The sequence below is a fragment of the Paenibacillus sp. FSL R5-0623 genome, from assembly GCF_037974265.1.
Lineage (GTDB): Bacteria > Bacillota > Bacilli > Paenibacillales > Paenibacillaceae > Paenibacillus.
The window spans coordinates 6,458,258-6,573,600 of sequence record NZ_CP150233.1; the positions used below are offsets into that span (position 1 = coordinate 6,458,258).

102 protein-coding genes and 1 pseudogene (2 of these 103 running past the window's edge) are annotated in these 115,343 nt (G+C 48.3%); 48 read left to right on the plus strand and 55 right to left on the minus strand.

Translation table 11 applies throughout. From position 1 onward, the window contains the following. From MKY92_RS28240 to MKY92_RS28260, 5 genes are all read right to left on the minus strand, one after another. Positions 1 to 706 carry the 5' portion of a M56 family metallopeptidase gene (locus tag MKY92_RS28240; RefSeq protein ID WP_221825552.1) on the minus strand. The gene continues 155 nt to the left of window position 1, outside the view, so 706 of the gene's 861 nt are visible here — the first part of the coding sequence; it begins with the start codon at positions 704 to 706; the stop codon falls past the left edge of the window. 1 nt (position 707) lies between these two features. Further along, a complete protein-coding gene (locus MKY92_RS28245) occupies positions 708 to 1,124 on the minus strand; it encodes a BlaI/MecI/CopY family transcriptional regulator (protein ID WP_221825553.1) in 417 nt (138 codons plus the stop codon). A gap of 209 nt (positions 1,125 to 1,333) precedes the next feature. Continuing rightward, a complete protein-coding gene (locus MKY92_RS28250; RefSeq protein WP_339301935.1) occupies positions 1,334 to 2,797 on the minus strand; it encodes a catalase in 1,464 nt (487 codons plus the stop codon). A 251-nt stretch (positions 2,798 to 3,048) separates the two neighbouring features. Beyond that, positions 3,049 to 3,855, minus strand: coding sequence for a winged-helix domain-containing protein (locus MKY92_RS28255; protein ID WP_091012746.1), 807 nt, complete (start codon positions 3,853 to 3,855; stop codon positions 3,049 to 3,051). Further along, complete coding sequence (locus tag MKY92_RS28260) at positions 3,831 to 4,226, minus strand: transcriptional repressor (RefSeq protein WP_036612807.1); 396 nt, start codon at positions 4,224 to 4,226, stop codon at positions 3,831 to 3,833. The genes MKY92_RS28255 and MKY92_RS28260 overlap by 25 nt, the downstream gene beginning before the upstream one ends. A 272-nt stretch (positions 4,227 to 4,498) precedes the next feature. Between MKY92_RS28260 and MKY92_RS28265 the strand changes: the two genes are divergently transcribed. Next, positions 4,499 to 5,611, plus strand: coding sequence for a diguanylate cyclase (locus MKY92_RS28265; protein WP_036612810.1), 1,113 nt, complete (start codon positions 4,499 to 4,501; stop codon positions 5,609 to 5,611). A gap of 141 nt (positions 5,612 to 5,752) precedes the next feature. On the opposite strand, the gene MKY92_RS28270 is transcribed toward MKY92_RS28265, so the two are convergent. Continuing rightward, positions 5,753 to 6,691: an aldo/keto reductase family protein gene (locus MKY92_RS28270; RefSeq protein WP_100528312.1), complete on the minus strand. Its 939-nt coding sequence runs from the start codon at positions 6,689 to 6,691 to the stop codon at positions 5,753 to 5,755. A 159-nt stretch (positions 6,692 to 6,850) separates the two neighbouring features. Then, positions 6,851 to 8,488, minus strand: a complete 1,638-nt coding sequence (locus tag MKY92_RS28275; protein ID WP_339298402.1) for a histidine kinase dimerization/phospho-acceptor domain-containing protein — start codon at positions 8,486 to 8,488, stop codon at positions 6,851 to 6,853. A 481-nt stretch (positions 8,489 to 8,969) separates the two neighbouring features. On the opposite strand from MKY92_RS28275, the gene MKY92_RS28280 reads away from it, so the two are divergent. From MKY92_RS28280 to MKY92_RS28290, 3 genes are all read left to right on the plus strand, one after another. Continuing rightward, the gene (locus MKY92_RS28280; protein WP_339298403.1) at positions 8,970 to 10,931 is read left to right on the plus strand and encodes an anaerobic ribonucleoside triphosphate reductase; all 1,962 of its coding nucleotides are present in this window, start codon (positions 8,970 to 8,972) and stop codon (positions 10,929 to 10,931) included. Further along, entirely contained in the window at positions 10,928 to 11,437 is a 510-nt protein-coding gene (gene nrdG, locus MKY92_RS28285) for an anaerobic ribonucleoside-triphosphate reductase activating protein (RefSeq protein WP_339298404.1), read from the plus strand. The genes MKY92_RS28280 and nrdG overlap by 4 nt, the downstream gene beginning before the upstream one ends. 216 nt (positions 11,438 to 11,653) lie before the next feature. After that, positions 11,654 to 12,493 (plus strand): methyl-accepting chemotaxis protein, encoded by an 840-nt coding sequence (locus tag MKY92_RS28290; protein WP_221825569.1) that lies wholly within the window; start codon positions 11,654 to 11,656, stop codon positions 12,491 to 12,493. A 116-nt stretch (positions 12,494 to 12,609) separates the two neighbouring features. On the opposite strand, the gene MKY92_RS28295 is transcribed toward MKY92_RS28290, so the two are convergent. Beyond that, positions 12,610 to 15,432, minus strand: a complete 2,823-nt coding sequence (locus MKY92_RS28295; protein WP_339298405.1) for a glycoside hydrolase family 3 C-terminal domain-containing protein — start codon at positions 15,430 to 15,432, stop codon at positions 12,610 to 12,612. A gap of 369 nt (positions 15,433 to 15,801) precedes the next feature. Here MKY92_RS28295 and MKY92_RS28300 point away from each other — a divergent pair, with 369 nt between their 5' ends. The 5 genes from MKY92_RS28300 (at position 15,802) to MKY92_RS28320 (ending at position 20,253) form a co-directional block, all read left to right on the plus strand. Continuing rightward, entirely contained in the window at positions 15,802 to 17,346 is a 1,545-nt protein-coding gene (locus MKY92_RS28300) for an FAD-dependent oxidoreductase (RefSeq protein WP_339298406.1), read from the plus strand. Between the two features lie 298 nt (positions 17,347 to 17,644). Beyond that, complete coding sequence (locus MKY92_RS28305; RefSeq protein WP_036667851.1) at positions 17,645 to 17,974, plus strand: PadR family transcriptional regulator; 330 nt, start codon at positions 17,645 to 17,647, stop codon at positions 17,972 to 17,974. After that, entirely contained in the window at positions 17,967 to 18,560 is a 594-nt protein-coding gene (locus tag MKY92_RS28310) for a DUF1700 domain-containing protein (protein ID WP_339298407.1), read from the plus strand. The genes MKY92_RS28305 and MKY92_RS28310 overlap by 8 nt, the downstream gene beginning before the upstream one ends. Continuing rightward, positions 18,557 to 19,456, plus strand: a complete 900-nt coding sequence (locus MKY92_RS28315; protein ID WP_339298408.1) for a DUF4097 family beta strand repeat-containing protein — start codon at positions 18,557 to 18,559, stop codon at positions 19,454 to 19,456. The genes MKY92_RS28310 and MKY92_RS28315 overlap by 4 nt, the downstream gene beginning before the upstream one ends. A 77-nt stretch (positions 19,457 to 19,533) precedes the next feature. Beyond that, positions 19,534 to 20,253, plus strand: a complete 720-nt coding sequence (locus MKY92_RS28320; protein ID WP_017691809.1) for a 3-ketoacyl-ACP reductase — start codon at positions 19,534 to 19,536, stop codon at positions 20,251 to 20,253. A gap of 109 nt (positions 20,254 to 20,362) precedes the next feature. On the opposite strand, the gene MKY92_RS28325 is transcribed toward MKY92_RS28320, so the two are convergent. Further along, positions 20,363 to 20,902, minus strand: coding sequence for an XRE family transcriptional regulator (locus MKY92_RS28325; protein WP_339298409.1), 540 nt, complete (start codon positions 20,900 to 20,902; stop codon positions 20,363 to 20,365). A 67-nt stretch (positions 20,903 to 20,969) separates the two neighbouring features. After that, positions 20,970 to 21,335, minus strand: coding sequence for a glyoxalase superfamily protein (locus MKY92_RS28330; RefSeq protein ID WP_339298410.1), 366 nt, complete (start codon positions 21,333 to 21,335; stop codon positions 20,970 to 20,972). Between the two features lie 228 nt (positions 21,336 to 21,563). On the opposite strand from MKY92_RS28330, the gene MKY92_RS28335 reads away from it, so the two are divergent. The 5 genes from MKY92_RS28335 (at position 21,564) to MKY92_RS28355 (ending at position 25,993) form a co-directional block, all read left to right on the plus strand. Further along, positions 21,564 to 22,238 (plus strand): alpha/beta hydrolase-fold protein, encoded by a 675-nt coding sequence (locus MKY92_RS28335; RefSeq protein WP_339298411.1) that lies wholly within the window; start codon positions 21,564 to 21,566, stop codon positions 22,236 to 22,238. Continuing rightward, positions 22,238 to 23,008, plus strand: coding sequence for a class III extradiol ring-cleavage dioxygenase (locus MKY92_RS28340; RefSeq protein ID WP_339298412.1), 771 nt, complete (start codon positions 22,238 to 22,240; stop codon positions 23,006 to 23,008). The genes MKY92_RS28335 and MKY92_RS28340 overlap by 1 nt, the downstream gene beginning before the upstream one ends. Positions 23,009 to 23,495: 487 nt before the next feature. Further along, entirely contained in the window at positions 23,496 to 24,092 is a 597-nt protein-coding gene (locus MKY92_RS28345; RefSeq protein WP_339298413.1) for an SMI1/KNR4 family protein, read from the plus strand. Positions 24,093 to 24,235: 143 nt separating this feature from the next. Beyond that, positions 24,236 to 25,237 carry a cation diffusion facilitator family transporter gene (locus tag MKY92_RS28350; RefSeq protein ID WP_091036009.1) on the plus strand — a complete coding sequence of 334 codons (1,002 nt, stop codon included), beginning with the start codon at positions 24,236 to 24,238 and terminating at the stop codon, positions 25,235 to 25,237. 255 nt (positions 25,238 to 25,492) lie between these two features. After that, on the plus strand, positions 25,493 to 25,993 hold the full coding sequence (locus MKY92_RS28355; protein ID WP_339298414.1) for a hypothetical protein: 501 nt from the start codon (positions 25,493 to 25,495) through the stop codon (positions 25,991 to 25,993). Between the two features lie 320 nt (positions 25,994 to 26,313). On the opposite strand, the gene MKY92_RS28360 is transcribed toward MKY92_RS28355, so the two are convergent. The 4 genes from MKY92_RS28360 to MKY92_RS28375 are packed head-to-tail and all read right to left on the minus strand — an operon-like array spanning position 26,314 to position 30,100. Next, positions 26,314 to 27,387 carry an ABC transporter substrate-binding protein gene (locus MKY92_RS28360; protein WP_339298415.1) on the minus strand — a complete coding sequence of 358 codons (1,074 nt, stop codon included), beginning with the start codon at positions 27,385 to 27,387 and terminating at the stop codon, positions 26,314 to 26,316. Continuing rightward, positions 27,384 to 28,193, minus strand: coding sequence for an ABC transporter permease (locus tag MKY92_RS28365; protein WP_062836831.1), 810 nt, complete (start codon positions 28,191 to 28,193; stop codon positions 27,384 to 27,386). The genes MKY92_RS28360 and MKY92_RS28365 overlap by 4 nt, the downstream gene beginning before the upstream one ends. Beyond that, positions 28,168 to 29,001: an ABC transporter permease gene (locus MKY92_RS28370; RefSeq protein WP_017691799.1), complete on the minus strand. Its 834-nt coding sequence runs from the start codon at positions 28,999 to 29,001 to the stop codon at positions 28,168 to 28,170. Before MKY92_RS28370 ends, MKY92_RS28365 begins: the two co-directional genes overlap by 26 nt. Beyond that, complete coding sequence (locus MKY92_RS28375) at positions 28,991 to 30,100, minus strand: ABC transporter ATP-binding protein (protein WP_339298416.1); 1,110 nt, start codon at positions 30,098 to 30,100, stop codon at positions 28,991 to 28,993. Before MKY92_RS28375 ends, MKY92_RS28370 begins: the two co-directional genes overlap by 11 nt. A gap of 256 nt (positions 30,101 to 30,356) precedes the next feature. Here MKY92_RS28375 and MKY92_RS28380 point away from each other — a divergent pair, with 256 nt between their 5' ends. Further along, positions 30,357 to 31,715, plus strand: coding sequence for an MFS transporter (locus MKY92_RS28380; RefSeq protein WP_339298417.1), 1,359 nt, complete (start codon positions 30,357 to 30,359; stop codon positions 31,713 to 31,715). 50 nt (positions 31,716 to 31,765) lie between these two features. Here MKY92_RS28380 and MKY92_RS28385 read toward each other — a convergent pair whose 3' ends face one another. From MKY92_RS28385 to MKY92_RS28395, 3 genes are all read right to left on the minus strand, one after another. Beyond that, positions 31,766 to 32,977, minus strand: a complete 1,212-nt coding sequence (locus tag MKY92_RS28385) for a nitric oxide synthase oxygenase (protein ID WP_339301937.1) — start codon at positions 32,975 to 32,977, stop codon at positions 31,766 to 31,768. Between the two features lie 127 nt (positions 32,978 to 33,104). Then, positions 33,105 to 33,584, minus strand: a complete 480-nt coding sequence (locus tag MKY92_RS28390; protein ID WP_339298418.1) for a DNA starvation/stationary phase protection protein — start codon at positions 33,582 to 33,584, stop codon at positions 33,105 to 33,107. 400 nt (positions 33,585 to 33,984) lie between these two features. Then, the gene (locus MKY92_RS28395; RefSeq protein WP_339298419.1) at positions 33,985 to 34,707 is read right to left on the minus strand and encodes an HAD family hydrolase; all 723 of its coding nucleotides are present in this window, start codon (positions 34,705 to 34,707) and stop codon (positions 33,985 to 33,987) included. Positions 34,708 to 35,241: 534 nt separating this feature from the next. On the opposite strand from MKY92_RS28395, the gene MKY92_RS28400 reads away from it, so the two are divergent. Further along, positions 35,242 to 35,673 (plus strand): SMI1/KNR4 family protein, encoded by a 432-nt coding sequence (locus MKY92_RS28400; protein WP_036612858.1) that lies wholly within the window; start codon positions 35,242 to 35,244, stop codon positions 35,671 to 35,673. A 115-nt stretch (positions 35,674 to 35,788) separates the two neighbouring features. After that, positions 35,789 to 35,977, plus strand: coding sequence for a hypothetical protein (locus MKY92_RS28405; RefSeq protein WP_145149558.1), 189 nt, complete (start codon positions 35,789 to 35,791; stop codon positions 35,975 to 35,977). Positions 35,978 to 36,070: 93 nt separating this feature from the next. Here MKY92_RS28405 and MKY92_RS28410 read toward each other — a convergent pair whose 3' ends face one another. The 7 genes from MKY92_RS28410 to MKY92_RS28440 all read right to left on the minus strand — a co-directional run bounded on the left by MKY92_RS28410 (position 36,071) and on the right by MKY92_RS28440 (position 43,659). Continuing rightward, a complete protein-coding gene (locus MKY92_RS28410) occupies positions 36,071 to 37,810 on the minus strand; it encodes an adenine deaminase C-terminal domain-containing protein (protein WP_339298420.1) in 1,740 nt (579 codons plus the stop codon). 175 nt (positions 37,811 to 37,985) lie between these two features. Further along, positions 37,986 to 39,044, minus strand: coding sequence for an ABC transporter ATP-binding protein (locus MKY92_RS28415; protein WP_339298421.1), 1,059 nt, complete (start codon positions 39,042 to 39,044; stop codon positions 37,986 to 37,988). 18 nt (positions 39,045 to 39,062) lie between these two features. Further along, positions 39,063 to 39,854, minus strand: coding sequence for an ABC transporter permease (locus tag MKY92_RS28420; RefSeq protein ID WP_017691790.1), 792 nt, complete (start codon positions 39,852 to 39,854; stop codon positions 39,063 to 39,065). A 4-nt stretch (positions 39,855 to 39,858) separates the two neighbouring features. Then, a complete protein-coding gene (locus MKY92_RS28425; RefSeq protein ID WP_036612869.1) occupies positions 39,859 to 40,680 on the minus strand; it encodes an ABC transporter permease in 822 nt (273 codons plus the stop codon). A gap of 279 nt (positions 40,681 to 40,959) precedes the next feature. After that, positions 40,960 to 41,898, minus strand: coding sequence for a nucleoside hydrolase (locus MKY92_RS28430; RefSeq protein WP_339298422.1), 939 nt, complete (start codon positions 41,896 to 41,898; stop codon positions 40,960 to 40,962). A 98-nt stretch (positions 41,899 to 41,996) separates the two neighbouring features. Further along, a complete protein-coding gene (locus MKY92_RS28435; RefSeq protein ID WP_339301940.1) occupies positions 41,997 to 43,067 on the minus strand; it encodes an ABC transporter substrate-binding protein in 1,071 nt (356 codons plus the stop codon). Between the two features lie 247 nt (positions 43,068 to 43,314). Next, positions 43,315 to 43,659, minus strand: coding sequence for a Na-translocating system protein MpsC family protein (locus tag MKY92_RS28440; RefSeq protein ID WP_315371442.1), 345 nt, complete (start codon positions 43,657 to 43,659; stop codon positions 43,315 to 43,317). Positions 43,660 to 44,033: 374 nt separating this feature from the next. Here MKY92_RS28440 and MKY92_RS28445 point away from each other — a divergent pair, with 374 nt between their 5' ends. The 3 genes from MKY92_RS28445 (at position 44,034) to MKY92_RS28455 (ending at position 48,009) form a co-directional block, all read left to right on the plus strand. Beyond that, the gene (locus tag MKY92_RS28445; RefSeq protein WP_339298423.1) at positions 44,034 to 44,951 is read left to right on the plus strand and encodes a hypothetical protein; all 918 of its coding nucleotides are present in this window, start codon (positions 44,034 to 44,036) and stop codon (positions 44,949 to 44,951) included. A gap of 336 nt (positions 44,952 to 45,287) precedes the next feature. After that, entirely contained in the window at positions 45,288 to 46,019 is a 732-nt protein-coding gene (locus tag MKY92_RS28450) for a DUF3105 domain-containing protein (RefSeq protein ID WP_339298424.1), read from the plus strand. A 271-nt stretch (positions 46,020 to 46,290) separates the two neighbouring features. Continuing rightward, entirely contained in the window at positions 46,291 to 48,009 is a 1,719-nt protein-coding gene (locus MKY92_RS28455; RefSeq protein ID WP_339298425.1) for a methyl-accepting chemotaxis protein, read from the plus strand. Positions 48,010 to 48,361: 352 nt separating this feature from the next. Here the strand turns inward: MKY92_RS28455 and MKY92_RS28460 are convergent, their stop codons facing one another. After that, positions 48,362 to 49,315, minus strand: a complete 954-nt coding sequence (locus tag MKY92_RS28460; protein ID WP_017691781.1) for a nucleoside hydrolase — start codon at positions 49,313 to 49,315, stop codon at positions 48,362 to 48,364. 270 nt (positions 49,316 to 49,585) lie between these two features. After that, positions 49,586 to 51,817 carry an MMPL family transporter gene (locus tag MKY92_RS28465; RefSeq protein ID WP_339298426.1) on the minus strand — a complete coding sequence of 744 codons (2,232 nt, stop codon included), beginning with the start codon at positions 51,815 to 51,817 and terminating at the stop codon, positions 49,586 to 49,588. Between the two features lie 177 nt (positions 51,818 to 51,994). Between MKY92_RS28465 and MKY92_RS28470 the strand changes: the two genes are divergently transcribed. Beyond that, positions 51,995 to 52,621, plus strand: coding sequence for a TetR/AcrR family transcriptional regulator (locus MKY92_RS28470; protein ID WP_339298427.1), 627 nt, complete (start codon positions 51,995 to 51,997; stop codon positions 52,619 to 52,621). A 90-nt stretch (positions 52,622 to 52,711) separates the two neighbouring features. Beyond that, a complete protein-coding gene (locus MKY92_RS28475) occupies positions 52,712 to 53,302 on the plus strand; it encodes a GNAT family protein (RefSeq protein WP_339298428.1) in 591 nt (196 codons plus the stop codon). Positions 53,303 to 53,342: 40 nt separating this feature from the next. Here MKY92_RS28475 and MKY92_RS28480 read toward each other — a convergent pair whose 3' ends face one another. Continuing rightward, complete coding sequence (locus MKY92_RS28480; protein WP_339298429.1) at positions 53,343 to 54,239, minus strand: diacylglycerol kinase family protein; 897 nt, start codon at positions 54,237 to 54,239, stop codon at positions 53,343 to 53,345. Between the two features lie 505 nt (positions 54,240 to 54,744). Between MKY92_RS28480 and MKY92_RS28485 the strand changes: the two genes are divergently transcribed. After that, the gene (locus MKY92_RS28485; RefSeq protein ID WP_036667883.1) at positions 54,745 to 55,338 is read left to right on the plus strand and encodes a hypothetical protein; all 594 of its coding nucleotides are present in this window, start codon (positions 54,745 to 54,747) and stop codon (positions 55,336 to 55,338) included. Between the two features lie 245 nt (positions 55,339 to 55,583). Here the strand turns inward: MKY92_RS28485 and MKY92_RS28490 are convergent, their stop codons facing one another. The 4 genes from MKY92_RS28490 to uxaC form a co-directional block, all read right to left on the minus strand. Continuing rightward, entirely contained in the window at positions 55,584 to 57,461 is a 1,878-nt protein-coding gene (locus MKY92_RS28490; RefSeq protein ID WP_036612899.1) for an ABC transporter ATP-binding protein, read from the minus strand. Continuing rightward, positions 57,458 to 59,185, minus strand: coding sequence for an ABC transporter ATP-binding protein (locus MKY92_RS28495; protein WP_339298430.1), 1,728 nt, complete (start codon positions 59,183 to 59,185; stop codon positions 57,458 to 57,460). The genes MKY92_RS28490 and MKY92_RS28495 overlap by 4 nt, the downstream gene beginning before the upstream one ends. Continuing rightward, on the minus strand, positions 59,182 to 59,724 hold the full coding sequence (locus MKY92_RS28500) for a MarR family transcriptional regulator (protein WP_339298431.1): 543 nt from the start codon (positions 59,722 to 59,724) through the stop codon (positions 59,182 to 59,184). Before MKY92_RS28500 ends, MKY92_RS28495 begins: the two co-directional genes overlap by 4 nt. A 400-nt stretch (positions 59,725 to 60,124) precedes the next feature. Beyond that, positions 60,125 to 61,567, minus strand: a complete 1,443-nt coding sequence (uxaC, locus tag MKY92_RS28505; RefSeq protein WP_339298432.1) for a glucuronate isomerase — start codon at positions 61,565 to 61,567, stop codon at positions 60,125 to 60,127. 203 nt (positions 61,568 to 61,770) lie between these two features. On the opposite strand from uxaC, the gene MKY92_RS28510 reads away from it, so the two are divergent. Continuing rightward, on the plus strand, positions 61,771 to 62,514 hold the full coding sequence (locus MKY92_RS28510) for an MBL fold metallo-hydrolase (protein ID WP_339298433.1): 744 nt from the start codon (positions 61,771 to 61,773) through the stop codon (positions 62,512 to 62,514). Between the two features lie 64 nt (positions 62,515 to 62,578). Then, positions 62,579 to 62,857: a hypothetical protein gene (locus MKY92_RS28515; RefSeq protein WP_339298434.1), complete on the plus strand. Its 279-nt coding sequence runs from the start codon at positions 62,579 to 62,581 to the stop codon at positions 62,855 to 62,857. A 449-nt stretch (positions 62,858 to 63,306) separates the two neighbouring features. Here MKY92_RS28515 and MKY92_RS28520 read toward each other — a convergent pair whose 3' ends face one another. Next, positions 63,307 to 64,788, minus strand: coding sequence for an alpha-amylase (locus MKY92_RS28520; protein ID WP_339298435.1), 1,482 nt, complete (start codon positions 64,786 to 64,788; stop codon positions 63,307 to 63,309). Between the two features lie 204 nt (positions 64,789 to 64,992). Beyond that, positions 64,993 to 67,305 carry an ATP-dependent DNA helicase gene (locus MKY92_RS28525; RefSeq protein ID WP_339298436.1) on the minus strand — a complete coding sequence of 771 codons (2,313 nt, stop codon included), beginning with the start codon at positions 67,303 to 67,305 and terminating at the stop codon, positions 64,993 to 64,995. 169 nt (positions 67,306 to 67,474) lie between these two features. On the opposite strand from MKY92_RS28525, the gene MKY92_RS28530 reads away from it, so the two are divergent. The 4 genes from MKY92_RS28530 to MKY92_RS28545 all read left to right on the plus strand — a co-directional run bounded on the left by MKY92_RS28530 (position 67,475) and on the right by MKY92_RS28545 (position 70,733). After that, entirely contained in the window at positions 67,475 to 67,687 is a 213-nt protein-coding gene (locus MKY92_RS28530) for a helix-turn-helix transcriptional regulator (RefSeq protein ID WP_036612923.1), read from the plus strand. After that, entirely contained in the window at positions 67,677 to 67,991 is a 315-nt protein-coding gene (locus MKY92_RS28535; protein WP_339298437.1) for a hypothetical protein, read from the plus strand. Before MKY92_RS28530 ends, MKY92_RS28535 begins: the two co-directional genes overlap by 11 nt. A gap of 91 nt (positions 67,992 to 68,082) precedes the next feature. Beyond that, the gene (locus tag MKY92_RS28540; RefSeq protein ID WP_076253722.1) at positions 68,083 to 68,580 is read left to right on the plus strand and encodes an antibiotic biosynthesis monooxygenase; all 498 of its coding nucleotides are present in this window, start codon (positions 68,083 to 68,085) and stop codon (positions 68,578 to 68,580) included. Between the two features lie 170 nt (positions 68,581 to 68,750). After that, positions 68,751 to 70,733 carry an LTA synthase family protein gene (locus MKY92_RS28545; RefSeq protein ID WP_339298438.1) on the plus strand — a complete coding sequence of 661 codons (1,983 nt, stop codon included), beginning with the start codon at positions 68,751 to 68,753 and terminating at the stop codon, positions 70,731 to 70,733. Between the two features lie 93 nt (positions 70,734 to 70,826). On the opposite strand, the gene MKY92_RS28550 is transcribed toward MKY92_RS28545, so the two are convergent. The 5 genes from MKY92_RS28550 to MKY92_RS28570 all read right to left on the minus strand — a co-directional run bounded on the left by MKY92_RS28550 (position 70,827) and on the right by MKY92_RS28570 (position 74,871). After that, positions 70,827 to 71,387 carry a hypothetical protein gene (locus MKY92_RS28550; RefSeq protein ID WP_339298439.1) on the minus strand — a complete coding sequence of 187 codons (561 nt, stop codon included), beginning with the start codon at positions 71,385 to 71,387 and terminating at the stop codon, positions 70,827 to 70,829. 155 nt (positions 71,388 to 71,542) lie between these two features. Beyond that, positions 71,543 to 72,214 carry a GNAT family N-acetyltransferase gene (locus tag MKY92_RS28555; protein WP_339298440.1) on the minus strand — a complete coding sequence of 224 codons (672 nt, stop codon included), beginning with the start codon at positions 72,212 to 72,214 and terminating at the stop codon, positions 71,543 to 71,545. A 47-nt stretch (positions 72,215 to 72,261) separates the two neighbouring features. Next, a complete protein-coding gene (locus tag MKY92_RS28560; RefSeq protein WP_339298441.1) occupies positions 72,262 to 72,936 on the minus strand; it encodes a GNAT family N-acetyltransferase in 675 nt (224 codons plus the stop codon). A gap of 80 nt (positions 72,937 to 73,016) precedes the next feature. Next, complete coding sequence (locus tag MKY92_RS28565; protein ID WP_221819709.1) at positions 73,017 to 73,874, minus strand: carbon-nitrogen hydrolase family protein; 858 nt, start codon at positions 73,872 to 73,874, stop codon at positions 73,017 to 73,019. A gap of 112 nt (positions 73,875 to 73,986) precedes the next feature. Continuing rightward, positions 73,987 to 74,871: a LysR family transcriptional regulator gene (locus tag MKY92_RS28570; RefSeq protein WP_339298442.1), complete on the minus strand. Its 885-nt coding sequence runs from the start codon at positions 74,869 to 74,871 to the stop codon at positions 73,987 to 73,989. Positions 74,872 to 75,032: 161 nt separating this feature from the next. Here MKY92_RS28570 and MKY92_RS28575 point away from each other — a divergent pair, with 161 nt between their 5' ends. The 5 genes and pseudogenes from MKY92_RS28575 (at position 75,033) to MKY92_RS28595 (ending at position 78,448) form a co-directional block, all read left to right on the plus strand. Next, positions 75,033 to 75,404, plus strand: a complete 372-nt coding sequence (locus MKY92_RS28575; RefSeq protein WP_339298443.1) for a CidA/LrgA family holin-like protein — start codon at positions 75,033 to 75,035, stop codon at positions 75,402 to 75,404. Further along, positions 75,401 to 76,081 carry an LrgB family protein gene (locus MKY92_RS28580; protein ID WP_339298444.1) on the plus strand — a complete coding sequence of 227 codons (681 nt, stop codon included), beginning with the start codon at positions 75,401 to 75,403 and terminating at the stop codon, positions 76,079 to 76,081. The genes MKY92_RS28575 and MKY92_RS28580 overlap by 4 nt, the downstream gene beginning before the upstream one ends. A 105-nt stretch (positions 76,082 to 76,186) precedes the next feature. Further along, complete coding sequence (locus MKY92_RS28585) at positions 76,187 to 76,705, plus strand: AbrB/MazE/SpoVT family DNA-binding domain-containing protein (RefSeq protein WP_076209663.1); 519 nt, start codon at positions 76,187 to 76,189, stop codon at positions 76,703 to 76,705. Between the two features lie 129 nt (positions 76,706 to 76,834). After that, the gene (locus MKY92_RS28590; RefSeq protein WP_339298445.1) at positions 76,835 to 77,530 is read left to right on the plus strand and encodes a Crp/Fnr family transcriptional regulator; all 696 of its coding nucleotides are present in this window, start codon (positions 76,835 to 76,837) and stop codon (positions 77,528 to 77,530) included. Between the two features lie 115 nt (positions 77,531 to 77,645). Further along, positions 77,646 to 78,448 (plus strand): annotated as a pseudogene (locus tag MKY92_RS28595) (DNA alkylation repair protein). 47 nt (positions 78,449 to 78,495) lie between these two features. Here the strand turns inward: MKY92_RS28595 and MKY92_RS28600 are convergent. Further along, the gene (locus tag MKY92_RS28600) at positions 78,496 to 78,876 is read right to left on the minus strand and encodes a DoxX family protein (protein ID WP_339298446.1); all 381 of its coding nucleotides are present in this window, start codon (positions 78,874 to 78,876) and stop codon (positions 78,496 to 78,498) included. 422 nt (positions 78,877 to 79,298) lie between these two features. On the opposite strand from MKY92_RS28600, the gene MKY92_RS28605 reads away from it, so the two are divergent. Further along, positions 79,299 to 79,598 carry a helix-turn-helix domain-containing protein gene (locus MKY92_RS28605; RefSeq protein ID WP_026081419.1) on the plus strand — a complete coding sequence of 100 codons (300 nt, stop codon included), beginning with the start codon at positions 79,299 to 79,301 and terminating at the stop codon, positions 79,596 to 79,598. Positions 79,599 to 79,702: 104 nt separating this feature from the next. Here MKY92_RS28605 and MKY92_RS28610 read toward each other — a convergent pair whose 3' ends face one another. The 5 genes from MKY92_RS28610 to MKY92_RS28630 all read right to left on the minus strand — a co-directional run bounded on the left by MKY92_RS28610 (position 79,703) and on the right by MKY92_RS28630 (position 85,884). Beyond that, positions 79,703 to 80,707, minus strand: a complete 1,005-nt coding sequence (locus MKY92_RS28610; RefSeq protein ID WP_339298447.1) for a Gfo/Idh/MocA family oxidoreductase — start codon at positions 80,705 to 80,707, stop codon at positions 79,703 to 79,705. A gap of 68 nt (positions 80,708 to 80,775) precedes the next feature. Then, the gene (locus MKY92_RS28615) at positions 80,776 to 82,434 is read right to left on the minus strand and encodes an FAD-dependent oxidoreductase (RefSeq protein WP_339298448.1); all 1,659 of its coding nucleotides are present in this window, start codon (positions 82,432 to 82,434) and stop codon (positions 80,776 to 80,778) included. Between the two features lie 406 nt (positions 82,435 to 82,840). Then, a complete protein-coding gene (glpK, locus tag MKY92_RS28620) occupies positions 82,841 to 84,328 on the minus strand; it encodes a glycerol kinase GlpK (protein WP_339298449.1) in 1,488 nt (495 codons plus the stop codon). A gap of 28 nt (positions 84,329 to 84,356) precedes the next feature. Then, positions 84,357 to 84,926, minus strand: coding sequence for a glycerol-3-phosphate responsive antiterminator (locus tag MKY92_RS28625; protein WP_339298450.1), 570 nt, complete (start codon positions 84,924 to 84,926; stop codon positions 84,357 to 84,359). Positions 84,927 to 85,116: 190 nt separating this feature from the next. Then, entirely contained in the window at positions 85,117 to 85,884 is a 768-nt protein-coding gene (locus MKY92_RS28630; RefSeq protein ID WP_076329272.1) for a GTP cyclohydrolase II, read from the minus strand. 370 nt (positions 85,885 to 86,254) lie between these two features. Between MKY92_RS28630 and MKY92_RS28635 the strand changes: the two genes are divergently transcribed. From MKY92_RS28635 to gntK, 4 genes are all read left to right on the plus strand, one after another. Beyond that, positions 86,255 to 87,490 (plus strand): extracellular solute-binding protein, encoded by a 1,236-nt coding sequence (locus MKY92_RS28635; RefSeq protein ID WP_339301941.1) that lies wholly within the window; start codon positions 86,255 to 86,257, stop codon positions 87,488 to 87,490. Between the two features lie 116 nt (positions 87,491 to 87,606). Beyond that, positions 87,607 to 88,485, plus strand: coding sequence for a sugar ABC transporter permease (locus MKY92_RS28640; protein WP_124116901.1), 879 nt, complete (start codon positions 87,607 to 87,609; stop codon positions 88,483 to 88,485). A gap of 20 nt (positions 88,486 to 88,505) precedes the next feature. Beyond that, positions 88,506 to 89,333: a carbohydrate ABC transporter permease gene (locus MKY92_RS28645; protein ID WP_036612996.1), complete on the plus strand. Its 828-nt coding sequence runs from the start codon at positions 88,506 to 88,508 to the stop codon at positions 89,331 to 89,333. A 276-nt stretch (positions 89,334 to 89,609) separates the two neighbouring features. Further along, complete coding sequence (gene gntK, locus MKY92_RS28650) at positions 89,610 to 91,160, plus strand: gluconokinase (RefSeq protein ID WP_339298451.1); 1,551 nt, start codon at positions 89,610 to 89,612, stop codon at positions 91,158 to 91,160. 227 nt (positions 91,161 to 91,387) lie between these two features. On the opposite strand, the gene MKY92_RS28655 is transcribed toward gntK, so the two are convergent. Next, positions 91,388 to 91,777: a nuclear transport factor 2 family protein gene (locus MKY92_RS28655; RefSeq protein WP_339298452.1), complete on the minus strand. Its 390-nt coding sequence runs from the start codon at positions 91,775 to 91,777 to the stop codon at positions 91,388 to 91,390. A 164-nt stretch (positions 91,778 to 91,941) separates the two neighbouring features. On the opposite strand from MKY92_RS28655, the gene MKY92_RS28660 reads away from it, so the two are divergent. The 3 genes from MKY92_RS28660 to MKY92_RS28670 all read left to right on the plus strand — a co-directional run bounded on the left by MKY92_RS28660 (position 91,942) and on the right by MKY92_RS28670 (position 94,218). Next, positions 91,942 to 92,259, plus strand: coding sequence for a metalloregulator ArsR/SmtB family transcription factor (locus MKY92_RS28660; RefSeq protein WP_260632655.1), 318 nt, complete (start codon positions 91,942 to 91,944; stop codon positions 92,257 to 92,259). A gap of 65 nt (positions 92,260 to 92,324) precedes the next feature. Continuing rightward, positions 92,325 to 93,140, plus strand: coding sequence for a hypothetical protein (locus MKY92_RS28665; RefSeq protein WP_339298453.1), 816 nt, complete (start codon positions 92,325 to 92,327; stop codon positions 93,138 to 93,140). Between the two features lie 118 nt (positions 93,141 to 93,258). Continuing rightward, positions 93,259 to 94,218, plus strand: a complete 960-nt coding sequence (locus MKY92_RS28670; RefSeq protein WP_145325010.1) for an MraY family glycosyltransferase — start codon at positions 93,259 to 93,261, stop codon at positions 94,216 to 94,218. Positions 94,219 to 94,326: 108 nt separating this feature from the next. Here the strand turns inward: MKY92_RS28670 and cydC are convergent, their stop codons facing one another. Genes cydC through MKY92_RS28690 form a run of 4 tightly spaced genes read right to left on the minus strand, consistent with a single transcriptional unit; the run spans position 94,327 to position 100,605 of the window. After that, positions 94,327 to 96,264, minus strand: coding sequence for a thiol reductant ABC exporter subunit CydC (cydC, locus tag MKY92_RS28675; RefSeq protein WP_339298454.1), 1,938 nt, complete (start codon positions 96,262 to 96,264; stop codon positions 94,327 to 94,329). A 1-nt stretch (position 96,265) separates the two neighbouring features. Then, positions 96,266 to 98,188: a thiol reductant ABC exporter subunit CydD gene (gene cydD, locus MKY92_RS28680; protein WP_339298455.1), complete on the minus strand. Its 1,923-nt coding sequence runs from the start codon at positions 98,186 to 98,188 to the stop codon at positions 96,266 to 96,268. Position 98,189: 1 nt separating this feature from the next. After that, positions 98,190 to 99,245 (minus strand): cytochrome d ubiquinol oxidase subunit II, encoded by a 1,056-nt coding sequence (gene cydB, locus MKY92_RS28685; RefSeq protein WP_339298456.1) that lies wholly within the window; start codon positions 99,243 to 99,245, stop codon positions 98,190 to 98,192. Continuing rightward, positions 99,190 to 100,605 carry a cytochrome ubiquinol oxidase subunit I gene (locus MKY92_RS28690; RefSeq protein ID WP_339298457.1) on the minus strand — a complete coding sequence of 472 codons (1,416 nt, stop codon included), beginning with the start codon at positions 100,603 to 100,605 and terminating at the stop codon, positions 99,190 to 99,192. Before MKY92_RS28690 ends, cydB begins: the two co-directional genes overlap by 56 nt. Before the next feature lie 383 nt (positions 100,606 to 100,988). Between MKY92_RS28690 and MKY92_RS28695 the strand changes: the two genes are divergently transcribed. Genes MKY92_RS28695 through MKY92_RS28710 form a run of 4 tightly spaced genes read left to right on the plus strand, consistent with a single transcriptional unit; the run spans position 100,989 to position 105,484 of the window. Then, positions 100,989 to 102,281, plus strand: a complete 1,293-nt coding sequence (locus MKY92_RS28695) for a hypothetical protein (RefSeq protein WP_339298458.1) — start codon at positions 100,989 to 100,991, stop codon at positions 102,279 to 102,281. Continuing rightward, positions 102,278 to 103,273, plus strand: a complete 996-nt coding sequence (locus tag MKY92_RS28700; RefSeq protein ID WP_339298459.1) for a glycosyltransferase — start codon at positions 102,278 to 102,280, stop codon at positions 103,271 to 103,273. The genes MKY92_RS28695 and MKY92_RS28700 overlap by 4 nt, the downstream gene beginning before the upstream one ends. A gap of 1 nt (position 103,274) precedes the next feature. Further along, complete coding sequence (locus MKY92_RS28705) at positions 103,275 to 104,816, plus strand: glycosyltransferase (RefSeq protein ID WP_339298460.1); 1,542 nt, start codon at positions 103,275 to 103,277, stop codon at positions 104,814 to 104,816. After that, positions 104,813 to 105,484, plus strand: coding sequence for a class I SAM-dependent methyltransferase (locus MKY92_RS28710; RefSeq protein WP_339298461.1), 672 nt, complete (start codon positions 104,813 to 104,815; stop codon positions 105,482 to 105,484). The genes MKY92_RS28705 and MKY92_RS28710 overlap by 4 nt, the downstream gene beginning before the upstream one ends. Before the next feature lie 232 nt (positions 105,485 to 105,716). Here the strand turns inward: MKY92_RS28710 and MKY92_RS28715 are convergent, their stop codons facing one another. The 5 genes from MKY92_RS28715 to MKY92_RS28735 all read right to left on the minus strand — a co-directional run bounded on the left by MKY92_RS28715 (position 105,717) and on the right by MKY92_RS28735 (position 113,606). Beyond that, on the minus strand, positions 105,717 to 107,663 hold the full coding sequence (locus tag MKY92_RS28715; protein WP_339298462.1) for a glycosyltransferase: 1,947 nt from the start codon (positions 107,661 to 107,663) through the stop codon (positions 105,717 to 105,719). A gap of 111 nt (positions 107,664 to 107,774) precedes the next feature. Then, positions 107,775 to 109,745: a glycosyltransferase gene (locus MKY92_RS28720; RefSeq protein WP_339298463.1), complete on the minus strand. Its 1,971-nt coding sequence runs from the start codon at positions 109,743 to 109,745 to the stop codon at positions 107,775 to 107,777. Continuing rightward, the gene (locus tag MKY92_RS28725) at positions 109,702 to 111,984 is read right to left on the minus strand and encodes a tetratricopeptide repeat protein (protein WP_339298464.1); all 2,283 of its coding nucleotides are present in this window, start codon (positions 111,982 to 111,984) and stop codon (positions 109,702 to 109,704) included. Before MKY92_RS28725 ends, MKY92_RS28720 begins: the two co-directional genes overlap by 44 nt. An 80-nt stretch (positions 111,985 to 112,064) precedes the next feature. Continuing rightward, on the minus strand, positions 112,065 to 113,063 hold the full coding sequence (locus tag MKY92_RS28730; protein WP_339298465.1) for a DUF6385 domain-containing protein: 999 nt from the start codon (positions 113,061 to 113,063) through the stop codon (positions 112,065 to 112,067). A gap of 45 nt (positions 113,064 to 113,108) precedes the next feature. Beyond that, positions 113,109 to 113,606: a DUF6385 domain-containing protein gene (locus MKY92_RS28735; protein WP_339298466.1), complete on the minus strand. Its 498-nt coding sequence runs from the start codon at positions 113,604 to 113,606 to the stop codon at positions 113,109 to 113,111. 198 nt (positions 113,607 to 113,804) lie between these two features. Here MKY92_RS28735 and MKY92_RS28740 point away from each other — a divergent pair, with 198 nt between their 5' ends. Both MKY92_RS28740 and MKY92_RS28745 read left to right on the plus strand, forming a co-directional pair. Continuing rightward, positions 113,805 to 114,338: a hypothetical protein gene (locus MKY92_RS28740; RefSeq protein WP_339298467.1), complete on the plus strand. Its 534-nt coding sequence runs from the start codon at positions 113,805 to 113,807 to the stop codon at positions 114,336 to 114,338. 30 nt (positions 114,339 to 114,368) lie between these two features. Beyond that, positions 114,369 to 114,950, plus strand: coding sequence for a hypothetical protein (locus MKY92_RS28745; protein WP_339298468.1), 582 nt, complete (start codon positions 114,369 to 114,371; stop codon positions 114,948 to 114,950). 115 nt (positions 114,951 to 115,065) lie between these two features. On the opposite strand, the gene MKY92_RS28750 is transcribed toward MKY92_RS28745, so the two are convergent. Further along, positions 115,066 to 115,343, minus strand: partial view of an MFS transporter gene (locus tag MKY92_RS28750; RefSeq protein ID WP_339298469.1) — the end only. 1,054 nt of this gene lie beyond the right edge of the window; the window shows 278 of its 1,332 coding nt (coding positions 1,055–1,332); its start codon lies off the right edge, out of view; it ends in the stop codon at positions 115,066 to 115,068.

The window sequence follows — 115,343 nt, forward strand, 5'->3', positions numbered from 1 at the left end:
GAACGGTCAGTTCTGTGGCCCCCCAAGGTTCAGGACAAGCACGGAGCAGCTTGAGCAAAGCACTGCCAATGCCTGCCACATTGCCTGTACGCTCAATGGCCTCATTGTCTGCCAGAATTTCTCTAACGATATTGTAATGTTTCGAAGTATGCTTCAATACGGGAATATACGGCATCATGATTGCAAATACCGATAACAGTGTCGTTTTCAGTGGGTCACGGTGCCACAGATGATGGACTTCGTGGTACACAACTGCTGTCTCCTCTTCTGCATCCAGCATCGTCAGAAGCCCCGTGGAGAGTACGATGCAAGGTCTCCATAGACCAATTGTAAATGCAACCGGAGAATGCTTGTCCACTACAATGAATCCTGGCTGTCCAAGATGGTGATACTTGGACTCCAGTTCGCGAGACAATGCACGCACCTCCATGGAGCGGAGCTTACGTACGGCTGCTCTGGTTTTCATCATACGCACCATTAGCAACCAACCTGTTCCCGCAAATGTCAGCAATACCAGTGCCAGCAGGAAATGTCCCACGGATAACCAACCCAGTCGACTCATCCAATGATTGCAGAGCCAGAGCAGGTTAAACGGGATATCCCAGCCAAAAATTTTGTACATCGCGTACATGAACATCTGCATGAACACGAGTAACGGAATGCCAAACCCGACGGTAAACAAAAGTTTCGAGCGGGTCTTCCACATCTTAATCGGTATCCTTTTTCCATTGTTTGATCTTCTGTTCCAAGCGTTCAATCAGACCCGCATCTGCTTCATCCAGCGCATCCAGCATATGATTCAATGCCAAAGCTCCGAATTCATCCACCAACTCATGTGACAGTTCCTTGGATTGGTCGTTCATAAACTCCTCCTTACTCTGTACCGGTTGGTACAAAGATGTTCTGCCCTTTTGTGACTTTCCGAGAAGTCCCTTGTCTACGAGCCGGTTCATCACGGTCATGACTGTATTAAAATTGACGTCTTTGTCTTGTTCAAGTGCGGTCTGCACTTCACGGATGCTGCTGCCAGGACGAGCCCATAAAATGTCCATGATCTTGGCCTCCAGCGGACCGAAAAATCGGTTGAGCCCACGCTCACCCACTTTGAAATTGTGTATTCTCATTTTCTGACACCCCTCACACTACCCATTGTAGTGCCAACAAATGAGAAGTCAACCTCTATGTCAGCTATTTTATGTAAATGATTTGTAAATTTGTTTTCCATTTCAGTAAAAAAGGCCAAAGACCGGGAAATTCCGCACGTTCGCGGTTTTCCCGGTCTTCCCCAAATATTAGTCCGTATGATGTTGCGAGTACAGGGTCAAACTGCACTTTATTTTCCATCCTGTGACGGCATATGTGCAGAAATATCCACGCCGAGTCCATGAGCCAAACGTCCGCCAAGCTGTCCATCCGCCCGGAAGAAGTGGCACAGGGCACGCATTTGAATATCAACAGATACACCCTTAAGGTCATTGATCAGATTATCAAGCAAATGCTGCTGCTCTACAGGAGTGAATGAACGGAATAGCTCCCCTGCCTGCGTATAATCATCCGTCTTCTCGATTTTCTCTCTTGTAACGTGCCCTTGCAACGGAACCTGACTGTCCCGGTATGCCGGATCTTCCTGCGGGCTGCTCCCGGAACTGTTGGGTTCATAGTTCACCGGGGATGGGTCCTGATTCACATTCATGAGTCCATCACGCTGATGATTACGAACAGGTGCGTACGGGCAATTCACCGGAATTTGCAAATAGTTCGTTCCAAGCCGATGCCGCTGTGTATCCGGATAGGAGAATAGGCGTCCTTGCAGCAATTTATCTTCGGAAGGCTCAATTCCACGTACAAGCGCACTAGGAGAAAAGGCCGCCTGCTCCACTTCAGCAAAGAAGTTTTGCGGATTACGATTCAGGGTCATGGTTCCCACCGTATGGAACGGGAGTACATCCTCAGGCCAGGTCTTCGTAGGGTCGAGTGGATCAAAAGCAAAATCATCCATCTGTTCAGGCTTCAACAGTTGCACCTGAAGCTTCCACTGCGGGTATTGTCCGTTCTTGATATGTTCATGCAGGTCCCGGGTAGCATGGTTAAAGTCTTGCCCCTGTACTTCGGCAGCTTCCTGACGAGAGAAGCCTCGGACCCCTTGGGCAGACTCCCACTTATACTTCACATAGTGGACCTGTCCCTGTGCATTGATCCATTTGAAAGCATGGACGCCGAATCCATCCATCTCCCGATAACTTGCCGGTGTACCCAGGTCAGAGAATAACCAGGTCATCATATGGGTTGATTCCGGCGAGAGGGTCATAAAGTCCCAATAGCGAGCTGGGTCCTGAATGTTGGTATCCGGAGCTGGCTTCAGGGAGTGAACCATGTCAGGGAACTTCATGGCATCACGAATGAAGAAAACAGGCAGATGGTTGCCCACGATATCATAGTTGCCTTCACGTGTGTAGAATTTGACAGCAAATCCACGCGGATCTCGTGCAGTCTCTGGTGATCCCGTACCGTGAATAACAGTCGAAAAACGAACCAGCACATCCGTCTCGGTACCCGGATCTTGCAGGAAGTCCGCTGTTGTATAAGCCTTCATACTCTGCTCCAGTGTGAATACACCATGAGCTCCGGCACCTCTCGCATGTACGACTCTTTCGGGAATACGTTCACGGTCAAAGTGGGCTATTTTCTCAATGAGATGGTAGTCTTCAAGCAGTGTTGGCCCTCTTCTACCTGCTGTACGAGAATTCTGGTTGTCACCTACAGGTGCTCCCTGATTCGTAGTCATACGTTCTGTCATCATGTCGTCCTCCTCTAATGGGTCTCACGGCTGTTATATATCTACTATTAAAATCATATTCGGCTTCGGTTTAAATATACATTTAGACTTGATCTAACTGTTAAATTGATTCTAACATGTCCCTCTCTGCTCTTGCATGAGGTTCACATGAGATTAAGATGAGGTTCTTCAACACTTCATGAATGAACTATGAACATGTTTTTAAGGTAGTGATCCGGATTTACTATATCCATTAGGCAAAAAAAAGCGGACTAATCCGCCAGGCGGTAGCCCACTCCTCTTACAGTGACAATATATTGCGGCGAAGATGCGTTATCGCCCAACTTTTTGCGCAAGCTTTTGATATGAACATCGACCACATTGCTTCCACCCGTAAAGTCCGTCTCCCAGATATCGCTGAGCATCTCCTCACGGGAAATGACTGCACCTTTGGCATCAATCAGCTTGAGTAACAGATCATATTCGGTCTTGGTTAGATGAATCCGGTTATTATCGCGCTGTACACTCATCCGTTCACGATCGAGCCACAGATCTTTGAATCCGATACGGTGCCCTTCCTCAGGCAAAAAACCACGGTTGGGCAGAGCAGGGCTGTTGCCAATCATACGCTGCACCCGGTAAAGTGCTTCCTGCGGGCGTGCAGGCCACACCAGCAACTCCTCCTGAAGCATCGGTCCACTTGCGCTGCCGATCATCTTCTCACCAACTAGATACAAACAAGGGGTTGTATGCTCAGCCTCACGATTCAATCGGCTGCTAATGCCGGCAAATGCATCGATCGTTCCAGCAACAGACAGATCATAGATCAACAGATCAAAGACAAGACGCTCATGCAGATCCGGTTCCCAGCGATGGAAGACCAGTACATCAAAGCAGCTATCCGTTAAGGCCTTTACCAGTTCATGAACCTGCCCCGGCATCGGGCTGATCAGAATAACACGCCGTGTAACAGGACAATTGTCCACAAGCGGTGCTGCATCGGACAAGGCTGGTTTAACCCTAAGGGGTAACCGGCGGCCAGGCAGTTTTATTTTTACTTGATCCGTTTGTTTCTGCATTCCCCGCAGACACCTCCAAAGACCACATGAGCATGATCGATTGCATATCCGGTTTCTTCAGCTACCTGTTTCATCCATTGTGGAGGAACCTCTGTCATCACCTCGTCCACTTTACCGCACACTTCACACATAATGTGCTGATGATCATCCATACGGGCATCGTACCGGCTTGCTGTCTCTCCGAGTTTAAGTTCCCGTATCAATTCTTTGTCCGTCAGATAACGAAGAGAATTATATACCGTACCATAGGCCAGATTATATCCTTGTTCCACGAGTCGATTCATGACATCAGCAGCTGTCGGGTGATCCTCTGAATGGCGCACCACATCATATACCGCTTGCCGTTGTATCGTCAGATTTAAAGTTCTCACAACCATTTCTCCTTTATTATTGATCCATTTTATATGAAATCAGACACTGATCTTCTACTAATGATGGTCTTCCCAAAAAGAAGGAATACATTTTGATTTAGATTAAGTATAAATCTCATTGTATATTGAAGTCAATATCACTCTAACATCCTGTATATGCAAATAAACCACCTTTACCAGCAATCCCCTCATAAATTTGGGATAATATGGTTCGCTACAGCACCAATTTTCAGATAAAATATAGGGATGTGCGTAAAAAGGGGGAATGTCGGTTGTTTAGCACTTTTTTCATTAATATCTGTGTCATGATTACGTTTATGTATGTGTCCGGGATCATCGCAAAGTTCTATAGTATCCGATTGCCTTTTCCCTCGTTACGTGTTCAGTTGATCGGCGGCTTATTATTCGGTATATATGGCACAGTACTCATGAACTATTCATTCCCTCTGAACGAAACTACGATTGTAGATCTACGGCATCTGGCCATCGTTACCGCAGCGGTATATATGGGAGGATTGGCTTCGGTCGTTACGGGACTCATGATCTCGGTCATTCGTATTCTGATGTTCGGCTTATCATCCTCTGCCATAGATGCAGGTTTTGTCATGACTCTGATCGGACTGTCCGGTGTATACTTCGCCTATGCTCCCTGGTCCAGACTGACCAAAATAATTACAATGAATCTGCTTGGCATGACATTAATCTTTATCATCCTTATGTTGAATACAGACAGCATGAATTCATTAATGAAGATATATCCGTTACAAATGACCATTTCCTTTGCCGGTGGATTATTTATCTATTTCATTGCAGAATTCATTAATAAATCCAATGAAATGTTATTTCTATTGGAAAAAAGAGCTTCTACCGATCATCTTACCAACCTGAGCAATCGACGACAGTTCGAAAAATCACTTCAACTGGAACTCCAGCGTGCGCGGGATTATCAACAGAAGCTTTCCTTGCTTGCCATTGATATTGACCGATTCAAAAAGGTAAACGACACCTATGGTCATTCCGCTGGCGATGCGGTCCTGAAGCAACTTGGACAACTGCTTGTTGAGCATGCACGTTCTGCTGATATCGTGTCACGAAACGGTGGGGAAGAATTCGCCATTCTCTTGCTCGACTGTGGACACCGTCAGGCCGTAGCTACCGCCGAATCCATACGGCAGGCTGTAGAGAAATACCATTTTGCTCTGCCCGACGGGCACACGACACGTCTAACCATCTCCATTGGTGTAGCCGTCTATCCGGATCATTGTGATGATCATGACGATGACGACTTCTTCGAACAGGCCGATCGTGCTTTATATGAAGCCAAGAATACAGGCCGTAACCGTGTGTGTGCCTTAACTTTTCGCTCTCTGCCTCTTACGCTTTAAAGCAAGATCCAACCTTTCAATGAATCTAACCTTTCAACGTTCTCCAAAAAAGGGATGTCTCGTTCGCCTATTCAGGCGCACAGGACATCCCTTGCTTTATGGATTATTATATATCATCTCAGCTTGTGTGCTGACAGGAGATCAAGCAAGGATGCTCTCAATCTCCTCGATAATGGCAGCATCCAGCTTCACGCCAGAGGCAGCCGCGTTCTCTTTTACCTGCTCGGGTCGACTCGCCCCTACAAGTGCACTGGATACATTGTTCTGGCGCAGAATCCAGGCAAGGGCCAGTTGGCCAACCTTCAGATCCAGCTTGTCCGCCACTTCAATCAGTTGACGAACTTTCCCGATGCGATCCGCATTGATCTTTCCTTCGTCCCATCCTAGCTTGGCAGCACGGCTATTCTCTGGGATATCGGAAACGGACGTATATTTCCCGGTCAATAGACCTTGAGCAAGCGGGGAGTATACAACTTGTCCAATGCCTTTACGCTCGCCGAGCGGGATAATCTCATTTTCGATATAACGGTCAAACATGTTGTACACCGGCTGATTGACCACGATACGATCCAGAAGCAGACGATCTGCTGTACCTAGCGCATCTTCCATCTGAGCCGCTGTCCACTGGCTGACGCCTACATATAACACTTTGCCTTGACGTACCAGGTCATCAAGCGCGCGCAGTGTTTCTTCGATTGGTGTTTCAGTATGATAACGATGGCAGTAATAGATATCCACATATTCAACGCCCAGGCGCTTCAAGCTGGCTTCACATTGCTCCTTGATATGTTTGCGAGACAACCCCTGGTCATTCGGACCATCACCCATTTTGCCAAATACTTTGGTTGCAAGTACATAAGAGTCACGGGAGTACGCTTTGAGCGTCTGCCCCAGCAGTTCTTCTGCTGCACCCCGTTCGTATACATTGGCAGTATCAAAAAAGTTAATGCCTTCATCAAATGCAGTTTCAATTGATTTCACCGCATTCTCACGTTCCACATACCCTCCGTACGTCAGCCAGCTTCCCAGGCTGATCTCGCTTACTTTCAGTCCGCTTCCACCTAATCTGCGATAATCCATTGATTGCATATCCTCCTCTGTTGGTTATAAAGATGAAGTTCACTTTCTATTGTAACGTAACCAGCTCGGAATAAAAGGGCCTTGCCTCAGAAAATGGAAAATGAAAAGAAACGCACCCATAACAGGTGCGCCGAATAAAGATTTGTCTATGATTATGATTTAAGGCAAAGTAATGCTCAATGCATTCAACAGATCAGCCTGTCTGACTGGCTTCGTCAGGACAGCATCAAAGGCTTCTGCTTCATGCAATTCAATGTGTATACCATAGGGAACAAGAACAATGACGGGCAGATCCTCCAGTCGCTGTTTCAGTTCTTGTACAAAATCGACCGCGCCGCCTTCCAGTAACCCCATATCCACAACGGCTACATCAGGCATGAATCCTTCGTTGATCCAATCATGCGCTAATGTCAGATTCGAGGTCATGTGTACATCCATCTCCCACCTACGCATCAGGGAAGAGACGCCTTGCAAAATGTCAGGGTCCTTGGCAAGTAACACCTTTTTCCCCTTTAACCGTTGCTGAACACTTGCGAGTTGAGGTAACTCCCAGTATCTACGTAACGGAAGGGATATGTTGAATTCTGTCTCATTTTCCTTCACACTGCTCACCTGAATACGGCCATGCATGAGAATGGCAAGATTCTGGCTTACAGCCAGACCCAGATTACTTCCAATCAGTTTTTGGATATTCAACTTCTCTTCTTGGCTGTTGAAGGTTTGCATCTTCTTATCCGATAACGTCTGACCTGTGTAATTCACCTTGAGCAGAAGTGTACCCATCTCTTCGGTGTCTTCTCCGTTCACCACTGCCGTGATCAGGACGGAGCCCTCACGCGTTGAATCGAGAGCGTATTGAATGACATGTGCAAGCAGCTGTCCGATCTTGATCTCATCACCAACGAATACTTGCGACACATTCAGCTCCAGATTCAATCCCAGCTCAATGTTCTTGTCAGCCGCAATTCCCGCATAAAGATAGACCGTATTCTCGATTGTACCTACCAGATCGAAAGGATCATCATGTATAACCGTTTTACCTGCCTCATTGATGTTGAAATTCATCATATTGTTCAACAAAGTAAGCAGAATATTGCCGCTCGTCTCAATCATATTCACATATTCTGACTGCTCCTCAGGCATATCCGGTGTACGTATCAGATCAGTCAGTCCCAGAATGCCGTTCAACGGATTGCGAATCTCATGACTCATCAGCTTGAGCATCTGTGATTTGGTCATGGCCTCCGATTCAGCTCGTTCTTTCTCTGCCTGGAGCTGCTGTTGCATTTGTTCCGAATCACTCAATTTACGCTCCTGAAGATGCAATGTGCTCTCCAGATCCACAACATAGCCAAGGAATACGGCCATCGCCTTCAGCGTCTTCATGTCGGTTTCACTGATTACATAATCAGGATTATCCATCAGACAGATGGTCCCGAATGTTTTGCCAGATCTTCGCATGATGGGCACGCCCACGAAGAAACGATTGCCGAGCCCACTCGTGACATCCATGAATCTTGTTATCGGATGTTCACATGTATTCTGGATTGTAAGGTTCTCATGTTTATCTTTTAATACCAAGCTGCAGTAAGAATCTTCAAATGGAAGTTCGCTACCTTTTACAATCAATTCTTCCTTGCGATTGAACGCCTCCAGAATGACATTCGTCAAACCGTCATTCGTAGCAACAAAGATGGTATTAACCTTCAATATACCACTTAGTACGTCTACAATATGGGCCGCAGCTTCCTTTATATCTTCATAGAAGCCTCTCGTAATGCCTTCTGCCGTCCCCATGATCCACCCCTTTTATCTTAGCTGCACTATCCAATCTGTAGATCATAATTGTGTAATCACGTACAAGGGTTCATCAAAAAATCCGAATAGCTGTCACAATCTATACTTATATGATTAACACCGTAGCTGTATAAGAGAATCATACTTCCTGTTTATTGCCTATTTGCGGTCAAAACAGTTCTTAAACGGATGGATTAACAAACGAAAAATTATGGCAAAACGCCTTTTCAGATTGATTAAAGTCCATCTTGTCCAACTTCGGATATTATCCTTGCAGGATAACTAGAAATTATACGCTTCTACTCAAACTTTGGGAACCTTTATCCACAGCAATTAAAGGAAAGTCCACTTTGTCCTGTGAACTATGTGACCATTATCATACCCAAAAAACCACATATAGTTTATAAATGGATAAGACGAATCTACATATAGTGTTATACGGAAATTGAATGATATTCAATCATTTTAGGAGGAACCTTACATGAACATGCTTGAGTATGCCACTCCACCGGCATCCGATCTATTATCCGACCTGGGAAGACGAATTATTGGCGCAGAAGACGCCGATACGCTGAGGGAAAATGCCAATCTGAACGGAGACTCCTTCAGCGGCAAGATGAGCAGGCTCGGTTCGGAGACAGCCAAGTGGCATGCTCTGCGTCATGTGTTGCCGGAAGAGCTTGCCCAAGCTGTGGAGAATGGGGATCTGTATGTACACGATCTGGACCAGTATGCACTTGGAACGACCAACTGCATTTTTATCCCGTTTGACCGTCTTCTTGCTGCGGGTTTCAATACAGGCAACGGATCGGTTCGCACACCTCAGACCATCATGTCTGCCATGGCCTTGGTTGCGATCATCTTCCAGTCCCAGCAGAACAGTCAATACGGTGGTGTGTCAGCCAATAAAATCGACTGGGATCTGGCTCCCTATGTACAGCGATCGTTCCGCAAACATTACCGCAAAGGGCAACGGCTCTTCGGTGAAAATGTCCTGATCGGGGATGAACAGCTTCATCTGGATAGCATCGAAGCGAAGAATCAGTGCCCGCAAGCGTATGCCTTCGCCTATGAAGAGACTGAACTGGAGACAGGACAAGCTGCTGAATCGCTGATTCATAACCTGAATACGATGAGCAGTCGTGCAGGTGGTCAGATCCCGTTCACTTCACTGAACTATGGATTATGTACATCAGCGGAAGGTCGGTTGGTATCACGCTCGTTGCTGGAAGCAACGATCCGAGGTCTGGGTAACGGGGAGACTCCCGTGTTCCCTCAACATATTTTCCAGTGTAAACAGGGGATCAATCAGGCTGAAGGCGAGCCGAACTATGACTTGTTCCGTCTCGCAGTCACCTGTTCATCCCGGCGGATGTATCCCAACTTTGTCAATGTGGATGCCTCCTTCAATCTGCCCTTCTATCATCCGGAAGATCCGGATACGATCATCGCCACCATGGGATGCCGTACACGTACACTGGCTGACCGGTTTGGCCGCAATCGTCAGAGTGGCAAGGGTAACCTGTCCTTCAACACCATTAACCTGGTTAAGCTCGGCATCCGGTTTGGTATCTGCCAAGGCAGCAGAGCCGTTGCCGATCGGGCAGGATTCTACACCGCACTGGAATCCGTGATGCATAATGCTGCTAACGGTCTGTTACATCGCTACCGAATCCAGACCGCGCAACCTGCCAAGGCATCCGATTTCATGATGCGGGAGGGTGTATGGGAAGGTGGAGAGCAGCTCGCTCCCAATGAACCCGTTGCGGATCTGCTGAAACATGGTACGTTATCCCTTGGTTTTATCGGTCTCGCTGAATGTATGACAGCTCTCTATGGGCGTCATCATGGGCAGGACACTCATGTACATCGTGAAGCACTGAACATTATTCGGACCATGCGAGAATTCTGTGATCGGATGAGCGAGCAGCATAACCTGAACATCACTCTGTTTGCCACACCTGCTGAAGGGTTGTCTGGCAAATTCACGAAGATCGACAGAGAGCGTTATGGCCTCATTCCTGAAGTTAATGATCGTGAGTATTATACGAACTCATTCCATATCCCGGTATACCACACTCTTCCAGCTTATCGGAAGATTGAACTGGAGGCCCCGTTCCATACGTTATGTAACGCGGGTGCAATCTCCTATGTGGAGCTTGACGGGAACGTTCGGGCCAACACCGCAGCTTTCCTGCGGATCGTGCAATATGCACTGGCACAGGATATCGGATATTTCTCCATTAATCACCCGATTGATCGCTGCCCTGCATGTGGTTATGAAGGCGTCATTGGAGATGTATGCCCAAGCTGTGAAGCCCACGAGAACCATGTACACTTCCAGCGTTTACGCCGCGTAACGGGTTATCTGACTGGAGATTACAAAGTACGCTTCAATGCTGCGAAGCAGGCCGAAGTGCGGGATCGGGTGAAGCACCGGTGAATCTGTATGGTTACATCCCGGAATCGGTGAATGAAGGCACAGGCCTGCGCGCCGTGTTATTCATCAGCGGATGCCGTCACGCCTGTCCAGGCTGCTTCAGTCCGGATTCATGGAGCTTTCGAGCAGGTGAGCCCTTTACAGAGGAGCGGCAGCAGCAGATTCTGCATGAAGTAACGACCCATCCCCTGCTGGATGGCGTTACGTTGTGTGGTGGTGATCCCTTTTTCTCGGCAGCAGAATGTACGTCCTGGGTTCAGCAGCTTCGCGCTGCACGTCCTGATCTGACGGTGTGGGCTTACACGGGATTCGAATATGAAGAGCTGGTCACCGACCCTGTGAGAGCGGAGCTTGCCCGGTTATGCGACGTGATTATTGACGGTCGATATGTTGAAGCGGAGCGTGATGTCTCCCTTCCCTTCCGCGGCAGCCGGAATCAGCGTTTGATTGATGTCCGTGCAACACTAGCCAATCGAACCATCGTTACAATGCAGCTCAGTATGCGGTAAACATTGGTTTTATTCCCCTCAACAACTAACAAGGCACGGGTCCCCAGGGGACTCGTGTCTTGTTGGCGTATAACAGTCTGCTTTAAGAAATAGGTATTATCCATTCTCTCTATTTCCTTCTCTATTGCATGACGATATATTATATAGGTAGTTATTAAGTTAGCATTTAAAATTTAACCGTTTACATAAGGTAACCAGGGAGGAATCATCTTTTATATGGATATTGTTCAAGCATTAATTACATGTATGCCTTTCTTTCGAGATACGATTCGTCAGGATGTAACCCTCTCCGTGATTGATCATGAAAAATTCCTATATTTCTCAGCAGGGGAATCGTTAAAGCAACTGAATTATCAACCCGGCGACCCTCTATTGGATGGAAATCGAAATTTTGCTGATCTCAACGGCGGTACAGTCAAACGATTCGATCACTACCCTAAAGATTTGTTCGGTGTTCCTTTTGACGTGGCTTTTATTCCCATTAAAAACGAACAAGGTGAAATCATCGCCCTGTTTAATCTGCTCTACAGTATGGATGACCAGGACCAGCTGCAACAACTCATGGATGCTACCGAAAATCTGACCAACCAGTTAATTGACAGTGTTCAGCATGTAGCTGCACATTCCGAGGAACTCAGTGCCACAACCGAAGAGATCCGGAATAATTCCAAACAAGCCGTACAGAAATCAGGCAATGTCACTCAAGTCGCCAGCTTCATTCGTGAAATCTCCGAGCAAACCAATCTGCTCGGCTTGAATGCAGCTATTGAAGCTGCTCGTGTAGGTGAAGCAGGTGCAGGTTTTGGCGTTGTTGCCAAAGAAATTCGCAAACTGTCTGTGGATACCAAAGAAGCGACGGCACGTATTGAAGATTCTCTTCTCTCGGTTCGGCAATCCATTCAAGGCATGGAGAATGAACTTGGTGAGATCACGGCGAGCTCCCAGGAGCAGGCTGAACTCGTAAATAATTTTATGAACACAATTGAGCAACTGAATGAAACCAACAAACAATTGAAGCAATTTGTCCAAAAAATGATTACGTTTGACGGAAAATAAAAATACGTTTAACAGAAAACAAAAATGCGTTTGATAGCAAATAAAGATACGTCTAATAGTAAACAACAAACAAAAGCCTCCGAATATATTCGGAGGCTTTTCATGAGCTATTTGACTTAACGAATCTCGAAGTGACTGATGCGTACACCTGCTGACAGCACAATGTATACATCCTGCGTACCTGCTGCACCTGTGAGTTCCGCCTTCACGGTAGACCACTGTTGGGCTTCGCCCTGTGCCAGTTCCACACGTCCTGCGAGCGTACCCTCCGGAGAGCCGAATCGCACTTCCAACACAGCGCCTGCTTGTTCCGCGGATACACGAGCTTCAATTGCTGCTACCCCACTACCCAGATCGGCATCCTTGAAGGCAATCCATCCCTGCTCTCCAACTACATGGACAGCACTTCCGCCCTCTTTACTCTCATCCAGATCAACACCCAGGTAAGCATCATAATTCTCAGCACGAGTAGCCACACCCAGATTACGGGCAGGGATCGTCTCTCCTTCTACCGTCAGGTCTGCAACCAGCTGAACATCAGAGGATGACTTGGCAACCATAATAGAGTAAGTTCCACTTTCCACGACATACCGATCACGAGTTACATCCCAGATGGCCAGTTCCTGAACAGGCAAGGTGAAGCTGACTTTTGCTGTAGCTCCCGCTTCGATATGAAGACGACGGAATCCTTTTAACGTTTTGAGTGGACGTTTCACCCGGGATTTGCCTGCACGAACGTACAACTGTACAACCTCGTCACTGGCAATTGAACCGGTATTGGTTACATCTACAGTTACCGTAACGCTGCCCTCTGTACCCACTTGAGCTGGGCTAAGTTCCAAATTGCTGTATTTAAACGTTGCATACGTCAGACCATGTCCAAACGGATATAATACATTACCTTCAAAATATTGATATGTCCGACCGGATTGAATGATATCGTAATCCTTGATGTCGGTCAGTTGATCTGCCGATTGTACCCATGTCATATTCAAACGGCCTGCTGGCGCATAGTCGCCATACAATACGTCAGCTACTGCATTACCCAGCTCCTGTCCTGCGTGTGAAGTGTACAATACTGCCGGGATGTTCTCCTGAACCCAATTCGATGTGAATGGATAACTACCCACGATGACCACAACTGTATTCGGGTTCGCGGCATAGACCGCCTCAACCAGACGTTGCTGAGATTCGGCCAGATCCAGACTTGGACGATCAATTTCTTCTTTACCATTTACAAGCGGATTATTACCAACAAAGACAATTGCCGTTTCCGCAGCCTTGGCAGCTTCTACTGCTTCCTCAAGTCCATTCACAATAATATCCTGCTTGAATGTCTCTGTGGTGCCAAAGGTTTTCAGGTCTTCGGACACTGCAAATGCATCGTTTCCACCATTAGGTGCAGTCACCGTTTTGCCATTCCAAGTGGTTAGACCTACACTTCCGTCCTGTTGTGGCAACAGGTGGAATACTTCCTTCACAAACCAGCCGTACACTTCATCAGCGGAAGCCGTTACGGTCTCTTCATCTGTGGTCAGATATTTGCCGTTGCTTTCCGCCTGCAAGGTATAACTTCCGAAGCCCCAGTCGGACACCATGAACGTTTCCGCTTCTCCCGAAGCAATAACAGGTGATTTTTCACCTTCTGCCAGTCCAATTTTCTTCCCATTGGCTACGGAAGTTAACGTAATACGATCATTACCATCCTTGAACGCCACTTTGTCGCTGCCTACTTTGCCACGGATCGCCTCAAGTGGGGATACGTTATACGGCATGGTGCCTGCATACCAGTCACGATAGACGGTTCCGCCCAATTGACCAATCACAGCCACTTTACCAGCTTTTGTTTTGTCCAGCGGGAGCGTACCTTTGTCGTTTTTGAGCAATACCACTTGTTCTCTTGCGGCTCTGAGCGACAGTTCTTTTGCTTTCTCGGTCATCATGGACTCTTCACCAATAGCAGCGTACGGGTTGCCTTCTTCCGGATCGAACTCGCCCAGACGGAAACGCACACGGAATGTATTGAACAACGCCTTGTCGATGTCATCCATCGTGAGCGTACCTTGTTCCAATCCTTCACGCAGTGCCTGTTTGGACAGCTCAGCATCATCGGTGATGCTATCAATTCCGGCCTTCACAGATTCTACGGTACCTGGTGTGTGGGAATCATAGTATTTATGATCATTCATGATGCCCATTACGTCGCCTGCATCACTGACAATGAAACCTTCCATGCCCCATTCGCCTTTGACAATCTCGTTCACAAATGGATGCAACAACGCTGGTGTACCATTAATGGAGTTGTACGCCGTCATCATGGACTGTGCGCCGCCTTCCTTAAATGGCTTCTCAAACGCCTTTAGATAATATTCACGCATGTTACGTGGATCAATGCTGGACGAACCACTTCCGCGATCCACTTCGTTATTATTGGCGAGGAAATGCTTCAAGGTAGCGACCGCTTTGTAATACTTTGGATGGTCACCCTGAATTCCTTTGACCAATGCTGTTGTCAGCTCGGCTGTCAGTTCCGGGTCTTCACCATACGCCTCTTCATTCCGTCCCCAGCGCGGGTCACGTTCCATATCCACTGTAGGTGCCCACAGCGTAAGACCGTTCACTGCCGGATTTCGTTTATAAAATACACGTGCCTCGTCTCCGAGCACGGAACCAATCTCTTTCATCAAATCCGCATCCCATGTGCACGCCAGCCCCACCGGTTGTGGGAAAGATGTTGCTTCTCCAAGCCAGGCCAAGCCGTGGGCAGCTTCTGTTCCGTGTTTGTATGCAGGTACACCCAAACGGTCTACTGCCGGTTGATATTGCAGCATGGATTCAATTTTTTCATCTTCCGTCAAGCGGGATACAAGATCCTTCACACGGGTGTCTAACTCTAGTGCTGTATCTTGAAACGGATATTTCGTTTGGTTGGTGGTCATATAGAATCTCCTTTGGTTATCGGTAGTCAATTAAAATGATAGCGAATACATATATCAAGAAAAAATGGGTGTTAATTCGGATGAAATCTTTCTTCCAATAGATTGATTAATCCTTTTACAATCAACGTTTACAGGTGTAAAACCTGATCTCCTTTTCAAAACCTAAAACGATTTCGGTAATTCTATCATATAGCATGTTTAACAAAAAAAACAGAGGTTCTGTGCAGGAAATTGTGAACATCCCCTCTGCAAAATCTAAACAACACCGTTTTTTCCTGGCATAGTCTGGCAATCATGAATAAGAGTACAACGATGTGCGCTGAACAACATCCCATTCGATAGATTGAAGATAATCAAGGAGGAAAAAAAATGAGCGACAATCAGCAGCCCAAAACGGGTCTGCCCCCGGTCCCCGAATCACTGTGGCGTGCTACGCATGAATTCGATAGCTATCCGAAACTGACAGAAGATATTACCGCTGATGTGGCCATTATCGGTGCCGGTATTGCAGGCATTACCACCGCTTATCTGCTGGCACAGACGGGTATGCGTGTGGTCGTGCTAGAGGCTGGAAAAGTACTGGATGGTACGACCGGCCATACCACGGCCAAGGTATCTGCCCAACATGGTGTCATATTTGATGAAATTATGCATCATTTCGGACAAGAACAGGCTCGAATGTACTATGAAGGTAATGCCGATGCCGCGAAGTGGATGCGCAATCTGGTGAAGGAAAAACAGATTGATTGCCAGTGGGCAGAGGAAGATGCCTACGTCTACATTCAATCAGAGGAAAACATCAAAAAACTGGAGATCGAGCTGACCGCCTATGGCAAACTCAATATTCCTGGTGAGTGGGTCGATCCCCTCCCCATTCCGGTTCCCGCAAGAGCAGGCATTTGCATGCCGGGTCAGGCACGATATGATCCGCTGGCCTACCTTCACTACTTGCTTAATTCAGCCGTAAAACACGGGATACAGATCTACGAGCATACGACAGTTACGGATGTAGAGGAAGATGCTTCTCTACATGTACGAACCTATGGCGATGGCCCATCTGTAACAGCAGAACATGTTGTTGTAGCTTCTCATTTCCCTGTCTATGATCCCGGATTCTATTTCACGCGGTTACATGCGGAACGATCCTACGCCGTATTAGTCGAACCGGAGAAACCCTATGCCGGCGGCATGTACATCTCGGACGATACACCGTCCCGCTCCTTGCGTACCGTCTTACATGACGGCAAGGAACTTATCCTCTTTGGCGGCGAAAATCACAAAACCGGACAAGGCATCTGCACCTTCGGTCATTATGAACGCCTGGAGCAGTTCGCAGCGGAGACATTTGGCATCCGCAACATCCCTTTTCGCTGGTCAGCCCAGGATCTGATCTCCATTGACAAGGTGCCCTACATCGGACCGATTACCGGAAGACATGAACGTGTCTACGTCGCGACCGGATTTGCCAAATGGGGAATGACGACTGGTACGATGGCAGGACACATTCTTGCGGATCGCATCACTGGACGTGACAACCCTCATGCTGCCATATTCGATCCGGCAAGATTCAAAGCTGATCCTGGCATGAAACACTTTATTGTGGAAAATATGAATGTAGCCAAGGAATTAATCTCCGGTAAAGTGGGCATTGTGCACAAAAACGTTAGCGATATTGGCGAAGACGAAGGAGCCGTCGTTCGTCATAATGGCAAACGTGCTGGAGCCTACAAAGACACCAGTGGCAAGCTGTTTCTCGTGGATACCACCTGCACCCATCTGGGGTGTGAAGTCGAATGGAACGAGGGCGAGCGTTCGTGGGATTGCCCATGCCATGGTTCCCGCTTCGATTATGCAGGCCATGTCATTGAGGGCCCTGCTGTGGAAGACCTTAAAGTTCTGGATGCACAAGAATAACCGACATTTAGCGATTCACCTGTAAACCAAAGAAACAAAAGTTCATCTCACAGACCGGATCGGAATCCGCCTTCAGACGGAAGCAACCGATCCGGTTTTTGCGTATGCTGAATTATATAGCTAAACAGAAAGCCTCGGCTAAGCATCCACATTAAACCAACTTATGATCGATCAATCGTGATACGGAACTATTTTAAAGTCACTACCTTGCATTAAACAGTACTGGATGCTATGATGACTTCACCACTACTGAACAATATACACTAGCTATAAATGAAGCTACGAAGGAGGAACCTGTGTGAATGTGAACATCCAGTTCAAAAAAGGAGTATTGGAGCTGTGCGTCCTGGTATTAATTAACCGCCAGGATCGGTATGGCTACGAACTGGCTCAGGCGGTCTCCAAACATATCGAAGTTGCTGAAGGTGCACTGTATCCCTTGCTTCGCCGGCTTGTGAATGACGGTTACTGCACCACCTACCTGCAAGAATCAAGCGAAGGGCCGCCGCGCAAGTATTACCGACTATCCGATACAGGTCGCGATTACATGACGGCACTGACGACAGAATGGAATGAATTTGTGCGCAATGTCGCAAATCTGATTGAGGAAGGAATCCCTAATGAATAGACAACAATTTATGAAAGCCATGGAAGTTCATCTACGGCCGATGGACCCATTCGAACGGGCTGAGTTGCTCGCCGACTATGATCAACATTTCGAGCTCGGACTACGAGAAGGCCGACTGGAAGAAGAGATTGCTCGGGAACTGGGCCACCCGGAAGAGATAGCCAAGGAAGCACTTGGTGATCGGTATGACATCCATACACCGGGTTCAGATGCGTTCTATGCACCAACGTATCAAGAAATGCGGTCACCTAGAAACAACACCAGAGCCACTCGCAAATTTTTCACAGCCATCGGCCTGTTATTCCTGAATCTGATTCTTGGCATTCCTCTTGGTCTCATAATGTGGTCGGTATGGCTTGTTATTGCCAGCCTTTCCTTGCTGGTAGTGGCTCCTGTAGCAGCAGTTGTGGAATTTGTATTCCTGGGCCAACTCGATAAACCGGAGATTTTCGTTGCGATTGGCGCTTTCGGTGTCGGCATTTTGTTTGCCATCGCATCGAAGTATGTCTTTAGAACCTTCAAAATCGTCACTCTTCAATATATTAGATGGAATAAAAACACGATGAAAGGAGATGTTTCCGCATGAGTACCAAAAAATGGCTTGCGCTCGCCGTGATATGTATCGGAATAGGTTTACTCGGGACATCCATCTATGGCGTTCAGTTCGGGGATGAACGGGAGCATTACTCCAAACGATGGGATTTCAAAGCAGATGAATTGCAGAACATTATCATGAATGCTAATTTCAGTGCAGATATTGAATTTGTTGTAAGCCCGGATTCGAATGGTTATATCGAAGTGGATGGCAAATGGGACCCTGCTGTAGTCAAAAGCTTCGAACAGGCCACCTTATCCAACGGCACATTCCAACTGGCGCAGACAGAACGTGAACGATTGCAATTTTTCACCCTGTATTGGAATGATCGAGATTCCACAATAACTGTGGCCCTGCCCGAAGGACACCAATTAAATGAGGTTAAGCTGGATTCTTCTTCAAGTGACTGGGATCTGACAGGTCTAAATGCCAATCAGCTTGAGCTGAATAATACCTCAGGTTCCATACGTCTGGAAAACATCAAGGCGCCCAATATTGAATTGTTTCTAACTTCTGGTGACATTAACGCTTCCATGATTGATGGAGACATGACCGTGAAACAGACATCCGGAAGCTTCACGGCAGATCAGATTGCCGGTCATGTAAACAGTAAGATTAAATCAGGAGATATTGAGATCACTGAATTAAACGGCGCAGCTGATGTTCAATTCACTTCGGGTAGCATTCATATTGAACAGTCCCATTCCGCCCCGATTAATGCATCTGGAACATCAGGAGATATTTTCATTCAAGCTGCACCTGATTTTGACGGAATCTACGACGCTAAGGCTACTTCCGGAAGTGTCGATGTACCTGAATCGCCAATGGTAAGCCGGGAAGTGATCAAGGCCCGTACCTCCTCTGGTAGCATCGAGATTACCAAATAGTGATGAAGCAAATTTCCGAACTGTGGGTAATATAGTATAATCAAATGCCAGTCCAATTCTAAGGAGGAATTATCCACATGGAACTTAAAAATAAAACAGCTATCATTACAGGTGCCGGTAAAGGCATCGGTCGTGCCATCGCTGAAGCACTTGCCAAAGAAGGAGTACACCTCGGCCTTATCGCTCGCACCGCTTCCGATCTTCAGGCTCTGCAGCAGTCTCTTAGTCAAGAATACGGTGTGAAAGTAACCAGTGCTGTGGCCGATATCTCGGATCGCACACAGGCGGAAGCCGCTGTAGCAGCTATTGAGATGGAACTCGGCGCGGTGGATATTCTCATCAATAATGCGGGGATCGGAAAGTTCGGGACGTTCATGGAGATGGAGCCCGAAGAGTGGGAGCGCATCCTGCATGTTAACGTTATGGGTACATATTACGTTACACGCGCTGTCCTTCCAAGCATGATCAAGGAAAGTAGCGGCAGCATTATCAATATTGCTTCCACTGCAGGTGAGCGCGGATTCGCTACAGGTTCAGCATACTGTGCATCCAAGTTTGCGCTACTCGGCATGACTGAATCTCTGATGCAGGAAGTGCGCAAGTCCAACATTCGTGTGACCGCACTGACTCCAAGCACCGTTAATACGGAGCTTGCGACCAATGCCGGACTGAAAATTGGCGACGAAGATCGCATGATGCAAGCGGAAGATGTAGCTGAACTTGCACTGGCAACGCTTAAGCTGTCCGACCGTGTCTTTGTCAAAGCAGCAGGCATCTGGACGACTAATCCACAGTAGACAATGTGCTTCTGATCTTTTCAGTTCGTTAGAAATATAAAAGGACGTTTCCCATCGTACATGTATGCAGGTTCGCATGTTCATGACTTGGGAGCCGTCCTTTTTTATTTTATAAATGATCCAGACCCAATTCTTTGGACACCGCAATGAGCACCACCGCAGGTTCCTCACCGATATTGGTCACTTCATGAGGCACTATTGCATTCCAGGTAAACGAATCACCCACGTCAAGAACCTCCACATCTTCACATTGCTCGGCACGAATCTTGCCCTGCAACACCAGATGGCTTTCCTCCCCGGCATGTTTGCTAATCCCGGTTGAAGCACCTGGCGGTAACTCCACAATGGACATACGCATCGCACCTTTGGCTGTAAGCTGCTGCACTTTGATCTGTCCGCTTCCGGCTGTCGTCTCCTTGCGCTCGTTCTTACGTACCACATTCATCCGTTGCTCCGGTGTCAGCAGCAAATAGGGAAGTGGCACTTCCAGATAATCCGCAATACTTTCAAGCGTAGCAATGGAAGGTGATGTTTTGTTATTTTCCACGTTGCTAATAAAACCTTTGGACAACCCCGTGCCCTCGCACATCTGCATGATCGTAATCTGTTTCTGTTTGCGGATCGTACGAATAGCCAAGCCAATATCCATATTGCGTCCCTCCCCTTCTATTGATCTATATAAGACACCAGACGTAAGCTTCACTACTTCAGGTTATCTATTCAGCGCTTGCCTCAACAAATATAATCCGATTGCCAAACGGATCTGTCACGGTCATTTCTCTTGATTGCCAAGGGGTCTCCTCGATACCGGGTCTCGCATTTTTGTACTCTTTCTGACGAAGTGCACCATGAAATGTATCCAAGGTATCTGTTTCCACGCGCAAGGCAGCTCCAGGTGTACAATCTCCATGATGTTCGGACAGATGAATCACGATGGAATCGAGCGAAACCTGCATATATAAGGGCATATCCGGTTCGAATCGATGTTCCCAATCCAATTGAAAACCCAGGTATTCCAGGTAGAACTCTCTAGCTTTATTTTCATCAAATATTCTCAAGATAGGCACGATACTTTTTAACATCCTGATCACGTCCTCGGGAATAAGATATGAACCATGCGCAACGGCATTTATTGTAGAACCATTCAAGATTTTTTATAAACAACATATATTCATCATACAAAAAAAGTATTGACCCTACAATGAAACCATGATAAATTTTGTTCATAAATAAGAATATTTATTTCATATCGGTGAACTTTATGGTCAGAACAATATATTTAACTCAATCCTCATCAGGTGGTGTTTTCAATGAATTCTCCTTATATACATGAAGTCCGGTTACCGTCTCATTACAATCCAGATCAACGTTATCCTGTGATTTTCGCCTTACATGGGATGGGATCAGATGAACAGGATATGCTTCGTTTAATGGAGCCTATGCAGTGTGATTTTATTATTGTTGCCATCCGTGGGCCTATCGTTCAGGGTAGTGGTTATGCCTATTTTCAGATTAAAAGCATTGGCAACCCCATCCGTGAATTGTATGATGCCTCCGTGCTGGGACTGCAACAGTTGATTGTTGATCTGTCCGCCAAATATGCTATTGATCCCACGCGGCGTTATATCGCCGGATTCAGCCAGGGCGCCATTATGGCAATGACCCTATCGCTGATTATGGGAGATGCCATTAAAGGCATAGTAGCGATGAGTGGGTACATCCCGCAATTTGTGAAAGACGAGTACAAGCTGCAACCCAATTCGGAGCTGTCTGTGTTCATCTCACATGGAGATCAGGATCATCTATTCCCGCTGCAACTGGGGGAAGATAACGCCCATTTCTTCCGTCAACACACGAATCACGTCACATATGTACCTTACAACGGTGGACACCAGGTGACCCCCGATCTATATCAACAATTCCAACACTGGCTTCGGACGGATGCAAATCTGACTACCGAAGACCCGAAAGGACTGAATTCATAATGATGCCATCCCTGTTTATTGCTCACGGTGCCCCATCACTGGCACTGGAGGAGAATGTATACACTGAATTTTTGCAGAAACTTGGACAGGAACTGCCGAAACCCAAAGCAATTGTATTGTTCTCTGCTCACTGGGAATCCACAACTCAGCTTGTATCCTCGGTAGCCAACTATGAGACCATTTATGATTTCGGCGGTTTCCAGCCCGAGCTGTACCAGATCAAGTATCCGGCTCAAGGACAGGCAGAGACCACAGCCGAGGTGGAGCGTTTATTTGCAGAAGCAGGGATTCCGGTACAGACCGATGACGTCCGTGGCCTGGATCACGGCGCTTGGGTCGTTCTGCGCCTGCTCTACCCGGATGCGGATATTCCTGTAGTCGCCTTGTCGGTTAATCGCTATCTGACAGGTGAGCAGCAATATCGTGTTGGACAGGCACTCGCTTCCTTGCGTGAGCAAGACATTCTCGTCATTGGTAGCGGCGGAACCGTCCACAATCTGCGTCGATTGAACTGGGAAAGCGACGGCGTTGACCCGTGGGCATCAGAGTTCGATAACTGGCTACATGACAAGCTCGTGAGTTGGGATACGGAGTCCCTCTTCTCCTATGATAAACTGGCACCTTCAGCTCAGGCCGCCGTGCCTACGTCGGAGCATTTTGTACCGCTGTTACTCGCCATGGGTGCGGGAGACCAGAACAAGCGGGCATCGCTCCTATTCAAAGCCTATCAGTATGGCAATCTGAGCTTGTCCTGTTGGAAGTTTGAATAAGAGGACTATGTAAAACGAAATAAAGTATTTACACTCGCTACTCCGATGACAGAACAACCTTCCGATCGCTGTTATCCCCAGATTTTTTTATTTACTTTATATAAAGGTGAAAATCTGGTGATAAAGGCGAACACTTCGCTTCTTCAGGTTATTTCTGTCCTCTACGTTTTCGTGTAAAAGATTAGTTTCATTTATATAGTAGATAAATAATTAGCGTGGGTTACAGGGATCATTCCTGTTGCCTACGCTTTATTTGTTGTTAGGAGCGACTTTCATGATGGATGTACATAATCGATTGGGATGGAGACAGGTGTGCTGATATGCAACAACCGCCTTTGAATAATGAGACCATTGTAGTATGTAAGCAAGGACTCCGGTTTCTTGTGTGCTTTTCTGGATTATAACTATAATATGAGGTGACATCAGGCACAGTTTGCTCGCATATCACTCACCATATTATCTGAATAGCTCATACGGAGGGAATTGGATGCCAGAACAGCGTATATATGAATTGATGGATGAACTGGATATGTTGCTGGAGGAGAAGGTACAGGATGAGGAAAACCGGGAGCTCTTGGAGGCATATCGCGAGTTTGAAGGCGTGACGGATGAACAGCTTGACGCATTCGAGCAGGAACAAGGTATTCGATTACCTGCTGATTTTCGTGCGTTTTATAAACGTAAAAATGGGAGTGGATATGGCTTTCACGTCTTGTATCCAAGCCTTGAGGAAGGACGAGAGTCCGAGCCATTTTACTTGTTATCTCTGGAAAAGATTCATAAGGAGCAGTCCACGTTGGTGGAGAACCGCATGGATGATTATTATACCGAAGAAGAGATCCGTGAGCTTGATCCTCGAATCAAACCCTACCTTTTTCAAAAAAAATGGGTTACGTTTGGCAAGCTTGGAGGCGGTTCACTGTATCTGATGTTCGACTTTGATCCGACAGAGCAAGGAACGGTTGGACAGATTATTATGTACGTGCATGACCCGGATTTTGTATATTATGTCGCTGGGACGTTTACGGAACTGTTGGAACAGTCTAACCGGAATTTACGTGTCTTGGAGGCCATTGAGTACTGAGATGCACATGATGATATGACCTTTTTTGCATAATGCTGGGATATGTCAAAGCGGTTATAATAACATTTAGTGGAAATGCACATGCTGTATAGATAAACTGCCTTTTCTACACCTAATACATTGATCTGGGAGGAACAACCGAAGTGGCTGAACAACCGAAGTCTGAGAGCTTTATGTCTCTCGTCAAAAAAGGAAACACATCCTCCGCCGTAGCGATGGCAGGTAATGCCGTACTTGCTGTGTGCAAAGGGGGCGCCTTCCTATTCAGTGGTAGTGGTGCCATGTTCGCATCGGCGATGCATTCACTCGCTGATGCCATTAACCAAGGGTTTGTCTTTGTCGGAAGTGTGTTGTCCGAGAAAAAACCTACACGCCGCTTCCCAACCGGATTTGGACGGGTCATTAACATTTTCTGCATGATCGCCGTGATTGTTGTTACCATTATGGCGTATGAAACGATCCATGAAGGCATCCATCTGTTGCAGCATCCTGTTGGTCATACCGGCGGTCTCTGGATTAACATCGGAGTGCTTGTTCTGAACATTGTCATTGACGGGGCCATTTTGATCAAAGCCATGAAGGAAATCCTCAAAGAAGCACGTGCACCCAAAGCCGCCGGATTTGCCTTGGTCCCTGCTGCCATCAAAAACGTAGGCCGTGCTGCGCCACCAACCCGTCTCGTATTCTACGAAGATGTTGTAGCAGTACTCGGTGCGACACTCGCCTTGATCTCCGTTGTAGTCATTGCATTGACCAATTTTGCATTGCTCGATGGCATTGTGACAACGATTATTGGATGTCTGATGATCGCTGTAGCCTTCCGTGTCGGTTACGATAATATGATCGGATTGATCGGTGTTGCGGCTCCGCAGGATATTGAGGACAAAGTGTCCCAAACCATTCTCGCAGACACACACGTTGCCGATATTCAGATGATGCGTATCATTCAGGAAGGCCGTTATTATCATGTGGAAGGTCTGATTGAACTGACCAAAGGACTCAGTCTTGCCGATGCAGATGACATCAAGTTCCGTATTCAGGAGAAGTTGATGACAAACCCCGATATCGCCGACGCTGCCATCTCCATTATTGAGGATGACGGTGTGAACAGCTGGGGCAAGAAACATTCGGATGTGGTGAAATAACAAGCTTCGCTTTTGATAAAAAGAATGACAGAACCCACTCTTCAACAGAGTGGGTTTTTAGCATGTTCATCTACACCCTCATCTACAGAGAGGTAGTTGCCCAAAATGCTTACCTAGACTTTGGTCTAGGTTCACTTTAACTCCAAAGACGGAGGATAGACTTTTCCAGTTCATGGTATGCTGTGAATAACGAAAGTAATTGCTCTACATACAACCGTTCGGAGAATTGATTTTGTATTGAGAAGGAGAGATATTATGGCTAAACGTACGATCCTTGCGCCTGTTCTCATTTTGCTGGGCGTATACCTGATTCTGAACCAGGGAGGTTCACTCGGTCCGGGTACGATCTTTGCGACTTTCTGGCCCACGTTATTCGTGATTCCACTCGGACTGTTCTTCCACTGGCTCTACTTCTCCATGATTGGCAAAGGGGTTGGACTTCTGGTTCCTGGTGGGTTGCTGCTCACGGTGGGTATCGTCTGTCAAATCGCGATGCTGTTCAACAACTGGAGTACAATGTGGCCGGGCTTCATCTTGGCTGTTGCTGTTGGTTTGTTCGAATTGTACTGGTTCGGTGGTCGGAACAAATGGTTGCTGATCCCCATCAACATTCTAACGGTGATATCGTTGCTATTCTTCGCTGTGATGTCGATTGGTACGATGCTGAGCAGCTTGAGCTTTATCCAGCCGTTCGTGGCGATTGTGCTGATTATGGGTGGGGCATGGATCATGGTGGGTCGCAAAAAGCGCATGTAGTGTCGTTCATATAAGATGATTAGGTGGGATCAACTGAGCCACTGCGGTGACAAAACAACTTCGGATCGCTGTTATCCCCGGATTTTTTTGAATAACATCTAGCTATGGGAAAATCCGTTGATAAAGGCGACCGCTTCGCTTCCTTCGTTTGTTCTGTCCCTCCGTTAACTTGTGATCTTAAATGTTCATCTTATATGGCACTTCAAGCGCTATTGCTCTGAAGTAATAAAAAAGGGGTGCTGCTCGTCATCAATTGATATGACGAGCAACACCCCTATATTTTTTTCAGATCTAACGAACTGTACATACGCTATTGGCGGTTATTTGCTGTGCATTTTAAACTCCAGGAACAGGTCGTTATAATGCGAGAGCATTTTTTTACCCAGATTATCGTAGACCTCCAGCTTACCTGTCAGTGTCTCGTCTGGATAAAAGCGCTCATCCTCCGAGATGTCTTCTGGCAGTAGCTTAAGTGCCTCGGCGTTCGGTGTGGAATACCCGACATACTCCGCATTGCGAGCGGCATGATCCGGGTCCAGCATGAAGTTGATAAACTGGTGTGCTCCTTCAATATTACTCGCCGTCTTCGGGATAACCATGTTATCGAACCAGAGGTTTGAGCCTTCTTCTGGCACCATATAATCTAGCTTGTCGTTCTCATCCATAATCTCGGACGCATCCCCGGACCATACGAGCCCAACGGCTGCTTCCTCATTCGCGAGCAACATCTTGATCTCGTCTCCGACAATCGCTCTCACGTTAGGTGTCAATGTAGACAGCTTCTTCAGCGCTTCTTGCAGATGATCTTCGTTGGTATCGTTCAGGGAATACCCTAGACCGTTGAGACCCATACCAATGACTTCGCGTGCACCGTCAAGGAGCAGGATTTGATTTTTCAGACGTGGGTCCCACAGGTCATTCCAGCTATCAAACGTCAACCCATCCACCAGTTCGGGATTGAACACAACCCCCACTGTTCCCCAGAAATAAGGGATCGAGTACTTGTTGCCTTCGTCAAAGGACAAGTCCAAGAACCGCGGATCGATGTTGCTCAGGTTAGTCAATTTGCTGTGATCAATTGGAACGAGCAGGTCTTCCTCTTTCATTTTGCTAATCGCATATTCAGAAGGAATTGCCACATCAAACGTGGTTCCCCCCTGCTCAATCTTGGTCAGCATCGCTTCATTGGAGTCAAACGTCTGATAGATAACCTTAATACCTGTCTCATCCTCAAACTCCTTAAGCAGATCCGGGTCGATATAATCGCCCCAGTTATAGATGGTCAGCGTGTTGCCGCCAGAATACCCCTGACTCTTGTTCAGATACGAAGCCAGGATCATCAGGGCAAACGCGGCCACAAAAACAATCGCAAATGTCCGTACCAGTTGCTTCATGGTCGCAGCCCCTTTCCTCCGGGTGGTATCCGTGTTGCTCGGCGGTTAATGAAGTAATATCCGACCACCAACAGAACCGTGAGCAGGAATAACAGGGTAGACAAAGCATTGATGGACAACGAAACGCCCTGCCTTGCTCTAGAGTATATCTCTACCGAGAGTGTGGAGTATCCATTACCTGTGACAAAGAATGTTACTGCAAAATCATCGAGTGAGTACGTCAAAGCCATGAAGAATCCGGCAAAAATACCTGGTTTCACGTATGGCAACACCACACGCGTCAGAATCTGCCATGATCCAGCGCCCAGATCGCGTGCCGCATCCATCAATGTTGGGCTCATCTCTTGCAGCTTTGGCAGCACCATGATCACGACAATGGGTACACTGAACGCAATATGAGACAGCAAGACCGAAGTGAAGCCCAGTTTGATGCCAATCATGGTGAACAAGATCAGGAACGATGCACCAATGATGACATCGGGACTAACGATGAGCACGTTATTGAGTGACAGCAGCGTATTTTTGGTCCGTTTGCGACGCACATGGTAGATCGCCAGTGCTCCTGCTACACCAAGGATCGTGGAGATCGCTGATGACAGGAGCGCAATGATAAATGTATTCAGCACAATGATGAGCAGCCGAGTATCGGCGAACACCTCTCTGTACCATTCAAGCGTGAATCCTTCGAAGCTGCGCATATGCCCGCCACTATTGAAGGAATAGAAGATCAGATACGCAATCGGTGCGTACAATATGGCGAATACAACGGCTAGATAGACGTTAGACAGCTTTCCGTTTCTTCCCATTACGCACCTCCTTCTTGCCTGATCCAGTCAGGAACATAATAATCGCCATCGCAATAATCAAAAAGACGGCAATCGTAGACCCCATCCCCCAGTCCTGGGTGACGAGAAAATGCTGTTCAATCGCTGTTCCCAGCGTAATTACACGGTTCCCCGCAATGAGGCGAGTAATCATGAACAGGGACAGCGCAGGAATAAATACAGCCTGACAGCCTGATTTCACACCGCTAATCGTCAGCGGAAAGATAACCCGGCGGAAGGTCAGCCACGATGAAGCACCCAGATCCCGCGCTGCGTAGATCAATGATGGATTCATCTCTTCCAGCGCATTGAAGATCGGCAGGATCATGAATGGAATGAAGATGTACACCGAGACAAAGATAAAGCTGAAGTCGGTGAACAAGATCTGCTGTGTACCAATACCCACGACTTCAAGCAGGGAGTTGGTCAGACCGTACGTTCCGAACAGGCCGATGAAGGCATACGCTTTTAGCAAAAGATTGATCCAACTTGGCAGAATGATCAGCAGCAGCCATAGCTGCTTGTGCTTCGTCCGGGTAAGCATATACGCCGTCGGGTAGGAGATTAACAGCGAGAAGGCCGTAATCAGAAATGCATACCAGAACGAACTGAGCGTCATCTGCAAGTACACAGGTGTGAAGAACCGGGCGTAGTTGCCAAACGTGAAGTTGCCTTCGACGTCGAAGAACGAGTAATAGATGACCAGCAGAACCGGCGCCACAACGAACAACACCATCCATAATACATATGGAATCAGATACGCATTGCGTGTGCTGGCCTTAGTCTGCATGAACGGCCTCTTGATAGGCTTCGAGTCGCTTGTCGAACTCTTCCTCGGTCTCGTTAAAGCGCATGACGTGTACCGCTTCCGGGTCAAAATAGAGTCCAATCCGCGCGCCTACAACGGCTTTCTTGGTTGAATGAACAAGCCACTCATTGCCCGCATCGTCGTACGTGGATATCTCGTAATGCACCCCACGGAATAACTGGGAGTCCACATTAACCTTGAGCTTGCCTTGGTCTTCCGTTGTAATCTCCAGATCCTCTGGACGAATGACAATCTCTACCGGCTCGTCCCGCTGGAGACCCTGATCGACACACTCGTGCTGTGCGCCAGCGAATTCCACCACAAAGTCCTGCTTCATTTTGCCGGATACAATGTTCGATTCCCCGATAAAGTCCGCCACAAAGCGGTTAATCGGCTCATCATAGATATCATTCGGTGTACCGCTCTGTTGAATCACGCCGCCATTCAGGACAAAAATCTCGTCGGACATCGCTAGAGCCTCTTCCTGATCATGCGTAACAAAGATAAACGTGATGCCTAGTCGTTGTTGCAGCTCCCGCAGCTCATACTGCATTTCGGTCCGCAGCTTCAGATCGAGTGCTGACAAAGGCTCGTCCAGTAGCAGAATTTCAGGTTCGTTCACAATGGCACGTGCAATCGCGACACGTTGCCGTTGTCCGCCAGACATTTCACCAATTTCACGGTTTTCATACCCGGACAGATTGACGAATTTGAGGGCTTCCAACACTTTGCTGCGAATTTCAGCCGTTTTCATTTTTTTGATCCGCAAACCAAAAGCCACGTTCTCAAATACATTCAAATGTGGAAATAACGCGTAATCCTGAAATACGGTATTCACCTGCCGCTGGTGGGCAGGCACTCGGTTGATAAGCGCACCATTAAAATAAATACTGCCCTGTGTCGGCTCCGCAAAACCGGCAATCAGCCGCAATATCGTTGTTTTCCCGCACCCTGACGGGCCAAGAAGCGTATAAAATTTACCCCGCTCAATCTCAAAGCTGACTGCCTTCAATACGGCTTCATCCTGATCGTATTGCTGAGTCACCGCTTCGAAGCGGATAATCGGTTGTTGTTCTGACATGCTTCACATCGCCCCCTTATACTTGAGGTACATCTTAAGTCTGTACACTTTCGTCCATGTTTCCTTATTGATAACCCATCTATTATATATGATTCAGGTATATCCGCAATGGTTTTGATGTAAACACCACGTGTCATTTCTTCTTATTTTCATAAATCCTGCATACATTACGGGTATATGTCGATATCTACGCATTTATTTGGAAAAATAAAGCATATTAAGGATTCCATTTTATGTGTGAGAGGAGTCTTGGCTCTTGGAAATTCGTCGTAACCTGCCTTTGCTAATGACCATTTGTTTCCTAAGTCAGATGGGCGGATTCATGATCCTGCCCCTATTTCCTTTGTTTATTGAGGAATTCGGCCTGTCCGGCTGGATGATGGGGGTTATTTTTGCACTTTTTTATGTGGGGAAAGTAATTGGTGGCATTCCTGCAGCGGCAATTTATAGAAAACTCGGAGGAAAAAAGGCGCTCATCCTCATGCTGATCCTGTTGGCAGTCTGTATGGGTGGCTTCGCGCTGTCTACTTCTGCGGTGTTATTCGGCCTGCTCCGGCTGCTGCAAGGGCTCGCTTCCACGGGCCTTACCGTGGTCGTACGTTCCATCATCGGGGATGGGGGCAATGTAGACAACCGCGGCCTGTACAATGGATATATCAGCAGCAGTGAGGGCGGCGGTATGGTACTCGGTCCCGTCATTAGTGGCTGGCTGGCTATGCATTGGCCGCTGTCGGTTCCTTTTTTGCTCGTTACCGTATGTTGTCTGATGGCCGTGGTTGCTGCGATGGGGATGAAAACGACGGCACAAGCTAGAGCTACTCATGGATCTGAGGATACATTAAGTGATCACCTATTAGAAGATCCTTCGGCTACTGTGACACAAGAACCTATCGACAAATCATCACATTCGCCACTCTCCACGGATAACGTTGTTGTAGGTTCCACCATCAGTGAATCCCACCCTTTTGCTGCATCCACTGAACCTCCTCCTTTATCTTCATCACCGTCTGACGCAAAGCATACTCAAGGTTTATCTACAAGGCTCACACAGCGGCAGCAGCTTGTCGGCTACGGTACGGTACATTTTCTGGAAATGAGCGCCTACGCGGTATTCCTCACCTATTTCGCACTGTATGCAGCTCACATCATGCATTGGGACCCATTTGCCACCAGTCTCGCCTTCACCGTCTCCGGGATCTCTACGCTTGCCGCTGCTCCCTTTGTTGGTTATCTCTCTGACCGGATGGGCGATCGCCTGTTGCTTTGCATGCTCGGCATGTTCCTGATTGGAATCGAAGTTGTTGTATTTCTAAGCACGTCCTCCCATCTATGGGTCTACGTTGGCATGTTGATTGGCGGGGTTGGCGGTGCATGTTACATGGATTCGTTCTTTGCTCATATTGGTGATCATATCCCGGACGAGAGTCGAAGTTCTGTCATAGGCAAAATTGTCTCTGCGGCCGAGATCGGCTCCATCGTATCTCCACTGGTTGCTGCGTTACTTACGGTAGTTGGATCGCTTTACTCCGTGTTTGTGTTCAACCTGGTGCTGATTGCTGCTGCCATTATAGTTCAGGCCGTGATGCGCAGTCGGTATCGATTGAAAGAGGCGTAGTCCTTTGTTTTATAAAAAAAGGATTACAAAAAATAACCCGCCTGCACAATTTAATGTGCAAACGGGCATTTCATTGGCGCATCTCCGGCCTGTGGCTGGGGATGCTCTACCTGTGCATTCTGCTGCTCACTGCTTCGCAGTTCTGCGGCAGATGCCACGCCATCTTTCAGGGTATACGCCTGATCCTGATGGAAAAAGTTCGGCTTCACAATCTCATTGCGATACGAGCTGTGGAAAATATGCGTCGTCGCAGGAGATACTGGCGGAATCAGCCACACCCAATCCCCGGTCAGCTCACGCCCAGCCTTCTCTTCCCGCTGTTCAAACATCGCAAATTGCGTTGCCGCCGTGTGGTGATCCACAATGCTCACACCTGCTTTTTTAAACGAATGCAGCACAGCCACATTCAGTTCCACCAAAGCCCGGTCCTTCCATAATGTCGTTTCACTTGACGTATTCAATCCAAATGCTGCCGCCACCGCAGGCAGCTTGTTATACCGGAACGTGTCCGCCAGATTACGGGCACCAATCTCGGTACCCATATACCATCCATTAAACGGCGCTGCCGGGTAGGATATACCGCCAATCTCCAGACGCATATCGGCGATCATCGGCACACCATACCAACGCATACCCAGCTCAGCAATTTCCTTCTGCTCCGGGTGCTCAATCATCACTTCCACAATCTCTTCTTCGGGTATAACATACCACTCTGGCGCTTGTCCTTGTGCCTGAATAATGAGTGGTAACACATCATAAGAGCCACCTGCTCCTTGCCAGCCAAGGGACATGGCCACCTTGGTCAACTCCACGGAAGCAGGATCGCCAATAATGCCTTGCTCTGTCTCATATCCTGCATAACGAATAAGCTGATGATTCCAGACACGTACCGGAGCTCCATTCGGTCCATCCGGAGGAAGGATCGTAATCATCGGAATGACCTTGCCTCCGTTGGATGCCACATGAATATGATTCAACACAGCATCCGCTGCCGTTCCTGCCGTATTGGCATGACGGGCATCCACAATTCGCAATTTATCCCAGAACAGCCGCCCGATGCAACGGTTGCTGTTCCGCCAGGCCATTTTGCAACCTTGCTCCAATTCTTCTGTGGTATGCACATAAGTACCTGTTGCTTCGATCTCGCCCATAACGGCAACAAGCCGGGCCTGCGCGTCTTCACGCGAATGGCCCAGCTCTTCATAACATGTATATATAAACCGTTCAGCTTCTTCCTGCAATTGTTCCAGGTCTGACCGCATCATTCATTCCACCATTCTGTACATCTTGAATGCCATCATTATACGGCAAGCGCACTGGATTTGTAAGCGAACGGGCACTTTGTTCACGGACTCTACATATCGTTGTCAGGATGAAGGGTAACCTTGCTTATTTGCCCAGAAATGCGTTTAACATCCAGACCTCTTTATCCAGCGCAGCGGTGAATCCAATTAACATATCTTCCGTTGCGTTATCTTCTGCTTCTCCCGCTTCGTGAATGCCTTGATGAATCACTTCTACCATTGTACGCAGATCAGCAACCACCGACTCTACCATACGCTCAGCAGACAACTGACCTTGTGCCTCTTCAATTGGAGACAGACGCAGTTGTTCAGCCATTGTAGCCACCGGACTTCCACCAATAGCCAGCAAACGCTCTGCAACTTCGTCCATATTCGCCGTAGCCAAGTTGTACAACTCTTCGAATTTGGCATGTAGTGTGAAGAAATGAGGTCCTTGGACATACCAGTGGAAGTTATGAAGTTTCGTGTACAATATGGACCAACCTGCGATCTGACGGTTCAGAACCTCTTGAAGTGCTGTGGCGTTGTTAGCAAAAGTGTTGTTTCTAGTTTGAATTGTGCTCATGGAATTTATCCCCTCTCGAATATAAAAATAGAATTTGAATGATTGTTATGGACTACTTTGATTCGTTCATTTTAATTTAGACTTAATCTAAATCTTGTTTTAATTATAACACCGTATATCCCATTTGGGAAGGCATTTGCCCTGTCTTGTACATGAAGATTCCATGAAGTACAGCTTCATCCTATATCATTATAAAAAGTGGAGTTACACTGCCCACTCGGCTGATTAATGAGGGTGTGTAGTACTGCCTGCACCAGATCCCACCTTATATTTATACCTTTAATTACGCTCACATACTGCGAATATTCTCACAGTGCAAATAACGTAAAAACAGCCCTTCATCTCCGCGAGATGATAGGACTGCATGAACCCACCTGTACAATTTTATTGCTTAACAAACTCAAAAAGTCAGGATACGACTGATCTCTTCATAGCTCGATGCTACAAAATGAGGTTGATGATCGGACTCCGGCAACGCCTCCCGATGGTTGAACCAGATGACTGTCCAGCCTGCATCCACTGCACCTACCACATCATTACGCCACGAGTCTCCGATGTAATAGCTGGAACGGGCATCTGTCCCGGACTGCTTACTCACATATTCAAACAACCTGCGATCCGGCTTCGCATAACCAGTTGTACCGGAGATGAAAATCAGATGCTCGTCTACGAGACTGAGCACATCCAATGCTTCAAGCTTACGCCGCTGATGCTCCCCTTCTCCATTGGTGATTAGACCAACGGTATGGCCTTCTGCCTGAAGCCTTCTGATTAACCCATACGCTCCTTCAAAAGGCACAATCTCAAACTGTCTACTCAGATACTGTGCTTGTAGTTCTTCAGCCTGTCCCGATAGTAGGGGGAGTCCGAACTCTTCCATCGTCAACTCAAACCTCCGATGGCGCATTCGCTCCACCGCATCTGGTTCTGGCACAGCGGACAGATCTTCTTGTGCAGACAGCCAGTCACTATAATATCGAAAACGATGATAGGCCTTAGCATAAGGGAAATTATCCGGCAGGCCGAGAACGTCCTGCAACGCGCCACGAAGTGGCTGCAAGTGATCATATAACGTATCATCCACGTCGAAAAATATGGTTTTAGTATTATTTTTTTCATTCATAATGGTTGTCTATCCTCCTGCTTTTGAGTCCATACATTCTCTTCTTACTACTATATAGTTATTCCTTTTCCCCGTCCAAGGAGGAGCTTACTCTTTATGTTACAGCTTCGGGTCCAGAGCAACACCAATAGCAATCCTTGATTCTGATGCTCAGACAGCCATGTCGTTGAAACTATGTTAAAATAAGGATCATTAACTTAGAGGTGATGCTTATTCTTAATCCAAATATCTTCTTCTATTAGTTGTGTATGAGGTCATGGCTTCTCTAGCCAAATCTAACCTTGCACAACGGGGATGAAGATGTTTACACTACAAAATAGTAAGAAGTTCGTTGATCCAAGAAAAGAGTCACTGAAAGATCACCGCAAAGGAATCAAGAGCACTCATTTCAACAAAGAAAGCAAACCGAATCGAAAGCACGATTATCATCAAAATCAGTAGCCTTTTTAGTTAAGAAGGACTTCTTTTTTCAATCAATTACATACCGTTTCATTCGTTACTGATAGTTAGAATATATCGAGGAGGCCTTTATTCATGTGGAAAGAGCATCTTCATAGCATTTCGAAGGAGTATACGTTCAGTCCCCCTGCATCTGGTGATGACATTGCAAAGGTGGAAGACTCCTTACAGGTTACGCTCCCTCGTGAATTAAAAGAAATATTGCTCGAAACCAATGGAGTCAGAGCTATTTACGATTTGGGACTTATCTGGTCAGAAGATCGAATTAAGAATGAAAACAGACATTACCGGGATGACCACTCCCAAGATTATTATATGCCCTTTGATCACCTGCTCTTCTTCGGGGAAAGTGGAATTGGGGATTTATTTGCTTTTCCTGTGACAGGGGATGGAACGTGTAGAGATGACGTGTTTGTGTGGAATCATGAAAATGACAGCCGAAAATGGGTCGCACCTTCAGTGTCCAAATATTTGGAGTGGACTTTAGAAGGCAAAATAAAAATTTAATTTACGGACTAACGGACCCTAATCTTCGATGAATAATTAGATAATTTTGTATTTCCATTTAATGAATATTATATTAATGAACACATTACAAATGAATAAAAGGTGGAATGAACTTATGAGTACATCAGAAAAGAAATGTCATGATTGCGGAGGAACATCTTTCGTAGAAGCATCGGATTACATCAACCTTCGTCCATTGGATAAGAAAATGACTCTCGGTGTGGAAAAAATGTACACGGTTTGTCTGGATTGCGGCGAAGTTGTTTCCATTAAAGTGAAGAACCCAGAAAAGTTGCTAAAATAATAATTCCAATAAGCACAGACAAAAACACCCTAGCTCACAATTGTGAAATAGGGTGTTTTTTCATGTGCATCACGACATATGTGTCTATCACACTTAAACAATCAACGATACAACCTTACCTGCATTCACATCAATCAAGCCATGGTCCGTAATCTTCAGTGCCGGACTTACCGCAAGAGAGTGAGTGCTGATCGACATGATCGGATTGTAATGTACATACCCAAGAGACAACATTGCTGCTCTCAGCTCCTTCACTTGATGGGACACCACTGCAAGTGGTTCTTCCGTCAAAATGCCACCTACGGGAAGTTCCAGATGGGACAGCACCTTGCCATCTTCCACCACACAGAACCCACCCTGGCTCGAAATCACTGTGTTAGCTGCCAATATCATATCTTCACGATTACGTCCTACAACCAGCAGGTTGTGATTGTCGTGTGAGTATGTCGTTGCAATGGCGCCGCGCTTGATGGTGTCTCCACCGATCAGGCCATGTGCACGATTGCCGTTCACGCCATAACGTTCAAAGGTCGCGATCTGCGCATATCCACTTTCTTCCCACTGCAATTCGCCATCTGAGGACTGAACGGATGCAATATGCTCTTCCACAAAAGTAGAACCATCCTTGACCATCATGACACGGCATTGGTATTCACCTTCACCAGCGAGATCAACCCCTGATCCACTGACTTTCGGATCTGACAATTGAATTGCAAAATCTGCTACGCCCAGCTTCTCCAACTGTACGCTCTTATAGAAGTGAGGCGGGAATTGCCCGATGATCCGTTCCTGCTTATACGGTTCGTAATCGTCATAAGCTTTGCGGCCATTTTTGTACACCTGATCAATGGAGAGATCATGCAAGTTGGATACCAACACATAATCGGCCACTTTGCCTGGGGCAATGCTGCCACGATCGGTCATTTTCATACGGGAAGAAGGGGTAGACGTTGCTGCGTAGATCGCATCTTCCGGACGCATCCCCATCTGAATTGCCTTACGTACGATATGATCCAGATGACCACGCTCCACCAGTGAATCCGGCATCACATCATCCGTGACGAAGCAGAAGTGCTGTGCCACATCATGTTGAATCAGATACTCCATGACTTCCGGGGTCATTGATTTCTCCTGAATTTCAATAAACATGCCTGCCGCAATCCGCGCCTGTAATCCCTCAATGCTCTGATGGGTATGATCGGAATCGATACCTGCGTAGATCAGTCGATGCAGATCAAGTCCAAGCAGTTTCGGTGTATGTCCTTCGATCACGAGATCGGGATAGTTTTTGCGAATATGCTGTAAAATTCGGTTGGTCTTGCACTCCGGATCACGGATGACATCGACATAGTTCATGATCTCGCCCAGACAGATGATCTCGCCAGTGGCGAGCAGCACGTCCATATCTTCGATTTCAATCGAACCGCCTGTCGTCTCCATCGGGGTTGCCGGAACGGAACTTGGAATCGCATAGAACATGTCGACCGTCGTCTCCCGACTCGCAGCCATCATCTCCTGCACACCCTCCAGCCCAAATACATTCGCCATCTCATGCGGTTCTGCGACAATGGACGTTACCCCGCAGCCAATCAAGCCATGAGAAAAGGTTTCCGGTGTCACCATTGTACTTTCGATATGCAGATGGATATCAATCAAACCAGGAATCATGTATCTTCCTCGCGCATCAATGACTTCGTCTGCCTGAATCATCTCCGGTCCGCCGGGTCCAACGTATAGGAATCTGCCGTTCAACACAGCGACGTTGTTCATTTGAAACCGTTTATAATAACTGTTATACACATGTACATTCACAATCAGTTGATCTGCACGCATGGGGCATAATCTCCTTCTTCACAAGCATTTCACCACGATCCGAACCGGACAATGAACCTGCACTTTAATCTGCTATGCTGCACATGACTGCGCACCACCGCCATCGTCCGGAATCATCGCATGAGTTGCCTTCTTTACTGCTCTTATTTCCTCAAGCTACTCCCTACATTCACGACTACTCTACCAATACAAGCTTGTCCTGTGGGAAAATCAGGCTAACACGCTGCCCGCTAAGGTAAGGTGTTTCCATCTCCTGATTGGCTGTAAAATCACCAAGCTCCGTCTCAACCACATACTGATAGCTGCGTCCCAGATACGTACTGACTTTGATAATCCCTGGCAAAGCGTTCACCACATCCGCAGAGGTGTCTCCACTAACAATCAGATCATCCGGGCGAATCGCACCCTTACGTGCCCCGGGACGAGCTGTTCCAGGATGGGCTGTTGCTGTGAACGTGCGTCCCCCTGCATGCAATGTGATGACTTCACCTGCATCAATACGATCGGCAAATTCAATGAAATTATGGAACCCGATAAACCGTGCGACAAACTCCGTTGCCGGATATTTAAAAATCGTTTCCGGGCGGTCAAGCTGCTCGACCACACCTTTGTTCATGATGGCTACCTGATCCGAGATCGAGAAGCACTCTTCCTGGTCATGAGAGACATATAGCGTTGTAATGCCCAGCTCTTGCTGAATCCGGCGAATCTCGACCCGCATGTTCAGGCGCAGATTGGCATCCAGGTTACTGAGCGGTTCGTCGAACAAGAGCAGGTCAGGCTCAATGACCAATGCGCGGGCAATCGCCACACGCTGACGCTGTCCACCAGACAGTTCTTGTGGAAAACGTTTCTCAAATCCATTCAGGTTAACGACTTCCAGGATTCGCATCACACGGGAAGAGATATCCTTGTCTTTTACCTTACGCATCCGCAGGCCAAAGGCCACGTTGTCATAGACAGACAGATGCGGGAATAATGCATAACTCTGAAATACAAATCCGAAGTTCCGCTTGTTCGCCGGAACCTTCGTATAATCCTTGCCGCCAAACATAAACTTGCCCTGTGATGCTTCCAGAAATCCGGCGATGAGGCGCAGCGTAGTTGTTTTGCCGCAACCGCTCGGTCCGAGCAGGGAGAGCAGTTTACCTTTTTCCAGCTCCAACTGAAAATCCTTCAGGATTGTCTGCTTATCGTATGCCACGGATACGTGGTCTAATGTCAGCAATGCCATAGCGTTCTGCGCCTCCAATTAACGTTTAGTAAAGTATGAAAATCCGCCCATGATCCGTTCGATCACGAACATTAAGAGTCCGGTCAGTACCATCAATAGCACGGAAATCGCTGCAATCGTTGGGTCAAAATAATTCTCCACATACGTCAGCATCTGGATCGGTAATGTGCTTACCCCTGGTCCGGTCATGAACACCGAGATGTCCACGTTGTTGAAGGACTCCAGGAAGGCAATCAGCACGGCAGCGATAATGCCTGAGCGGATGTTGGGAAGCACGATTGTGAAGAACGTTCTTACCCGTCCCGCACCAAGACTTAGCGCAGCTTCCTCCACCGCAAAGTCAAAGCTCGACAGACTCGACGCGATAACCCGAATGATGAATGGAAGCATGATAATCGTATGACCAATCAACAATCCGAGGTACATCGGCAGATGGTAGATTACGATCAGGTATTTCATCAATGTAAAACCAAGCACGATTCCCGGGATGAGTACCGGCGACAGGAACAATGCGTTCAGCACGGATTTGCCTTTGAAATCGTAACGACTAAGTGCATACGCAGCCGGAACTCCGAGTACCAGCGCCAACAGGTTCCCCAGCAGGGAAATGATGATGGACGTCTGGAATGTGCGGAGAAAACCGCCTGTGTTGAAAATATTCTCATACCAGCGGAAGGAGAACCCTTCCGGCGGAAATTTGAGTACCGTTCCCGGTTCAAACGAAGTGACCGATATGATCAGAAGCGGGCCCAGCAGAAAGATAAAGACCAGCAGACTGAACAGGCCCAGCCCGATATGTTTCTCCCGCATATGTCTACCCCTTCGGATTTAAAGTTTTGGCCATTTTGTTCATGACACCGACCACGACAAATGTAATCACAATCATAATCGCGGCAACAACCGAGGCCAGATACCAGTCGTTGAGGGTCATGGCGTTCTGATACAGGAACGTAGCAATTACACGCTGTTTCCCTCCAAGGAGGGCAGGTGTGGTATACGCCGTCAGGCTTCCGACAAAGACAAGCACGGCTCCGATCACAAGTCCTGGCACAGCCAGCGGGAATACAACCCGGCGGAATGCCGTAATGCGCGATGCGCCCAGACTTTGCGCTGCCTTGAGCAGATCACCGTCAATGTTCTCCAGCACGCCCACCAGAGAGATAATCATCAATGGCAGGAACAGATGCGTCAGACCGATCATCATCGCTGCTGGCGTGTACAGAATATCCAATGGCTTGTCCACGATCCCCAGACCAACAAGGGTGTTGTTGATCAGTCCTTTGCGTCCAAGGATGATCATCCAGCTAAACGAACGCACGACCGGGCTGGTCAGCAGTGGGAAGATCGCCAGTGCCAGCAAAATGCCTTTACGGCGCGGCGCTTTCTGCGAAATATAATAAGCTGTCGGGAATCCGAGCACCACACAGACGATGGTGGTGACCACGCTGACTTGCAGCGTCGTAAGCAGTATTTTCAAAAAGTATGGGTCTCTGAAAAAATGCATGTATCCTTCAAACGTGAAGGAGTTTTCTTGGAAAAACGTCGACCCGATCGTCAGGACAATCGGAATGATCATAAATGCCGCCAAAAACACAAATCCCGGCAGCAATAGCCAGTAGATTACTGATTTTTTCATCGCCATACTCCTGACTTGTAAAATGGTTTTATTCACACGTTTCACTGGCGCACATTTCAAAAAATATCCACGTTCATTGCATCAGCCGTTCCGGTTACGAATCGTTCTTACGATCGCTGTTATCCTTGGATTTTCTTGATCTCCTTCTTAATAGAAGGAAAAATCCAAGGATAAAGGCGAACGCTTCGCTTCTTAAGAATCGATTTCGTCCCCTACACTACCAGCGCAATACGTAAGGATTAATTTTCAAATTGAACGCCAATGCCGTAAAGATCATAACTACGCGTTTAACGCGTTGATAAACAGTTCAAGGAACGCTTCTGCGTCCACGGTTTCGCAGACGAGGGTGTTGGGCTGCTCGCCCAAACGGTTTTGGAAGTCGCATACCATCTGCCCATCGCACAGGCGGCTGGCGGTTTCGACATCGACGTAATAGGATTTGCGTCCTACCAGTTCTGGGGCAAGGGCTACGCCCACGGCCAGCGGATCATGCAACGCGCAAGCGCGGACGCCGTTCATTTGTTCATACCGGTTGATGTAGATCTCCGTACTTTGAGCGACGTATGCGCGCAGTGCAGGATCAGTGAGACACTCAATCGTTGCTTCATTCAGCAATGTTTGACGCGTCACATCCAGTCCGACTTGCGTAAGCTTCTCGATGCCTGCGTGCAATACGATGCGTGCCGCCTCTGGATCAGCGTATGTGTTGTACTCGGCAGTTGGTGTAATGTTGCCATGTCCGTGAACCACACCACCCATGAAGATAACTTCCTTCAATAAAGAAGGCAATTCAGGACACTTCATCAGCGCGAGTGCCAGATTGGTTAATGGAGCAGTCATGATCAATGTCAGTTCGCCTGGATATAACTTGGCTTGCTCCACGATAAAGTCCGGCGCAAAACCTTCCTCGGCTTGCTTGGACACCGCCGGATCAGGCAGCGCACCACCCAATCCGTCCTGTCCATGTACCCGGTGTTCATAATGCGACTTGCGAGTAAGGGGTCCTGCCGCTCCAGCAATCACCGGAATTTCAGGTGCACCCGCAAGTTCAAGGATTTTGCACGTATTCTCAGTTGCCTGCTGGAGTGATACGTTCCCACAGACTGTGGTGATGCCGAGAATGTCTAACTTCCGGCTTTTGACGGCCAGCAAAATCGCCAGTGCATCGTCAATCCCCGTGTCCACGTCCAGAATGATGCGATTTTGCGCTTCAATCATCCGTTCTCAACTCCTATACGGTAATTGGTTGCTTGCTGCAAATGATATAAGTTCAACATGTTGACCAAAGATAACTTTTAAGTCAGTCGGTTACTTTTTTATTGTGCAATCTCGCGGTTCCAGCGATCTGTCCAGCCTTTAACCTGTTGATTCACGAATTCCATATCCAGCTTGTTCAGCTTCTCAACGACTTCAGCGCCGTATGTTACACCTTCTGCTTCTTCAGCAGTCAGTTCAACCTTTGTGTTAACCGGGGAATCGACCTTGGCTTTAGCAGATTTTGCTTGTACATCCTGACTCAGCTGCCAGTTGATGAACTCTTCAGCCAGCTCTTTGTTTTTGCTGCCTTTCACGACATTGATCGTGTTCATCACAGCATATGCACCTTCGCTAGGTGTAACAAACTTGGCATTAGGCACGGCTGCTTTCAGATCTTTGAAATACATTTCCATGATCGGTCCGCCCGCAATTTCTTCTTGGGAGAACATGTTCACGAACTCGGACGTTTGGCTATAGAATTTCACCACATTGCCGCTCAGTTTTTTCAGTTCAGCAAATGCCGCATCTTCATTAAACGTATCGTTTCCAGCCACACGGGAAGCTGCATCCACAACCATTGGGCCAGCTGTTGCTGTAATATTCGGGATGGTCAGATTACCCTCGAACGCCGGGTCCCACAGGTCACTCCATGAAGTCACTTCTTTGGATACGAGATCCGGGTTATAAGCAATACCGAGCTGTCCAACCGTGTATGCCGGGCCATAATCTTCACCCAGTGGTGCTTTGGCAATATCATAAATGTCATTTACATTTGGAATTTTGGAACGGTCGATTTTCTCAAACAGACCTTCATCGATACCTTGTTGCGCATAGTAGTCAGACAGGTAGATGACATCGACATTTGATGTACCTTGACGAATTTTGTTCAGACGTTCAGCGTTATTGCCCACTTCGAGCACGATGTCTACATTATGTTCTTTTTCAAAGGGACCAAATACTGATTCATTGAAGAAATCTTCCGAGAAGCCCCAAGTGGAGATCACCAGTTTGTTCGCTGATGTTCCCCCACTGCCTGATCCGCCTGTTGCATCCTCTGTACTGCTGCCACAACCTGCAAGTAATACCGATGTCATTGCCACTGCTGCCAAACCGCTAATCCACTTTTTCATCATGATCCTGATTCCCCCTGATATATGTGATGTGTATGAAAAAACAAAAAGAAAAGTGCTCTTGTATAAACAAGAACACTTTTCTTCGTAAACAAAGGAAAGCGACACCCGCTGCCGGTACATCATCGGTTTCTGCTTCAGAATCAATCCAAAGACAGACGCCATCATATGAAATTGTACGGAACCTAATCATGAATCCGGATAACCTCGGTATATATCAACAAGAATCAATCCTGCCGATCCATCCTTAGGTCTGTTCCAGAATCACATTTGTGATCGCCCACTGAGTGGACGCATCATAATCCCGCAATATAGCTTCAATTGGCAAACCCATGTGTTGCTCGAGCTTCTCCCGGAATTTCTTCTTATATAAGACAGACATGCGGAAGTCCACTTCCAGCTTTAAGCCGGGGGCCTCCCCTTCCAGGGCGTCAGAGCGCGGTGAACGTCGGTGCTTCGCGTAGAAGGTCACAATATTCTGGTCAATGGTCACTCTCAGGAGAGTGGTGCCAAATCCGAACAGTTCCTTCGAAATTTCGTTATAATACTGGCACATCTTCTTCTTGCTCTCATTGCTGTCCAGTAGTTCCATGAACTCACCCACATCTCTTACTACCGTACATTCGACGTGTTAACACGATTGATTATACATAAATATACGATCATAGGCAACCCAAAAGATATAGTTAACATGATAATAACACATAAAAGCGAACGATGAGACATTAACAGCAGAAAACAATTCGGCTTATACCACAGTGAATTTACATTAATATGCCTGCATGTCATTCCTATACTATTGTTGCTTCTACACTCCGCTTTAATACACAGGATTCGTGGCTTTGTTTCAACTTTCCCTAAATGGGCACTTATTCCTGCGAAACATAGACAAACTTCGTCATTAACCGTTAAAATGAGACACAATGTTGACATGTTTTTATTTTCTAGAAATTGGAGGCTTAACCCATGAAATGTCCAGTATGTAATCATGAAAATGGAGATGCCCATTTTTGCGAGAGGTGCGGCTCTAATCTAACGCAAACAACCTCATCACCAACTCCTGTACCGAACCCGGAATCTGCTGCTGCTTCCGAACCCGAATATACCCGTTGGTCCAGCACGCAGGCTACCTCTTCCCAGACATCTGCTCCATCCAACACACCATCCGTCTCCATTCACAAGGAACAGGCGAGAGAATCAACAGGTACCAATGACCATGCTTCTGCAGGAGGCAATAGCTCCAATCAGTGGAATAATATTGTGCAGAATGAGAAAGTTCAGCAAGCCAAAGAAGTAAGTAAACAGTATCTGTCCTATTTCCTCAGTGTATTAGCCCGTCCTTATCAGACGATGAAAACCGTTGGCAATCAGCATTCCCTAAACGGATGGCTAACGATGGCGCTAATTGCAGTTCTATCTTCTACATACTTCTTAATTACCTTTAGTCGCATAGGCATGGACGGCTTGTTCATTGGTGGATTTTTAAGGCCGCTATTGTTCACCGTCATTATCCTGATTGCCTCTATTGCACTGATGTACGCTATTCTGAAGATTGAAAAAATAACCTTCCGTCCCAAAACACTGGTTGCCCAGTTCGGTACATTGCTTGTTCCTGCTGTCGTATCCCTTGTTCTGGCGAATCTGTTTATTATCATCTCGTATTCTATCGCGATCTCATTGCTTGCTGTCTCGTATATCATTATCTTTGTTGCTCTGAACTCGGTACTGTTCCAATATCCACTGAATCGCACCCAAGCAGCCATCGACAGCATGTACAGCGTGTTGATCGCCAATGTGGTCGTGTTCTTTATTCTGTATCGATTGTTGGGTGAGATTATCATTGGACTGATTGGCATGATGCTTTCGCCGTTTGGTCGTCTGTAAAATAGTTCAGTTGGAATAAAGCTATTTACACTTGTTACTTCGATGATAGAACAACCTTCCGGTCGCTGTTATCCCATTAGATTATATGAAGGCGTTCCCTGCTCACACTGGGAACGCCTTTTTTTGGTTTTCCAAGGCATCATTGCGCTAGGCATGTTTCATACACTATAATGTGTAGTGCAACAGGTATGTTCTTATTTACGTAACAAACACAGAACTAGCAACTCCCGCTACGTAATGAGAGGATTCACTGTTGTTATTAACACTACATTATGTAGTGTATAAATCACTCATTTTACAAAGAAAGCAGAGGAACTCTCTATGGACATGACTCATATGAATCATATGCAAATGGAGCACGAGGCAGGTACATCCTACCTGTGGCTCATCGTAGGTGTAATCGTATTACTACTCTCCATCGCCGCCTATATCTGGGCATCACGCACACAGGGCAAAATCCTGGGCCACATGAAAAAGAAAGAGCGGGCGGACATCCAGAAAAAAAGTCGATCCCTTCGGCTGGCTGCACATGTAATGATAGCTGTGTCGATAATTATGTTTGGCCTGTTCTTCATGCAAGGAGCAGGTAAAACATATAATGTAGCCGATCTGGCATCCAACGCGACCATCGATGTTACAGACGATAAATATTATGGGGCTGACCATACGGAGGACCCTATCCAGTATGGAATGACAATTCCAACATCGGGGCCGCATAATCCGCATGATATCAAGTTTGGATTTTACACCGACTTCCCTGGCTACAATTACCTGGTACACAATCTGGAGCACGGGGATATCATCATCTATTATCGTGAGAACGCAAGCGAGGATATGAAGGAACATCTGAAATACCTCGCTAAATTCCGCGAAGCCGGAGCAGGTATCCTGGCTGTACCCAACAAGGATATTCCCGAAGGCAGTGAAGTCGTTGTGACGGCATGGACCAAAACGATGAAGCTCCACCAATTCGACGATGCCAAGGTGGGTACTTTTATCCATAAATATATTAATCAGGGACCTGAAAAGATTCCTGCCTCCATTCGCCAGGGCGGCGGAACGATGTAATGACGTAATTACTCCGTCATATGAAGCCCCTCTAAAGAGTAACAATGAGGTTTCTTCCACTGATGGGCATGACAATATAGGATTGAAACGAAACTAGCTCCCGGATCAAATTGACTCGGGGGCTAATTCTTTATGAACGGATGCCGATATTTCAAGTAGAAAATGGTATATTTGATATACAATACATACGAACCAAAGAAGAACGACAAGCACCAAGTAAAGAGACAAAGGGAAGATTGATTTAACAGATCAAGGGGGAACACTTTTACCAATGAACAGTTTGTTTATGAGGATCTTTTTATTTTTTTCCTGTCTGATGCTGGCCGCGGGTGCGGTTCTTGGCATTACCATGTACCGTTCATCGGCTCAACTGGTCGAGCAATCCATGGGGATGCAGGCACAGGCTGTGGCTGAACGGGCAGTAGCATTAATTGACACCTCTCTGTATGCACCACTCAGTACCGGACAGGACGAGACAGCATATTACGGCACATTGCGTGAGCAGCTTAGTCAGCTGCGCGAGGCCAATGGACTCAAGTATCTATACACCCTTGGTACACGCGAAGAAAATGGAACAAATACATATTTCTACGTTGTGGATGGGGCTGCTGCCGATGTGGCAGAGGATGACTTCTCCCCTTACGGTTCCGCAGAAGAGACCCATTATGAAGGAATGCTGCAAGCTTTTGAACAGAATGAGCCTATTCGGGGCGAACTCACACAGGATGACTATGGCGCTACCATTACAGCCTATGTGCCGATCCATGGGGCTGACGGAAAAGTACTGGGGTTGGTCGGTGCGGATCTGGACTCCACTGCGGTCTATGAACTGATGTCCCGCAACCGTATGACCATGATCTGGACAGCCTTGGCTATTGTGCTGCTGAGTGTATTGCTGGTGTATGGATTCGCCCATTACTTGACCCGTCCATTGGTGAAGTTGAAGAAGTTAATTACCCAGGTAGGAAAAGGCGACCTGACCGTCAACGTTGAACTTAGTCGCAAGGATGAGGTAGGACAGCTCGCTTCGGAGTTCAAACATCTGGTTACAGGTACCCGGGATGTCATGACGGGCATCCGTCAAAGCTCCGACTCTCTGCTACAGGCTGCAGAAGGTGTATCGAAACATTCACAGGCGACTGCAGAAGCCAGTCAGCGTATTGCCGAGCATACGAATCATACAGCCAGTGGCGCTGCTGAACAGGTAGCTCGTGCGGGCGAAGTAACGGTAGCCATGGAAGAAATTACACGCAGCATGCAGCACATTGCGAATTCTTCTTCTATGGTCGCGGATGTATCACAAGAAACGACCAATAACGCGGTGCAAGGTCAAGCCAATATCAACACGGCGATGGACAGCATGGATAAAATTCATCAAGCAAATGTGCAGATGGTGGCCTCCACCTCTCAGCTGGAGCAGTACTCAGGTAAAATTGAGTCGGTAGCACACCTGATGAAAGGCATCGCTTCACAGACCAATCTGCTCGCACTTAATGCAAGTATTGAAGCGGCTCGTGCAGGAGAGTATGGCAGCGGGTTTGCGGTGGTTGCCTCCGAAGTTCGCAAGCTTGCGGGGGAATCAGAGCAATCATCCCAGCATGTAACTGAACTGATCGCCGAGATGACACGCCAGACTGCCCTGTTGTCAGAACATATGTCTGCCAGCACATCAGCAGTCCAATCCGGTCTCGCTGTTGTTCAGGAGGCAGGCCGTTCATTCACATCCATTCATACCGGGATTGAGACGATGAATGAACGTCTGCACGAAGTATCCGCAGCATCCGAGCAGCTGTCTGCCAGTGCAGAAGAAGTATCCGCTTCTGTGGAGGATATGGAACATATCTCACGCGAATCCTCTTCGAGCATACAGAAGGTGTCTCATGCAACCGGAAGCCAACTGCAATCCATGGATGAGATGAGTGCATCCGCTGAATCTCTGCGGGTATTGTCCAGTGAGTTGAACGGGTTGATTGGTCGATTTAAAATATAGCGGGTAGCTTAGATTGCTATATAGATCGGCTATATAGTTGGACTAAAGAATATTCACACTTGCCACTTCGATGACAGAACAACCTTCCGATCGCTGTTATCCCCAGATTTTTTGATTCAATTTTACAATGGTGAAAATCTGAGGATAAAGGCGAACGCTCCGCTTCTCCAGCTTTTTTCTGTCCTCTACGTTCTCGTGTAAAATGATTAGTACAATTTATATAGATCAGCCCACAACCAAAAAAGCCGCACGGCAGGGACGGGATCATGGGGTTTAACCCCATTTCCGGACACTGCTTGCGGCTTTATTTTTGTTGTACCTTAAATGTTGGCACGCCTTACGGCTGCCTGAATTAGTAGCGCTGCGGAGCAGCTTTTTTACCCAAATCCGTCATGTACGTAAAGAACGCTTCCGGATCGGTATCATACACCAGTTGTACTGGACGTCCGTCTGCTTGCTCCACCGTGCGGCCCTGGCTAGGACCATCCGGGATAACAATACAGTTGACCGTTTTCTTCTTCACGATGTCCTCGCGTCCAACGGAAGCCGTTGTCAGCACATCCCACAGATAATATGTGGAATTTGTCTCACTGTACACCAGTGGCGGACAACCTGCGTAACAGTTACCCAGGAAATCAACGCCTTCGAAGCGACGCTCTGCTGCCCAGCGGTTACGAACGGCTGGAGTCAGAGGTACTTTGTTTGTGCTTTCCAGTGCAACCAGATCGATCTGGATACCACTTTGCCATACACGGTAAGCCGCTTCCGGGTCCCAGAATACGTTCCACTCTGCTGTACCGTCATGCTCAGGCTCTTCTACGTTACCACGCTCGAATGTACCACCCATCCATACCAGCTTGTCGATTTTCTCTTCAATGTCTGGTGCTTCGTCCAGTGCACGCGCAAGGTCAGTCAGTGGGCCTGTGAACAGGAGCAACGTTTTGCCTTCGGTATTGCGCACTTTCTCGATTAGATGCTGGTGTGCAGGAACTGCAGAAAGTGGTGCTTCCATTTTGCCGGACTCGTTCAGTACAGGAAGTGCATCTACATAGAAGGAATGCAGTCTCCACGCCGCAGGAAATGGATTTTTCCCTCTGGAGTTGGATTTGGATACCTCTACGGAATATGTACCGAAACGATCGATAATTTTGCGGCTGGCATCTGTTGCTGGCTCCAGATATCCGTCTGCCGGAATAACCGATACGCCGGTTACATGTACATTGTCCATTTGCAGAAGCATGAACAGCGATACGAGGTCATCCACGCCGCCGTCATGGTTAAAATACACATTAAGTTGGTTCGTCATGCTTGCTTTCATCCTTCCCCTGGTTGTCCCATTGATGTTGATCATCCGTCTGCCCAAGGCCGACGCTCTCTCTATTATGTCCCATAACCCTTGGCTACGTAAACCTTCCCCATGCAAAGAAAACAAGGATCACGCCTCATCCTGCGGATATTTTACAGTTCCACCATTCCATCTCAGGAGGACAACTGGTAGAGGTCATTTATCGTTCAGAAAATAAAAAAATGGACAGCTGGCTTGAAGCCCCGCCGTCCATTCCCCCCAATCCATGCATTACATAGACTGGTTTTGTTTCTCCTCATTCTTCTCTGCAATCGGAACATACTTGCCTGGCCAGAAGGCCCATTTGCCCAGCAATGCGGTGATCGCCGGTACCATGAACGGACGAACCAGGAAGGTATCCAACATCACACCAACAGCTGTGATAATACCAAACTGCACCAACACCTGAATTGGTAATGTAGCAAGTACCGCAAACGTTCCTGCCAAGATCAGACCTGCAGATGTAATAACAGAGCTTGTCTCGCCAACACCTTCTCTGATCGCTTGACGAAGTGGCATCGTTTTACGTTTCTGCCAGATGCTAGAGATCATGAAGATGTTGTAGTCTTCACCCAGTGCCACGAGGAATACGAAGGAATACAGCGGAATCGCTCCCTGAATGGCATCTGCGCCAAGTCCGTAGTGAATGATGATCCAACCCAGACCCAGTGCAGAGAAATACGACAGAACAACCGTTGCAATCAGATACGCTGTAGCTACAACTGAACGCAGGTATAATAGTAATAACAATGTAATCATGCCGATGACCACTGGAATAATGATCTTGGCATCCCGTTCTCCGGTCACTTCAATGTCATACTGTTCAGCCGTCTGACCATCGATCCAGACCTGACTGTCTACATTGCTTACTCCAGCATCTTGAAGCGCCTTTTCCGCAGTAGCCCGCAGATCCGGAATATGCTGCATTGCCTCCATGGAATATGGATTCAGATTGAATTCCACATCAAAGGCGGTAATGTTGGCATTCTCGGCACCCTGCTGAGCATCGCCTACTTTGCTAATGTAATCCAGCGATTCGAGACGCTGCTTCAGATCAGTTTCTTTGCCTTCGGCATCAACGATCACTTTGACTGGAGCCAGCTCACCTTGGGAGAATTGTTCGCCGATGACGGTGAAACCTTCGCGGGAAGGCACATCCTCCGGGAAGGAAGACAACAGATCATACGTGAATTTAACCTGAGTAGAGAATGCCGCCAGTCCTCCCAGCAATACCAACGTAATTGCAAGAACGGTCCATGGCTTTGTTACTACAACACGGCCAATCCAGCTTTCCTTCGCTTTGCGCGGGGCAGGAGCCGGTTTGCCTTTTTTCTTCGCACGTTCCACTTCCATCTCATGTGTACGTGGTACGAATGGATAGAATGAACCCCGACCGAAGATCGCCAAGAGCGCTGGAACCAGCGTCAGACTTGCAATAAACATAATAAAGATGGACAGACTGAATGGTACGGCAAAGCGATGATATGCACCGTATTCAGCCAGCAACAGCACCAGTAGTGCTGCAACGACCGTGAACCCACTCATGGCAATGGCGCCAGATGATCCGGTAATTGCCTGGAAGATGGCTTTCTTTTTGTCCGGCTCATGATAGAGAATCTGGCGGTATCTGGAGATCATGAACAGACAGTAATCCGTTCCTGCTCCAAATAACAACACGGTCATGATCGAGATCGACTGTGCATCCACCGTGATCCAACCTTGATCTGCCATGAATCCGAGAATGGGGCTTGTCACCATATACGCGAATCCAACCGCAATAATCGGGATAATCGCCAGTACTGGCGAGCGGTAGATCAACAACAACAGTACTAATACCAGTACAACCGTAGCGATCAGCAAGGATACATCGGCGGAGGAGAATAGCCCGCTCGCATCAATGGATATTCCTACAGGCCCTGTTACACGGGCAATCAGTGTATTGGTATCATCTATGGCGACATCGAACGGGTTTGCCCCGAAGATGTCTTGTGTTTTTTGCTCAAGTGCTTCAATAGCTGCCTTCAATTGTTCCGAATCGGCACCTTCATTGAAGAAAAGTGGCATAACCAAAGTACTTCCGTCTTCCGAAAGCTGGCCTTTCAATGCCTGTGGTGGCAATTGATAGAGTGGCACAACGGACTGTTGTTGTTCTACCGGATCTTGATCCAGTCGCTCCGTTAATGCCTGAATGTTCTCAATCTGCTCATCCGTCAGACCGCCGGCTTGACGCCATACGATCAGCGCGGGCAATCCTTCACCACCAGGGAATTCCTTCTCGGCAAGTGCAGCTGCCTGAACCGATGGTTTGGATTCACTCAGATCCTGTGCGTTATTGGTTTCACGATCACCTACAGCAGGCCATACCATGCCAAGCACAACGGCAATAATGATCCATACCAACAGCGTAATCCATTTGCTTCGTTTGCCGGCAACCCAGCGGCCGTAACCCGAACCTTCCTGCATTGTCTCTTCATCTCCCTATTCTGTTTCTATGAAGCCCTATTTATGTGATGGTGTAGTAATGAACCACGGGTCATAGTATAATCGAGTTAATTATATATACCGGAAGGTTAATTTTGCAATGCCTAATTTTGTGAACACTTCTAACAAGCAATTAAATACGTAAAGAGGTATGTACTTATGAGCAAAAAAACAAACATTCCCCGGTCACCGGGCAGACCCAAAACGGGTGTGGATCAAGCATCTGTGCAATCCAACATATTGATGACCGCGTCACGTCTATTTATGGAATACGGGTATGAACCCGTTTCTCTCCAGCAGATCGCTTCGTTATGTAATGTGACCAAAGCATCAATCTATTATCACTTCACCAGCAAAGCCGATCTGTTCACCGTTGCCATTACCCGCATAATGACGATGAGCATGCAGCAGACTTCACTCCGCCTGGATGAACCTGGCACATTACAAGAGCGGCTGATCAAGGTTGCGCAAGCGAAGATGCAGCACTCCCATATTGAGACGGAGAGCATGATGCGAGAAGCCGAGAAACATCTGAATACGGAGCAACTCAGCCAGATTCGAGAAGCTGAGGTTCAGATCTTCGAAGTGCTTGCGACCCACTTCAAGCAGGAGATGGACAATGGTTATTTGCGTGTTGCCAGTCCCATGCTGCTTGCCCATGCATTTACGTCACTGCTCATGCTCGCGAACCGCGAAGATGTACGTAACATGAATGGCGGCAGCATCGAGGAACTTGCGCAGGAACTGGTGGCGCTGTTTCTGGATGGAGCGGTTAAACGGAACTAAAGACCCTTCTATACGTTTGTCTATGAGCAGCACAAGATGATGTCCGGAATGTTGACCCCTTATTCCATCACATTTTAGGAGGAACAACTTATGTCACATTCAAAACCATCCCCACGCATCCCTCGTCTGCTAGAAACGTCGCGCATATACCTGCGTCCTTTCGAGATTACAGATGTGGATGCTTATTTCCCCAGCCTGTTTGACGCCGAGATGCGCAGGCTGACGGGAACACAGAACAGTTTCACACGTGCTCAGGTAGAACGTTATGTTGAAAACGCAGCACAGGATGACACTAGACTCATGCTACTTATTGCTTTACAGGAAAATGACCAGATCATCGGAGATGTCGTCCTGATGGACATGCATGCCAAGAATCGCAGTGCACATATCCGGGTTGCCATCGATCAGGCGGAGCATCAAGGAAAAGGTTACGGTAGCGAGGCGTTGTTGCTTATGCTGGACTACGGCTTTGGCATCTGTAACCTGCATCGAATCGAGCTTGAGGTGTACGCCTTCAACGAGCGAGCCATTCGCACGTACGAGAAACTCGGATTCCAGCGCGAGGGTGTGAAGCGCGATGCTTTGTTCTACAACCATCAATATCATGATGCGATTCAGATGAGCATGCTGGAAAATGAGTTCAGGCAACGTCATATGAAAGATCAGGCAGGGAATGATTGAGTTTCCAATCAGCCAAAATCAAACCAAAAAACCGGGGGATTTAGTACACCTCCCCGGTTAAAAACTTCAGATGACCCGTCAGCACCGAAAGCTCGGCGGGTGTCTTCATATACAATTCGCCATCCGTGTCAGCTGACATCGGCGCATCTGTCTTCACTTTAAGCGTAGATGCCTTGAAGTATGAAATGCTCTCACTCTGAGGTTGCCAATCTCCCTCCGGCTTGTGCGACAGAATCTCTCGCAGCAGCGGAATGCCTGTCTCATGAATAATGAGTACGTCCAGCTCCCCATCCTGCAATGCATCCGGTGCAAAGGGCAATGCATTTGTTCCCAGAAAACGACCATTGGCTGCATAGATCATCACCGCTTCGCCTTCCATCTCTTTCCCATCCGCCTCCAGTTGGTAACGAAACGGCTCTGTATGACTAATTGTCTGTAAGGTGCTGATAAAATAACTGAGCTTACCCAGCGCGCCTTTCAGATTTTCGTTAATATTCTGCGATGCATCACTGATCAAGCCAATGCCGAAAAAGTTCGTGAACAGCCGATCATTAGCTCGTCCAACATCAATAGATACCAACCGACCTGCCAGCATTTCTTGTGCCGCAATCTCTGCATCCGGTGAAATCCCGAGCGAACGCGCAAAGTCATTACAGGTGCCTCCAGGCAATATACCAATCAACGGAGGGTGTTGCAGATCAGCCAGCCCATTCACGCATTCGTGGACCGTGCCATCCCCACCCAGGATGAAGACCACATCGAATTGTTCCCCGCGTTCACGACACAGCATCTCTCCCTCACCCGGTTCATCCGTGCGTACAATGACGAGTTCATGAACAGCAGGAGCCAGCACACCAGCCACAAGGCCCACTGTATTCTCACGACTGGCCTTGCCCGAATGATGATGATGAATTAACAACGCTTTGTTAAACTCCATCCCTCTTCCTCCATTCCAATGCTTGTTACCCTTTACCCACAAAGGTTGAAGTCGTAAACAAGCCCTTCGCTAAGCACTCATCATGATTCCGAATAGGTTTCCCAATCAGGTATGCATCCTAATCGTCATTCATTCGTAATATGTATAAGTTAAACTTAAGATTATTCACACATGCCACTCCGATGCCAGAATAACCTTCCGATCGCTGTTATCCCCAGATTTTCTGATTTACTTTTACAAAGGTGAAAATCTGGTGATAAAGGCGAACGCTTCGCTTCTTCAGGTTATTTCTGTCCTCTACGTTCTCGTGTAAATGTATAGTTAAACTTAAATAGATAACCCTTTTATCTAACTAGCCAATTCCTTTTTTAACCAGATTTATGCATGAGAATGAGGGTTTCTCCGCACCTTAATGTCATAAGGTTGCAAATTTTGCTGGTGAGAACCCATTCAAATCGAGTCAAAACGGTTATATCTATACCATATACGAATGGAGGGATTCCCTATGATTCCAGCAACGTTGGAACAATTGGAGCAAGTTCGCAAGGAATGCCGTACCATGGTTCGCAAAAGAGCTACCGCATCTGCCGGTACAACACTCGTTCCACTGCCCGGTACAGACGTACTGGCTGATGTGGGAATGCTGATGCAGCTGTTGCCTGCCATTAACAATAAATTTGGTTTATCACAAAAACAGCTGGACGGCATGGACCCCGAGACCAAATCCATGATCTATGGATTCGTGATGTCCATCGGAAGCAAAGTCATCGGTCGTATGATTACCAAGGAATTGGTTGTACAGGTTCTGAAAAGAGTCGGCGTACGCGTAGCCACCAAATCCGTCGCCAAATTTGTTCCTTTTGCAGGACAGGGATTGGCTGCCGCACTCAGCTTCACAGCCATGCGCTATGTAGGTAACAAACATGTGGATGACTGTTATGAGGTTGTCAAACGCATGATTGAGCAGCGCGAATTAATCCCGGGCGAACCCGCTCCGTCTGCGCTGGAGGAAGCTAACAGCGACGACGTGAAGGCAGAAGTAAAGTCGGTCTCTAGCAATGACACTGATGAACCTGCGAACGATTCTAAGGATCAGTAAAATGCGGGTCATGCTATGCCCAAACTGAGGCTTACAAAGTATCTCATGACTAATCTGGATGTCCCACTCGGTGATCTTATGCCAGTCCCAATTACTTTGCCAACGTTCCTTCATATCTTATAGATCCATCGTATCCAAACGAATCCAATCTGCTCCGCATTAGGACCACTCCTCTGGATACACGACAAATAGCCGGGAGCACTCCTAAGAGTGCTCCCGGCTATTCTTGTTAGTTACATCTGTAATCAGATCGCCTGCGGTTGTTGCTCCGCAAACTGACTATTGTACAGATCCGCATAGAAGCCCTGGCTTGCCATCAATTCATCATGATTACCCTGTTCAATCACGTTACCATGATCCATAACCAGGATCAGATCGGCGCCGCGAATGGTGGACAAACGGTGTGCAATGACAAAGCTTGTGCGATCCTTCATCAGATCATTCATTGCTTTCTGGATAAACACTTCGGTCCGTGTATCCACGCTACTCGTCGCTTCATCCAGAATGAGGATGGCCGGATTCGCCAGAATCGCTCTTGCAATGGTCAGCAACTGTTTCTGCCCTTGAGAGATATTCGACGCTTCTTCATTCAGCACCGTGTCATAACCATCAGGCAGTGTACGGATAAAGTGATCCGCATGTGCCGCAACGGCTGCCTTGATGACATCCTCTTCCGTAGAACCTTCTCGACCATAGGCGATGTTGTCCCGAATCGTTCCGTTGAACAACCAGGTATCCTGAAGCACCATGCCGAACAGACTGCGCAGCTTGCCACGCTCCATGTCCTTAATGTCGGCACCGTCAATCGTAATCCGACCATCCTGAATTTCGTAGAAACGCATTAACAGGTTGATCAGGGTGGTTTTACCGGCTCCCGTTGGTCCAACAATGGCTACCGTCTGTCCCGGTTTCACATCAATGTTCATGTTATGAATGAGCAATTCATTTTCTTTATATCCAAAATTAACACCTTGGAATGCAACCGCACCTTTAGGCTGCTGTAATTGCACGGGTTGTTTGGACTCCGGAACTTCTTCCTCTTCATCCAGCAACTCGAATACCCGTTCTGCCGAAGCAATCGTTGATTGAATGATATTGGAGATATTTGCAATCTGGTTAATCGGTTGTGTGAATTGACGGGAATATTGTGTGAAGGCCAGAATATCCCCGATAGAGATCGATCCGCGTGTAACAAAAATCCCACCAACCACACAGATCAGCACATAACCCAAGTTACCCACGAAACTCATGAGCGGCATAATAATACCCGAGATAAACTGGGCTTTCCAGCCGGATTCATACAGTTCTTCATTGACCTTCTCAAATTGCTGTACGGATTGTTCTTCACGTCCAAAGGCTTTGACAACCTTGTGTCCGGTATACATCTCTTCGACATGACCATTCAGTTCACCAAGGGATTTCTGTTGACCCGCAAAGTGTTTTTGTGAACGGGAAGCGACCAGCATGACAACAACCACACTAAGTGGCAGCGTCAAAATTGTGATCAGCGTCATCCATGGACTAATCGTCAGCATCATGATAATTACGCCGACAATCGTTACGATGGACGTAATGAACTGTGCCAAACTTTGCTGAAGTGTATTACTGATATTGTCCACGTCATTCGTGGCACGGCTAAGTGTCTCCCCAGTTGTGCGGGAGTCAAAATATTTCAAAGGAAGACGTCCAACCTTCGCACTGATCTGCTCACGCATGTCATACACAACACGCTGGGCCACACCGGCCATCAGGTATTGCTGAACATACATAAATGCAGCACTGAACAGATAGAGTCCGCCAAGCAGGTATAATACTTTCATCAATGCAGGAAAATCAATCCCGGCTCCCTGTACACCCTGAAGGATGGCAATGGCGCCTTTACTGAGAATATCCGTTCCTTCTGCCATAACTTTTGGACTGATGATGCTGAATACGGTACTCAAAATGGCTGCAACCAGCACACCTAACAGACGAGAACTATGGGGCTGGAGATAACGTATCAAGCGCCGCAGTGTGCCTTTAAAATCTTTTGCTTTCTCAGCGGGAGGTCGCATGCCCATTCCGGGACCTGGACCAGGCCCACCATGGGGACGAGGCGACTTACGTTCTGTACGTTCACTCATGCGATCTCCTCCTCTGTCAGCTGGGAGGATACAATCTCGCGATACACTTCATTGTGCTCCAGCAGCTCTTTATGTGTTCCTGAACCGACAATTTGGCCCTCATCCATAACCAGAATGCGATCGGCATCCATTACTGTACTTACGCGTTGCGCAACAATTAGCACAGCCGCTTCTGTCGTTTCCGACTTCAGTGCAGCACGAAGTTTAGCATCCGTTTTAAAATCGAGAGCAGAGAAACTGTCATCAAAGATATAAACTTCCGGACGGCGAACAAGTGCGCGAGCGATGGACAGACGTTGCTTTTGTCCACCAGATACGTTGTTACCACCTTGCGCGATAAGGCTGTCATATCCCTCTTTCATCTCGGTAATGAAGTTCTCCGCCTGAGCCGTACGGGCCGCATGAACAACTTCATCCATTGTGGCATCGTCTTTTCCGTGACGGATATTCTCCGTAATCGTACCCGTGAAGAGGACTGCTTTTTGTGGTACAAAGCCAATTTTGGCACGCAGATCTTCCTGCCGAATTTCACGCACATCCGTACCATTTACCCGAACACTGCCTTCAGTCACATCATAAAATCGTGGAATAAGGCTGAGCAATGTCGATTTTCCAGAACCCGTACCACCGATAATGGCTGTTGTCTCACCTGAGCGAGCTGTGAAGGAGATATTGGACAAAGCTGGATTCTCTGCGCCCGGATAACGGAAAGTTACATTGTCAAACTCAATCATACCCTGCATGGATTTCATGCCCCGAGGCTGCTCGGGGTTGCTAAGATCCGGCTGCATATCAAGCACTTCGTTGATCCGTTCTGCCGATGCTGAAGCTCTTGGGATCATAACAAAGATCATCGAAACCATAATAAGTGAGAACATGATCTGCATTGCATATTGGATGAAGGCAATCAACGCACCGATGTTCATATTGCCGCTGTCGATCCGCATTCCACCAAAATAAAGGATGGCAATCATCGAAAAGTTCATAACCAGCATCATCACAGGCATGATGGTCGCCATCAGCACATTAACTTTGATCGATGAATCTCTCAGTTCTGTATTGGCCCCGTTAAAGCGCACTTTCTCATGCTCCCCACGGTTAAAGGAACGAACAACCCGAATCCCTGTTAACTGCTCACGCAGCACCAGATTAAGTCGGTCCAGCTTTTTCTGAATGGTTTTGAACAAAGGTAGACCCTTGGCACCAATTAGCGCAATGGCTCCGCCCAGTACCGGAAGCACGACCAGGAAAATCGTAGACAATTTGGCGTCCTGAGATACCGCCATGAAGATCCCCCCGATACACATGAGCGGAGCCATAATCATCATGCGCAGCATCATTGTAAGTACATTCTGTACCTGCGTGATGTCATTCGTCGTACGCGTAATCAGTGAAGCAGTACCCATCTTATCGAACTCCTGGAGCGAGAAGTTCTCCACATGGCGGAATACTCTGCTACGCAGTTGTTTGGCAAATCCACCCGCTGTTCGAGATGAGAGATAACTGGCAATCACCGAACACGCTGTTCCGCCAATCGCGATGACCAACATCCATCCACCAATTTGCCAGATATACGGGATATCCCCTTTAATGATGCCGTCATTCACAATATCTGCCATTAACGTAGGCAGGTACAATTCAGCAAGCGACTGAAACAGTACCAAAACCAGAATGAAAATAATCGGAATTCGGTATGGCTTCAGCATGCTAAACAGTTTCATCATGGCTTATCATCTCCTCTTGTCGAATCATCCTTTTGCAAGGAAGTTAATGTATCAAAAAAGGTGTATACCTTTGTCAACAACTCAGCCAGCTGAGTACTGTCTTGCTCACCCAAATGCTCAACTAACTTATTGAATATTTCCATGCGTTCTTGGTGAGCAGCCCGAATAATTCCACGACCTGCTTCAGTAATCGTGATGCGGACAGCACGGCGATCCTCCGGGTCCATCGTCCGTTTGACCAGCCCCTCATCTTCAAGCCCACGAATAACAGGTGTAATGGTCGGTGACTTCACTCGTAGCAATGCGCTGATTTCCGAGACTTTCATCCCGGGATGATTGGATTCGATCGTGTCATTGAAATCAGGCGGATTGTCCTGCCAGTTCAATTGTTCTCCCGGATGCATCCCGTGGAGTAAACAACCCAGCACCATAATTTCATTGTGATTGCGCCCATGAGGTTTATGTTGCCTCCATTTGCCTTTATTAAACTGCATAATGGAGTACAAAAGCTTCTGAGCGACCGGATCTATGCCAGTCATAATGGGTCCCTCCTTCTTTCTTTATCATTCCATAGACATCCAACATCATAGGACATCTATTAAATAGCAGTACAATTAAATAGATGCACAATTAATTAGGTGTACTAAGTATATTATCGCAAGAAGCCATTGTCAAACATCTAAAAATAACCAATATAAACCCATAACCAAGAGCCTATACGGGCTTGATTTTGGGTTTTCTCATTTTGCCGTCATTGGAGCTTTCTATACTTATTATGTGCAATTCCATGAATTCAACTTACAAAGAAGCTCCCATTCCTTACTCCGGTGGATGATGACCCGGGGTAAGAAATGGGAGCATTTTATTGCGATTGAAAATTAGAAACAAGAGAATCTCCTAAATTGCATAAATTGCATGATTAGGTACGTTTGTTACTCATTAAGACTGTGAAGCAGAGACTGTTTTAGGCACTGAGGCAAACGGGAAATATTCTTTTGCATTGTTGTAGGCGATGCCCTGTACGATCTGGCCAAGCAGCTCCAGATCCTGCGGTGCCTCCCCTTGTTCGGCCCACTCACCGATGAGGTTGCAGACCAGACGACGGAAATACTCATGCCGGGTGTAGGACAGGAAGCTGCGTGAATCGGTCAGCATACCGACAAAACGGCTGAGCAGACCAACATTCGCCAGGGCCTTCATCTGAGCAAGCATGCCGTCCTTCGTATCATTGAACCACCAGGCTGCACCAAGCTGGATTTTGCCCGGAATGCCCCCGCCCTGGAAGCTGCCGATGATCGCCGCGAGCACTTCGTTGTCCCTTGGATTCAGAGAATACAGAATTGTTTTGGGCAGTGCTTGTTGCTGTTCCAGCGCGTCGAGCAATCCAATCATCGCTGCGGAAAGCGGCGTATCATTCACTGCATCGTAACCGGTATCCGGCCCAAGCTTGGCAAACATCCGCGTATTGTTGTTACGGGCTGCATTAATGTGGAACTGCATCACCCAGCCCCGCTCTGCATACAGTTTGCCAAGGAACGTCAGCGTTACCGTCTTGTACTTGTCCTCTTCCTCACGAGTTACCTTCTGACCCGCAAGTACCTTTGCAAAGATGGCAGCTGCTTCTTCGCGTGTAGCCACGCCGTAAGGAACATAATCGAGTGCATGGTCAGAGACTCTGCCGCCGACAGAATGGAAGAATTCCACACGTGACTCCAGCGCAGCAAGGAAGGATTCATAATCTGAAATGGCAGTGCCAGATGCCTGCGACAGCTTGCCCACCCATTCCACGAAGGTATCCCGGTTCAATTCCAAGCCTTTATCTGGGCGGAAAGAAGGTAATACCGCCGTATCAAAGCCTTCGATTTCCTGAATCTTCAGATGATACTCCAGAGAATCCGTTGGATCATCGGTTGTACACACAACAGTGACATTGGATTTGGTAATCAGATCACGTGCACCGAATCCGTCACTGTTCAGTTTGGCATTTACTTTGTCCCAGATGGTCGGTGCGCTTGTCTCATTTAATACTTCGTAGACGCCGAAATATCGCTGTAATTCCAAGTGAGACCAGGCGTACAGCGGATTACCAATCATCATAGGGACCGTTTTGGCATAAGACAGGAAACGATCGTAATCGGTCACTCCTTCGCCGCCGGTCACATATTGCTCTTCAATTCCGTTTGCGCGCATGAGCCGCCACTTATAGTGATCACCGTATAACCAAGCCTCTGTAAGATTGCCAAAGGTTTTGTTCTCGTAGATCTCCTGAGGACTGAGGTGGCAATGATAATCAATAATCGGCATGTCTTTGGCATAATCCTCATATAACTTGATCGCCGTTTCATTGTGCAGCAAAAATTGTTCATCCAGAAAAGATTTCATTCGCCTCGCACGCTCCCTTTAGGTGAGTTTACGTTCATATGGGTTCACTTCCCATCTTTACGCTACACTGTTTATCATCAAAGTTCAATATAAAATGATAGCGTTATCAAAAAAGGTTGATTTAGGCATATATTCGGGAACAAGGTATACTGGATTTAACGCAAGGATGCTGATCTGAAGATCACACAAGGAGATGAAATGAATTGAAAGTTACTTTTCTGGGCACAGGAGATATGTTCAGCGTGGAGCAGCACCACAATAGTATGCTGGCTGAATTCGGAGACACGCATCTGGTCATTGATTTTCCCGAATCAAATGCTAAAGCACTCAAGGAATATGGATTCGCCATGACCGATATCCACAACGTGTTCATTACCCATTTGCATGAGGATCATATTAACGGTGTACAGATGCTGGGTTATTACGCACAGATCGTAGGCGACCGCAAACCCCGTCTGTTCATCCACGAACAATTGGTAGAGCCACTCTGGAACATTCTATCCCCCGGCATGCGCTACACAACGGATGGTGAACGTACCATGAGCGATTACTACGATGTCGTTCCCCTGCCAGATGGAGGCACATTTGAACTGGACGGCGTGACGTTTGAGACGTTTCGGACGCAGCATGTTCCCGGTATGGTCAGCAATGGGCTACTCGCCAAGCCTTACTTCTATTACAGTGCAGACAGTACACTCAACCAGGAACGGGTGGAGCAAGTTGCCGCTGATGTGCAGCTGATTTTCCATGAATGTCATATGCATGATCTGGTGATCAAATCCCATACCTCATTAAAGGATCTGGAGCAGTTACCCGCGGAAGTGAGACAGAAAACCGTACTGATGCATTATCATGATGAGTACGCGGATGCGGACAAACGGGAACAGTTCAACCGCGAGCATGATCTGCGGATGGTTGGTACGTTGGAATCATTTGAACTGGAGTAGGTAAACGGAAAGAGGGTATCGGATATTATCGTATTCGATCTATATTCTAATGGAGGTCATTGCTATGGAATATCGAATTGAACAAGGTTACTTTCTGATATACTCTCCTGCAAGAAGCACCAGTAGTGGAGACATCATGGTGGTTAAATTACTGGAAAGACCCTTTAAGGATAGAGTTGAATTCCTCATTAACAGCAAAAACTATGAGTGTACTACACACCATGAATACTTAAACTTTGAGCCAACTTCTCATCATAAACCTGAGAAGCCTGGAGCATTTTCAATGGAACGAAGTGAGTTCAATCGAATGTGGGATACGATGAATCAGTATTTTGAAGAGTAATAACCTTATCCTGCTGTTAAATCTAAGCTGATTCCTTTTTCTCATTTCATGTTTTCACTTACAGCAGTGTTTCGAGTACGTATGGCGAGCCTTAACCCACGTTAAGCTAACGAATCTGAGAAGCCTTAATGCGTTAAAACCCGAGGTTTCAATATTCTAATGAATCTCAGACGCGTTAATCTGGTGATGTTGCTCCAATTGGCGCTATTTCAATCGTTTTTGAGAGAAATAAGGTTACTGAGATTCGTTAGAATTCCAATAACGCTAATTCAGTGCAAATAAGGCGTGCAAAGTTCGTTAGGATGGAGTTTTAGTTGTACCTAGAAAATGCAAAAAACCACCTGAACACAGGTATATTCGCTCTCCTGTTCAGATGGTTTAACGATCAATCTATATACTGTTTTCATATCAATCGGTGTACCTTTTCTTATCCTGCCTGGCACATGCCATTACTCAGCGTCAGCGCAGTCCTCATTCTGTTCGGGAAGGGCCCATACCGACACGCCCCCACCGCACACATGGAAGGTGGCCCAGCCGTCTTTCTCAATGGTAATCTGATCCTCACAGCTCTTCGTCAGATCCACCCAGACTTCACCAGCACGATGCTCGCCGATGAACATTCTCTTCTCACCGTCATCCCCGTTGGAGATGACCACTGCACAACCGGAACCTTCGATTTCCTCTACGCCACGACGTACCCAGCCAATCGTATTTGCGTGATCGAAGTAATCTTCCTGCTCTCCATACGCCTTGTTGCAACGGGCAGACAGCAGAATGTCCAGAATTTCTTTTTTGCCATCCACAGGTTCAGGTCCACCAATGCCATAATAATCCCCGTAAAATACAACCGGATAACCATCTCGACGTAATAACGTCAAGGCATAGGCGCTCGGCTTAAACCAGTCTCCGATCCATGATTCCAATGCTTCATGTGGTTGGGAGTCGTGGTTATCTACAAAAGTTACTGCATGTGTAGGATGGGTCTGCACCAAGGTGTCATCAAAAATTTTGGAGAGATCAAAGTCTCTACCTGCAAGCGAAGCCTCATGCAACTTGTAGTGAAGAGACACGTCAAACAGGTCGATCTGATAGTCTACCGTATCGAGGAATTCACGACATGCATCCAGGTTTGAATTCCAGAACTCGCCTACGATGTAGAAATCCAGACCGCGTTTGCGAATCATCTCTGCTGCAAACTCCTTGATGAATTCGTGGTTGATATGTTTAATCGCATCCAGCCGGAACCCACCACACTGAAGGGTATCGATCAGCCATTTCCCCCAGTCAATCATCTCGCGCCGAACATCCGGGTGGTTATAATCTATATTGGCGAACATCAGATAGTCATAGTTGCCAAACTCATCATCGACATTCTCATTCCATTTTTTATTCTCTCCTGCGATGCGGAATACACCTGTTCGTTCTCCCTTGGCGTCAAAGTCTGTACCGTTGAAATGTTCAGAGCTCCACTTAAAGGAGGAGTATTGATCTCCGCGACCCGGGAATGTGAATTTGGTCCAGCCCTCAATCTCGAACGGTTTGGAAATTTCCTTCGTCCGATCATTCGGATCAACCTCAATCACTTTGAACACTTCCGTCTCATCTGCTCCGGCCTTGTGATTCATAACCAGATCCACATAGACGGCTATGCCGTTCTTCTGACACTCAGCAATGGCCTCCACCAATTCCTGCTTGGTGCCATATTTGGTTCGTACGGTACCCTTTTGATCAAATTCGCCCAGATCATACAGATCATATACACCATAACCTGTATCTTCTGCTGACACTGCCTTGGTTACGGGTGGCACCCATACCGAGTCAATGCCTTTGGCTTTCAGTTCCGGGGCCATTTCAGCCAGTCGCTTCCAATGATCTCCGTCTGCAGCCAGGTGCCATTCAAAAAACTGCATCATGGTATGATTTCTCTTCATTATAACCGACCTCCTTGATTGCTATCGAAGCGGACCGCGGAACGGATAGGGTAATTCGCCGTTGTTCGTTCGTTGCTAACCAAGTTATAACCCTTTCACCCTACCCTTCAATCATGTAAAGGAAAGAAATCTGAGAAAAATGTTAAACTTCTTGGTCCAGCATTTGCCTGATCCCATTGAAATTGCTGTGAAGATACATCATGTTCAAATTCGCTTGTAGTCCCGCCACTCCTCGGGCAGCAGGGAACGATACGGCTCTTGGATAAAACGATCGTCGACCAGCACCAGCACGCCCCTGTCTTCTTCCGTCCGAATCAGCCGTCCACCCGCCTGCAGCACCTTGTTCATACCCGGGAAAATATAGGCGTAATTGAATCCGTTGCGTCCTGTCCGATCATAGTAATCACGTAATACGTTGTTCTCCAGACCAATCTGCGGCAGCCCCGCACCTACCACAACCACGCCATTCAAGCGGTCTCCCGGCAGATCGACACCCTCCGAGAATACGCCACCCATGACGGCAAATACTAAGCGTGTTCGTTCAGGATTCGGCTGAAATCCATCCAAAAACTGCTCCCGTTCCAGTTCGTTCATGCCTTGCTTTTGTATGACCGTATCCGCTTCACTTGGAAGCTGTGCGTAGGTCTCATATATCTCGCGCATATAAGGGTAAGAAGGGAAGAACACCATCAGATTGCTGCGTGGCCATTCGGTCACCAGCTGTTGCAGCATCTCCGCAATGGGTCGCCGGGATTGCTCCCGATCCTTATAACGCACGGATAAGGGCAGGAGCCTCACATCCAATTGTTCCCGCTGAAATGGAGATGGAATCTGCAATGTATAATCCTCTTCCTCTGCACCCAGCATATCCCGATAATAGCGAAGGGGTGACAATGTGGCCGAGAAATGAATGAGGGAGCGGAATCCTTTGGCCGTCTGACGAAGCAGTACCGAAGGATCGAGACAGAATAACTTCACTCTCACTTCACTTCGAACACACTCTGCATACGTAATAAAACGTTCATCATACAGCTTGGCAATACGCAGGAAATTCTGTGCCGTGAAGTAGGCATCCAACAGCAGCTGATCCGTCTCGGCATTCCCCGAACCACCTTCAACAAGACATTGCTCCGCGACCATGACAAAAGGCTCCAGCCGTTCAATCAGTTCCTCCGGCGCCTCCTGCTGAATGATCTTTCCTTCTTCTCCACCGTTTTTCCGAAGGGTAATCAGATACTTATCAATGGCCCCGGTGTAGTCAACAATGGCTTTGGCAGCAGGCACACTGCTGTCCAGCGACTGGAACTCTCTTTTCACATCCAGAAATACTGCCTTCTCCAGCTCAGCGGAAAACATCATTCGGCCACGATCAACCAGATTATGTGCCTCGTCCACCAGTAACACCGTCTTGCGTTTCTGCTCCTCCAACATTCTTTTCAGAGAGATCCTCGGATCGAAAATATAGTTATAATCGCAGATCACTGCATCGGCTGCATACGCCGCATCCAGTGAAAACTCAAACGGACACACCCGATGTTTGCGCGCATACTGCTCGATGACCGGACGTGTCATCAACGTCTCATGTTCCAGCATGTCCAGCACGGCCCCGTTAATACGGTCATAATATCCTTCACACATGCCGCACTGCCCTGTATCACAAGCTTCCTCTTCCTTAAAACAAATCTTGTCCTTCGCGGTCAGACTGATCACATGCATCTTCAATCCTTCCGATTGCATCCGGGCAAAAGCTTCTTCTGCCGCCACCCGTGTTGTCGTCCTCGCGGTCAGATAGAACAATCGGCTCGCTTCGCCTTCGCCAATCGCTTTGACTGTGGGGAACAGCACGGACATGGTTTTACCAATGCCTGTTGGTGCTTTGGCCATCAATCCCTGACCTTCACGGATCGTCTTGTACACGGCTCCAGCCAACTTCCGCTGCCCCTCCCGGTATTTGCGAAAAGGAAACGGCAACTCTCGCACACTGATATCACGCTCTTCTTCATATGCAGCGATCATCTCTGCATATGGCGCATAACCGGCAATCACTTCTGCCGCAAACTGCTCCAGTTCCTGCCGTTCTGCCATTCGGCGAAACCGTCTTTCTTCATGGGTTACCGAATGTACATACGTCAACTGCACTTGCATACGTGGTTCATCCTGCTGGACAGCGTACATGTAGGCATACATCATGGCCTGCGCCCAGTGCACGGGAAGTCCCTCACCCAGATCGTCCAGATTGCCCGCAGTTGATTTGATCTCATCCACCGTCAACTGACCGTCCAGACGAATTAGCCCGTCACATCGTCCCTCCACCACATAGGTCAGATTCCCATGTTGGATCTCAGCTTCGAGCACAATCTCTTTTAAATCTTCTTCCGTGTACTCCTTCTGTACCCGCTGATGAATTCGAGTTCCCTCCTGCATCGAGGCATTGGTCCGGAACCCTGGACGTATGCTACCGCTGCGGTACACATACTCCACCAAAGGTCTAACCGATATCCGAATTGTTGTTGTCATACGATCACCCGTTCTGTTTGTAGTGATTATACTTTATCATGAAATATGCTTTTGGACACAGCACCACCTCGAAGAAGTGGAAAATATTATAAAGAGAGATTGACATCACATCGTCGCATAAGTAAAGTTAACTTTACGTAAAGCGAACTTTACTTATGGGAGGATATACTTGCAAAATCTAATCAGAGACAAGCGAATACATATGCATATCACACAGGAAGAACTGTCTCAACGGCTTAAGGTCTCTAGGCAGACCATCATATCGTTGGAATCCGGAAAGTACAAACCTTCTCTTGTGCTTGCTCACAAGCTTGCCCAATTATTTGGCTGTCAGATCGAGGAATTATTTATTTTTGAAGGAGATGAGAATATTGAGTTCTGAATCACTGAATCGGATGATCGGGATCGGTGGAATTGTAGCTGGTTTGTTATTTGCAATACTCATTATTTTTTTCACAAGGTTGATTGCAAAAAAGCACAACGGACTGGATGAGCGGTACCTCTATTGTATCACGAGAGCAAAAGCCTTCTCCTGGAATGCGACCACTATCAGTCTTGTTCTGGCTTGGATCCTCGTAGTTATGCTAGACGGGATATCGCTTTCCTTTTTCATTATTACTGCAGTGTTTGTCATTCATTGTTTATCTTCTATTGCGGCAAACCTATACTACTCAGCTCGGAATTAGTCCACCTTTCCGATACATGTGAACCGATTGGACTCACCGATTCCCATATGCTATGTTGAGATAGAATGTACTTAATAAGGAGGCCGCTTCTATGTATATCTATTTGGTTCCTTCACCGATTCCGGATGCACTTGCTGCATACCCGCATCTGACTTTGCGAAGCGAAGAGCACGTGCGTCTGGCTATTGAATCCGCAGAACGCCTGATGAATATCGAGTCTGATGATAAAATAGCCGCATATGAAGCTTTCGATGCCGCAGGTTCCTGGACTGGCGGTGGTTACGCTGTTCTCAACAATATCCCTGTCACAGAGGATGGTCGTAACGATTTTGAAGAACGGTTTAAGAACCGTGCCCGCAAGGTAGAAGATGAACCTGGCTTTGTCGGTATTCGTGTGCTTCGTCCTCTGAAGGATGACACGTATGTCGTACTTACACTCTGGCAGTCGGAAGAACACTTCAAAGGCTGGCAGGAATCCCAAGCTTATAGTCACGCTCACCGTAACCGCAGTACTAGCGAAGGGCTGACTGCACAGAAGCCCACCATGTTCCCCAGACCTTCTTACGTTACAACGTACACTATAGAATAACGGATTGGGTCACCTCTGGCGTTTATCGCAGTAGCCCATGTTTTTTCAAACCTCTTCCTGTATGGAAGAGGTTTTTTGCCGTAAATTGTTGAAGGCTCTCATTTTTGACACAGCCATGCTGAGATAGGATAATACTTGTTAAATGAAACTTCGGAAGGGAAGGCGGTACCTTGTCACGCAGTTCACTCACCCGATTTCTAAGCGGACCGTTTATATTCTTTACCATTATCATGATGATCAAAAGTTCACTGGCCTGGATTGTTATCTTCGATGACATCCCTGTCTGGAAACCACTGCTGACCGAATTGCCGCTCATCTGGATCGGCTTCTGTCTAATTGAGTGGTTTGCTGCCAAGCGGCGAATGTGGATATACCTTGCCATGAATTTGCTGCTCTCAGGGATTTTCTTTGCAGCCATCATGTACTACAAATATTATGGTGTAATCGTTAACTATCACGCGCTCGCACAGGTGAATCAGGTGACCTCGGTCAAGAGCAGCATGTTTTCTTTGCTTGACCCCTATTATTTGTTTATTTTTGCAGACGTTCTGATCATTGGGGGGATACTCATTCGTCGTCGGATCAAGCTCGGGAGTACAGAACGTCCGAACCGCATTCCGCTTGAACGACGTGCCAGACGACGGGTTGCTTCGGTCATTCTGACCCTGTCCATGATCCTGTGTATGCTCAACATCTATCCCAATCGGGCTAGCATGAGTGAGCTTACACAAGCAGAACAGATGGGCATCCTCGGTTACGAGGCGTATACCATTCTGGATCGACCTGATAAACCTGTGCCCATCGCTCACATTGATCAGACTGACATCGACCAACTGAAACAAACGACCGAACTTCCTGCGATTGTGGAGAAGGGTGCCGCGAGCGGACGCAATGTGATTATGCTCCAGTTGGAATCGTTTCAGAACTTCCTGATTGGATTAGAGGTAGATGGACAGGAGATTACGCCTAATCTGAATCAATTGGCTAGACAGAGCCTGTATTTTCCGAACTTCTATCAGCAAGTGGGACAGGGAAATACATCAGATGCAGAATTTGTTGTGAACACGTCGTTCTACACCCCGCCGAACGGGGCAGCAACAACTGTATATGCGGATAAAGCTCTGCCGAGTCTACCCAAGTTGATGTCAGCAAACGGATATCAGACAGCCACATTCCATACAAATGATGTTCGTTTCTGGAATCGGGATCAGTTATACAAGGCACTTGGATTCGACCAGTATTATGATATTGATTATTTCGGCATGCAGGACTCTATCGCCTTTTCGGCCTCGGATGAAGTCCTATATTCCAAAACACTGGATAAGCTGGAATCCATGCAGTCTTCGGGTGATCCCTTCTATGCCCATATCATCTCTATGTCAGCCCACCACCCGTACACTTTGCCTAAAAACAAGGTGAAGTTGACGCTGCCAGATCGTTACAAGGATACGTTGCCCGGTGATTATCTGATATCACAGCATTATGCGGATGAGGCAGTTGGACAGTTGATTGCGGGATTGAAAGAACGGGGATTATGGGAAAATAGCCTGTTTGTCTTGTACGGGGATCACTTGGGGCTTCCCATCTATTCACTGGATAAGGATGACAAAGTCCTTATGAAAGAGTTGTATGGTCGGGAGTACACATCAGCAGATATGATTAATATTCCACTCATGATCTCGGCCCCGGGCGTTACCCCGGGTGTACAACTGGAACAGATCGGAGGCCAGGTGGACATTCTGCCAACGATTGCAGGACTCACCGGAGTATCGCTGAAGGGCCAATTGCACTTCGGACAGGATTTGTTACACGAAGGTGGAAATCTCCTACCCGAACGCTATTACCTCCCTTCCGGGTCGGTGCTAAACGATGCTTCTCTCTTCATTCCGGCGAAAGGATACGGGGACGGAACGCATTATTCCCTAGCTGATGCGGGCAGACAGGATGCCGGGCAACAACGGACAGGTGTTCCTTCAGAAGAGACAACGAAGATTTCGGGAGAAGAGGAATCTCCAACTATCGCCACACCCAATAACAGTCGGGTACCCTCTTCACGGTTTATAACGAAGGAACAATACGATCGAGCATTGGATCTTGCACACTTGTCCAACAGTTATTTGAGCCAGTTACCGGATCGAAAGGCTACACAATAATTGAATCTTTTCACTCGAACTTATCCATGCGGCGACCTTCCTCTTAACATAGAGAGAACGGTCGCTATTTATTTTCAGAACCAGACAAGTGACCTATCCATTCGTGAGCAGACCATCAAAGAGCCAGTTGCCTTCCTCAGAACGAATGAAATAGAAATCCAATGCACCGTTTCCATCAGACCATACTGTAGCCATATGTAAAATGATACGATCTGAATCAAGAGGATTAAATCCACGGTACTCCAAACTATTCAGACTAACGTTATGCAAAAAAGGGACTTCATAATCCCCCTGTTCCAGTTTCGAAATAATGATATTGTTCTGCTGCGATATTTCTATGTTCGGTGAAGATACCGATACAAGATATGTATAGTTATTGGATTGCATCGCCGCCATCAGTTTAAACGTTATGTTCAGCGTTTCTCTTAAACTTTCTACTTCTTCCTGCTCTTTTATGTCTTTTTCATCTTTTTCCTTCTGGTTGTTCCGTACCTGCTCTTTCAGCAGTTCATTTTCCTTCCGCATTTGTTCGGTATTTATGGCATCCTTGCGTTCTCTTTCCTGTACATCTGGTAGTGAAGCATCGTCACTTGAACTGCAGGCTGTTAAAAATAAAGCGAGCATCCATATCAACAAGATTCTGCTTTTTCTCATCTAATCCCCTCCTTAATAATAATGATTAGAAACATATATTTTCCATGTTTATGGTAACATATCCCATACGGAAGAAAAGAGTATCTTGTTCGTTCTGAAAAATATAACAAAAAAGACCCGAACCCTGTTAGTCCAGGCTCGGGTCTTTCATATGATCACAACGGCAGTAGCGTAACCGACTTGCGAGCAGTCAATTGCTCTACCATGGCAAGCCATTCTTGCGGTTTGTTTGGTAACACCGCATAATATCGATTCAGGAAATCAGCCACCAGACTTGCTGGCAGTTCACCAAGCGACTCATCACCTGGCATGAAGCACAGATCCAATCCGCCAACCGCTTCGCCGTCACCTTGCCAGGATGGATGAACATACGGGAAGTCCAGACGCTGGTATCCCAGATGGGACAATACTTCGCGACGCACATACGGGTCCATTGGCTTGATTCCGCCAAACTCGTGATCCTGACTCAGATAAGGATTATAGATTTCGGCAAACATGCCGAACAATTCTTTCCCGTTTGCCGCAGCCAGCTTTTGCAGATCACGCTTGCGGTGATTCGCCAAGAAACTGCCAATTCCCAGACCTTCGCGCCCAATAATCGTGAAGTCCGTCATGGCCACGTTCCAATCCTCGTAATAACGGTACTCTGTCGCTCCAACGACCTGTCCCTCATGCACAGCTACAAACACCCGAATACCCGGATCTTCCAACGGTTCTTCCCACAGGGGGAAGTCCAGCACTTCCTCCCGAGGGAAAATCTCCTGCATCAACTTGTGCATTTGAGCAAACAACGGATCCTTAATGGATGTAATACGCGTGAATTCCATAAATAAATACCCCCTCAATTGATGATGTATTTCATTTAATTTTATTTTTATTTGAACGGATTCCGCCACTCCATCAGGGCAGCATAATTACAGGATTCCTCATCGTCTAGATAGTCTGCAGTCACACCAACAGGCATGCGGCCACAGCGAAGCAAGAACGATATCACTGGGTCACGCCTCTCTCCCGCTGCTACCTGATCCAGATATTCCTGCGCAGACAGTTGGTCTGCAACCAGATGATAACCCGGCATTCTACCGGCACCTAGTAACCGGTCCATACCCTGTGCAATCACCAGGTGGTACATCGCCTGCATCATAAGCTGAGCCAGTCCCCATTTGCGGTACTTTGGACGAACACAGAGATCGACAATATACAGCGTGTTGCCATCCGGCTGGTGGTTACGAATATAGCCGTCATCCGTTACTTCGGCCCAGGTATGACATGCTGGATGTGCAGGGTCCCACTGCATTCGTAGCGAGGTCATTGAGCCAGCCAACTCTCCATCGACTTCAATGCAGATAGCACCCTCCGGGTAATGCTGCACATGACTGGTGAGTTGCTCGTGACTCCAGAGCAGCTCTTCCGGATAAGGAGGAGGGAAACTCTCCGCCTGAATGCGAATGAGTTCCTCAAAGTCGGATGCAACATAATTGCGAACGACTGCTTTTACCCTTTTACCATTTCGCTCCGGGTCGGTGATCAGCATTTCTTTGGTATACATGTTGCCGGGTCACCCCTTTCCACTGACAAATGAATTCTGATAAATCTTCCTTTGTCCTGTTCGTTTATAAACGGAGTTGCCTACTCCCAATCGGTATACAGATCAGTACGGCGGTCACGCCAGGTCGTTACCGATCCACGTTCGCGCACCTCATACAACAAGTCCAGATCCAGATCGGCGGTCACGATCATATCGTTGTTAATCTCACCCTCGGCCAAAATGCCACGTGGCGGGAACGGGATATCATTAGGCGTAATAATGGCAGCCTGTCCATAGTTGGCACGCATGAAATCTACTGTTGGCAGGTTACCCACTGTTCCGGTTAACACAACATACACCTGATTCTCCACCGCGCGGGCATGACTCGTATAACGCACACGGTAGAATCCGTGACGATCGTCCGTGCAGGAAGGACAGAAAATTACGTCTGCGCCTTTGGCTTTGGCCATCCTTACAATTTCCGGGAATTCAATATCGTAACAGGTCAGCATCGCAATACGGCCTTTGTCCGTGTCGAACACCTCAAGTCCATCTCCGGGAGCCATATTCCATTCCTGTACTTCGGTTGGTGTAATGTGAATCTTGTCCTGGCGAGCGATGCGACCATCCGGGTAGAACATGTGGGCTGTATTATACAACTTCCCTTCACGGCGAATGACGTGGGTTCCCCCGATGACGTGCATGCCGTACTTGGCAGCAAGTGATGTGAACAGTTGTTCATATTGCTCCGTAAAGTTCGGCAGATCCTCAATTGTCAGCGCATTGCCTTGTTTGTCCCCAATGGACATTAACTGTGTTGTGAAAAATTCCGGGAACAGCACAAATTCAGTTCCGTATTCACTCGCTGTCCGTATGTAATGCTCAGCCTGAGCGGCGAACTGCTCAAACGAGCTGATTGTGTGCAATTGGTATTGTACAGCGGATACCCGCAGTTTCATGTTCGTACACCTCCATCATGATTATGCTTCCATTGTAACAACGATCCAGGGTCAACAAAAGAGTATTTAAACTGGGTACTACAATGATAGAATAACCTTCCGATCGCTTCCCTTACTCACCCAGCATCGATTGTGTGAATGCGATCCACTCTCTCGTGGCAAATGAAAGATAGCGGTCCTTCCGCCAGATCATGCCGAGCTGCCATGGAATCACCGGTTCCACCACAGGTATGATACGCACACGCATATGGTCCACCTCACGACAGATCGTCTCCGGCAGTAAAGCAACCCCCAGATTGGCGGCAACCATCGCGCTGAGCAGATCCCACTGGGAGCTCTCATATACCACCCGGGGCTGGAACCCAGCATGCTGACAGGCCACAATAATCCGGTCATGCAATGCAAAATCCTCCCGAAACAGCACAAAGGCGTCGTTTTCCAGTTCATGCAGCGCAACCGACTCTTTCCCTGCAAGTGGATGTGAAGGGTGTACAAGCAGGTTCAGCTTCTCTTTTACAAACACAAAATGATCCAACAGCTCATCCACGGTTGGCAGTACGGCAACACCAATATCCAGTGCACCACTGATCACATCGGCTTCTACTTTTTTGGCACCATCCTCGAACAGCTGAATGGTCACCTGCGGGTAGGCTTTATGAAATTCACCAATGATCATGGGGAAAAAGCTTGATCCTACCATCGGCGGCAAGCCGATCCGCAGATGGCCTTTCTTCAAATTCATCAGGTCATCCAATTCGGACGACAGATTGCGGAACGATTTTTCAATCTCCAGTGCCTGCCGAAAAAACACATGACCTGCATCGGTTAGTTCCACTTTCTTCCCATAACGGTCCAACAACGTGATACCTAGTTCCTCTTCAAGACTCTTGACAGTCTTGCTGATCGTAGGCTGGGTGATATACAGAACTTCGGCGGCTTTTGTGAAGCTCTGCTGCCGGGCAACTTCCAGAAAATATTGCAAATGGCGGATATCCATCGGTTGATCCCCACCCCTCATAGATAAATGGAATAGAAAACATTCTTAATATGCATTTTACTCATGAAAGAATGCCATGTAAAATTTATGATATCAAATGAATCATTTTCATTTTCATAATAACTTAAACGATTACGTTGATTATACAAGGAGGGATTGAAGTGAAAAAATGGGGCATTGGTATTGCACAGGTTGCGCTCTTAATGGTTTTTTCACTGCTCATGGACCTGTTGGCCCGTACTCTCCATCTTCCTGTACCGGGTTCCATACTCGGTATGGTTGTGTTATTCATTCTGCTTCAGACTCGTGTCGTGAAGCTGCGCTGGATTGAAGTTGGAGCTGCCTGGCTGCTCGGCGAACTATTGTTATTTTTTATCCCGTCAGCCGTTGGCATTATGAACTATATGCCCATGCTGGAGCATGACGGACTGCAGATTTTATTCATCGTACTACTTAGTACATTTCTGGTCATGTCCTGCACAGGCCTGGTTGCTACACGAATCGCGAAACGAAAGGAGCGTCACACCGGATGATTGGATTTCTCTGCCTGCTGTTAACCGTCGGTATCTATGCGGTCGCCAAACGAATGTATCGTAATCTGCCAAAAGTATATCTGTCTCCACTGCTCATTACGCCGCTGCTTGTTGTTGGCATATTGCTCGCAACCGGAACGGATTATGCCACGTATAGCAGTGGCGGCAAATGGCTGAGTCTGCTTCTCCAACCGGCCACGGTGGCTTTTGCCGTACCGCTCTATACCTTTTTCCATGTACTCAAAAAACATATTTCCGAGATTGTCTTCAGTGTCATGACCGGCTCGGTCGTTGCCGTACTTTCTTCTGCCCTGCTCGCCAAATGGTTGCGCCTGGATTCCGGTCTCATTCATAGTCTGATCCCAAGATCGATTACCACCCCAATTGCCATGAACGTTTCGGCTACCATCGGTGGCATTCCCGCAGTCACAGCTGTTTTTGTTATTATGACTGGCCTGCTCGGAGTGATTATGGGCCCTTCGATCGTTAAGATGCTACGCATCGATGGGGAGATTGCACGAGGCACACTGTTTGGAACCGGTGCCCATGGCACAGGGACATCCAAGGCGTTTGAACTGAGTTCCCTAACGGGTACCATCTCCAGCATCTCCATGGTGCTCGCTGCCTTGTTCACTTTAGCCGTTGCACCCGTCCTTTCTAAACTTATTTTCCCATAATGGATGGAATTATCCACTTTTTTGAAATATTATTGTTGTATTAAAGCCCTTTCTTCCTTACAATAAGGACAGGTTTTTAATTGTGAATATTGCGGGGGAGATGCGATGAAAAGAACCGGAATGAAGAGATCTCTGGACCGTCTTGGACGAATTGTCCTTCCCAAAGAAATGCGGGATACGATGGAAATCCATATCGGCGATCCGCTTGAGTTTTTCATTGAAGGGAAAGAGTTGATTTTAAGAAAGTACAAATCAACATTATGTATTTTTTGCGGTGATGTAGATACGGAAATGTATTTCAAAGAACAATTCATCTGCCGGACTTGTGCAATTCAATTAAAACACCCGGATGACTCTCCCGACTGGTTCGTACCTCAGAACAAACAGGCTCCTGCACCCGTGGAGCGTCCTGCTTCCAAATCCGCCTCAGTCTCATCTCCCGCTAGGGAAGAAGGGACCACAGCTGATAACCAAGAATACCCGGATCTGCGGCCGAAGACGGCACGTATGCTGCAACAGATGAAAGAAATTGTTGAACAGAATCCCGGTTTGGCTCAACAGCAAATTGCGGAAAAGCTTGGCATCAGCCAAGGACGCGTCTCTCAATTAAAAAAGTTACTATAATTAAAATGGCATTTGATCATCATTTATAGTCAGAAGACCTTCCGATCAGGAAGTCCCGCTGCAAGAGAACCCGTTGTTTTTCGTGGGTTCTTCTTTTTTTATATTCATATTGTCATGGAAAGGAGTTCTATGGATAAAATTCTGTATTTATCACAATTCGACCTCATGTCCTCCTTGTCCGAGGCAGACCTGATTGAAATGGATGGGATGACTTCTATTACGACCATACCCAAAAACAGACAGATCCAGACACCGGATACGTTTACAGAAGGTTTCTATTTTGTAAAACGGGGAAAGGTTCGTTTATATACTTTAAACCCGGAGGGCAAGCAGTTCACTCTCGATATTTTGACGGAAGGTAACGTGTTTGGAGAAATGAACGGAATCTCACTCGGAACACGTGCTGTTTATATCGAAACGATGGAGGAGTGTGATATTTGCCTGATGAACAAACAACGTTTTGAACAGTTTCTGATTGAACATCCACAGTTTATGATGAGACTGATGAACGTACTAAGCGAGCGGATCAAACGAATGAGCGAGTTGACACAGACGCTCGCACTCGGAAGCCTGCATGAAAAGGTGATACATAATCTCTTCCGGCTGGCTGAACAGATGGGATGGATCGAAGAAGATGAGTACTGCCGGATTCAACTTGGGCTTACCCATCAGGAGATTGCCTGGATGGCGGGAGCCACACGGGAATCGGTTACGATTGTCATGCAAGACTTGGCAAAAGCAGGCCGTATTCGTACCGGATTCAAATCAGTCTCCCTTCATCGTGACGAAATCGCCATCCTTCGGAAAATAACTGCCCACTTGTAAGATGCATTACATCCCTGTTCTCCAGCAAGTTGTACTGTATAGCTCATAAGTCTATACAACCAAGGAGGAGTACATACCGTTGGATGCTAAATCAGATCTATTTATCCCTGAAAACATTCTTCTTCGCAAAGGTGCCCGTAAAGCAACGGAAATCCCTGAGCATATCCGCAATTGGCTACAAGCAGGACATATCGAATCGGTTAATCTGACCGAATGGCTGGCTGTAGATCATGTTTCTCTTTTTCAGAAGGTTACCCATGAATGGGGAATGGATGCCGAAACCAGAGCAATTACAGAGCAGTTAACACAGATGGATGAGCAGCGGATCATGAAAATCATCCCGGCCATAGCCATGCAATGGCTTAATCTGTTGAAACGTCTAACCATGAATGAACAAACGAATCTCTTTCGTTCCATTGCAGAGCTCGTTCAGACAGTGTTCGCTGCTGGGCGGCTTATATCATTGGGCTGGATTCCGGTCTGAACCTGACTGAAAAGTTGGAGCAGATTCGGCCCTTTGCAGCAGATCATCACTTTGGTGTAAGAGAAATCGCCTGGATGGCTGTACGGGAGTCCATCTCTGCCGAATTATCCTCAGCCTTGCAACAGTTAATCCGATGGAGCGTTGACCCTGATCCACTGATCCGTCGCTTTGCCATAGAATCAATCAGACCTCGTGGCGTCTGGGCCAAGCATATTCAGGAGTTAAAAGAAAATCCGGCCATGGCCCTTCCCTTGCTTGACGCGGTGAAATCCGATGCCCATAAGTATGTGCAGGATTCGGTAAGTAACTGGCTGAACGATGCCAGCAAGACCAATCCAGAGTGGGTGCGGCAGGTCTGTGCCACTTGGACTCAGCAGTCGGATACCAAACATACGCGGCGAATCGTTACACGTGCCACGCGAAGTCTTACATAAAAAAGATGACCACCGCTCACTGGCAGTGGTCATCTTCTGTATAACACTTACGCCTGAATCGCGTCCATCTGGCCTTCTTCTTCCTCTTCCAATCTGCGCATGCCCACAATCAGGACAATGATATTAGCTACCAACAACACAGCCGGGAACGGAACAGCAGCGTATTGTGCATAGATCAGGTGACTTCCCACGGCCCCAATCAGAATGAATGTCAGTATGCCAGAAGCCAGGATGCGAGTACGTGGAATCACCAATCCTACTGCACTAAGCAACTCCGCAGCACCGAGCAGATACATCGTCCATGTCGGATAAGAGAAACTCTCGAAGGTCTGAATCATCATGTCCGCCCCACTAATCTTGTTAAACCCAGTCATGACGAATACACCTGCTAGCACAACCAGAAAAATATAACCCAAAATCTTATTCATATGTAGATCCTCCTGTAACAAATTATATGTTCCTACTATGTAATGATTATTTTTGCGAAAAATAGTAAAAAAGAATCTATGCAAAAGTTCCCCGAAGGTAACTCTATTTTCATCTGTTTAGCTAGGTTCACTTTCGAAATAGTACATGTGTATACTATACGTATTATTTTTCACCAACTTACTTTTATGAAGTTAGTATACAATGATAAGATAATTTCTTCAAGTAATTTTCCGCAGTATGATGTATAATACATACAAAAGGTATGTTACAGTATATTTTGTAGTAACCCTCATTTACTTGGATGTCCTATATTCTTAAAGCGGCAGAAATCATGTCCTTTCATATACAACTTTGAAAAAAATAATTATGAATCGAGGTGAACACGTTGAAGCTGAAAAAAGTAAAAGCACCAAGTCCCTGTATGATCACTCAAGCCATAGACATCATAGGGAAGAAGTGGGTACTGTTAATCATGTACCAACTGTTGTCCGGACCGAAGCGGTTTACGGAACTTGAAGCAGAGATGGCCATCAGTGGACGACTTTTATCGGAGAGATTGAAGGAAATGGAGACCGAAGGTATCGTAACCCGGCACATGTTTCCCGAGATTCCTCCTCGTGTAGAGTATGAGTTAACACCGAAAGGCAGAGCCATTGAACCTGTCATTGATCAGATCTACAGCTGGTCATCTGACTGGTTGAAACAGCAGAAATCCGAGTAGTTGAATTGTTGCTCAATATTCTCTACTCAACTCAAATACGCCTGAATCAGGCTGATCTGCGGATCATTCCCTGATTCAGGCGTATTTATATTACCTTCAACCTTTTAATGAGAGAGATGTTTAGAAGGCTGAAGCTGTACAGGCAGAGCGGAATCTGCCGATGCGAGCGCTGCCGTTGTAATCTCCTGTGTACGGCAGGCATCCGCATAATCGGACAGAATTCGTGAACGGTCTCCCGTACGCAGGGCGTGAATGAACGCTTCATTCTCACGCTCGTATGGATTATGTCCTGCCGGAATCTCCTGGCCTGCCATCGAATGTTTTGCAGCACTTGGCAGAAGCAAACGTTCCGGCGTCCAATCCCACACACCTGCATCCGTGTAGAACTGGAGCCCAGCACCACCCTCTCCATCTGGCAACAGACATGTATTGGCGATACTTGCAATTGCTCCACTTTCCAGCTTGAGCGTCACATTCGCCACATCGGCAACGGTGACATGCTCATGCTTCTCATGCATGCTTCGCTGAGCTGCTACAGCATATACCTCCGTAACTTCTCCTGCACAATACCGAAGCAAGTCTACAATATGTGTAGTCTGCTCTACGAATTGTCCTCCTGAACCGTCCTGACGCCGCCACCAGGAAACTCCGGGCATTCCGCCCATCCAGCGGCCAAGTGCCATACCAACCGTCTGTTCTTTCATCGCTTGCTGCAGGACCTGCGCAGCCTCCTGATAACGGAAATGGTAACCTACAGAGGTTAACAAACCGCTCTTCTGTACCTGTTCCAATACCTGACGCGGAACATCCATTCCGGTGCTCAAAGGTTTCTCCACCAGGAATGGAATACCGCGGCGGATTAATTCGGACTCAATCGATCCGTGGGACATCGGAGGCACACAGATATACACCGCATCCAGCTTCTCACCATCCAGCATATGTTCAAGTTCCCCGTAACCAACAGCATCATAAACGGAGGCCATAGCCTCTGCCTTTTCGAGCGATGTTCCACAGACACTCGCAACACGAACACCTTCCATCCGTGCGAGAATATCCGCGTGTACCTTACTGAACCAGCCTGTTCCAATGATTCCGATCTGTAATGTCATGGATGTAATCCCCTCTCTATGTTACACGCTTACATGTTCCATTCGACTCTCGACCTTGAAATCCTGCCTCAGATTTTGCCGGATGCTTCCAGCAACAGCTGATCCAGTTCTTGTGTACGTTTAATCGCTTGCTCTTCAGACCAGTCCAAACGACCAGCCATATATGAGATAACTGCTGCTTTATAGCGACGAACTTCATCAATACGGAAGTATAAATCACCTGTTCTTCGAACCAAAAAGTCAGATGGGGTTACAGCCATCTCTTCATCAATCGCGTAACGTAGCATCAGCAATAGCTCCTGTGGCATGCCATGAAGCTCGGATTTGGTGCGTGGATCGGGCATTCGCTCATACAGTGCCCCCACATTGGAACCATACGTGCGGACCAGCCGCTCCGCAGCAGGTCGAGCAAGCCCCAGGGCAACACCATCCTTGATCTTGCGCTCTGCATACGATACAAATCCAGACGATCCCCCTACATCACCGCCGGAGATGGGCATCTTCTTCGTTACGCAAGGGCCAATGGAATGTCCGTGCTCCTGCTCCATCTGGCGAGCGACCAGATCAACGACCATCTCAGCCATTTTGCGGTATCCAGTTAATTTGCCTCCGGCAATGGTAATCAGATTGGAATCGGATACCCAGACTTCGTCCTTACGTGAAATTTCGGAAGGATTCTTGCCTTCCTCATGAATTAATGGACGTACACCCGCCCATCCGGACTCCACATCCTTGATACCAATCCGTACATCTGGAAACATGCCATTAACTGCATCAATCACATAATCGCGGTCCGAGTCGGAGATTAGCGGATGTGCAGGATCGTCCTGATATACGGTGTCGGTTGTCCCCACATAGGTTTTGCCATCACGAGGGACAGCAAACACCATTCGACCATCTGGTGTATCAAAATAGACCGCCTGTCTTAGCGGGAATCGTTCACCATCAAAGACCAAATGAATACCTTTGGTCATCTGTAGTGTTTTCCCTTGGCGTGAACCATCCAATTCCCGCAGCCCATCCACCCATGGACCGGAAGCGTTGATCACCTTGCTTGCTTTTAGCGTATAGATCTGCCCATCGATCTGATCCATGGCTTCAATACCTGTAATCTTGCCATTCTCCTTCAGGAAACCCTTCGCCTTGACGTAGTTCACTGCCTGTGCCCCATGTTTGACAGCTTCTTTCATAACTTCTATAGTGAGCCTGGCATCATCAGTCCGGTACTCCACATAGAGTCCACCACCCAACAACCCCTGTGTGCGTAATAAAGGTTCACTATCCGACACCGCTCCAGCATTCAACATTTGGCGCCGTTCACTGCGTTTCACCCCGGCGAGCCGATCATACACCATCAATCCAATGGATGTGCTGAAGCGGCCGAACGTACCTGCCGTATAGATCGGTAACAACATCGGTTCCGGTGTTGTCACATGTGGCCCATTCTCATAAACAACAGCCCGCTCCCGTCCTACCTCAGCAACCATCTTCACTTCATATTGCTTCAAATAACGCAATCCGCCATGGACAAGTTTGGTCGAACGACTGGATGTACCTGCTGCAAAATCCTGCATTTCGACAAGCGCCGTCTTCAATCCACGCGAAGCCGCATCCAGTGCAATCCCTGCGCCTGTAATCCCACCGCCAATAATTAATATGTCAAAATGTGCATTCGCCATGCCTCGCAAATATTCGGTCCGGTGTGCTGAAGAGAACATTTCTGTCATTTCTGAACCTCCCATTGATTTCCTTCATGTTTTCGTAAAAAAACAAAAAAAGGACCACGTCATTCGCTCAGCAATTGCTGAGCGGCACGTGGTCCCTCCCGATCTCCAGACATCATTTTTTAACTTGTGCCTTTATCCTATCACAGATTTTTGACGGCGTGAAGTCCTGAAATGACACATTATTCAAAAAAAAATCAAAAAGTTGTTCTGCCAAAGGATGGAATTTCAAATGAATCCACTAACCTTGTTTTTTTCCTTATAGTGGCTATATATTTTACTCCCTCCAGGAAGAATAACCCTGTAAATCATGCATCATTTTCCACCAGTAAATATCATTTATAACATAAGTTTAGTGATAAAGTACAAATACCCACATCGAGATAATTGTAGATTTATTGCATATTTTTTATTTGAAGGCCCTCGCTGCGTTCACGGCACGCTTCCAGCCTGCATACAGTTCTGTCCGTTGTTCCTCAGCCATAACTGGATGGAAGACACGCTCCGTATTCTCATGATCGGCCAATTCATCCGCGTTCGTCCAATACCCAACCGCCAGACCTGCCAGATAAGCCGCACCCAATGCAGTGGTTTCGTTCACTGTAGGTCGTTCGACAGGAATGCCCAGAATATCACTTTGGAACTGCATCAGGAAATCATTAGCCGCCGCCCCGCCATCGACACGCAGAGCATGCACAGGAATACCCGAGTCGGATTCCATCGCCTCCAGTACATCTTTGGTCTGATACGCCAATGCTTCCAGTGTAGCGCGGATAAAGTGTTCCTTCGTCGTGCCCCGGGTCAGGCCAAACACTGCACCCTTGACCTCACTATCCCAATACGGACTGCCCAGTCCCACAAATGCAGGTACCATATACACGCCATCTGTCGAAGGCACGCGTGAGGCGTAGTCCTCACTATCTTTTGAAGAGCGAAGCATTCTTAATCCGTCACGCAACCATTGAACCGCTGAGCCTGCAACAAAAATACTGCCTTCAAGCGCATACTCCACCTTGCCATTCATCCCCCAGGCAATGGTCGTAATCAGTCCGTGATCCGATTGTACCGGATTCTCTCCCGTATTCATAAGCATGAAACAACCGGTACCATATGTATTTTTCATACTGCCCTTGGTATAACAGCCCTGACCAAACATCGCTGCCTGTTGATCACCTGCCGCTCCCGCAATCGGAATCCGATGACCGAAGAAATGATAGTCTGTTGTGTGTGCATACACCTCGGATGAACCTCGCACTTCTGGCAGCATGGCCTTAGGAATGTCGAGGACATCCAACAATTCGTCATCCCATTGCAGATCATAAATGTTATAGATCAGGGTACGTGAGGCATTGGATATATCCGTGACGTGTGTGCCCCCGCTTAGTTTCCAGATCAGCCAGCTATCAATCGTGCCAAATAACAGTTCACCCTTCTCCGCCCGCTCTCGGGCACCAGGGACATGATCCAGAATCCATTTCACCTTTGTTCCCGAGAAGTAGGGATCGATCAATAATCCTGTTTTGCGGCGAAAAAGGTCCCCGAGACCCTGCGTCTTCAATTCTTCACAGATATCTGCGGTCTGTCTGGATTGCCATACCACTGCATTATAGATGGGTCTGCCTGTTTCTTTGTCCCATACCACAACGGTCTCCCGCTGATTGGTAATTCCAATCCCGGCAATCTGAACAGGTTTGATCCCGCTCTCTGCCAGACATGAAGCCATCACGGCAAGAATGGAACTCCAGATTTCATTGGCATTCTGCTCTACCCAACCCGGCTTAGGGAAATATTGGGGGAATTCCTGCTGAGCAATGTGCACAATCTCCCCGCCGTGGTTAAATAGAATGGCCCGGGAGCTCGTCGTTCCTTGATCCAGAGCCAAAATATATTTTTCCATACAGACAACCTCCAGTTGTGGGTTCTTTTTACGATGTAAGCGATTTCTCGAAGTGTCGGATCAGATCTGCGTTGGATGTGGTCACTGCCGTAGCCCCGACGCCAAGCGCAAGTTCAACCTCTTCCGGTGAACGGATCAATCCCCCTGCAATAATGGGTATCCCTGTACGTACAGATACTTCCGCAATAATATGCGGAATGACGCCAGGTAGTACTTCAATATAATCCGGTTGGGTTTTAGCCAGCAGCAGATAACTTTTCTCCAGAGCATGGGTGTCGAGCAGAAAAATACGTTGTATGGCTGTAATGCCTTTCTGCTTCGCCTTTTGAATTACACTTGCCCTTGTAGAAATCAGTCCTGCAGGGCGAATGTGCTGACACAGATACTCTGCTGCATACTCATCATTTTTCAATCCCTGCACCAGATCTGCATGCAAAAGTATCTTTTTGTCGTACCGCCGCGCCTCGTCCATTACACTCTGAAGCTGTGCAATATGAGTTTCCAGCATCACCCCATAGGTATAAGGGCCTTCAATTATCGCCTCGAACTGCTTCATGCTCTTCGCAGCTGGCAACATACGTTGTCCCTCAAATGGCACCTTGGTTCCTCCCGCATTCATCAGATGCCTATATTGTATAATCAGTGCCGTGCGAACGGCAAGCCATTCCTTGAATCAGGAGGACTGAGCGCTATGCTGTTATCCATACAAAAAAAGCCGTTGTTTTACTTCTCCATAACGGAGAGTACAACAACGGCTAATCAGCTAATCGCATACATCTATATACTGATTAGGCCTGCGCATGCGGAAGCAGCGTCTCTGCCCCAGCCCAGCCATCACTTTCTGCCAAGTGACCGGAACGATTCACTTTCGTTTGCAGATATTTCTCGTTGAAAGCAGAACGATCCCCCCATAGTGGCACACGTCCACCCACATTTAATCCCGCTTCCTGCAAGGCAGCCAGCTTCCGTGGATTATTGGTGATCAATGTAACCGGTGCGGAGCGAAGCGCCCGCAAGACAGCAATCGCATCGTCATAATTGCGAGCATCGTCTGTGAACCCAAGCTGCAAGTTCGCATCTACCGTATCCAGACCTTCTTCTTGCAAAATGTATGCCATTGCTTTACTGAACAGACCGATACCACGTCCTTCGTGGTTGGCAAGGTAGAACAGTGCGCCCGCCCCGTGAGCGGCAATCATTTTCATGGATTGCTCCAATTGGAAGCCGCAATCACAACGTTTGCTGCCAAAGATGTCGCCTGTATGACAGATGCTATGCATCCGGATCAGCGCTTCTTGTGCGTCGGCAAAGTCACCATACACCAGAACACTGGATTGTTGACGCTCTGCCAACTCAGCCTCAGCAAGGGATTCAATCAACTCCCCGCTCTCCATGGCTTTGTCTGACTTCATCCAGCTGTACCACTGGAATGTCTTGGTCTCTCCATCGAGGTTTACCGGGAGCTTAATCGGGCCTACCAGATATATAAACTCTTTTCCGCTCGGAAAAGTCTGAATTTTGGGGGCAAGCAGTTGAATAATATGTGAATTGATCATTGTCGTTCCTCCTGTTTAGGCCAACTTGTATGTTGATTGATTCGCATCCAGAGCGAAAATGGATCACTTGGAAACTTGGATATTATATAGTATGCATCTATATTATTCTCATCATCATTAGTTACTTTATGTAAGTTAGTTTAGAATAAAAATTATAAAGTGTCAAGTAACTTTTATTTTTAAAGTAACTACTAAAATTATGTTACGCAACGGCCACAAATATGTGTTTCATTTTAGGAATATTGGGTATGAGTTTATAAACTGCTCATACACTAATGTTGTAGTCCAAAGCACTTCATGCCTCGAACTTAACAATGAGGGGGTTATGCACATGATCCGCCGGAAAAGAACATGCTGGACAGCCATACTGATGGTCTGCGTCCTGCTCATAAGCGGATGCTCCATCTGGCCCGGACAGGACGATTCAGCGAACAACAAAAAGGTAGCGCTTACACTATGGTACTGGAATCGTTCCATCGATGATAAGTTGATTGCCAGGGCTAAGGAAAAGTTCCCCAATATTGAACTGACAGCTCAGAAAATCGGCGGTGATTTCAAAGCAAAGCTCAAAACAACACTCGCTGCACGCTCAGGTGAACCAGACATTGTGGCATTGAACGACTGGATCATGGAGCTATTCCCCAGTGAGGACCGTTTCTATAATCTGTATGATCTCGGTGCAGAAGATATTGAAGACCAATATCTGCCGTGGAAATGGAAGCAAGGCGTTACACCAAGTGGACAGATGATCGGGTTTCCGATGGATACCGGACCGACTGCCCTCTTCTACCGAGAAGATCTGTTTAAGGAAGCCGGATTGCCATCTGAACCCGAAGACGTTACACGCCAAATTAACAGCTGGGATGCATATGCCACTGCTGGAGAACAGCTCAAGGAGAAATTCGCAGGCAAGGTATATCTGACCGATAACATTGGAAGCGTTTACAACCAAGTGCTGTCCCAAGGTGCTGAACGTTATTTCCGTCCGGATGGCTCATTCATCGGCATGGATTCTGCTCTGGTGCGAACAAGCTGGGATACATCCATAGCTTTCAAAGAGAAGGGACTACTTGCCAATGCAGACGGTTGGACTCCGGGCTGGAACGCCGCGATGAATAATGGCGAAATCGCCTCTTTTGTAGGTGCTGTCTGGATGAAGCAAGTCCTTCAGGAAGCGGCTCCAGATACATCCGGGAAGTGGCGAGTCGCTCGGGCACCCGGGGGAGATGGCAATAACGGAGGATCATTCCTGTCCATCCTGAAGTCGAGTGAACATCCTCAGGAAGCCTTTGAACTGGTTCGCTGGCTGCAAAGTCCCGAAAATCAGTTGGAGCAATATCAGACATTGAACCTGTTCCCTTCTGCCCCAGGTGTATTTGATGACCCTGCCATGAAAGAAGAAGAACCTTTCTTCGGCGGACAGGCAACGGGGCCAGTATTTGCCGAATCGGCACAGCAAGTGCCGGATGCTTTTTTTGGAGAAAGATACCCCTCCGTACACAACATTATTACTCGAAGGCTGAATGATGTCGCGAAGCAAAATGCCGATCCTCAGCAGGTCTGGACGGATACGGTGCACCGCGTCGAGCGGGAATTACAGCGTTAACCTGAAGAACGTGTGGTTTCGTTATCCGCAAAGGAGGAATTCATATGGCTGTAACTGAACCTCGTCTTACTCCCGATCCCGGAAATGCAAGACCTGATCTGGATCGGCAGAAGTCCCTGTGGTCCAGGATGTGGGAGCATCGTGCACTTTATGTTGCGATATCGCCGTTTTATATTCTGTTTGCGGTATTTGGCCTGTTCCCGATCGGGTTCTCACTCTATCTGGCTTTTCATAAATGGGATGGCATCGGTGTCATGACGTACAACGGGTTCAACAATTTCAAATACATGCTGACCGATGCCGAGTTCTGGCAAGCCGTGGGCAATACGTTCATGATCTGGATCTATTCGACGATTCCGATGCTCTTCTTCGCCCTGATTATTGCCTTTCTGCTGCATGCACCATTTGTGAAGTTCCGTACATTATTTCGGGTCGGTTATTTCCTGCCAAACGTCACGTCCATCGTGGCGGTGGCCATCATCTTCGGTGCCTTGTTTGCCAACAATTATGGCTTTCTCAATTATCTGTTGCAGTCGGTCGGGCTACCGGTTGTGGAGTGGCTAAATGCACCATGGGGCATTAAAGTCGCAATCTCCTCCATGGTGGTCTGGCGCTGGACCGGATATAACGCCGTCATCTATCTGGCCGGACTTCAAAGTATTCCGCAGACATTATACGAAGCGGCCAAGATTGACGGTGCATCAGCGATACAGTCCTTTTTCCGAATTACGATTCCGATGCTGCGTCCTGTGATCCTGTTTACGGTCATTACATCAACGATTGGCGGTATGCAGCTGTTCACCGAGCCACAAGTATTGGTAGGTAACGATGGTGGTGCGGGTGCAGCAGGTATGACGATTGTACTGTACCTCTACCGTGAATCCTTCATTAACAATTACTTCGGATATGGTGCTGCTGTTGGCTGGGGTATGTTCCTCATTATCGCCCTGTTCTCGATTGTGAACTGGAAGCTTGTTCAAGGCAAATCATCCTGATGTGATAAGGGGGAGCGCACATGGCGACCAAACACCTCAAATCGCTGGTGTTGTATACCGGTCTTATCGGGGGCATGCTCATATCCATGTTCCCGTTCTATTGGCTGATTGTAATGTCCACCCGGACAACGTCCGATATCTACAAGTTCCCGCCCCAGCTCTGGTTCGGGGGTGAACTGTGGAATAACATCACGCGGGTGTTGCAGCAGATTGATTTCTGGGGAGCTTTTCTGAATACGTTGTTTGTGTCAGGCCTCGTAACGATCCTGGTGCTGTTTTTTGACTCACTGGCGGGATTTGCGTTTGCGAAGTTTGAATTCCCCGGCAAAAAGTGGCTCTTCATCCTGCTACTCGCCACCATGATGGTACCTTCACAGCTGTCGCTGGTGCCTTCCTTCGTGCTGATGGCCACGTTCGGCTGGGTCGGTTCCTTCAAAGCTCTTATTATTCCGGGCATGGTGAACGCCTTCGGCATCTTCTGGATTCGCCAATATGCCACGGAGTCCATTCCGAACGATCTGCTGGATGCAGGCCGGATCGACGGCTGTAATTTCTTCCGTCTCTATTGGAACGTGGCGCTGCCAATCTTGCGACCTGCCTTTGCTTTCCTCGGCGCGTTCACCTTTATCGGCGTATGGAATGACTACCTGTGGCCTTTGATCGTCCTGACAGATGAACGCAAGTATACGTTGCAGATTGCGTTGTCTCAATTGAACGGACTGTATAATACAGACTATGCCATGGTTATCGCGGGTACATTGCTCGCCGTTATTCCGCTCATCGTTATGTTCCTGTTCATCAGCCGCCAGTTTATCTCGGATATCGCGGCAGGAGCAGTGAAGGACTAAGATTATGGCATTTTGATCCATCCCTCAAGTCTGATATTCTTATCTATAGATGAAATAACAGATGCCATATAAGTTGGATGAATAGTGTCACGTGCACGAAGGGGACAGAAAGGGCCTGAAGAAATGGAATGTTCGCATTTGTAACCAAATTTCTCCCTTTGAAGAGGGGATCAAAGAAATTTGGGGATAACGGCGATCGGAAGGCTTTCTGTACCCGAAGTGTTAACGTGTAACAGCATTCATTCACTTATATATTTAAGAAAGAGGGATGACAAAATGGCTTCTTCACCCTATATGATCGGCGTAGATATCGGCACGACCTCCACCAAGGCCGTCTTGTTCGAACAGAACGGAACCATTGTGGCTCAAGGCAGTGCCGATTATCCGCTACACACCCCCACACCTGCGATTGCGGAGCAGGATGCGGAAGATATTTTCAAAGCAGTCATCGAGTCCGTTAAACAGGCCACGTCCAAAGCGGGAGTGAAGCCAGAGGACATCCTGTTTGTATCCTTCAGCTCGGCCATGCACAGCATTCTGCCAGTCGATCAACACGGCAAACCACTAATGCGGGCCATGACATGGGCAGATAATCGGAGTGCCGAGTGGACCGAAGTGCTCAAATCGGAGATGAATGGTCACGAAATCTATCTGAGAACAGGTACACCCATTCATCCGATGTCCCCTCTCACCAAGATCATGTGGCTCACCCGGGATCAACCGGAACTGTTCAGACAGACGTACAAATTCATATCCATGAAAGAATATGTTTTCTATAAATTATTTTCTGAATACGTCATTGACCACTCGATGGCCTCCGCCACCGGACTCATGAATCTGGAGAAACTCGACTGGGATGCAGAAGCGCTGCATGTGGCGTGCATTACGCCGGAACACCTGTCCCGATTGGTCCCAACCACACATGTGCTGAAACAGGGACTGCACCCGGAGTACGCCAAGGAGATGGGCATTGCGGTCACCACACCGTTTGTCATCGGGGCCAGTGATGGTGTGCTTTCCAACTTGGGCGTGAACGCCATTGATCCGGGCGTCGTGGCCGTGACCATTGGTACCAGTGGAGCGATTCGTACGGTCGTGGACAAACCAGTGACCGATCCAAAAGGACGTTTCTTCTGTTACGCGCTCACTGAGGATGCCTGGGTCATTGGCGGGCCGGTGAATAACGGCGGTGTTATTTTCCGCTGGATTCGGGACGAGTTTGCAGCTTCTGAGGTCGAGACCGCGAAGCGACTTGGCATCGATCCATATGAAGTGCTCACTCGTGTTGCCGAAAATGTACCTCCCGGTTCGGAAGGTCTCTTGTTCCATCCGTACATGACAGGTGAGCGGGCTCCGCTCTGGAATCCGAACGCACGCGGCTCGTTCTTCGGCCTGACGCTGCACCATAAGAAGGAACATATGATTCGTGCTGCACTTGAGGGTGTGTTGTTTAACCTGTACACGGTCATGCTGGCGATTGAAGAAAAGATTGGTCGGCCGAAAAAAATCCAAGCCACAGGCGGCTTCGCCCGCTCTGAGTTGTGGCGTCAGATGATGGCCGATATTTTCGATCAGGATGTCATCATCCCCGAAAGTATCGAAAGCTCCTGCCTCGGCGCAGCTGTACTGGGCTTGTACGCCCTTGGCCGCATCGATTCCCTGAGTGCCGTCTCCGGCATGATCGGATCAACACATCGGCACCAGCCTGACTCGGAAAGTGTCCGCGTCTACCGTGAACTGCTGCCGATCTTCATCCGCATCTCCCGCAAATTCGAAGAAGAGTATGCAGATATCGCTGCTTTTCAGAATAAGACGATGCAAAGGTAAGGATGACGTGCATGTACGTTTATGAAGACCCTCCCGCCATGTTTTAGACATGCGGGAGGGTCTTTTTCATTTACATATCTTCATGTACGGTTTTTATGTACCAATTTTCTTGCAGAAACTGTGTTATTGGATAGATGAAGCCTTCGTCCTCAGTGCCTTTCAAATTAGCTAAATATGCCACACAAAAAAAGCCCCACAGTTCGAAAGACTGTGAGGCTTCTGCGCTATTACTGATTATACTTGCTGAACGCATTCTGATCGGCCTGTACATTCTCCAGATACACAATCTGGCCCGCATCATTTACACGCGCGATATCAATGCCTGCTTTGGCATATACCGTACCGTCTGCAGCTTGTCCGCATACCGCCCAGTTAGTTTGGTAGCTGCCGTCAGGCTGTTGCACCCACGCGTCCCACATATGTTTTACATCCTTATTGTATTCGTAGAAAGCCTTCATGAAACCATCGAATCCTGTTCGACTGGTGCCGTTAAGCACAATCTCTGCGTCCGGTGTAAACAGGGACAACAAATCCTCCATGGCACGCTCGTCTGTACGTGAAGCATCAAATAAACGGAAATAGTTGTTCAACAGTGTAGTGGTACTTGTGGTACTCATTCATATTCCTCCTAGAATAAAAAATCCGATTTCCAATCTTTAAGTTCGAATATTTTCGAACTAATTAAAAAGAAATGTATCATACTTCTTATACTCCCCGCAAGAGATAGTTCGATATTTTTCAAACATTGAAAGAGAAAGCCGAATGTGCTAACGTCATAGATATGAGAACTCCAACGATACCTATGGCTTCGGAATTCAAGCTGACCACGGTCTGCAATGCATTGGGTGATCCAATACGCATGAAAATTGCACACTGTCTGGCCAGCTCTGGCGAGAAAAACTGTTCCGCCTTCGAAGTAGACCATATTTCCAAATCCACGTTGTCCCATCACATCAAAATTTTGCGTGAAGCAGGCGTGATCCAGCCGCGTATTGTAGGTAAACAGCACTTTTATTCCCTACGAAAGGAAGAACTAAATACGCGTTTTCCAGGACTAGTCGAGATGATTCTGAATACATCCGCGGAATACGCACATTAAGCAGGTCTGAGATAGAATAATCACAATGATCATGATCGCAATTCCCATATAAGGAGGCTAACCATATGGACAAAAAAGCGGCAAAGATACTGCTGAGCACATTCTGGGGAGGCGGCGGCTGGAAAACAACCTCTCTACCCTTCTCCGGGGAGGAATTTGAATATGCCAAGAGCAAAGGCGTTATGTTCGACCCACTCACGATCACGCATGATGAGATTGTCCAGCGTCTGTACGCCATGCATCAGGATGACTCCTTCAAGGAACGCGTGATTTCGGCCTTTCTACATAGTCTGTCCACCAAAAAAGTCTACCTGCGCAGCGCATTATCCAGCTGGGCTTTAACATCGAAGATGCCTTTACATACCTATACGGAACGCCCTGCCCTTCATCCTAACACCAGTGCCTGTGGGGATTGTAACTTCCTGCGTTTGCAGTCAGACAAGGAATATTCCAACGTCGACTTAAACGTCCTGAACTTTGAACGGATCAAGTGGGGCGGCGTACGGCATGGCTGGCTTATCTATTGCCTAATGGATTTGGAATTACTGCTTCAGGACAACAATGCGAACTATGAAGTAACTCCTGAAGACCAAGCCATCCTGGTCAACCTGCTTGAAGAAGCTCAGACGGAAGACCCCAAAGACAGTGCTCGCTCACTGGAGAAAAAGTGGAAGGATCTCTTCCCTTCCAGCAAACAGGAGCGCGATGCACTGCTGGAAATCTGGGCGGCAGCAGGCATACTGGTTCCTGGAGATAAACCGAGAAAACGCAAAGGTGGTTCCAGCGATTTTGTCTTTGCAGCAACCTGGCAAGGTGATGATGGATATCATGCAGAAGCCGTAAAACATTATTTTGGCTCCTATCTTCCTCAAATGCGATAAAACCTGAACTTTTGCTCACCTTTGCGTGCGTCTGGTTACAATAATGACATCGACAGATTTCCTGTTTAACTCGTATAATAAGGGGAAATTGGTAGATGGGAGTGAAACAAGCGAGTTTATGGTATACATACTGGCTTTTATAGTGTCTTTTGCTGTCGTGGTTCTGCTTATTCCGCCGCTTGGTCGACTGGCTCATCGGCTCGATTTTGTGGACAAGCCTCGAGAAGATGTGGAGCGTAAGCTGCACAGGCAACCTATCCCACTCACGGCGAGTTACGCGATATTTACTGGATTTTTCCTGACATACATTGCTCTGACGAAAGAAATCACATGGGAAACGGCGGCCCTGGTCGCTGGTGGTATGCTTCTGCTAACGATTGGTACCGTCGACGACTGGTACAAAACAAAAGGCAAAGATTTTCCTGCCCTGCCCAAGATGCTCGTACAGGTCTCTGCGGCAGTACTCGTATTTGCTTCAGGTATTGCGTTCACCGGATTCGTGAATCCCTTCAACGCGGAATATGTCATGCTTCCAATCTGGCTGCAATTCATTCTAACGATCCTGTGGATCTTCGGGGTGACAACAGTCATCAACTTCTCGGACGGCATGGACGGACTGGCTGGCGGATTATCGGCCATCTCGGCGATTACCCTGTTCATCGTGGCCCTTGCCAAAGGCCAAAGTGATTCTGCACTCATGTCGATCATTCTGGTCGGTGTGACGATCGGTTATCTAAAGTACAACAAAGCTCCTGCCAAAGTGTTCATGGGCGATGCAGGTGCTACGTTCCTCGGCTTCATTCTGGCGGTTATTGCTCTGGATGGTGCATTCAAACAAGCAACCATGTTGTCCATTTTCATTCCGATTCTGGCGCTGGGTGTACCGATCTTTGATAACATCTTTGTCGTTATTAAACGCTTCATTCAAGGTAAAGCGATCTATCAGGCCGATGCAAGTCAAGCTCATTATCGACTGCTGCGTGCCGGATTGAATCATAAACAGGTTGTTGCTGTGCTCTATCTCGTCAGCACTTGTCTGTGTCTGTCCTCCATTATTTTAATGTTGGTGGAAATGTAATTATCCGCAACAAAAGCGGTCATATCGGAAAAACAAAGAGACGAGTCCAAGATTTCTTGGCTCGTCTCTTTGCTATGCTTATATGGTTCGGCGTTCATAGGCTCCCACTTATCTCGAAGCTACGGGTGGCAACGATTGTGTCTGTTGCTGCCGACCTGTCCATCCTGGCCGATCGAGTTCGATGAGACGGCGGTATCGCTCTTCTCCAGACAGCAATTGTTCGTGAGAACCCTGCATGGCAATTTTTCCATTTTCCATAAAAATAAGTTCGTCCATCTGTTCCGCACCAATCAGGTGATGGGTGACCCAGATCATCGTTTTGCCTTGCAAGCTGTCCAGGATAGTCCGCATCAGTTCGCGTTCCGTCACCGGATCAAGCCCTACGGTTGGTTCATCCAATATAATAACAGGTGTCTCCCGGAGCAGTACCCGGGCCAGAGCGATCCGTTGCCTTTCCCCACCAGAGAAACGCAGCCCCGTCTCCAGCATCGGTGTATCATATCCCTGCGGCAAGGATTCGATCAGACCGGATAACCCTACTTGGGCGGCCACCTGACGAATCTCCTCATCCGTTGCATGTGGACGACCAATCCGCAAATTATTGGCTACCGTGGTGTCGAACAGGTGTGGGCTCTGATTCAGCACTGCGATGACATCAGTGACACTCTCACCCAAGGTCTGCACAGGCATATTATTGATCAGAACTTTCCCCGCAGACGGAAGTAATGCCCCCTGAATCAGCTTCAACAAGGTCGATTTGCCACCGCCGCTTCGTCCAAGAATAGCTAATCGTTTGCCTTGTGGCAGATGAAGGGATACGTCCTGTACGGCGTAGGAATCATCCGTTGCATAACGGTAACTTACGCGATTAATCTCGATGTCTGCTCTGAGTTTGGGTGGAATGCGAAGACGAATTCGTCTGTCCGGGATAACATTTGCAGCTGGCAAGGACTCCGATGGCTGTCCAGCCAATCCGTTGCCGTTTTTTACTACAGAGATCGATTCGCCCGTTCCGTCAGCATCACCGGCTCCATTTTGCAACGGAAGATGCCCTTTCCCTTCGAGCTGCTTCAAGCGATCCAGCGATTCTCGATACTGTGGAAGATGCTCCACCGCATCCCCTACAGGCACAAGTGTTTCCGTAAGTGGAAATAACACCAGCACAAAAGCAGCAATCATCACGGCAGGTAATTGTCCAATAGCAGTGGCATTTCCCGCCCATAGCGTAACCGATACCACCAGCAGGCCAATGACACACTGGGCCATCAGATCACGCCAGCGTGTCCAGCGCCGCAACTTGCGACGAACTGCGTCGACCTGTTCTTCCGCCTCTTCCTGCTGCTGAACAAATTCCGCTGCTCGTCCACTTGCAAGCCAATCTCCCAGTCCAAGTACACCGTCAGTCAGACGGGTATACAACGTGCTGTTTTCCTTTTTCAGCCGCACACGCCATTTCCACGTCACTTTCAGAGAGATTACAGGTAACACGGCAACGAGAAATAACATATACAAGCCCATCCACACCGCAAATCCCAGATCAATACTGCCAAAGGAAATCACAGCCCCACCATACATCACGAGCGCCGTAACCGCAGGGAAGACTGTACGCAGATAAATATCCTGCAACCGCTCCACATCATCGGCGAGTGCTCCAAGTACATCCCCGGTCTGCATGCGAGAGCGCAGGAACAGGGCCTGCGGCTCCAGAATGCGATATAACTTCACCCGTTGATCGGCCAACACCCGCAGTACGGCATCATGTCCTGCCAATCGCTCGATATATCGAAAGACAGCGCGGAATATCCCAAATGCACGTACCCCAACAATAGGTACATACACCATCAGAATATTTTCAGGACGCAGTGCAGACTTGGAGATCAGAAATCCGGAGGTGAACAGCAGCAGTACCGCACACAGTGCAGCACAAGTGCCTAGCGCAATGACTGCAATGAATCTCCAGCGGTACTGTGCCACATACGGAGCGATCCAGCTATTTTTTTCTTTTACGTTACGGACGTTCTCCATATGTTCATATCCGGGCTTCATTTTATATCGCCTCCATCTGGGCCTGAATCATCTGATAATATACGCCTTGTCGTGCCAGTAACTCCTGATGCGTTCCCGTCTCTGCCACCGTGCCGCCATCCATGACAATAATCCGATCCATATGTGGCATCCAGTGCAGACGATGGGTAGCCAAAAATACAAGTTTACCTTCAAACAGCGGCAGCATCGTCTGTTTCAGTTCATACTCTGTTTCCACATCCAGATGTGCTGTCGGTTCATCAAGCAACAGGATGTTTCGTTGACTAAGCAAAGCTCTTGCCAGCGCCACCCGTTGCTCCTGCCCACCACTGAGCTGTCTGCCCCCAGCGCCAATGGGCTCATGCAGCCCACCGGATAATGAGATCAGAAGCTTGGTTAATCCGGCAGCGCTGACTGCCTTCGCCACTTCTTCATCCGAAGCCTCCGGCATGTAGAAACGAACGTTATCCGCCAGACTTCCGCTGAAAATATACGGATGCTGCGGGATGGCTGCCGTCTGTGTTCGCCAGGATTCAAGCATATCCTGTGTCACAGGATGTCCGTTAGCCAGTACTTGACCCGAAGTGGGCAACTGGAAACCAGCCAATACATCAATCAACGTGGATTTGCCTGCTCCGCTGGCGCCAATAATACCGATTTTGCCAAGACCCGTGATCTGAAATGTGACATCCTTTAGCGAATAAGGACCTTCATCATCATGCCGTACCTGTACATCCGTTAGTGCCAACCTGTTATTCTCATTCCAAGAGAACACCGAGGAAGAGGAAGAAGCAAGCTCAGGAGTAGTAGAAACAGAAGCAGAAGCAGGATCAGGAGCAAAATGCCCCGCAGCCGTTTTATCATTCAACACGACACGTATGGTCGAAGTAGCGGTTTTCCTTTTACCCGAAGATAATGATGGTGTAGATCCTGCTTCATCCTCTGCCGTAACCGCATGCGCAACAACATGGGTATAGGCTTCCTTCTGTTTCTGTTCAGCGGCTCTACCCCGTTCGATCACCTGATTAATGGCCGCTCCGGCTTCCTTACCATCCAATGTGGCATGATAATCAGCGCCAAGCATACGTACAGGCAGGAAATATTCGGGTGCCAGAATCAGTACCGTCAAAGCAGGGCCGAGCAGCATATGCCCCTCCGTCAGACGTAATCCCAGACCAACTGCTACGGAAGCAACGGACAACATTGTGAAGAAGTCGAGGGCAAACGAAGAAAGAAAGGCCATGCGCAAGGTAGACATCGTCGCTTTCCGATACCGCTGACTAACCCGCAGAATGGACCCTTCGTGTGTTTTGCTTTGTCCCAATGTTTTCAGCGTCTCCAGACCACGCAAGGTATCGACAAAATGGTTAGCGAGTGCCTTGTAGGATCTGAATTGTCCGTCTATCTTACGCTGAGCTGCGAGGCCAATCAGAATCATGAACACGATCAGGATTGGGAGTGTCAGCATCAGAATAACCCCGGACATCAGATCCAGCTTGAACACATACAGCAGAATGACGATGGGTGTGAATCCTATGCCCAGCATGCGAGGAATGAATAGTTCGAGATACGTCTTGTATTGTGCTGTTCCCTCACGTGCCAGTGTAACCAGATGTCCTGTGCCCTCCGTCTTGGCATAACGCGGTCCAAGTCTGAACCACTGCTCCACCATCTGTCTGCGCAGATCAGTCCCTGTCTTCTCCGCATATCGTGAAGTCACGAGTTGTAACCAGAAGGATAGGGCGTAGCGGGCGGCAAAAGAAGCCAGGAACAACAGCAGTACCGGGTACTGCTCCGTTACAGATGAACCTTCAAACAATGCCGTGATGGCCTGTGCCAGCCATTTGGCTTGCATAATGATCGTCATCGCCTGCAACAGTACCAGCGCGGATGCCAGCGCCAGTACAGGCCGGATGCCCGGCAGCTTCAGCAGCCCCCGTCCCATATCAGTACTCCAGGTGGTGCTGCTCGTTCAGGCGTTTGCGGAAGATATAATAACTCCAGATCTGATAGCCGAGGACAAACGGCAGCAATGTGCAAGCTACAATGGTCATTACTTTCAATGAATAAGCACCCGATGCGGCATTGTATACAGTCAGGTCATACGCCGCTCCAAAGGAACTCACCATCACTCTTGGGAACAAACCGATAAATACCGAGGCAAAGGCAATGGCAATCACTGCCCCTGTCATACCAAAAGCCCAGCCTTCACGCTTCTGACGAACAAAGTAGGCCGCAAGTGCAAGCGAAACTGCGCCAAGTACAACCATGATCCAAAGAGCCCAGCCGCGTACGGCGAACACATCGGTCATGAAATACGTCATTAACGCGTAAACAGCGAGTAGTGCAGCCAGCGGCAGCATCAATATTTGTGCTGTCTTCAAGGCACGCTCTCTGAGATCACCTACTGTCCGTAGTGAGGCAAACAGCAATCCATGCACCAGACATAACAGGGTTACGCTCAAGCCGCCAATTACGGTGTACGGATTAACAATATCGAGGAATCCTGCACGCAATTGCATCTCCCCATCAATGGGCAGACCTTTCATCAACGTGGCAAAGACCACGCCGAACAGGAAAGGCAAGAGCGCGCTGGAGACCACAATGATGATGTCCCACGTTCTGCGCCAGCGCTGCTGTTTCATTTTACTGCGGAATTCGAAAGCAACTCCGCGACCAATCAAGGCGAGCAACACCACTACAAGTGGCAGGTAAAAACCACTAAACAACGTCGCATACCAGTGCGGGAAGGCGGCAAACATCGCGCCCCCCGCCGTAATCAGCCATACTTCGTTACCATCCCAGAACGGACCAATCGAGTTGATCAGGGTCCGGCGTTCACGGTCTGTTTTGGCAATAATGCCTGTGGACATCCCCACACCAAAATCAAAACCTTCCAAAAAGAAGAAACCGACAAACAATACGGCAATCAGCAGAAACCACAACTCACTTAGTGACAACGGAATAACCTCCATCCACGCCGAACGGATCGGCCGATTCATCGTGATCTTCCGGCTTCTCGACCGCAAATGGTCCTGCCTTGATCTCACGTACGAACAGGTATACCATCACGATTCCGAGAACCTTATACGCAGCGGTAAAAGCGATGGTCGAGAACAGGATCATGCCTGCGGATACGTTTGGTGAAACCCCGGCTTCGGTAGTCATATAACCAAATACCGTCCATGGCTGTCTTCCAACCTCGGTCATGATCCAACCTGACGTATTGGCGATAAACGGCAAAGATATGGCAAATACCATCAGACGCATAAACCAATTTCCAGCGACCTCCAGCTTCTTACGCATGGCCAGAAACGTACCGTATAGCGCCAGTGCAATCATCAATCCACCGGCTGCAATCATAATTCGGAAACTCCAGAACGTTGTCCGTACCGGCGGGATGTAGTCCCCCGGTCCATACGTCTGCTCATACTCGGCCTGAAGCTCCTTCATGCCTTTGACACTACCGGAGAACTTGCTGTAAGACAGGTAACTGAGTAATCCGGGGATTTTGATCTCACCCGTGTTCTCCTGTTTATCCGGATCGATAAAGGCGACCACCGTCCATGGGGCCGGATCTTCTGTCGTTGTCCATGTGCCCTCACTGGCTGCCATCTTCATCGGCTGTGTCTCCACCAGATATTGCGCCTGGAAGTGCCCCGAGAAAGCGACACCGATTGAAGAAACCAGAGCGATAATGATCGCAATATTAAACGATTTGCGGAAGATCTCCACATCCTGCTTTTTCATCAATTTGTAGGCACTAATACCCGTTACAACGAAGGCCCCTGTCATCAATGCCCCAAAGATTGTATGTGGGAACTCAACGAGAAGCTGACCATTTGTGATGAGTGCAAAGAAATCATTCATCTCGGCTCGGCCGTTGTTAATCTCAAACCCGACAGGATGCTGCATAAATGAATTAGCTGCCAGAATCCACAGCGCGGACAGGAATGTGCCGACAAATACCAGCCAGATGCAAGCCAGATGCACTTTTTTGGACAAACGATCCCATCCAAATATCCACAAACCAATAAATGTAGACTCCATAAAAAACGCGAGTAACGCTTCAATAGCCAGTGGCGCACCGAACACGTCCCCCACGAACCGAGAGTACTCAGACCAGTTCATGCCAAACTGGAACTCTTGCAAAATACCTGTGACTACCCCGACGGCAAAGTTAATCAAGAACAGCTTGCCCCAGAACTTGGCCATCGTTTTGTAGATCTCCTTACCCTTAACAACGTACAACGTCTCCATGATCGCAACCAACAGTACAAGACCGATGGATAGCGGCACAAAAAAGAAATGGAAAATCGTTGTAAGTGCATATTGGATACGCGATAACATAATCGGATCCATACCGTTACCCCTTCTTTCTGTTCACTTCGCAGTATGCGTATTTGGCATTGAAGCTGCACCTTCGCTGTCTGTCCGCCAAATACGTTGATGAACGTATTGTGCCAGATTACCTATTTTCTACATGTGAGAATTATCACAATCTTCGTCTCTAGCGCAAAAAAAAGTGATCCTGGTCACATAAAAGATAAAATTCAGCCTATTATCACAGCTTGCCAACTGCATCTATTCATGGAAGATACTCATGTTTGGGACGGAATGCCCATATGTTAGTCTCAGGCATATCATGCGAAGTACCGTGAGGGCTTTACATATGAAGTGAAAACATGAAGTACATGCAGAGTGAATGACGCACCATATTACAGTCAAGGTGAGGTGAACGATTCATGGAAAAACCTGCGCCATTACCAGGTGAAGACTCCGAAGTCAGCCTGGATAAGGCCAGTACAACACAGTCCCCGGTCCGATATGTTCTCTTCCCTTGCAAAGGGGGCTGGTCATCCTTTCCCTATCCCGATATTGCTGCACTGCTGTCGATCGAGGGAGAGGTCTACTACGTCAGCAGCCTGACGCAAACAGAAGATGTACCTCCAGTCATTACCGTCATCTCCCTCCCTGAAGCCGAGCAGCTATTGCTGAAACCTCGCACCGTAGCCGTAGTCGCCCATCCCTACTGGCTAATAGCTACGGCTTCGCTGGAGCCTGAGCTATGTATTGCCCTGCTCCCTGAGCCTGCTGGAAACGAAGCAGAATCTCCGCTATGGGAGAGCAGTATTTCCAAACTGGTCGGCATCGCCGATCTGGTCGGCACATCCTCCGAAACACGTTATATGAAGCTGCTTTTCCAAGGCGTACGTGCCATCTGGCTGGGCGGCGAAGACCCTGCACCTGCGGGGACGATGCAAAAAGATGATCTCGAAGTCCCTCTCCGGGACTACGAACTGTTCTTCCTGCATGCGCTGCGGCAGATCCTGTCAGGCACTCCGGATAGCGTCACCCTGCTTCAATGCAGTGTACGTGCCGACTTCTACCGACAGCTCCGAGCCAAAGCAGGTGCACATGAGACGATATCCTTTTTGCTGGCAGCCTATGAGTACTTGCTTGAAGATCCGCGGGCCGTCCATTCGTTGCAAGAGTCCTTCACCCATGCGGTCATGAATGGTCGCAGTGATTGTGTAATCTCCCATTATCGATTCCTGTCTGCCATTCATGCCCGGGCCGGACAGTTGGAGGACGCCCTGCGGGTGTACGGAATTAGTGCAGCAGATGAACAAGAACGGCATCATTATGAACAGTTATGTCGCTGGCTGGAGGCGGGAGAAGATCAGCTTGTACGAGCGGAACTACTGCGTATGAACGATGATTACGGGAATGCCCTGCGTATCCTGGACGAACTTGGCGGAGAAACCGCGAGACATTGGAAATTCCGCATCTTCCATGAGACTGGACGTGTGGAAGAGGCACTGGCTCTGGTGCATGCAGTCGATATTCAGAATGATGCCAGTCGCCTGGATTATCAGCAATTATCCGGCAGTGCGCTGGCACTGCGAGGGGAACGACACGGGGCAGTCCGACATTTCCTTGAGACAGCACTGGAGGATGAAGATGCGCTGGCCCGGATTGTCGAGCTGGAGCTGTTGGATCTTGCTGTACAGCAATTGCTTGGGGAGGTGCCATGATGCTGGACCCGAAGAAGCGTAGACAACAGTTGAATGGGCCAATGGTGCACAGGGATATCCGAACCGAACCCACTTACACGCCAACCGAAACAGCTGATCGAACACATACAGACGCATTGGAAAATGGAGATCACACGCCGGATCATGCGCAACCAACGCAGGACACCCGAAGCCAAGTGCATCACTGGGGCGACACACAAGGTCAGGAAGAACAGAATGCTGCTATAACACAAGAGGAAACAAGTGTATTCAAAGAGCCCTTCTCCATTCGTCGGGTTCGCAAAAGCAAAGGCAACAAGCTCACCGCCATGCTCCAGGTTCGCAATGAGCGTGGCCGATACCTGGAAGAAGTATTGCATGATCTGAGTGAGTTCGTGGATGAGATCGTGATTGTGGACGATGCCAGCACAGACGGAACCCCGGACATATGCAAAGCCTATCCAAAGGTAGTCCGTCTGGAGGTATTGGAGAAACCGCTGTTCGCCGAGGAATGGCGGCTTCGCAACACCTTATGGCAAGCGGCGGCGGGAACACGTCCCGACTGGTTGCTCTCCGTTGATGCGGATGAGCTGTACAGCTCAGAGGCCAAGAAAGCCATACGCACTCTGATTAATCAGGAGTATGCAGACTGGTTTGCATTCCGTTTCTACGACATGTGGGGTGGCCGGACCCACTACCGGGAAGATGATCTCTGGTGTCTGCATAAGCGGCATACCGCTTCACTTGTACGTTATATGCCTGGATATCCTTATTTTTATCCACAACAGAATCATCATGTTCCCCGTCTTCCCTTGTCCTGCACTGTATTGCCTGGAGTCAGCACGGAATTGAAGGTTCAGCATCTCGGTTGGGCAGGCAGTCTGGAGGACCGGGTTCGTAAATATTTGCGTTACAAACGTATTGATCCTAGCGGTGAGTGGGGTAATCTCGCACATTACGAGTCTATTCTCGATCCGGAACCTCGGCTGATTCCCTGGAAGGAGGGACCGTGAGATGGGCGTGGTGAGTATTCTGACACATAGTTTCACCGACGGGTACAACCGGGAATTCGGTCGTGTATTTGGTGGTGGACTGGAGCGATATATTCTGGATCTGTGCAGTGTCATCCGAGGACTCGGGCATATTCCCGAGGTTCATCAGCTGTCCTATTTTGAAGCATTCCAGACTCGGACGGAGCAGATTGACGTATTTGGTTATTCGTACGACATGGATAATGTACCGGAAGCCTTTGACCGGATGGCAGCAGCAGCGCGCGGCCCAGTGATCTATGCCAGCTGTCTGTGGCAACCCATCACCTACAAACCCGGCAGTCTTGGCATCTGTCACGGCATTAACTGGGATCGTCCCGGACTGCCACTGGAGACCAAACAACAAGTCGCGGAACATATTCAACTGGCTCTGGATGGACTCGTGCGCATTGTATCCGTGGATTCCCATTTCCAGACTTTTTGCCGGGCTGCGTGCACCTATACCGATCCAAGGCAGGTTGTCCTGATTCCCAATGCAGTGGATACATCCTATTTCACACCAGCCCCGCCAACGCGGACCTTCGAGCAGAAACAGGAAGACGAATGGCTTGTCGCATGGAAGAATGATCTGGCGAGTCATGAAGAAAATGTTGGTGCAGTTATATCAGGAGTGCAAGCTGTAGAAGGCAAGGATGGAACGAGTGGTGCTGGAGCGAACAGTGGTAAGGCTAACAGAGATGGAGGTGGAGATACAAATAGCGATCAAGAACGAGAGGGGAAGGAGACGGTAGATTTCCATTTACAGTTATCGAAACTGGAAGAAGTCGAGGCAGATGGCGAAACGTATAGGTTTGCTCATAACCACCGGAATTCAACGGATTGGGCTACGGAGATTCTAGTAGAAGCAGATGCTGAGTATCAGGTTAATGTCCCCATTCAGGGACAGGTTGAAAAGAAAACTGTGGATGCCCGTATAACCTCTCCCCGTCCAATTCGCATTATCTATCCACGCCGCATCAGCATGGAACGGGGTATTATTCCAATGATGCTGGCGGCAGATAAACTTCTTGGAGCCTTTCCGGATCTGGAGATTGAATTTGCCGGGGAACTGGTCGAAGGCAGTACGGTCGGGAGAGTCTTTCGTTACTGGCATCGTACTCATCCACATGCGGAGCGAATTAACCAGCGCACGTATGATTTCCGTGATATTCGAGAGGCCTACCATCAGGCAGATATCGCCGTAATTCCAACCGTGTTCTCGGAAGGCACCTCCTATGCCTGTCTGGAAGCGATGAGCTGTGGACTTCCGGTAATTGCCTCCAATGTTGGCGGATTGAATGATCTGATTCAGGATGGTTTTAATGGGCTGCTGGTACCTCCTGGTGAGCAGGAACTAACCGCTGCACTGGTACGTCTTGTACAGGATCGGGCCGAGCGAGAACGACTGGGAATCTATGCGCGCGAGACTGCACTGTCCTATGATCTTGCCAGGTGGCGGAGCCGTTGGAGCACGGTGTTGGAATCTTTTTTGGCAGAGACAGGATTGAAGGAGGGAATTCGGGGATGATGGATATGCCTAAGGCAACGGAATTCATGGAATCAAGATACATTCGGCAAAGTGATCCTAAAACGGACACGTTGGTCTTCCCGCTGCATCCGGCATGGTGGAGCCGTCCCTACGAATATGAATGGGCCCGGCGGTTTGCACGTCCAGATGATGTGGTCCTTGATGCAGCCTGCGGCATCTCCCATCCGTTCAAATTCTGGCTCGCCGAACACTGCCGCGAGGTTCACGTATGTGACTGGGATGAACGTATTTTGTCTGAAGAGGCGATAAGACTGGATATCGTTTCTGATTTTGGTGAGCAAGCGGCCCAGGATCTGCCGGAATCAACTCTCGTCCGATTGCACCGTGCAAAGGCTAATCTGGCCCAACTTCCGTACGAGTCGGGTAAGTTTGATCGGGTGTTCTGTATCTCTGTACTGGAACATCTGGATACGGGCACGATGCTGCGGGCGTTTCGAGAATTCGCCCGGGTGCTGAAACCAAACGGACAGTTAATCGCTACCTTCGATGTGCCCGAAATGCGGCCGGATCTGCTGGAAACGATTATGGCTGTCACCGGATTAACCATTGAAGATAAACTGAATGTGGTAGAGCCGGACGATGCCATCTGGTCTGACATGTACGGCACGCCGATCCGCTGTTTTCGAGCAGTGATATGCAAAGGTTGAGACTAATTGGGTTGTGTTGAGTTAAGTGCAGAGTGGAAAATTGAGGGCTTGAGGGCTCGGCCCATTAGCAACGGAACAATACACGGTTCGGGCAATGTTCCGATTACCTGTAGCTCCGTTGCTTTTGCACTTTCAATCGGATGGTCTAGTGCGGGAATATATGGGGATGGAGGTTGGGGACTAGAGACTAGAAATCAGTGATTAGTGATTAGTGATTAGTGATTAAAGGAAATTATAGGTGTACCAGTAACATGTTGCACTGGTTGGTGTATTCATCAGCAGAGGCTGCGCCGGGTGCTGTCAGGCGCAGTAGAGTTTGCAGGCCCGGCGGGATTGTCGTCGCCGGGCGACCTGTGGCGGCAGGTTGCCGCGCAGTGAGTTGGGCCGATTCGGCCCATTCACGCGCCAGGTTCTGCCGCCCGGCGAGCAGCGCGAGCGTGCCCGCGAGGAGCGCGTGAGCGGTGCGCTCCGGGGCGGGCACTTCGTCCGCGTGGGGCTGCTGCGCGCCGTCAGGCGTGCCGCATAGCGCAAGCAGCCCTTCGCGGACGCTCGCGGGTGCGCGTAGCAGCCCGCAGCGTGCCGCAGGCGGAAGCGCTGCGAGCAACGCCAGCGCCCCGCGGGGCGGCAGGGCTTGCAGCAGGCGCAGCCATGCGGCCCAGGCGCCTACGCCGGCGAGCGCTTGCGCAGCAGCGAGCACGTCGCCAGGCGCAGGCGCGGCCGGGCCGCCGGGCGTTGCGCCGCGGAGCGGGCTGCCGCTGCTGCACGCCAGGCCGCTGCGGCGAGCCGCCGCTCGGGCGTTGCGCCCGCCGGGCTGCTTGCGGCCCAGCGCCCACAGCGCCAGGGCCGCCTCTGGCCCGTGCTGCGCATGCGCCGCCCAGGGCTGCAAAGCCGCCCGAGCCGCGGCGTCCTCGCCCAGCTGGGCCAGCGCAAGCCCGGCGGCCAGCGGCTGTGCCCGCAGCGGGCCAGCAAGCACCGCCGCATGGCGCAGAAGCCACTCCGGCCGATGCGCGGCAACCGCGGCCGGGATCAACGCTTGCCATGCCGCAGGCGGCAAGCTTACCCGGGCGGCTGCGCTGGCAATGGCATGCGGCCGCCCTGTGGCTGCGGCCAACAACAACAGCCGCTGCCATGCAGGCAAGCTGCCAGGTTGCATGCCCAGCGCCGCTATGTACGCGGTTTCTGCCTCTGCCCAGCGGCCAGCCCGCTCATATGCCATGCCTTCCAGCGTCAGGCTACGATAGGTCCCAGCACCAGAGACTGATGTATACCTGCTGGCTGTGGAAGCAGCTGATTTAGCCTGTTTTAACCAATTCAAGGCCGCGTCATCTCTCCCTTGATCCAGTTCAAGTACAGCACCAAGCTCCAACAAGTCCGGAAAATCCTCATACACGTGCGCCCATGCTTCCACGACAGCAAGCGCCCGTTCCGGGCTGCCAATCTCTCGCCATGCGTAAGCCGATTTCAGCACCAGATCCGAGTGATATCCACACTCCGGCGTAAGCTGTGCCAATAATGGCTGCAACAACCGTAGTGCTTCATCATACTTCGCTAGCTGAAACCATTCGGCAGCCAGAGCATATAACAACTCCGGTTGGTTTCCCTCCTGATTCAACGCAGAGCGAATCAACTGCATGTTCCGTGCTCCTTTATTTTTGGCGGTAATCACCTGCTCCAGATATCCATAATGAATCACTTCAAGTCCAGAATGAAGCACACCTTGCGGAGCCAGTGCCATAATGGAAGAAGCAATCTCTTCATGAATTCTGCCCTGAAAAGCAATTCGGGGATCATTTCGGAACAATCGACATACCGCATCCGTTACACGCTCTTCACCAGACACACCCAGCAGACTTGTGACCTGTATCCAGTATCCCCACACGTCATCCCTACTTGCTACTAACAACCGCATGAGTTCTGTCTTCATCTGAGGGGTCTGTACCCATACCTCATCCGCATCAAGCACCAGAATCCACGGTTTCGTAGCAGCGGCCAGTGACAGATTACGGGCTTCACTGAAATCTCCGTTCCATTCCGTACGAATTACAACGGCCCCATGGAGACGCGCCATTTCGATGGTATTATCCACCGATCCGGTATCCACAATGATGATCTCATCCACAACATCCCTGACTGCATTCAAGCACCGCTGGAGTGACCCAGCTTCATCCTTCACAATCATGCACAAACTAATCTCTATGCCCAATTCATCACCACCCCTCACCAACGGAGTTCAAGCCCCACCCACTAGCCCGCTGAATTAAGTTGAACTCCCGGACCTGCCTGATCCCTCTCAGCTCTCAAACCCGTTCGCTCCCGGCAACTCCAGCCGAATATGCTGAACGACAGGCCAACAACGGTGCCGCTGTCCATCTGCATGCTGAGCGAACACCTCCAGATGATGATCCGCAGCACTGACCAATCCTTTCACCAGCCAGCTTGTTCCCGTCAGGGTATCCGAAGCCCCAAGGAACGACTCCATTTCATTCACCTTCCCTTTTTCCTTTTTCCCTTCCATCTCTTTCTCCTTCTCTCCCACTCGAACGCTCTGTCCCACCGATAATCCTTCTCCCGCCAATTGCTGTCGACATATCTGAATCAGGCTATGCAGCTCTTTCCATCTCCCTGACTGTACACATCCTTCCATCATCAGTCCAAGGGCCTGCCAGCCATCATACTCTGCTCCTGCAACCGTTCCGTCCATACCGGAGTCCGTGTCCTTCTTCTGTGTCGCTTTCAGACCAGCAATTCGCCCTGTCTGCACAGCAGGTTCCTCATTCGTTACTGCTCCTAGCTGCGAACCACGCTTCAACCACAAGGTCAATGGATCATCTCCGTTGATTTCCTTCCCCTCGATCCACTCCAAACGTTCGAGCCATCGGGCAGACGAGATCGCGAGCAGCCCTTTTTTTCGCTGCACAGGTTCCAGTTTCAGACGCGCCTTATTCCATCTTCCCTGTTGGATTTGGAGCATCGCCTCCGCCACAGATAAACGCTCCCTCATCTCTGCAGAAGGTCGTGAGGATACACCCGATAACAAGTGCAAAGCCGCATCATAACAACGAGATTGCTCCAGAATGCCCAATACTTTATGTGTAGCCTCTTCCGAACTGAGTGCAAAGCGCTCCCTCACCAGCTCTGGAATCTGATGTTCCTGCCCGGAAACTCGCATAATTCGGAATATCCGATAGAGTGGCGGTAACAGACTCGATTTGGCACGCACCGCCTCGACGTAAGCATCCACCGCACCCTCCAGATCTGCCCTTCCTTCCAGCAATCGCCCTAACGTAAACCACGTCTGGTAAGTGCCGATGCCTTCTTCCGTATGATATATGGGCGGAGGTGGCCCCAAGCGAATAGCTTCACGGAGCGAATACTCTGCCCGATCTACATCGCCCAATGCGTCTGCACACACCCCGCGATGGTGCATCAGATCCGTGTACTCTGGAAAGAGTTCAAGCGCAGCGTCGATTCGATCCAATGCCTCCTGCCAGCGATTCAGATGCTGGAGACAACGAACTTCATATTTGAACAGCAAATGCGCGTAACTGGTCACCACAGGATCAATCCTCATCCGAGCCACACCAAACGTCTTCAAGGCCCGCTCCGCTTCCCCCACACGCAGATACTCGACGCCCAGATTATAGTGATGGAACGGCTGATCCGGTTCTTCCTCCACTGCCTGTTGCAGCAGGCGAACATTGCGGTTCACCTTATCTTTACGTTCCACAATCGCCGTCTGATACCCATAATGATGGATGACCATGTCCGTCACATGAAAAGCAGCCTCTGGATTCCCACGACAGATCGCCGCCGCAATCTGCTCATGAATTCGACCTTCGAACCGATGCTCCGGGGCATTACGAAAGAGACGCAAAACCGGATTCACGGTAACCCCCTGCTGACCCGAGCCTGTATAGTTATGAATGTTTAAAAACAATCCGTCACATCCGCTGACCGTCGTCCAGCTCCTGATCTGCTCCCGCGCAGCCCTATCGAGCGCCTCGTCCGCATCAAGAAAGAGAATCCAGTCGCCGGAAGCTCGCTCCAGGCCAGCATTCCGTGCTGCGGCAAAATCTTCGCACCACTCAAATCGAACAACCACCGCGCCATGTTGCTGCGCAATCTCCGCGCTGCGGTCCGACGAACCGGTGTCCACTACAATAATTTCGTCCACCGCTCCCTGGACACTGGCAAGACAATGAGGCAGCAACTCTTCCTCATCCTTCACGATCATGCATAGGGAAATTCGTTCCGCTCGCATGCTGATTCCTCCTTTCCTTTGCATGGAAAAGGGTACGCCACGGGATGCCACCGGTCGTTTGCAGCCTTTGTTCCAGTGCGGTATGTTGTGCAGCGAGTTCTCCTGAAGACGGAGAACGAACCAATTCCTGCCGAATTGCCTCCATTGCCAATTGTAAGTAACATACCGCTGTTCCAACTCGAGCCTGCCACATAGCAGGCTCCCGCTCCAGAGCCTGCTCAAACAGAGAGAGCGCTTGATCATTGTGGCCTTTGGTATACAGCGTTTCACCCAGCCAGAATAACCCTTCGGCATCCAGCTCACTCTCGGTCATGCACTGAATCAGGATGTTTGCGGCTACCATGGTGTACCCATGACAATATAGCAGGCTTGCCAACTCCCGCCGTACCGTTACGGATGTTCCCCGATGCTCACGCATCATGATTGCCCGCAGCTCATGCAGTTGCTCTGCAAGCGTAAGCTGCCCTGTCTTTATGGCCTGCTGCACAATTTTCTCTGCCACCAGCTGTGCCTGCCAACCCCATTGTAGAAGCTTCTGTTCTCCTGACTCAGGTTCCATGTAGCGTGGCTCTTTGGGCAACTGATGCAGCAAACGGTCCATGACCTTCCATACATCCTTTTCCTCTGGATACGCAGTTGCGAAGAATGTCTCGGTTAATCGTAATCCATTGGCCCAACAAGCCAGTGCCCAATTCATTCTGTGTTCTGCCTGTATGCTAACCCCATTCATACCCTCAGCTTCCCAGTGTTCTTCCACCAGTTGCAAGGCATCCGAAACCCTGTTCGCACATAACAACCAATGTATTCGATCTGCTACATGGATACGAGCACTACGCGTAATGGAATCCAGCATATTCAATGACTGCCCATATGCCCCGCAGCCTGCGAGAACATGAATCACATGCACCAGATGATCCTCATTCGTCACGGCGTATGGATGGGACAATTCACCACGAACCAAGTCACCGTGCCCTGACTCTCCGATCTCTCTGCATCTGGCGAGTAATGTTTCTGCTATGTTCTCATCCGTTTCTCCGGACTGTTGCAGCACATCTGCCAACCCCATCCATGCCGGAGCATACACAGACATACTATCCAGAGCCAGCCCGTACAGATGTGCGGACTCATTCAGGAAGCCCCGTTTCTGTGCAAGTCTGGCCATGGCGGTATACGCTCTGTAACTGTCAGAACCCGCTTCCGTTACATATGACGCGTCTAACGTGCTACCGCTATTCCTCTGTCCATCACTATCCAGCGCCACCCGGCAATCGGTCGCTCGCGCATAGGATTGGTATGCACGTTCCTCCAAACCTTGCTGCTCCAACGTCTCCCCATACAACAGGTGCAGATCAGCATAAGATGGGTAACGATGCCTTTCCACAGCCAGAAGTGAATGCGCCTCTTCATATCGTTCCAATCCCACAAGGACTTTCCCATAATCTCTAACCAGTGTAGGACGATATGGCGCGTGCAACTCTGTCAGGCGTAATGATTCACTGAACGCTTCAATTGCCTGTTCAATCTGACCAAGCTGGCAATAGGTCACGCCCAGATTATACAGTTGAAAGGGCTGTTTCGGATCATCCTGTAATTCACGCTTAATCAGCTTCAAATTACGTCTTGGCTTATGCTCCTGAGCAATCGCGGAAGCCAGATACCCATCATGAATGAGACATAGTGGAGCAAGCGGTTCATTCTCAACCAACAAATGTTCTTCATCTATACAGTTCTCGCTCTTATCCATATCGCCAGCCTCATACCGGACAGGCTCGCATGGGCCACTACGAATCAATTGCTCATGAATACGCCCCTTGTATCGATATCCCTGATGAGCACGGAACAGTCTCACTGGCTGAGAGATAACGCTCTCTTCTACCCCTTCTCCGTATCGGTTCTCTATAGTTATACGCAATCTTGTAATGCTTTTATGGACTTTAGGCAAATAATTCAGTAGTTCTTCCAACCCCTGCGTAACATACTCATCGGCATCTAGACACAGGACCCATTCGGTGCTCGATAAAGGTAAACTGATATTCCGCGCATGTGCAAAGTCATCCTCCCAACGGGCATGCAGCACCGTTGCTCCGTATGATCTGGCGATCTCGGCTGTACAGTCGGACGAGCCTGTATCGGTGATATAGCATTCCGTGCCGATATGCTTCAAGCTGTCGAGACAGCGGGGCAGGTGATGTTCTTCATTTTGCACAATCATATGGATTCCAAGTAAACGGTTCTGCAAATGTAACCACCTCCAATACAAAAAAAAGTACATGAAGTCCACCAAAGGAACTCCATGTACCTATATGACAAATAAATGGGTTATGTGCCTTGTCCATTGAAGAACACATCAATCGTGCTTGGTGCACCGATTAGGCTGGAGCGGTAGGAAAGACGCGTGTATTTGAGAAAACGCTGCGGTACCAATACATCGACTGACCCGGACAAAATGCCTGTTACCGTCGTTACATCCGTGTACCAGTTCGTTCCGTTGGCACTGATCTCAACCAGAGCATCCACCCGGTTTACACCTGGCCCCCGGTTATATACAAAGAAAGAATACGTGCCAAATACACTGGTCGTAACCGCTGGAAGCGCGGTGAAGGTGTTTGCTGTAGGTGTGCTTATGATCTGTGACTCCTGAAAACTCTTTTGTGAAATGGACGTCACACTGCTAAGTGTCCCCGCGGTAATTGTAGCGCCAAGCACGCTGGTGATCGTACCATTCAGCAGGTTTGTCAACGTCCCTGCAGTTACAGTTGCGCCAAGTACGCTTGTAATAGTTCCGTTCAGCAGGTTCGTCAATGTACCAGCAGTTACGGTTGCGCCAAGTACACTGGTAATGGTTCCGTTCAATAAGTTCGTCAGTGTTCCTGCTGTTATTGTCGCTCCGAGCACACTGGTGATTGTACCATTCAGTAAGTTCGTTAGTGTTCCTGCTGTTACGGTTGCGCCGAGCACACTGGTGATCGTTCCCGCCGTGATCGTTGCTCCCAATACACTTGTGATCGTACCATTTAGCAAGTTCGTTAATGTTCCCGCTGTAACTGTGGCTCCAAGCACACTGTTGATCGTACCTGCTGTGATCGTCGCTCCAAGTACACTCGTGATGGTTCCGTTCAGAATGTTGGTAATAGTTCCGGCGTTAATTGTAACCGTGGTCAGACCTGAGATGTTACTGATCGTTCCGTCCAAAATAATACCAACCACGTTCCCGCTCGTATCGGTTCTGACAGGCTGGGCTGTGCCTGTACTATCTTGACCAAAAATCAACGTTCTCAGATTATCCGGATTCGTATTAAACGTTGTAAAGTTAGGCATGTGCCTCGTCCTCCTCCCTGGTCAAATCTGTGAGATCATACTCCCTTATGGCATACGCTGCGCCTGAAAGTAAACATCGAGCCGGGTCGGTTGATCCGGTTCAACGGATTGAATTGCAAGCCGGGTATAACGCAAAAATCGCAATGGAACCAGCGCTTTGGTCTGGCCTCCCGCGACCACCTCCTGGCTGTCCACAGCATAATCCACGGCATTGGGGCTGATCTGGATCTGTACAAGAGCCGGATGTTTTCCCCGATTCACAACGCCATAGGTATACATGCTGAGTGATGAGGTGTCTTGTGCCGGGAGTGAATCCATGCTGCTACTGGTTTCGGCTCCGACATACGTATGCTCTGTAAAACAATGAATAGCACCAGGGAGTTTCGTACGTGAGGAAGCACCCTGCTTGAACCGGGGACGAGTAATCCGGGAACAAGGGGGTTTCAGCAATTTAGCGCGGCAGGAATGACGGGAGCGGCGGCGACTGACATATTTAGTTGGTTGCTTCGTTCTCTTCTTGCTTTGCTTTGCTGTTCGACTCATCTCGATTTCCCCTTAAAAAATGTGCTTACGCATCGTATGCCCGGATTGGATATACGGGCACGGCAACCGCCGTTATTTTGGAATTTGCAGTCAGTTCCCAAACGCTTTCTCTTGTTCTTACATACACTGAAAGTAATGAGGACATGCGAAACAAATGGTATCGTGAAGACATTTCAACCTGCTCAGAGGGGGGACAAGATGACAAATTCTAATGTATTCAACCAGTCTAATGGGCCCCTGTTCACTCAACTGACCAACAGCTATGCAGCCCCGGGGATTGAGGCTTCGGTAAATACCGGTGCGGCTGCGGCAGGCAGTTTTTTTGCCCTGACGACAAACAATATATCAATTCCTTCCAGCCAAAACCTACTTCTTCAAATCCTGAATGCGACTGGAAGTGGCAGAACAGTACGTATTGCCAGCCTTTCGGGAGGTACAACTGCTGCAGCTACACTGCTCGTTTATTCTGGCGGCACAGTGACCGTAGGAACTACACCTGTACCCGTCAATACGTTGCTTGGCAACACCAACACCAGCATCGTGACCACCAGGCAAAATACCGGCACTCTTGGGGGTACGTTCACAGCCTTGCTCAGCGTACCTCTTACTGCGGGAATGTATTCTTTGGATTTAAACGGTTCCATTGTTGTTCCGCCTGGACAATCACTATCCATTAGTTTAGGAACTGGCAGTCAGACTGCCGCCATTAATCTCTTCTGGTGGGAATTCTGAGCATGATCCTGATAAAAGGAGGTGCACACTGTGCCAAACAATAATGTATTTAATCCATTAAATCTGCCCATCTATACGTCCAACACCAACACGTATATTTCTCCTGGCATTGTTGCTCCTCCGGAGAATAATGCTGGCAGTACAGGCAATCTGTACAATGCAGGTTCCACCAACTCCACAACACTGGGATTGCTCGGAGGAACGGTTATCGCCACCGTACAATTGGCCAATCCAGCAGGGAGTGGGAAAACCCTATACGTATCACGGCTCTCTGGTGGAATTACGGTCTCACTCAATCTGTTATCTTCCTTCAGCGGTTCCATGAGTCTAACTGCGAATGGAACGCTAAGCTCTCCCAGCACACTAACATCGGTGAACAGCAATCTTTCCAGCAGCAATACCAGCGTAGCCATCGTACGATTCTCTGCTGCTGCGCCTTCAGGAGCGACCCCATTGATGGCTATGCCCCTTCAAGCAGGGCCGTTTCTGTCCAATGAATATGGCCGCTACGTGGTTCCTCCGGGTCAAGCCATTAATCTCTCTGTCAGCGGATCACTTTCGGTTGGAGGACTGATGGCCTCCACTGCTTATTTTGCTTGGTGGGAAGTATGATTGTTCAACGATGTATTACAAAGGCAATGTGCGTAAACATCCGCCTTCGGATGAGTACCGAAAGCGGATGTTCTTTATATTGTAGATGGATGATTACATGTCCAGGCAAAGGCTATCAGGCCGATTCCTGTGGAATGATCTCTTTTGCTTCAGACACGAGAGGTTGATTCCCCTCCCACAAGATGCGTTGCAGTAGTATACCGGCAAGACCAATTACCAGCGTAGCGAGACCGATATATTGAAAGGTGGGGCTCGGCCCCGCAACTCGAATGAGCGCTCCACCTGCAAGTGGAGCTACAACCAGTACAACACTGGACAGTGAATTTTGAATGCCAAAGACGCGCCCTACATAGGCAGGAGGGGTTTCCTTTTGCAGCAAATAATTCAGAGTTA

Coding starts and splice junctions, on each gene's coding strand:
- MKY92_RS28245 (WP_221825553.1), bottom strand. CDS start 1,124: ATGAGAATACACAATTTCAAAGTGGGTGAGCGTGGGCTCAACCGATTT.
- MKY92_RS28250 (WP_339301935.1), bottom strand. CDS start 2,797: ATGACAGAACGTATGACTACGAATCAGGGAGCACCTGTAGGTGACAAC.
- MKY92_RS28255 (WP_091012746.1), bottom strand. CDS start 3,855: ATGCAGAAACAAACGGATCAAGTAAAAATAAAACTGCCTGGCCGCCGG.
- MKY92_RS28270 (WP_100528312.1), bottom strand. CDS start 6,691: ATGGATTATCGCAGATTAGGTGGAAGCGGACTGAAAGTAAGCGAGATC.
- MKY92_RS28275 (WP_339298402.1), bottom strand. CDS start 8,488: ATGGGGACGGCAGAAGGCATTACGAGAGGCTTCTATGAAGATATAAAG.
- MKY92_RS28280 (WP_339298403.1), top strand. CDS start 8,970: ATGAACATGCTTGAGTATGCCACTCCACCGGCATCCGATCTATTATCC.
- MKY92_RS28290 (WP_221825569.1), top strand. CDS start 11,654: ATGGATATTGTTCAAGCATTAATTACATGTATGCCTTTCTTTCGAGAT.
- MKY92_RS28295 (WP_339298405.1), bottom strand. CDS start 15,432: ATGACCACCAACCAAACGAAATATCCGTTTCAAGATACAGCACTAGAG.
- MKY92_RS28300 (WP_339298406.1), top strand. CDS start 15,802: ATGAGCGACAATCAGCAGCCCAAAACGGGTCTGCCCCCGGTCCCCGAA.
- MKY92_RS28310 (WP_339298407.1), top strand. CDS start 17,967: ATGAATAGACAACAATTTATGAAAGCCATGGAAGTTCATCTACGGCCG.
- MKY92_RS28315 (WP_339298408.1), top strand. CDS start 18,557: ATGAGTACCAAAAAATGGCTTGCGCTCGCCGTGATATGTATCGGAATA.
- MKY92_RS28320 (WP_017691809.1), top strand. CDS start 19,534: ATGGAACTTAAAAATAAAACAGCTATCATTACAGGTGCCGGTAAAGGC.
- MKY92_RS28325 (WP_339298409.1), bottom strand. CDS start 20,902: ATGGATATTGGCTTGGCTATTCGTACGATCCGCAAACAGAAACAGATT.
- MKY92_RS28330 (WP_339298410.1), bottom strand. CDS start 21,335: ATGTTAAAAAGTATCGTGCCTATCTTGAGAATATTTGATGAAAATAAA.
- MKY92_RS28335 (WP_339298411.1), top strand. CDS start 21,564: ATGAATTCTCCTTATATACATGAAGTCCGGTTACCGTCTCATTACAAT.
- MKY92_RS28340 (WP_339298412.1), top strand. CDS start 22,238: ATGATGCCATCCCTGTTTATTGCTCACGGTGCCCCATCACTGGCACTG.
- MKY92_RS28345 (WP_339298413.1), top strand. CDS start 23,496: ATGCCAGAACAGCGTATATATGAATTGATGGATGAACTGGATATGTTG.
- MKY92_RS28355 (WP_339298414.1), top strand. CDS start 25,493: ATGGCTAAACGTACGATCCTTGCGCCTGTTCTCATTTTGCTGGGCGTA.
- MKY92_RS28360 (WP_339298415.1), bottom strand. CDS start 27,387: ATGAAGCAACTGGTACGGACATTTGCGATTGTTTTTGTGGCCGCGTTT.
- MKY92_RS28365 (WP_062836831.1), bottom strand. CDS start 28,193: ATGGGAAGAAACGGAAAGCTGTCTAACGTCTATCTAGCCGTTGTATTC.
- MKY92_RS28370 (WP_017691799.1), bottom strand. CDS start 29,001: ATGCAGACTAAGGCCAGCACACGCAATGCGTATCTGATTCCATATGTA.
- MKY92_RS28375 (WP_339298416.1), bottom strand. CDS start 30,100: ATGTCAGAACAACAACCGATTATCCGCTTCGAAGCGGTGACTCAGCAA.
- MKY92_RS28385 (WP_339301937.1), bottom strand. CDS start 32,977: ATGCGGTCAGACCTGGAACAATTGCAGGAAGAAGCTGAACGGTTTATA.
- MKY92_RS28390 (WP_339298418.1), bottom strand. CDS start 33,584: ATGAGCACAATTCAAACTAGAAACAACACTTTTGCTAACAACGCCACA.
- MKY92_RS28395 (WP_339298419.1), bottom strand. CDS start 34,707: ATGAATGAAAAAAATAATACTAAAACCATATTTTTCGACGTGGATGAT.
- MKY92_RS28400 (WP_036612858.1), top strand. CDS start 35,242: ATGTGGAAAGAGCATCTTCATAGCATTTCGAAGGAGTATACGTTCAGT.
- MKY92_RS28405 (WP_145149558.1), top strand. CDS start 35,789: ATGAGTACATCAGAAAAGAAATGTCATGATTGCGGAGGAACATCTTTC.
- MKY92_RS28410 (WP_339298420.1), bottom strand. CDS start 37,810: ATGCGTGCAGATCAACTGATTGTGAATGTACATGTGTATAACAGTTAT.
- MKY92_RS28415 (WP_339298421.1), bottom strand. CDS start 39,044: ATGGCATTGCTGACATTAGACCACGTATCCGTGGCATACGATAAGCAG.
- MKY92_RS28420 (WP_017691790.1), bottom strand. CDS start 39,854: ATGCGGGAGAAACATATCGGGCTGGGCCTGTTCAGTCTGCTGGTCTTT.
- MKY92_RS28425 (WP_036612869.1), bottom strand. CDS start 40,680: ATGAAAAAATCAGTAATCTACTGGCTATTGCTGCCGGGATTTGTGTTT.
- MKY92_RS28430 (WP_339298422.1), bottom strand. CDS start 41,898: ATGATTGAAGCGCAAAATCGCATCATTCTGGACGTGGACACGGGGATT.
- MKY92_RS28435 (WP_339301940.1), bottom strand. CDS start 43,067: ATGAAAAAGTGGATTAGCGGTTTGGCAGCAGTGGCAATGACATCGGTA.
- MKY92_RS28440 (WP_315371442.1), bottom strand. CDS start 43,659: ATGGAACTACTGGACAGCAATGAGAGCAAGAAGAAGATGTGCCAGTAT.
- MKY92_RS28445 (WP_339298423.1), top strand. CDS start 44,034: ATGAAATGTCCAGTATGTAATCATGAAAATGGAGATGCCCATTTTTGC.
- MKY92_RS28450 (WP_339298424.1), top strand. CDS start 45,288: ATGAATCATATGCAAATGGAGCACGAGGCAGGTACATCCTACCTGTGG.
- MKY92_RS28455 (WP_339298425.1), top strand. CDS start 46,291: ATGAACAGTTTGTTTATGAGGATCTTTTTATTTTTTTCCTGTCTGATG.
- MKY92_RS28460 (WP_017691781.1), bottom strand. CDS start 49,315: ATGACGAACCAACTTAATGTGTATTTTAACCATGACGGCGGCGTGGAT.
- MKY92_RS28465 (WP_339298426.1), bottom strand. CDS start 51,817: ATGCAGGAAGGTTCGGGTTACGGCCGCTGGGTTGCCGGCAAACGAAGC.
- MKY92_RS28470 (WP_339298427.1), top strand. CDS start 51,995: ATGAGCAAAAAAACAAACATTCCCCGGTCACCGGGCAGACCCAAAACG.
- MKY92_RS28475 (WP_339298428.1), top strand. CDS start 52,712: ATGTCACATTCAAAACCATCCCCACGCATCCCTCGTCTGCTAGAAACG.
- MKY92_RS28480 (WP_339298429.1), bottom strand. CDS start 54,239: ATGGAGTTTAACAAAGCGTTGTTAATTCATCATCATCATTCGGGCAAG.
- MKY92_RS28485 (WP_036667883.1), top strand. CDS start 54,745: ATGATTCCAGCAACGTTGGAACAATTGGAGCAAGTTCGCAAGGAATGC.
- MKY92_RS28490 (WP_036612899.1), bottom strand. CDS start 57,461: ATGAGTGAACGTACAGAACGTAAGTCGCCTCGTCCCCATGGTGGGCCT.
- MKY92_RS28495 (WP_339298430.1), bottom strand. CDS start 59,185: ATGATGAAACTGTTTAGCATGCTGAAGCCATACCGAATTCCGATTATT.
- MKY92_RS28500 (WP_339298431.1), bottom strand. CDS start 59,724: ATGACTGGCATAGATCCGGTCGCTCAGAAGCTTTTGTACTCCATTATG.
- uxaC (WP_339298432.1), bottom strand. CDS start 61,567: ATGAAATCTTTTCTGGATGAACAATTTTTGCTGCACAATGAAACGGCG.
- MKY92_RS28515 (WP_339298434.1), top strand. CDS start 62,579: ATGGAATATCGAATTGAACAAGGTTACTTTCTGATATACTCTCCTGCA.
- MKY92_RS28520 (WP_339298435.1), bottom strand. CDS start 64,788: ATGAAGAGAAATCATACCATGATGCAGTTTTTTGAATGGCACCTGGCT.
- MKY92_RS28525 (WP_339298436.1), bottom strand. CDS start 67,305: ATGACAACAACAATTCGGATATCGGTTAGACCTTTGGTGGAGTATGTG.
- MKY92_RS28540 (WP_076253722.1), top strand. CDS start 68,083: ATGTATATCTATTTGGTTCCTTCACCGATTCCGGATGCACTTGCTGCA.
- MKY92_RS28550 (WP_339298439.1), bottom strand. CDS start 71,387: ATGAGAAAAAGCAGAATCTTGTTGATATGGATGCTCGCTTTATTTTTA.
- MKY92_RS28555 (WP_339298440.1), bottom strand. CDS start 72,214: ATGGAATTCACGCGTATTACATCCATTAAGGATCCGTTGTTTGCTCAA.
- MKY92_RS28560 (WP_339298441.1), bottom strand. CDS start 72,936: ATGTATACCAAAGAAATGCTGATCACCGACCCGGAGCGAAATGGTAAA.
- MKY92_RS28565 (WP_221819709.1), bottom strand. CDS start 73,874: ATGAAACTGCGGGTATCCGCTGTACAATACCAATTGCACACAATCAGC.
- MKY92_RS28570 (WP_339298442.1), bottom strand. CDS start 74,871: ATGGATATCCGCCATTTGCAATATTTTCTGGAAGTTGCCCGGCAGCAG.
- MKY92_RS28580 (WP_339298444.1), top strand. CDS start 75,401: ATGATTGGATTTCTCTGCCTGCTGTTAACCGTCGGTATCTATGCGGTC.
- MKY92_RS28585 (WP_076209663.1), top strand. CDS start 76,187: ATGAAAAGAACCGGAATGAAGAGATCTCTGGACCGTCTTGGACGAATT.
- MKY92_RS28590 (WP_339298445.1), top strand. CDS start 76,835: ATGGATAAAATTCTGTATTTATCACAATTCGACCTCATGTCCTCCTTG.
- MKY92_RS28600 (WP_339298446.1), bottom strand. CDS start 78,876: ATGAATAAGATTTTGGGTTATATTTTTCTGGTTGTGCTAGCAGGTGTA.
- MKY92_RS28605 (WP_026081419.1), top strand. CDS start 79,299: ATGATCACTCAAGCCATAGACATCATAGGGAAGAAGTGGGTACTGTTA.
- MKY92_RS28610 (WP_339298447.1), bottom strand. CDS start 80,707: ATGACATTACAGATCGGAATCATTGGAACAGGCTGGTTCAGTAAGGTA.
- MKY92_RS28615 (WP_339298448.1), bottom strand. CDS start 82,434: ATGACAGAAATGTTCTCTTCAGCACACCGGACCGAATATTTGCGAGGC.
- glpK (WP_339298449.1), bottom strand. CDS start 84,328: ATGGAAAAATATATTTTGGCTCTGGATCAAGGAACGACGAGCTCCCGG.
- MKY92_RS28630 (WP_076329272.1), bottom strand. CDS start 85,884: ATGATCAATTCACATATTATTCAACTGCTTGCCCCCAAAATTCAGACT.
- MKY92_RS28635 (WP_339301941.1), top strand. CDS start 86,255: ATGGTCTGCGTCCTGCTCATAAGCGGATGCTCCATCTGGCCCGGACAG.
- MKY92_RS28645 (WP_036612996.1), top strand. CDS start 88,506: ATGGCGACCAAACACCTCAAATCGCTGGTGTTGTATACCGGTCTTATC.
- gntK (WP_339298451.1), top strand. CDS start 89,610: ATGGCTTCTTCACCCTATATGATCGGCGTAGATATCGGCACGACCTCC.
- MKY92_RS28655 (WP_339298452.1), bottom strand. CDS start 91,777: ATGAGTACCACAAGTACCACTACACTGTTGAACAACTATTTCCGTTTA.
- MKY92_RS28660 (WP_260632655.1), top strand. CDS start 91,942: ATGAGAACTCCAACGATACCTATGGCTTCGGAATTCAAGCTGACCACG.
- MKY92_RS28665 (WP_339298453.1), top strand. CDS start 92,325: ATGGACAAAAAAGCGGCAAAGATACTGCTGAGCACATTCTGGGGAGGC.
- MKY92_RS28670 (WP_145325010.1), top strand. CDS start 93,259: ATGGTATACATACTGGCTTTTATAGTGTCTTTTGCTGTCGTGGTTCTG.
- cydC (WP_339298454.1), bottom strand. CDS start 96,264: ATGAAGCCCGGATATGAACATATGGAGAACGTCCGTAACGTAAAAGAA.
- cydD (WP_339298455.1), bottom strand. CDS start 98,188: ATGGGACGGGGGCTGCTGAAGCTGCCGGGCATCCGGCCTGTACTGGCG.
- cydB (WP_339298456.1), bottom strand. CDS start 99,245: ATGAATCGGCCGATCCGTTCGGCGTGGATGGAGGTTATTCCGTTGTCA.
- MKY92_RS28690 (WP_339298457.1), bottom strand. CDS start 100,605: ATGGATCCGATTATGTTATCGCGTATCCAATATGCACTTACAACGATT.
- MKY92_RS28695 (WP_339298458.1), top strand. CDS start 100,989: ATGGAAAAACCTGCGCCATTACCAGGTGAAGACTCCGAAGTCAGCCTG.
- MKY92_RS28700 (WP_339298459.1), top strand. CDS start 102,278: ATGATGCTGGACCCGAAGAAGCGTAGACAACAGTTGAATGGGCCAATG.
- MKY92_RS28705 (WP_339298460.1), top strand. CDS start 103,275: ATGGGCGTGGTGAGTATTCTGACACATAGTTTCACCGACGGGTACAAC.
- MKY92_RS28710 (WP_339298461.1), top strand. CDS start 104,813: ATGATGGATATGCCTAAGGCAACGGAATTCATGGAATCAAGATACATT.
- MKY92_RS28715 (WP_339298462.1), bottom strand. CDS start 107,663: ATGATTGTGAAGGATGAAGCTGGGTCACTCCAGCGGTGCTTGAATGCA.
- MKY92_RS28720 (WP_339298463.1), bottom strand. CDS start 109,745: ATGCGAGCGGAACGAATTTCCCTATGCATGATCGTGAAGGATGAGGAA.
- MKY92_RS28730 (WP_339298465.1), bottom strand. CDS start 113,063: ATGCCTAACTTTACAACGTTTAATACGAATCCGGATAATCTGAGAACG.
- MKY92_RS28735 (WP_339298466.1), bottom strand. CDS start 113,606: ATGAGTCGAACAGCAAAGCAAAGCAAGAAGAGAACGAAGCAACCAACT.
- MKY92_RS28740 (WP_339298467.1), top strand. CDS start 113,805: ATGACAAATTCTAATGTATTCAACCAGTCTAATGGGCCCCTGTTCACT.